At 62.6% G+C, this 114078-nt stretch carries 106 protein-coding genes and 2 tRNA genes (2 of these 108 only partly in view); 48 read left to right on the top strand and 60 right to left on the bottom strand.

Features of this window, described 5'->3' with window-relative positions; genetic code table 11:
• Positions 1–336: the final stretch of a PqiC family protein gene (locus BLU37_RS04695; protein ID WP_172832999.1), read on the top strand. It extends 378 nt beyond the left edge of the window; only the last 336 of its 714 coding nucleotides appear in the window; its start codon lies off the left edge, out of view; its stop codon occupies positions 334–336.
• 68 nt (positions 337–404) lie between these two features.
• Here the strand turns inward: BLU37_RS04695 and BLU37_RS04690 are convergent, their stop codons facing one another.
• Complete coding sequence (locus BLU37_RS04690) at positions 405–1946, bottom strand: AhpA/YtjB family protein (RefSeq protein ID WP_090202678.1); 1542 nt, start codon at positions 1944–1946, stop codon at positions 405–407.
• A 132-nt stretch (positions 1947–2078) separates the two neighbouring features.
• Between BLU37_RS04690 and serB the strand changes: the two genes are divergently transcribed.
• The gene (gene serB / locus BLU37_RS04685; protein WP_090202673.1) at positions 2079–3290 is read left to right on the top strand and encodes a phosphoserine phosphatase SerB; all 1212 of its coding nucleotides are present in this window, start codon (positions 2079–2081) and stop codon (positions 3288–3290) included.
• Between the two features lie 110 nt (positions 3291–3400).
• On the opposite strand, the gene BLU37_RS04680 is transcribed toward serB, so the two are convergent.
• From BLU37_RS04680 to BLU37_RS04665, 4 genes are all read right to left on the bottom strand, one after another.
• A complete protein-coding gene (locus tag BLU37_RS04680; RefSeq protein WP_090202669.1) occupies positions 3401–5203 on the bottom strand; it encodes a molecular chaperone in 1803 nt (600 codons plus the stop codon).
• Between the two features lie 198 nt (positions 5204–5401).
• The gene (asd, locus tag BLU37_RS04675) at positions 5402–6265 is read right to left on the bottom strand and encodes an archaetidylserine decarboxylase (protein WP_010450450.1); all 864 of its coding nucleotides are present in this window, start codon (positions 6263–6265) and stop codon (positions 5402–5404) included.
• A gap of 18 nt (positions 6266–6283) precedes the next feature.
• Complete coding sequence (locus BLU37_RS04670; RefSeq protein ID WP_090202666.1) at positions 6284–7099, bottom strand: rhodanese-like domain-containing protein; 816 nt, start codon at positions 7097–7099, stop codon at positions 6284–6286.
• Between the two features lie 43 nt (positions 7100–7142).
• The gene (locus BLU37_RS04665; RefSeq protein WP_090202663.1) at positions 7143–8681 is read right to left on the bottom strand and encodes an HDOD domain-containing protein; all 1539 of its coding nucleotides are present in this window, start codon (positions 8679–8681) and stop codon (positions 7143–7145) included.
• Positions 8682–8889: 208 nt separating this feature from the next.
• On the opposite strand from BLU37_RS04665, the gene motA reads away from it, so the two are divergent.
• Positions 8890–9741: a flagellar motor stator protein MotA gene (gene motA / locus BLU37_RS04660; RefSeq protein ID WP_010450455.1), complete on the top strand. Its 852-nt coding sequence runs from the start codon at positions 8890–8892 to the stop codon at positions 9739–9741.
• A 3-nt stretch (positions 9742–9744) separates the two neighbouring features.
• Positions 9745–10800, top strand: a complete 1056-nt coding sequence (motB, locus tag BLU37_RS04655; RefSeq protein ID WP_010450457.1) for a flagellar motor protein MotB — start codon at positions 9745–9747, stop codon at positions 10798–10800.
• Positions 10801–10848: 48 nt separating this feature from the next.
• On the opposite strand, the gene rsgA is transcribed toward motB, so the two are convergent.
• Entirely contained in the window at positions 10849–11880 is a 1032-nt protein-coding gene (gene rsgA, locus BLU37_RS04650; protein ID WP_010450459.1) for a small ribosomal subunit biogenesis GTPase RsgA, read from the bottom strand.
• Between the two features lie 110 nt (positions 11881–11990).
• On the opposite strand from rsgA, the gene orn reads away from it, so the two are divergent.
• Together orn and BLU37_RS04640 are read left to right on the top strand one after the other, a co-directional pair.
• The gene (orn, locus tag BLU37_RS04645; protein WP_029532951.1) at positions 11991–12533 is read left to right on the top strand and encodes an oligoribonuclease; all 543 of its coding nucleotides are present in this window, start codon (positions 11991–11993) and stop codon (positions 12531–12533) included.
• Between the two features lie 78 nt (positions 12534–12611).
• Positions 12612–13226, top strand: a complete 615-nt coding sequence (locus BLU37_RS04640; RefSeq protein WP_172833087.1) for a trimeric intracellular cation channel family protein — start codon at positions 12612–12614, stop codon at positions 13224–13226.
• A gap of 5 nt (positions 13227–13231) precedes the next feature.
• Here the strand turns inward: BLU37_RS04640 and queG are convergent, their stop codons facing one another.
• On the bottom strand, positions 13232–14308 hold the full coding sequence (queG, locus tag BLU37_RS04635; protein ID WP_090210899.1) for a tRNA epoxyqueuosine(34) reductase QueG: 1077 nt from the start codon (positions 14306–14308) through the stop codon (positions 13232–13234).
• A gap of 63 nt (positions 14309–14371) precedes the next feature.
• Here queG and BLU37_RS04630 point away from each other — a divergent pair, with 63 nt between their 5' ends.
• From BLU37_RS04630 to BLU37_RS04575, 12 genes are all read left to right on the top strand, one after another.
• A complete protein-coding gene (locus tag BLU37_RS04630; RefSeq protein WP_090202657.1) occupies positions 14372–15232 on the top strand; it encodes an NAD(P)H-hydrate dehydratase in 861 nt (286 codons plus the stop codon).
• On the top strand, positions 15220–15690 hold the full coding sequence (tsaE, locus tag BLU37_RS04625; protein WP_010450468.1) for a tRNA (adenosine(37)-N6)-threonylcarbamoyltransferase complex ATPase subunit type 1 TsaE: 471 nt from the start codon (positions 15220–15222) through the stop codon (positions 15688–15690). The genes BLU37_RS04630 and tsaE overlap by 13 nt, the downstream gene beginning before the upstream one ends.
• A gap of 3 nt (positions 15691–15693) precedes the next feature.
• Entirely contained in the window at positions 15694–17133 is a 1440-nt protein-coding gene (locus BLU37_RS04620) for an N-acetylmuramoyl-L-alanine amidase (RefSeq protein ID WP_197678404.1), read from the top strand.
• Between the two features lie 11 nt (positions 17134–17144).
• On the top strand, positions 17145–19049 hold the full coding sequence (gene mutL / locus BLU37_RS04615; RefSeq protein WP_172833086.1) for a DNA mismatch repair endonuclease MutL: 1905 nt from the start codon (positions 17145–17147) through the stop codon (positions 19047–19049).
• The gene (miaA, locus tag BLU37_RS04610; protein ID WP_090202650.1) at positions 19049–20029 is read left to right on the top strand and encodes a tRNA (adenosine(37)-N6)-dimethylallyltransferase MiaA; all 981 of its coding nucleotides are present in this window, start codon (positions 19049–19051) and stop codon (positions 20027–20029) included. Before mutL ends, miaA begins: the two co-directional genes overlap by 1 nt.
• A 91-nt stretch (positions 20030–20120) precedes the next feature.
• Positions 20121–20381 (top strand): RNA chaperone Hfq, encoded by a 261-nt coding sequence (gene hfq, locus BLU37_RS04605; protein WP_010221594.1) that lies wholly within the window; start codon positions 20121–20123, stop codon positions 20379–20381.
• A gap of 12 nt (positions 20382–20393) precedes the next feature.
• On the top strand, positions 20394–21695 hold the full coding sequence (gene hflX / locus BLU37_RS04600; protein WP_010450477.1) for a ribosome rescue GTPase HflX: 1302 nt from the start codon (positions 20394–20396) through the stop codon (positions 21693–21695).
• Positions 21696–21791: 96 nt separating this feature from the next.
• Positions 21792–22961 (top strand): FtsH protease activity modulator HflK, encoded by a 1170-nt coding sequence (gene hflK, locus BLU37_RS04595; protein ID WP_010450478.1) that lies wholly within the window; start codon positions 21792–21794, stop codon positions 22959–22961.
• Complete coding sequence (gene hflC / locus BLU37_RS04590) at positions 22961–23830, top strand: protease modulator HflC (RefSeq protein WP_010450479.1); 870 nt, start codon at positions 22961–22963, stop codon at positions 23828–23830. The genes hflK and hflC overlap by 1 nt, the downstream gene beginning before the upstream one ends.
• Positions 23831–24130: 300 nt before the next feature.
• A complete protein-coding gene (locus BLU37_RS04585) occupies positions 24131–25318 on the top strand; it encodes an ATP phosphoribosyltransferase regulatory subunit (RefSeq protein ID WP_081354656.1) in 1188 nt (395 codons plus the stop codon).
• 54 nt (positions 25319–25372) lie between these two features.
• Positions 25373–26665: an adenylosuccinate synthase gene (locus tag BLU37_RS04580; protein WP_010450481.1), complete on the top strand. Its 1293-nt coding sequence runs from the start codon at positions 25373–25375 to the stop codon at positions 26663–26665.
• Positions 26666–26805: 140 nt separating this feature from the next.
• The gene (locus tag BLU37_RS04575) at positions 26806–28740 is read left to right on the top strand and encodes a methyl-accepting chemotaxis protein (RefSeq protein ID WP_010450482.1); all 1935 of its coding nucleotides are present in this window, start codon (positions 26806–26808) and stop codon (positions 28738–28740) included.
• A 238-nt stretch (positions 28741–28978) separates the two neighbouring features.
• On the opposite strand, the gene BLU37_RS04570 is transcribed toward BLU37_RS04575, so the two are convergent.
• Positions 28979–29065 (bottom strand) — tRNA-Leu (locus tag BLU37_RS04570).
• A gap of 233 nt (positions 29066–29298) precedes the next feature.
• Positions 29299–29385: transfer RNA gene (locus BLU37_RS04565), tRNA-Leu, on the bottom strand.
• A gap of 225 nt (positions 29386–29610) precedes the next feature.
• Between BLU37_RS04565 and rnr the strand changes: the two genes are divergently transcribed.
• The 11 genes from rnr to azu all read left to right on the top strand — a co-directional run bounded on the left by rnr (position 29611) and on the right by azu (position 41524).
• The gene (gene rnr, locus BLU37_RS04560; RefSeq protein ID WP_090202647.1) at positions 29611–32199 is read left to right on the top strand and encodes a ribonuclease R; all 2589 of its coding nucleotides are present in this window, start codon (positions 29611–29613) and stop codon (positions 32197–32199) included.
• Complete coding sequence (gene rlmB, locus BLU37_RS04555; protein WP_010450484.1) at positions 32196–32957, top strand: 23S rRNA (guanosine(2251)-2'-O)-methyltransferase RlmB; 762 nt, start codon at positions 32196–32198, stop codon at positions 32955–32957. The genes rnr and rlmB overlap by 4 nt, the downstream gene beginning before the upstream one ends.
• A 274-nt stretch (positions 32958–33231) precedes the next feature.
• Entirely contained in the window at positions 33232–33654 is a 423-nt protein-coding gene (rpsF, locus tag BLU37_RS04550) for a 30S ribosomal protein S6 (RefSeq protein WP_037015709.1), read from the top strand.
• 28 nt (positions 33655–33682) lie between these two features.
• A complete protein-coding gene (gene rpsR / locus BLU37_RS04545) occupies positions 33683–33913 on the top strand; it encodes a 30S ribosomal protein S18 (RefSeq protein WP_002551829.1) in 231 nt (76 codons plus the stop codon).
• A 36-nt stretch (positions 33914–33949) separates the two neighbouring features.
• Complete coding sequence (locus tag BLU37_RS04540; RefSeq protein ID WP_010450486.1) at positions 33950–34846, top strand: YybS family protein; 897 nt, start codon at positions 33950–33952, stop codon at positions 34844–34846.
• Positions 34847–34867: 21 nt separating this feature from the next.
• The gene (rplI, locus tag BLU37_RS04535; RefSeq protein ID WP_010450487.1) at positions 34868–35314 is read left to right on the top strand and encodes a 50S ribosomal protein L9; all 447 of its coding nucleotides are present in this window, start codon (positions 34868–34870) and stop codon (positions 35312–35314) included.
• A 116-nt stretch (positions 35315–35430) separates the two neighbouring features.
• Positions 35431–36828 (top strand): replicative DNA helicase, encoded by a 1398-nt coding sequence (gene dnaB, locus BLU37_RS04530; RefSeq protein ID WP_019361740.1) that lies wholly within the window; start codon positions 35431–35433, stop codon positions 36826–36828.
• Between the two features lie 133 nt (positions 36829–36961).
• A complete protein-coding gene (locus BLU37_RS04525; protein WP_090202643.1) occupies positions 36962–39262 on the top strand; it encodes a YgiQ family radical SAM protein in 2301 nt (766 codons plus the stop codon).
• Positions 39263–39384: 122 nt separating this feature from the next.
• On the top strand, positions 39385–40305 hold the full coding sequence (locus tag BLU37_RS04520; protein ID WP_090202640.1) for an NAD synthetase: 921 nt from the start codon (positions 39385–39387) through the stop codon (positions 40303–40305).
• Entirely contained in the window at positions 40305–40754 is a 450-nt protein-coding gene (locus BLU37_RS04515; protein WP_090202637.1) for a hypothetical protein, read from the top strand. Before BLU37_RS04520 ends, BLU37_RS04515 begins: the two co-directional genes overlap by 1 nt.
• Positions 40755–41077: 323 nt before the next feature.
• Positions 41078–41524 carry an azurin gene (gene azu / locus BLU37_RS04510; protein WP_010449517.1) on the top strand — a complete coding sequence of 149 codons (447 nt, stop codon included), beginning with the start codon at positions 41078–41080 and terminating at the stop codon, positions 41522–41524.
• A 31-nt stretch (positions 41525–41555) separates the two neighbouring features.
• Here azu and BLU37_RS04505 read toward each other — a convergent pair whose 3' ends face one another.
• The 5 genes from BLU37_RS04505 to BLU37_RS04485 all read right to left on the bottom strand — a co-directional run bounded on the left by BLU37_RS04505 (position 41556) and on the right by BLU37_RS04485 (position 46632).
• Complete coding sequence (locus tag BLU37_RS04505) at positions 41556–42251, bottom strand: hypothetical protein (protein ID WP_010449518.1); 696 nt, start codon at positions 42249–42251, stop codon at positions 41556–41558.
• A gap of 107 nt (positions 42252–42358) precedes the next feature.
• Positions 42359–43381 (bottom strand): DUF1338 domain-containing protein, encoded by a 1023-nt coding sequence (locus BLU37_RS04500; RefSeq protein ID WP_019361736.1) that lies wholly within the window; start codon positions 43379–43381, stop codon positions 42359–42361.
• A 129-nt stretch (positions 43382–43510) separates the two neighbouring features.
• Positions 43511–44338: an ammonia-dependent NAD(+) synthetase gene (gene nadE / locus BLU37_RS04495; protein WP_090202634.1), complete on the bottom strand. Its 828-nt coding sequence runs from the start codon at positions 44336–44338 to the stop codon at positions 43511–43513.
• A 35-nt stretch (positions 44339–44373) separates the two neighbouring features.
• Positions 44374–45573 (bottom strand): nicotinate phosphoribosyltransferase, encoded by a 1200-nt coding sequence (gene pncB / locus BLU37_RS04490; protein WP_090202631.1) that lies wholly within the window; start codon positions 45571–45573, stop codon positions 44374–44376.
• Between the two features lie 162 nt (positions 45574–45735).
• A complete protein-coding gene (locus BLU37_RS04485) occupies positions 45736–46632 on the bottom strand; it encodes a LysR family transcriptional regulator (RefSeq protein WP_090202629.1) in 897 nt (298 codons plus the stop codon).
• Between the two features lie 139 nt (positions 46633–46771).
• On the opposite strand from BLU37_RS04485, the gene amaB reads away from it, so the two are divergent.
• From amaB to BLU37_RS04445, 8 genes are all read left to right on the top strand, one after another.
• Positions 46772–48262: an L-piperidine-6-carboxylate dehydrogenase gene (gene amaB / locus BLU37_RS04480; protein WP_090202626.1), complete on the top strand. Its 1491-nt coding sequence runs from the start codon at positions 46772–46774 to the stop codon at positions 48260–48262.
• 186 nt (positions 48263–48448) lie between these two features.
• A complete protein-coding gene (gene amaA / locus BLU37_RS04475; protein WP_090202623.1) occupies positions 48449–49732 on the top strand; it encodes an L-pipecolate oxidase in 1284 nt (427 codons plus the stop codon).
• Between the two features lie 362 nt (positions 49733–50094).
• Positions 50095–51228 carry a branched-chain amino acid ABC transporter substrate-binding protein gene (locus BLU37_RS04470; RefSeq protein WP_010444993.1) on the top strand — a complete coding sequence of 378 codons (1134 nt, stop codon included), beginning with the start codon at positions 50095–50097 and terminating at the stop codon, positions 51226–51228.
• Between the two features lie 170 nt (positions 51229–51398).
• Complete coding sequence (locus BLU37_RS04465) at positions 51399–52313, top strand: ABC transporter permease subunit (RefSeq protein ID WP_010444996.1); 915 nt, start codon at positions 51399–51401, stop codon at positions 52311–52313.
• Positions 52314–52316: 3 nt separating this feature from the next.
• Positions 52317–53615 carry a high-affinity branched-chain amino acid ABC transporter permease LivM gene (livM, locus tag BLU37_RS04460; RefSeq protein ID WP_090202619.1) on the top strand — a complete coding sequence of 433 codons (1299 nt, stop codon included), beginning with the start codon at positions 52317–52319 and terminating at the stop codon, positions 53613–53615.
• Complete coding sequence (locus tag BLU37_RS04455; RefSeq protein ID WP_010445000.1) at positions 53612–54487, top strand: ABC transporter ATP-binding protein; 876 nt, start codon at positions 53612–53614, stop codon at positions 54485–54487. The genes livM and BLU37_RS04455 overlap by 4 nt, the downstream gene beginning before the upstream one ends.
• Positions 54484–55200 (top strand): ABC transporter ATP-binding protein, encoded by a 717-nt coding sequence (locus tag BLU37_RS04450; protein ID WP_090202616.1) that lies wholly within the window; start codon positions 54484–54486, stop codon positions 55198–55200. The genes BLU37_RS04455 and BLU37_RS04450 overlap by 4 nt, the downstream gene beginning before the upstream one ends.
• A 734-nt stretch (positions 55201–55934) precedes the next feature.
• Positions 55935–56699, top strand: coding sequence for an SDR family oxidoreductase (locus tag BLU37_RS04445; RefSeq protein WP_010445003.1), 765 nt, complete (start codon positions 55935–55937; stop codon positions 56697–56699).
• A 172-nt stretch (positions 56700–56871) separates the two neighbouring features.
• On the opposite strand, the gene BLU37_RS04440 is transcribed toward BLU37_RS04445, so the two are convergent.
• From BLU37_RS04440 to BLU37_RS04410, 7 genes are all read right to left on the bottom strand, one after another.
• Positions 56872–58005 carry an AGE family epimerase/isomerase gene (locus BLU37_RS04440; RefSeq protein WP_090202613.1) on the bottom strand — a complete coding sequence of 378 codons (1134 nt, stop codon included), beginning with the start codon at positions 58003–58005 and terminating at the stop codon, positions 56872–56874.
• A 248-nt stretch (positions 58006–58253) separates the two neighbouring features.
• Entirely contained in the window at positions 58254–58826 is a 573-nt protein-coding gene (locus BLU37_RS04435) for a HupE/UreJ family protein (RefSeq protein ID WP_090202612.1), read from the bottom strand.
• Between the two features lie 32 nt (positions 58827–58858).
• Entirely contained in the window at positions 58859–59473 is a 615-nt protein-coding gene (gene ureG, locus BLU37_RS04430; protein WP_010444495.1) for an urease accessory protein UreG, read from the bottom strand.
• 9 nt (positions 59474–59482) lie between these two features.
• Entirely contained in the window at positions 59483–60157 is a 675-nt protein-coding gene (locus BLU37_RS04425; RefSeq protein WP_090202611.1) for an urease accessory protein UreF, read from the bottom strand.
• Positions 60154–60654 (bottom strand): urease accessory protein UreE, encoded by a 501-nt coding sequence (gene ureE / locus BLU37_RS04420; RefSeq protein WP_090202608.1) that lies wholly within the window; start codon positions 60652–60654, stop codon positions 60154–60156. The genes BLU37_RS04425 and ureE overlap by 4 nt, the downstream gene beginning before the upstream one ends.
• Positions 60655–60846: 192 nt before the next feature.
• Entirely contained in the window at positions 60847–61479 is a 633-nt protein-coding gene (locus BLU37_RS04415) for a TetR family transcriptional regulator (protein WP_010444503.1), read from the bottom strand.
• 176 nt (positions 61480–61655) lie between these two features.
• Positions 61656–62177, bottom strand: a complete 522-nt coding sequence (locus tag BLU37_RS04410) for a hypothetical protein (RefSeq protein ID WP_090202605.1) — start codon at positions 62175–62177, stop codon at positions 61656–61658.
• 359 nt (positions 62178–62536) lie between these two features.
• On the opposite strand from BLU37_RS04410, the gene BLU37_RS04405 reads away from it, so the two are divergent.
• Entirely contained in the window at positions 62537–64606 is a 2070-nt protein-coding gene (locus tag BLU37_RS04405; RefSeq protein WP_090202603.1) for an AsmA family protein, read from the top strand.
• 113 nt (positions 64607–64719) lie between these two features.
• Here the strand turns inward: BLU37_RS04405 and BLU37_RS04400 are convergent, their stop codons facing one another.
• Positions 64720–65250, bottom strand: a complete 531-nt coding sequence (locus tag BLU37_RS04400; protein ID WP_010444508.1) for a ferritin-like domain-containing protein — start codon at positions 65248–65250, stop codon at positions 64720–64722.
• 208 nt (positions 65251–65458) lie between these two features.
• Between BLU37_RS04400 and BLU37_RS04395 the strand changes: the two genes are divergently transcribed.
• The 4 genes from BLU37_RS04395 (at position 65459) to BLU37_RS04380 (ending at position 68682) form a co-directional block, all read left to right on the top strand.
• Entirely contained in the window at positions 65459–66349 is an 891-nt protein-coding gene (locus BLU37_RS04395) for an esterase/lipase family protein (protein WP_090202601.1), read from the top strand.
• Between the two features lie 128 nt (positions 66350–66477).
• Positions 66478–66774 (top strand): PsiF family protein, encoded by a 297-nt coding sequence (locus tag BLU37_RS04390; RefSeq protein ID WP_090202598.1) that lies wholly within the window; start codon positions 66478–66480, stop codon positions 66772–66774.
• A gap of 191 nt (positions 66775–66965) precedes the next feature.
• Entirely contained in the window at positions 66966–67610 is a 645-nt protein-coding gene (locus BLU37_RS04385) for a hypothetical protein (protein ID WP_090202596.1), read from the top strand.
• Between the two features lie 61 nt (positions 67611–67671).
• The gene (locus BLU37_RS04380; protein ID WP_010444519.1) at positions 67672–68682 is read left to right on the top strand and encodes an AI-2E family transporter; all 1011 of its coding nucleotides are present in this window, start codon (positions 67672–67674) and stop codon (positions 68680–68682) included.
• 151 nt (positions 68683–68833) lie between these two features.
• Here the strand turns inward: BLU37_RS04380 and BLU37_RS04375 are convergent, their stop codons facing one another.
• Positions 68834–70099 (bottom strand): Hsp70 family protein, encoded by a 1266-nt coding sequence (locus tag BLU37_RS04375; RefSeq protein WP_090202593.1) that lies wholly within the window; start codon positions 70097–70099, stop codon positions 68834–68836.
• 283 nt (positions 70100–70382) lie between these two features.
• Here BLU37_RS04375 and BLU37_RS04370 point away from each other — a divergent pair, with 283 nt between their 5' ends.
• Both BLU37_RS04370 and BLU37_RS04365 read left to right on the top strand, forming a co-directional pair.
• A complete protein-coding gene (locus tag BLU37_RS04370) occupies positions 70383–71333 on the top strand; it encodes a DnaJ C-terminal domain-containing protein (RefSeq protein WP_010444521.1) in 951 nt (316 codons plus the stop codon).
• 2 nt (positions 71334–71335) lie between these two features.
• Positions 71336–71641 (top strand): chaperone modulator CbpM, encoded by a 306-nt coding sequence (locus BLU37_RS04365; protein WP_010444522.1) that lies wholly within the window; start codon positions 71336–71338, stop codon positions 71639–71641.
• Positions 71642–71871: 230 nt separating this feature from the next.
• Here the strand turns inward: BLU37_RS04365 and ureC are convergent, their stop codons facing one another.
• The 24 genes from ureC to cbiE all read right to left on the bottom strand — a co-directional run bounded on the left by ureC (position 71872) and on the right by cbiE (position 94175).
• Entirely contained in the window at positions 71872–73572 is a 1701-nt protein-coding gene (gene ureC / locus BLU37_RS04360) for an urease subunit alpha (protein WP_010444523.1), read from the bottom strand.
• Positions 73569–73889, bottom strand: a complete 321-nt coding sequence (locus BLU37_RS04355; RefSeq protein ID WP_010444524.1) for an urease subunit beta — start codon at positions 73887–73889, stop codon at positions 73569–73571. Before BLU37_RS04355 ends, ureC begins: the two co-directional genes overlap by 4 nt.
• Entirely contained in the window at positions 73886–74419 is a 534-nt protein-coding gene (locus tag BLU37_RS04350; protein ID WP_090202591.1) for a GNAT family N-acetyltransferase, read from the bottom strand. Before BLU37_RS04350 ends, BLU37_RS04355 begins: the two co-directional genes overlap by 4 nt.
• A 4-nt stretch (positions 74420–74423) precedes the next feature.
• Entirely contained in the window at positions 74424–74957 is a 534-nt protein-coding gene (locus BLU37_RS04345) for a GNAT family N-acetyltransferase (protein ID WP_090202589.1), read from the bottom strand.
• Positions 74958–74965: 8 nt separating this feature from the next.
• Positions 74966–75268 (bottom strand): urease subunit gamma, encoded by a 303-nt coding sequence (gene ureA, locus BLU37_RS04340; protein ID WP_003221215.1) that lies wholly within the window; start codon positions 75266–75268, stop codon positions 74966–74968.
• A gap of 52 nt (positions 75269–75320) precedes the next feature.
• Positions 75321–76160 carry an urease accessory protein UreD gene (locus BLU37_RS04335; RefSeq protein WP_090202586.1) on the bottom strand — a complete coding sequence of 280 codons (840 nt, stop codon included), beginning with the start codon at positions 76158–76160 and terminating at the stop codon, positions 75321–75323.
• A gap of 30 nt (positions 76161–76190) precedes the next feature.
• Positions 76191–76889: an urea ABC transporter ATP-binding subunit UrtE gene (gene urtE, locus BLU37_RS04330; RefSeq protein WP_090202583.1), complete on the bottom strand. Its 699-nt coding sequence runs from the start codon at positions 76887–76889 to the stop codon at positions 76191–76193.
• Positions 76890–76995: 106 nt separating this feature from the next.
• Positions 76996–77847: an urea ABC transporter ATP-binding protein UrtD gene (gene urtD, locus BLU37_RS04325; protein ID WP_010444542.1), complete on the bottom strand. Its 852-nt coding sequence runs from the start codon at positions 77845–77847 to the stop codon at positions 76996–76998.
• Complete coding sequence (gene urtC, locus BLU37_RS04320; protein ID WP_090202580.1) at positions 77844–78923, bottom strand: urea ABC transporter permease subunit UrtC; 1080 nt, start codon at positions 78921–78923, stop codon at positions 77844–77846. Before urtC ends, urtD begins: the two co-directional genes overlap by 4 nt.
• Positions 78923–80428: an urea ABC transporter permease subunit UrtB gene (urtB, locus tag BLU37_RS04315; RefSeq protein WP_019363294.1), complete on the bottom strand. Its 1506-nt coding sequence runs from the start codon at positions 80426–80428 to the stop codon at positions 78923–78925. Before urtB ends, urtC begins: the two co-directional genes overlap by 1 nt.
• Before the next feature lie 175 nt (positions 80429–80603).
• Entirely contained in the window at positions 80604–81869 is a 1266-nt protein-coding gene (gene urtA, locus BLU37_RS04310) for an urea ABC transporter substrate-binding protein (protein ID WP_010444545.1), read from the bottom strand.
• A 292-nt stretch (positions 81870–82161) separates the two neighbouring features.
• On the bottom strand, positions 82162–83172 hold the full coding sequence (locus tag BLU37_RS04305) for a FecCD family ABC transporter permease (protein ID WP_090202577.1): 1011 nt from the start codon (positions 83170–83172) through the stop codon (positions 82162–82164).
• On the bottom strand, positions 83169–84119 hold the full coding sequence (locus BLU37_RS04300) for an ABC transporter substrate-binding protein (protein WP_090202575.1): 951 nt from the start codon (positions 84117–84119) through the stop codon (positions 83169–83171). The genes BLU37_RS04305 and BLU37_RS04300 overlap by 4 nt, the downstream gene beginning before the upstream one ends.
• Positions 84116–84904: an ABC transporter ATP-binding protein gene (locus BLU37_RS04295; protein ID WP_090202572.1), complete on the bottom strand. Its 789-nt coding sequence runs from the start codon at positions 84902–84904 to the stop codon at positions 84116–84118. The genes BLU37_RS04300 and BLU37_RS04295 overlap by 4 nt, the downstream gene beginning before the upstream one ends.
• A 129-nt stretch (positions 84905–85033) precedes the next feature.
• Positions 85034–86416 carry a PepSY-associated TM helix domain-containing protein gene (locus tag BLU37_RS04290; RefSeq protein ID WP_090202569.1) on the bottom strand — a complete coding sequence of 461 codons (1383 nt, stop codon included), beginning with the start codon at positions 86414–86416 and terminating at the stop codon, positions 85034–85036.
• Between the two features lie 160 nt (positions 86417–86576).
• Positions 86577–88694 (bottom strand): TonB-dependent copper receptor, encoded by a 2118-nt coding sequence (locus BLU37_RS04285; protein WP_090202566.1) that lies wholly within the window; start codon positions 88692–88694, stop codon positions 86577–86579.
• Positions 88695–88741: 47 nt separating this feature from the next.
• Positions 88742–89227, bottom strand: a complete 486-nt coding sequence (locus BLU37_RS04280) for a DUF2946 domain-containing protein (protein WP_090202563.1) — start codon at positions 89225–89227, stop codon at positions 88742–88744.
• A 21-nt stretch (positions 89228–89248) separates the two neighbouring features.
• Entirely contained in the window at positions 89249–89734 is a 486-nt protein-coding gene (locus BLU37_RS04275; RefSeq protein WP_090202560.1) for a copper chaperone PCu(A)C, read from the bottom strand.
• A gap of 47 nt (positions 89735–89781) precedes the next feature.
• Positions 89782–90186, bottom strand: coding sequence for a DUF2946 domain-containing protein (locus BLU37_RS04270; protein ID WP_090202557.1), 405 nt, complete (start codon positions 90184–90186; stop codon positions 89782–89784).
• Between the two features lie 160 nt (positions 90187–90346).
• Positions 90347–90670 (bottom strand): helix-turn-helix domain-containing transcriptional regulator, encoded by a 324-nt coding sequence (locus BLU37_RS04265; RefSeq protein WP_010444556.1) that lies wholly within the window; start codon positions 90668–90670, stop codon positions 90347–90349.
• Between the two features lie 5 nt (positions 90671–90675).
• On the bottom strand, positions 90676–91011 hold the full coding sequence (locus tag BLU37_RS04260; RefSeq protein WP_019363303.1) for a type II toxin-antitoxin system RelE/ParE family toxin: 336 nt from the start codon (positions 91009–91011) through the stop codon (positions 90676–90678).
• A gap of 54 nt (positions 91012–91065) precedes the next feature.
• The gene (locus BLU37_RS04255) at positions 91066–91791 is read right to left on the bottom strand and encodes a cobalt-precorrin-6A reductase (protein WP_172833085.1); all 726 of its coding nucleotides are present in this window, start codon (positions 91789–91791) and stop codon (positions 91066–91068) included.
• An 11-nt stretch (positions 91792–91802) separates the two neighbouring features.
• On the bottom strand, positions 91803–92900 hold the full coding sequence (locus BLU37_RS04250) for a cobalt-precorrin-5B (C(1))-methyltransferase (protein WP_090202551.1): 1098 nt from the start codon (positions 92898–92900) through the stop codon (positions 91803–91805).
• A 72-nt stretch (positions 92901–92972) separates the two neighbouring features.
• Complete coding sequence (cbiE, locus tag BLU37_RS04245) at positions 92973–94175, bottom strand: precorrin-6y C5,15-methyltransferase (decarboxylating) subunit CbiE (RefSeq protein WP_090202549.1); 1203 nt, start codon at positions 94173–94175, stop codon at positions 92973–92975.
• 136 nt (positions 94176–94311) lie between these two features.
• On the opposite strand from cbiE, the gene cobG reads away from it, so the two are divergent.
• The 4 genes from cobG to cobJ are packed head-to-tail and all read left to right on the top strand — an operon-like array spanning position 94312 to position 98762.
• Positions 94312–95712 carry a precorrin-3B synthase gene (gene cobG, locus BLU37_RS04240; RefSeq protein WP_090202546.1) on the top strand — a complete coding sequence of 467 codons (1401 nt, stop codon included), beginning with the start codon at positions 94312–94314 and terminating at the stop codon, positions 95710–95712.
• Positions 95705–96331, top strand: a complete 627-nt coding sequence (locus BLU37_RS04235; protein WP_010444375.1) for a precorrin-8X methylmutase — start codon at positions 95705–95707, stop codon at positions 96329–96331. Before cobG ends, BLU37_RS04235 begins: the two co-directional genes overlap by 8 nt.
• Positions 96331–97062 carry a precorrin-2 C(20)-methyltransferase gene (locus BLU37_RS04230; RefSeq protein WP_019362721.1) on the top strand — a complete coding sequence of 244 codons (732 nt, stop codon included), beginning with the start codon at positions 96331–96333 and terminating at the stop codon, positions 97060–97062. Before BLU37_RS04235 ends, BLU37_RS04230 begins: the two co-directional genes overlap by 1 nt.
• Positions 97059–98762, top strand: coding sequence for a precorrin-3B C(17)-methyltransferase (cobJ, locus tag BLU37_RS04225; protein WP_090202543.1), 1704 nt, complete (start codon positions 97059–97061; stop codon positions 98760–98762). The genes BLU37_RS04230 and cobJ overlap by 4 nt, the downstream gene beginning before the upstream one ends.
• A 12-nt stretch (positions 98763–98774) precedes the next feature.
• Here cobJ and BLU37_RS04220 read toward each other — a convergent pair whose 3' ends face one another.
• From BLU37_RS04220 to BLU37_RS04160, 13 genes are all read right to left on the bottom strand, one after another.
• Positions 98775–99374 carry a MarC family protein gene (locus BLU37_RS04220; protein ID WP_090202540.1) on the bottom strand — a complete coding sequence of 200 codons (600 nt, stop codon included), beginning with the start codon at positions 99372–99374 and terminating at the stop codon, positions 98775–98777.
• A 61-nt stretch (positions 99375–99435) separates the two neighbouring features.
• Positions 99436–102216 (bottom strand): hybrid sensor histidine kinase/response regulator, encoded by a 2781-nt coding sequence (locus BLU37_RS04215; RefSeq protein WP_010444371.1) that lies wholly within the window; start codon positions 102214–102216, stop codon positions 99436–99438.
• Between the two features lie 100 nt (positions 102217–102316).
• Positions 102317–103612 (bottom strand): phosphoribosylamine--glycine ligase, encoded by a 1296-nt coding sequence (purD, locus tag BLU37_RS04210; protein ID WP_090202535.1) that lies wholly within the window; start codon positions 103610–103612, stop codon positions 102317–102319.
• Between the two features lie 87 nt (positions 103613–103699).
• Positions 103700–105307, bottom strand: coding sequence for a bifunctional phosphoribosylaminoimidazolecarboxamide formyltransferase/IMP cyclohydrolase (gene purH / locus BLU37_RS04205; protein ID WP_010444369.1), 1608 nt, complete (start codon positions 105305–105307; stop codon positions 103700–103702).
• A 162-nt stretch (positions 105308–105469) separates the two neighbouring features.
• Positions 105470–105790 carry a DNA-binding transcriptional regulator Fis gene (fis, locus tag BLU37_RS04200; RefSeq protein WP_003186237.1) on the bottom strand — a complete coding sequence of 107 codons (321 nt, stop codon included), beginning with the start codon at positions 105788–105790 and terminating at the stop codon, positions 105470–105472.
• Positions 105787–106800: a tRNA dihydrouridine synthase DusB gene (dusB, locus tag BLU37_RS04195; protein ID WP_010444362.1), complete on the bottom strand. Its 1014-nt coding sequence runs from the start codon at positions 106798–106800 to the stop codon at positions 105787–105789. The genes fis and dusB overlap by 4 nt, the downstream gene beginning before the upstream one ends.
• A 174-nt stretch (positions 106801–106974) precedes the next feature.
• The gene (locus tag BLU37_RS04190; protein WP_090202531.1) at positions 106975–108300 is read right to left on the bottom strand and encodes a DUF3426 domain-containing protein; all 1326 of its coding nucleotides are present in this window, start codon (positions 108298–108300) and stop codon (positions 106975–106977) included.
• Positions 108301–108330: 30 nt separating this feature from the next.
• Positions 108331–109209, bottom strand: coding sequence for a 50S ribosomal protein L11 methyltransferase (prmA, locus tag BLU37_RS04185; RefSeq protein ID WP_019362725.1), 879 nt, complete (start codon positions 109207–109209; stop codon positions 108331–108333).
• 160 nt (positions 109210–109369) lie between these two features.
• Positions 109370–110728 carry an acetyl-CoA carboxylase biotin carboxylase subunit gene (gene accC / locus BLU37_RS04180; RefSeq protein ID WP_010444359.1) on the bottom strand — a complete coding sequence of 453 codons (1359 nt, stop codon included), beginning with the start codon at positions 110726–110728 and terminating at the stop codon, positions 109370–109372.
• Between the two features lie 17 nt (positions 110729–110745).
• A complete protein-coding gene (accB, locus tag BLU37_RS04175) occupies positions 110746–111207 on the bottom strand; it encodes an acetyl-CoA carboxylase biotin carboxyl carrier protein (protein ID WP_019362726.1) in 462 nt (153 codons plus the stop codon).
• Positions 111208–111255: 48 nt separating this feature from the next.
• Entirely contained in the window at positions 111256–111708 is a 453-nt protein-coding gene (gene aroQ, locus BLU37_RS04170) for a type II 3-dehydroquinate dehydratase (protein ID WP_090202527.1), read from the bottom strand.
• A gap of 177 nt (positions 111709–111885) precedes the next feature.
• Complete coding sequence (locus tag BLU37_RS29825) at positions 111886–112488, bottom strand: methyl-accepting chemotaxis protein (RefSeq protein WP_397428737.1); 603 nt, start codon at positions 112486–112488, stop codon at positions 111886–111888.
• A gap of 1414 nt (positions 112489–113902) precedes the next feature.
• Positions 113903–114078, bottom strand: the final stretch of a protein-coding gene (locus BLU37_RS04160; RefSeq protein WP_090202518.1) for a response regulator. It continues 1486 nt past the right edge of the window; only the last 176 of its 1662 coding nucleotides appear in the window; the start codon falls outside the window, past its right edge — the gene reads right to left on this strand; its stop codon occupies positions 113903–113905.

Genomic DNA, 114078 nt, shown 5'->3' with positions numbered 1-114078 from the left:
ACTCGGTTGGATTCCGGGGCCAAGCAGCCGGCGATTCTGGACGCCCAGTGGCGCCTGCTGGACCGTCGTGGCCAGGTGCGCGACAACCGTATCGTCCACTTGGAACAGCAGCATGCCGGCACTTCGGCGGCGCAGGTCCAGGCACAGGGAGAGCTGCTGCAACGCCTGGCCGAGCAGTTGAGCGTGGCGCTCAAGCCGTTGGCCAACCAGCCGCCGGTCGCCGAGGTTCGCACCAAGCAGGCAGCGCCGACCCCGGCCCGGCAGGCCGAGCCTGAGAAACCGAAGATCCCGATGGCTACGCCGATCCGCACGGATATGGAAGTGTTCCGTTTCTGAGGCCATCGCCAGACAACAAAAAGCCCGCACTCGTTGCGGGCTTTTTGTTGTCGCCGAACACCTTCACATTACTTGCTGCTCTCGTGCATTCGCGCCAGTTGCCGTTCCAGCAGCGATGGATAAGGTTCCATCAGGCGCTCTACGCAGCAGGCGCCTTCGGGGCTGGCAATCGGTCGAATGCGGGCACGCTGGCGAATCAACGGCTCATCGCTGATCTGCCGTTCCACCAGCAGCAGGTTACGGCTGTGTTGTGACAGTGCCAGGGCGTCCTGGGCCGCTTCGGTCAGCAGCAGGTCGATCTGGCTGACGCCGAACAATTCGTCGCCCAGGGTCAGGCCCAATTGCAGTTGCAGGGTGATGCCACTGTCGGCCACTTCGATCTGCAACTGATGGCCCAGCGCCCTGAGCAACTCGCCGCAGCAGATAGCGTTGGTCAGGTAGTCGTCGCCGCTGTCCTCGGTGTGGAACAGCATCAGCGTGCTGCCGTCGTTCAGGGTGTGCAATTCACTCTGATACAGCGAGGCCGCCTGGTCGAGGCAGTCGCGATAACGCTCCAGCAGCTCGGTCAGGCGAGCCTTGGGCAGGCGCCGCAATTGGTCCTGTGCACCCAGTTGCACGGCCAGCACCGCGCTGTGCTGGGGCTGCGCGGGAGCTGTCGGTTTTGCCACGGCGGCGCTCGAACCTTGCGGGCGGTCACGCAGATCGGCGAACGGATCTTCCTCGTCGTCCAGGTCCAGCTCGTTGTCCACCGGGCGCGGCATCGGTCGTGCGGCGAGCTTGGCAGGCGCCGTTGTTGCGCCGGTGTCGAAGCTCGGATCGCGCAGGTTGCGAACCTGGAAGCCTTGTCCGGCGGGCTCGTCTTCTTCGTAGTCGCTGTCGTCGTAGTCGATTTCCGGCTCAGGCTCGGGCTCCGGTTTCACCGGGGCAAAACGCGAATGCAACTGGCGGGCAAGGTCGCCGATCTCGTCCTGGCGGCGAGTTGCCGGTGTGTGTTCGTCCATGTCCCGCAGCCAGACCCGCAACTGCAGCAGCGGCGTCGAGATATGCCGGCCCAGGCGCAGGCTCAGGGCCAGTGCCAGCGCCAGCAGGATAGCGCTGAGGATGCCCATGCTTTGCAGGCTGATGGTCATCGGCTGTTGGAACTGGGCCATGTCCAGGCTGATCCGCAGGTTGCCGGCGGTCACATCCTGGAAGGTGATCTTGGTCTGGTAGACCCCTTCGGTTTCGCCCAGCAGGCCGCTCTTCGGACGTTGGCCAGCTTCGGCGAGGATCCGGTTGTCGACGCTGTAGATCGCCGCGTGGGCTACCAGCGGGTTTTTCGTCAGGTTGTTGAGCAGCACGTTGAGGCTGAGGATGTCGTTGGACACCAGCAGCTCGGTCGCTGACGTGGCGGTCTGGGTGGTCAGGCTCTGGCCAAGGGCATCGGCCTGCTGGTGCATGGCTTCCTTGAACTGCAATCCCATTACGCAGGCATAGATGACCAGCGCCAGCGCGACGAGAATCACGTTGTGGCTGGCAATGCGTAATGCAATCGGTACCCGGCGGTGACGCAATGCCCGGAATATCAGCAGGAAGAAGTTATCAGGTTTGACTGGCGTGGGCCGGTTCACTGAGCGCGGCTCTTTTGTCTGTGAAGTTGACGCGCAGTATAGCGAGAGGCCCTAGGCCGGCAAAGCGCTGGCGGTGCCGATGGTCACTGAAAGTGGGTAGAATGCGACTTTTTTAACGAGCGGGGGTGCGCTTTGCGCGAAATCGTCCTGATTAACATCACAGGTGGAGACCGTCCGGGTCTCACCGCAGCCATTACCGGCGTACTGGCGCAAGGTGGTGTGAACATTCTCGACATCGGTCAGGCGGTTATCCATGACACCCTGTCGTTCGGCATCCTGGTCGAGGTTCCTGGCGGCGAGCAGGCCCCGGTGCTGCAGCAGGTGCAGTCCACTGCCACCGGGCTGGGCCAGCAGGTGCGCTTCAGCGCGGTGTCGCAAGATGACTATCGGCGTTGGGTCGACAGCGAGGGCAAGGACCGTCATATCGTCACCCTGCTGAGCCGCAAGGTGACTGCCGAGCAACTGCAGCGGGTCAGTGCCGTTACTGCGCAGCATGGTCTGAACATCGAGCGTATCGACCGTCTGTCGGCACGTGTGCCGTTGGACGCTCCGGCCGGCTTGAGCAAGGCCTGCATCGAGTTCTCGGTGCTGGGCGAGGCGTCTGATCCACAGGCGCTGCGTGCCGAGTTTCTTGGCTTGGCCCAGGAACTGAACATCGATGTCGCTTTCCAGGAGGACTCGCTGTTCCGTCGCAATCGACGCCTGGCGGTGTTCGATATGGACTCCACGCTGATCGAGGCCGAAGTCATCGACGAACTGGCCAAGGCTGCCGGCGTTGGTGAACAGGTGTCGGCGATCACCGAGCGGTCGATGGCGGGTGAACTGGACTTCCGGGCCAGCTTCAAGGAGCGCCTGGCCTTGCTCAAGGGGCTGGATGTCAGTGTGCTCGACTCGATCGGTGCTTCGTTGCGTCTGACCGAAGGCGCTGAAGTCCTCTTTGCCGAGCTCAAGCGCCTGGGCTACAAGACCGCCATTCTCTCGGGCGGCTTCACCTACTTTGCCCGGCAGTTGCAGGCGAAGCTGGGTATCGACTATGTGTTCGCCAACGAGCTGGAAGTGGTGGACGGCAAGTGCACGGGTGTCGCGATCGAGCCGATTGTCGATGCCCAGCGCAAGGCCGACCTGCTGCGTGAGCTGGCGACCAAGGAGGGCTTGAGCCTGGAGCAGACCATTGCCGTGGGTGATGGTGCCAACGACTTGCCGATGCTGGCGATTGCCGGGTTGGGCGTCGCGTTTCGGGCCAAGCCGCTGGTGCGCAAGTCGGCCAGGCAGGTGATCAGCACGCTCGGACTGGATGGAGTGCTGTACTTGCTGGGCATGCAGGATCGCCACGGCCGCAAGTGATTGCCGGTCTTTGTCGGGGGAGGTGGGTTGGGGCAGTCCGACCCAGGCCTACCCCGGCAGGATCCTCTCCCAGGCTCCGGGTTGAGTGTGCGAATCAGCCGCACCGGCCGCTAGAGCGTCTTCCACAGTGAGCCGAAATCTTCCTCGGCGCCAGCGCCGCCTGCAGTCGCTTCGTTCCTGACCGCCACCGGCTGTTCGAACAGGCGATACTCGAACTGATTGAAGCTGCCGGTGCTGGCCTTTCGGTTATTCAGCCCGGCGCGACGCTCCTCGCCATTGGTGTTGATCATCACCTTGTGGCCTTCCTGGAACGGCAGGCGCGGCGCCAAGAGGGTCGCGGGCACGCCAATGGCACTGATCTCCGGCAACAACAGGGCCCGCAAGTACTGGCTGGCCTCCTCGCTGTTGCGTACCAGTTGCAGGCCGCAGGGCTGGGCATGGGGGGCGATCAGCTCGATGCCCATCTGCGTTCCGCCACTGCGGACCTGGCGAATCCAGCGGACCACCGCGACGCTCCAGCCCTGGGACGTCGTGTCCTGGATGCCGACCAGTTCTCCCGCCTGCAACTGGCTGGGCACTTCCCTTGGCCAGGCGAGGCAGTAGCCGCCAGGGCTATGGTTGATGATCTGCAGGGCGAAGGTCGGGAAGTCTTCGGCACTGTTGGCGGCCGCCTGGCTGACGTCGGCCTCCGTTGGGTGATATTGGATTTCCTCGTAGGGCAGCAGCGTATCGGCACTGCCATGGCGTTCGGCATCGAAGGCCAGGACCCAACTGTCCTTTTCCGCGCGGTTGACCATCTGCGCGGCGAAGTGTGCGGTGCTGCTGGCGGTCGGACGCTTGAGAATTTCGCTGAAGGAACGTTGCCCGCCCAGGTAGAAATGCAGGGCACTCATGCCGATGCACAGCGTCAGTTCACCTTGTCCCGGCGTACGCTGGAAGCTTCGTTCGGCTGCCTCGCCCCAGGCGGCGCAGAGGTGTTGCAGGGTATCCAGGCTCAAGCTGCCGGGTACCAACAGGCGCGATTGACCCCGTCGGTCGGCGGGCAGCTCAAGGTACTCCTTCATGGACTCGACCAGTGCCCCGGTATCGATACCCAGCAGCCCCGACAGTTGTTCGGCAGGAAACTGCGAGGTATAGCGTGGTGGGGTGTCGGTGGCCGGGGCTACGGCAAACAGGCTCGACGGCAGGCTGGCGTTCTGCAGTTTTACCAGCACGCTCCACGGTTCGAGGACTTCCGCCAGCCGGGCGATGTTGTTCTGGCGCATCTGATTGCAGCGCGAACAGCCCAGCAGCAGCGCGACGATGTAGGTCTGCTCGATGGTCAGGGATTGGGTCTGGTTGGCCAGCTCATCACGCACCGGGTTGTTCTGCACCTGGTGGGCGATTGCGATCTGGTAGAGCTGATGCACTTCGAACCACAGGCTTTCCGGCACCGGGCAGTACAACTGGCTGGCGCGGATCAGCGGGCCATTGAGGCAGTGCAGGGCGCGCTGTATGGCTGTCGTCATCAGCCCGAGGCGTTCCTTGCTGAACTTGGTAGCGATGCGCATCGCGATCTGCTTGTAGCCGATGGCGAGGTGGTTCTGCAGGGCCTGGCAAAGGTTGGCGACCTTGCGCGGACGCTCGTCGAGCACGACTGACTGATTGAGAAAGTGTCGCTCCAGGTGCTTGCAGACGTAATACACCTCGGGGCGTATCAGTTCGAGCAACTGCAGGCGGTTTTCGCTGGGAGTGAGCAACTGGTTGAGTTCGCCCAGCGCCTGGTACAGCAGGCGTGCGGTCTCTCCGAGGTTGGCTTTGGGCAGCTCGGCGATCCAGCGTTTCAGGTCACGCGGTGTTCCATCGCAGAATGACAGGCTCAACTGGGTAGGCGTTGGCGCGCGCAACAACAGATGGGGGCTCGGATTGCTCATCTAACGGGCCAGCTCCAGCAAAGAAAACGTGCATCATCCATCGGCAAGGTGACAAAAAATTGGTGGCAATATAATGCCACGACTCTAGCAGTAATAGGGGAGAGGTGCATCGTTGTCGGTCGGATCTTGTTGCGACCGATTGTCCGGGTTTTGCCTCGCGGTCCTGAGCTGGCTCAAAACCGCGAGGCCTGCACCTTATCAGGCGTCCTTGGGCAGGCCCAGACCCTGGCCCATGGCCACGGTCGAACCGGCGGTCAGGTTTTCGGCCCACTTCACCTGGTCGGGGCCGAACAGCACGATGGCGGTCGAACCCAGCTTGAAACGTCCGAGTTCGGCGCCCTTCTCCAGATGGATGGGCGCACGGGCGGCCTCGTCGTAGCGGACGGTCTTGAGTTCGCGTTTGGGCGGCGTCACCAGCCCGGCCCAGACGGTTTCGACCGAAGCGACGATCATCGCGCCGACCAGCACCACGGCCATTGGCCCGCGCTCGGTATCGAACAGGCAGACGACGCGCTCGTTGCGGGCGAACAGTTCCGGGACGTTTTCGGCGGTGGTCTGGTTGACCGAGAACAGGCGGCCTGGCACGTAGACCATCTCGCGCAAGGTGCCGGCCAGCGGCATGTGTACCCGATGGTAGTCCTTGGGCGACAGATAGATGGTCGCGAACTCGCCCCCCATGAAGGGTGCGGCGAGCGTGGCGTCGCCGCCCAGCAGTTCAAGGGCGCTGAAGCTGTGGCCCTTGGCCTGGAAGATCCGACCGTGCTCGATCGGACCGAGCTGGCTGACGGCGCCGTCGGCCGGGCAAAGGATCGCTCCCGGTGTCGGGTCGAGCGGACGGGCACCGTCTTTCAGCGCGCGGGTGAAGAAGGCGTTGAAGTGTTCGTAGGCGGTGAGGTCTTCCACCAGAGCCTGGGACATGTCCACCTGGTAACGCTTGGCGAACCAGGCGGTGAAGGCGTTCTTGAACCAGCGTACGCGACATTCGGCAATGCAGCCGGCCAGGCGTGACAGCAGGTGGTGAGGCAGCAGGTATTGGCTGAGGATGAACAAGCGCTTTTTCATCAAGGGTCCTTGTGAATCTCAAATCTCTACGGGGGTGTCGGGGTGGTTGCCCCATTCGCCCCAGGAGCCGGCGTAGCCTTTGACGCGCGGATAACCGAGCGCCTTGGCCACCAGATAGGTGAAGCCGGAGCGGTGGTGAGTCTGGCAATGGGTGATCACTTCCTTGTCCGGAGTGATCCCCAGGCTGTCTAGGATCGCTGCCATGTCTTTGCGGATGCGCAGGCTGCGTGCCTTGTCCATGCCGGCGGTCCATTCGAAGTTGACCGCGCCGGGGATGTGCCCACCCTTGGCGGCGAGGACTTTCTCGCCGCAATACTCCAGCGGTCCACGGGCGTCCCAGATCGCCAGGTCGGCCGCGCCGAGGCGCGACAACAGGTAGTCGCGGGTCGCAGTGGGTTCTTCGTGCAGGGTCAGGGCAACCGGGCCGCCAACGGCTGCCGGGATGTCTTCGGACACGGGCAGGCCTTCGTCCAGCCACGCCAGCAGGCCGCCGTCGAGGTAGTGGTAGCGGCGATGGCCAATGACATCCAGCAGCCAGATGAAACGCCCGGCCCAGCCGCCGCCTTCATCGTCGTAGACCACGTAGACCGCTTCCGGGTCATGCCCCAGTTCGCCGAACAGCGCTTGGAGCGCGTCTTGCGATGGCATCAGCCCGGGCGCCGGCGGCTGGCCCAGTTGGGTGCGCTTGGGATCGACGAAACGGGCGCCGGGGATGTGCCCGGCGCTGTAGCGGGCGCTGCTGGTCAGGTCCACCAGGATCAGCCCGGGGGTGCCGAGACGTGGCAGCAGGTCGCTGGGCTCGATCACCAGCGGCAAGCCAGAGAAGTCAGGCATGTGAGGTCTCCTGGATGCAAAGGGGGGGATTGTAGCGCAAGCTTCAGGCACTGCGGTTGGTAAAGGCGTGCAGGGCCTTTTCGATACAGTGCACGGTCTTGCCGAAGGCTTGCACGGTGATTTCCGAAAACGGCACGCCGTCCTGGTCGCCCAGGACCACCATCACCACTCGGCCATTGTTGCTCAGCGAGCGCAACAGCAGGTGTTCGCCGGGGAACTCTGCCCGCAGGCTATTGGGCAGCAGGGCCCGGAATTGTGCGGCGTTGGCCGGCGACAGGCGCACCTGTGCCGGTTGGCTCATCAGGCGTTGCAGCAGGGGGCTCTTGGCCAGTTGCAGTGTCAGGTTGCTCGCTTGCGCCGGCAGGCCGGCGGTCTGGTTGACGCGCAGGGCGGTGCGGCTGCGGTCGGTCATCAGGATCATCACCCGGCGCAGGCCACAGGCCACCAGCGCATCGCGGGCCACGGTGGTCAGGTGCATGGCATTGCTGAACCGGCTGGGTTCGGCCAGCAGTTGTGCGCAGTGCCGACGCCAGATGACCATTGCTTCGGCGCTGGGGGCAGCGGCTGGCACTTGGTCGGCATGCAGGCGGCGCACATGCCAGGGCCAGATCAGCGCCTCGGCCGGGTGCCACAGGTCCTGCATCGAATGCTGGTTGGCACTCTGGGCCGCTTGCTGGTGGATCTGCTGCTGCAGCTCGCTCATGGGTTGCTGCAGATAGAGGCTCGACAGGTATTGCCAGCGCAGGCAATGAGGGCCGTTCCAGGCCTGTTGCGCCGCCAGGGCCAGACCATTGGCCAGCAGCACGGTGTTGGCGGGCTGGTTCAGCCAGCGGCGCAGGTCCGGATCGGCATCCAGTTGCTGCTGCTGGCGCAGGCGCTGATTATTGTCGCGGGCGATGTGCATCACCCTGGCGAGGGTCTTGCGCTCGTTCAGTAACACTTGATAGCCCTGGGTCACCCACACCGGTAGGCGCCAGAACTCGGCCATGGCCTGGCACAGCTCCAGCAGGCGCACACCGAACAGCTCTCGTTCAACCCTGCCGGCCGGTTCGTGTTTTTGCAGCACCCGCAACTCCCAGGCTTCGAGCAGCTTGGGGTGGGTCAGTGCCAGTGGCCAGAGTGGCGCGAGGAACAGCAGACTACCCCAGTGGATGTCCTGCCAGAGCCTGGCCAGGCGTGCGGCGAACAGACCGTTGGCCTGTTGGCTGGCGTGCTGGCTGATCAACTGCAACTGACGCAGAGCGACCGGGATTTCTTCCGGCATTCGCGCGGGCAGGCGCTCGAGCAGTTCTGCGGTGCGTTTCAGGCCGAGGCGGTTGATCGCGATCTCGAGGTTCTCGGCCGGCTCGCTCATGCTGCCTTGGGTGTGGTGGTTGGCTTCGCAAATTACGCTCAACGCCAGGGCTGGGCTATCCTGCATTAAATCGGCGATGTCGCGCAGCGAGCTGCGGCTGTCGGCAATGGCCCGGCAGACCCGGTCATGACTATCCTGTGGGACGGGCAGGCACACGCCCTGCAGCAGCTTGATCCAGCCTTGCAGGGTGTTCGGTCTTGCACTGGATGCATTCGTTTCATTTGTCATGATTAAGCGCGATCATCACCGTTGAGGTGCCCTGGAACGGGCCTGGCGGCGCGGCGCAGACACTGCTGCACAAGCCATGCGCCGCCGGTTTTCTGGCTTTTCGCCTGAACTGGCTATAGTCTGGCGCAGATTCGCCGATAAATAGAAGAAGAGATTTATTAACTTCCGAATATGACCTTGAACCCGACTCGACAAGTACTCTCATTCTATGGCTAAAATCATCGGCATCATTGTCGTATTCGCGAGCGTGCTCGGCGGATACGTGCTCTCCCACGGCAAGATTGCGGCCCTGATCCAGCCCTTCGAGGTGATGATCATCGGCGGTGCTGCACTGGGCGCTTTCCTGCAGTCCAACCCTGGCTATATGACCATGCACGTGGTCAAAAAATCCCTCGGCATGTTCGGCTCGCGGTTCAGCCACGCCTTCTACATGGAAGTGTTGGGGCTGATCTACGAGATCCTCAACAAGAGCCGTCGCGAAGGGATGATGGCGATCGAGGGCGACATCGAGGATGCCGCAGCCAGCCCGATCTTCGCCAAATACCCCGCGGTCCTCAAGGATGAGCGCATGACCGCGTTCATCTGTGACTACCTGCGTATCATGTCCTCGGGCAACATGGCTCCCCACGAGCTGGAAGGCCTGTTCGACATGGAACTGTTGAGCATGAAGGAAGAACTCGAACATCCGTCCCATGCCGTCACTGGTGTGGCTGACGGCATGCCCGGTTTCGGTATCGTTGCGGCGGTACTGGGTATTGTGGTGACCATGGCCTCCCTGGGGGAGGGCGACCAGAAGTCCATCGGTATGCACGTGGGTGCGGCACTGGTGGGTACCTTCTTCGGTATTCTCGCCGCCTACGGCTTCTTCGGGCCGCTGGCTCAATGTCTGGCCCACGATGCCAAGGAAGAGGTGAACGTCTACGAGGCGATCAAGGCCTCCCTGGTCGCGTCGGCTTCCGGCATGCCACCATCCCTGGCGGTGGAGTTCGGGCGCAAGGTTCTCTATCCGAAGCACCGGCCGAGCTTCGCCGAGCTGGAACAAGCGGTTCGCGGTCGCTGAGTCATGGAGAATAATCAGCCGATCATCATCAAGCGCGTCAAGCGCTTTGGCGGCGGGCACCATGGCGGTGCCTGGAAAATCGCCTTCGCCGACTTCGCGACAGCGATGATGGCGTTCTTTCTGGTGTTGTGGCTGCTGTCCACCGCGACCCCGGAGCAGAAGATCGCCATCGCCGGTTACTTCAAGGACCCGATCGGTTTCTCCGAGAGCGGAACGCCCTACATCATCGACCTGGGCGGTTCGCCGACGCTGGCGCCGGACAAGACGCTCAATCCGGAAGTGAAGTCCCAGCCGCAGCCGGACAAGGTCACGGTCGACACCGATCAGGTGGAGAACATGGCCGAGCAGGTCGAGAAAGAGCGCCTGGAACTGTTGCTGCAAGAGTTGCAGAACAAGGTCGACGAAAGCCCGCAACTGCAGAAATTCAAGGACCAGATCCTGTTCGAGATTACTCCGGACGGTTTGCGCATCCAGATCATGGACGCGGAAAACCGGCCGATGTTCGACTCCGGCAGTGCGCGCCTGAAGCCTTATTTCGAAGACATCCTGCTGGCGATGGCCGACACCATCAAGGCAGTGCCGAACAAGGTCAGTATCAGCGGTCATACCGATGCCAAGCCTTACTCCGGTACGGGCGACTTCGGTAACTGGGAGCTGTCGGCCAACCGTGCCAACGCCGCGCGTCGGGCCCTGGTGGCTGGCCGCTATCCAGACTCGCAAGTGGCACGTGTGGTCGGTTATGCCTCGTCGGCACTGTTCGACAAGGCTGATCCGTTCAATCCGGTCAACCGCCGCATCGATATCGTGGTGCTGACCAAGAAGGCCCAGAAAGCCATCGAGGGCGAGCAGGGCGCGGATGAAGCCACGCCGGATGCCGCGCCCGTTGCACCCGGCGCACCAGGTGCACCGGGTGCATCGAACGCTGCGCCGGCTGATCCGAATGCACTACCGGCGGACAAGCAACCGCTGCCGGCTCATGAGGTCCGGCAACGCTTGAATATCTTCGAACAGGGCACGTTGAAGATGGACGAGACAGGCAAGCCCAAGACTGGCTCCTGACGCAAATGAAAAGGCCGCGATGATCGCGGCCTTTTCATTTTGGCGACTTCAATAGCTGTCTTGCGGCAGGCTGGCAATGATCGAGCGGTAGCTGTTCATCCGCTGCTGCTGGATACGGCCATCTTCCAGTGCCTTGAGCAGCGCGCAGCCGGGTTCGCGGTCATGTTTGCAATCGCGGAAACGGCAGGTGCCGAGCAAGTCGGTGAACTCGATGAAGCCGGCCTCGACATCGTCACGGCTGACATGGCCCAGGCCGAATTCGCGAATCCCCGGCGAGTCGATCAGTTCGCCGCCGCCCGGGAAGTGGAACAGGCGCGCGGTGGTGGTGGTGTGAGTACCTTGGCCGGACAGCTCGGAGAGTGGGCCGACGCGGGTTTCCACTTCCGGCAGCAGGCTGTTGACCAGCGAGGACTTGCCGACCCCGGACTGGCCGACGAATACGCTGATGCGTCCGTCCAACTGCTGTTGGAGCTGCTCCATGCCGTTGCCGTGGTGGGCCGATACTTCCAGCAGCGGATAGCCCAGTTGCCGATAGACCGCCAACAGGGCATTCAGGGCCGGGGCGTTGTGCTCATCGATCAAGTCGAACTTGTTCAGCAATAGCAGCGGCCGAATGCCGGCATGCTCGGCGGCTACCAGGTAGCGGTCGATCAGGTTGGCATGGGGTTCTGGCAGCGGGGCGAAGACGATCACGATCATGTCGACGTTGGCCGCTACGGGTTTGAGCTGGCCACGACTGTCCGGGCGCTTGAGCTCGGTGTTGCGTGGCAGCTGTGCGACGATCACGCCGATGCCCTGGTTGCCGGCGCGCCAGACCACCCGGTCGCCGGTCACCAGGGCTGGCAGGTTGGCCCGCAGGTGGCAACGGAAGACCTGACCCGCGAGTTCTCCTTCCAGCGCCTCGACTTCGACTTGCACGCCGAAGTGCGCAATCACCAGGCCCGTCTGTTCGGGTCCCAGGTCGCCGCCCTCCAGTGCGTCCACGGCCTGTGATTCGCGTTTGGCGGCGCGTGCGGCGCGTTCGCCCTGAATCTTTTCGATGCGCCAGTTCTGGCGGCGGTTGAGCTGGCGTTTGGCCATTGGTGTTCCGTATCGTCGAATCGTCGGTGAGGGTCAAGCGGTCGCGAGTTTAGCACGCCCGGCAAGCGCAGCCTGCGCTAAACTGTTTGGCTATGCCGAGGAGTCACGCTATGCAAAATCCACAGAACCTCATCTGGATCGACCTCGAGATGACCGGTCTCGACCCGGACACCGATGTGATCATCGAAATGGCCACCATCGTTACCGACAGCAACCTGAACACCCTGGCCGAAGGTCCGGTGATCGCTATCCACCAGAGCGACGAAATCCTGGCCGGCATGGATGAGTGGAACACTCGCCAGCATGGCGGTTCGGGTCTGACCCAGCGTGTCCGCGATAGCCGCATCAGCATGGCCGAGGCCGAGGCGCAGACCATTGCCTTTCTGGAACAGTGGGTGCCCAAGGGCAAGTCGCCGATCTGTGGCAACAGCATCTGCCAGGACCGCCGCTTTCTCGCGCGCCACATGAAGTCCCTGGAACGCTATTTCCACTACCGCAACCTGGATGTTTCCACCCTGAAAGAGCTGGCGGCGCGCTGGGCGCCGGAAGTGCGTGACAGCTTCCAGAAGGGCAGTACCCATCTGGCTCTGGACGATATCCGCGAGTCGATTGCCGAGCTGCAGCACTACCGCAAGCACTTCATCAGGTTCTGATCGGTTGCGGCGTGGTTGCGCTCTTTTGGTGCGCAGCCCAAATGAGTAGACTGCGCGCCTTCTCCTGCCCGGACCGCCATCATGCTGCTGATGCTCTACCTCGTCGCCATTACCGCCGAAGCCATGACGGGCGCCTTGTCAGCCGGGCGGCGCGGCATGGACTGGTTCGGTGTGGTGCTGATCGCCTGCGTCACCGCCCTCGGCGGCGGTTCGGTCCGTGATGTATTGCTGGGGCATTATCCGCTGACCTGGGTCAAGCACCCGGAATACCTGGTGCTGACCTCGGTCGCCGCCCTGGTGACGGTGTTCATCGCACCGCTGATGCGCCACTTGCGCTCGCTGTTCCTGGTGCTCGATGCCCTGGGGCTGGTGGCTTTCACGCTGATCGGCTGCCTGACGGCCCTGGAGATGGGACAGGGGATGATGGTGGCATCGGTCAGTGGGGTGATCACCGGGGTTTTTGGTGGCGTATTGCGGGATATCTTCTGCAACGACATCCCGCTGGTGTTCCGTCGTGAACTCTATGCCAGCGTCTCCTTCGCTGCCGCCTGGTGTTTTCTTGGTTGCACCTATTGGCAACTGCCCAGTGAGCAGGCGGTGCTGATCACGCTGTTCGGCGGCTTCCTGCTGCGCCTGTTGGCCATCCGGTTTCACTGGGAAATGCCCAAGTTCGTCTATAACGACGAGGCCTGACGGGATCAGGACGGGGCGGCCCGCTCTGCATGCTGGCGCAGGGCCCATTGCACGTGTTCCTGGACCAGCTCGGACGGATAATCCCGCCGGCTGTCGAGGGCCTCGAGTACTGCGATGGTCGACGGTGCATTGCCCAGGCCGACGGCCAGGTTGCGCAACCAGCGTTCGTAACCGGCGCGGCGCAGCGGCGAACCCTCGGTGTTTTTCAGGAAGGTCTCTTCATCCCAGCGGAACAGCTCTGCCAACCCGGCATTATCCAGGCTGTGTCGGGGCTGGAAGTCGTTCTCGGCGGACGGACGGGCGAAACGGTTCCAGGGGCAGACGACCTGGCAGTCGTCGCAGCCGAATACCCGGTTGCCGATCAGGGGTCGCAATTCTTCCGGGATAGCGGTCTTGAGTTCGATGGTCAGGTAGGAAATGCAGCGTCGGGCGTCCAGCATGTAAGGTCCGACGAATGCGGCTGTCGGACAGATATCCATGCACGCCGTGCAGCGTCCGCAATGTTCCGTTGCGTGAGGCTCGTCCACCGGCAGCGGCAGGTCGACGAACAGCTCGCCGAGAAAGAAGTAGCTGCCGGCCTTGCGATTGAGTACCAGGGTGTTCTTGCCGATCCAGCCCAGACCGGCCTGTTCGGCGATGGCCTTTTCCAGGACCGGGGCGCTGTCGACGAAGGCGCGATAACCAAAGGGGCCGATCACCTGCTGGATCCGTTCGGCCAATTGCTGCAGGCGTTTACGGATCAGCTTGTGGTAATCGCGCCCAAGGGCGTAGCGCGAGACGTAGGCTTTTTCCGGTTCGGCCAGGCGCTGGACCATCTGCGTGTCGCCCGGCAGGTAGTCCATGCGCAGTGAGACGACCCGCAGCGTGCCGGGGACCAGTTCGTCCGGGTGCGAGCGTTTGCTGCCGTGGGCGCCCATGTAGTCCATGTCGCCGTGATAGCCTGCATCGAGCCAGCGTTGCAGATGCTGCTCATGTTCACCCAGTTCCAGGCCCGCAATGCCGACCTGCTGGAAGCCCAGTTCGCGAGCCCATTGTTTGATGGAGTGGGCAAGGGCGGGAAGGTCGACGCTATTTACAGGCATGAGACGGGAGAAACCTAGGCTTTGGTGCGTATAATTCTGCCAGACATCGGAGCCGAACGACGCATGCCGCAAACTAAACCCCCTTTTCCCGATATTCAGTCGCTGACCCTCGCTACCTTGCCGAGCCTTCCCGCGCGTCAATCGGACGCTCACAAGGGCCAGTTCGGGCATGTCCTGCTGATCGGTGGCGACCGGCATTTTGGCGGGTCGATCCTGCTCAGCGCCGAGACCGCCTTGCGTGGTGGGGCCGGGCTGGTGTCACTGGCGACGCGTGCCGAGCATGTGGTCGCAGCGCTGGCGCGTCTGCCGGAAGTGATGGTGCTGGGTGTCGAGTCGGCCAATCAGTTGATGGCAACGCTTCAGAAGGCCAGCGTGCTGGTGGTCGGGCCGGGGCTCGGGCAGTCCGCCTGGAGCCGCAGCCTGCTGTCGGTCGCGGCGAATACCGCAGTGGCGCAGGTCTGGGATGCCGATGCGCTGAACCTGCTGGCCCAGGGCGGGACGCACCTGCCGGTCGACAGTGTGATGACGCCGCATCCTGCAGAAGCTGCGCGATTGCTGGGGGTGTCGACCGCCCAGGTGCAGGCCGACCGGGTCAGCGTGGTGCGCGCGTTGGCGGCGAAATATCAGACGGTCTGTGTGCTCAAGGGCGCCGGCAGCCTGATTGCCGCGCCCGATGGGCGGGTTTCGGTCTGTAATCATGGCCACCCGGCAATGGCTACGGCGGGGCTGGGTGATGTTCTGGCGGGTTTGATCGGGGCGTTGCGGGCCCAGGGCATGGCAGGGTTCGAGGCGGCTTGCCTGGCCGTCTGGTTGCATGCCCGCGCGGGTGAGTTGCAAGGTGAAAAAGGCCGTGGGCTGGCGGCCAGTGATCTGATTCCAGTCATTCGTCAGTTGTTGGAGGAACAATCGCCGTGCCTGAATTAACCCTTCAACTGCCTGATGAACAGCGCATGGTGGAGTTTGGCCAGAAAATCGCCGAAGTGACCGGCGGTGTCGGGGTGATCTTCCTCGAAGGCGACCTGGGGGCCGGCAAGACCACGCTGTCGCGGGGCATCATTCGCGGGCTTGGGCATACCGGAGCGGTCAAGAGTCCGACGTTTACGCTCGTTGAGCCGTACGAATTCGCTGAAGTCAGGGCGTATCATTTTGACCTGTACCGGCTGGTCGATCCGGAAGAGCTTGAATACCTGGGGATTCGCGACTATTTCACAGGCGATGCGCTGTGCCTGATCGAATGGCCCGACAAGGGGGCAGGCTTTTTGCCAAAGCCCGACCTGACCATTACCATTAGCCCGCAGGATGGCGGGCGTTCGCTGCGTTTGTTGTCCCAAGGGCCGCGAGGCGATGCCTGGTGTGCCGCATTGGCATTGGAGTTCAAATAGAAGATGGGGTTTGGTATGCGCTTTCGCGCGTTGCTTGCAGTCGCAGGATTGTTGTTTGCGGCACTGACCGTGGATGCCGTGGCGGCGACACAGGTCAAAAGTGTTCGACTGTGGCGAGCCCCGGATAACACACGGCTGGTGTTCGACCTGTCCGGTTCGGTCCAGCACAGCGTCTTCACGCTGACGGCACCCGATCGCCTGGTGATCGACATCAATGGCGCGACCTTGGCCGGACCATTGAACGTGCCGACCGCCAACACGCCGATCACCAGCGTACGTGCCGCCCAGCGCACACCGACCGACCTGCGGGTGGTGGTCGACCTGAAAAAAGCGGTGACTCCCAAGAGCTTCACCCTGGCGCCGAATGCGCAGTATGGCAACCGTCTGGTGGTTGACCTGTTCGACAATCCGGCCGATGCGGCACCGCCGCCGACGCCTGCCTCCAATCCGACGCCGAGCGTGGCCACCTTGCCAGCCGTGCCCGTGACGCCAGCCGAGCCGGCGATCAAGCTGCCGCCGGCCCCTGCCGGCAAGCGCGATATCATTGTGGTGATCGATGCCGGTCACGGCGGTGAAGACCCGGGCGCCTCCGGCTCGCGTGGCCAGCACGAGAAAGACGTGGTGTTGTCGATCGCCCGTGAGTTGCAGCGCCAGGTCAATGGCCAGAAGGGCTATCGCGCCGAACTGACCCGTACCGGCGACTACTTCATTCCATTGCGCGGACGTACTGAAATCGCCCGCAAGAAAGGTGCGGACCTGTTCGTCTCGATCCACGCCGATGCCGCACCGTCGGCGGCCGCGTTCGGTGCTTCGGTGTTCGCCCTGTCTGATCGCGGCGCGACGTCCGAGACCGCGCGCTGGCTGGCCGACAGTGAAAACCGTTCCGACCTGATCGGCGGTGCTGGCAACGTCAGCCTCGACGACAAGGACAAGATGCTTGCCGGCGTGCTGCTGGACCTGTCGATGACGGCGTCCATGACCTCCAGCCTGAACGTCGGGCAGAAGGTGCTGAGCAATATTGGCCGGGTCACTCCCCTGCACAAGCAGCGGGTCGAGCAGGCGGGCTTCATGGTGCTCAAATCGCCGGATATTCCGTCGATCCTGGTGGAAACCGGGTTCATTTCCAACTCCAACGAAGCCTCCAAGCTGGCCTCGACCAACCACCAGCAGGCGCTGGCTCGGTCCATCAGCAGCGGCATCCGCCAGTTCTTCCAGCAGAACCCGCCGCCGGGCACCTACATCGCCTGGTTGCGCGACTCCGGCAAGATCGCCCAGGGGCCGCGTGATCATCGCGTTGCGCCGGGCGAGACGCTGGCGATGCTGGCTGTGCGCTATCAGGTGTCGGTGGCAACCCTGCGCAGCGTCAACAGTCTGAGCAGCGATGAACTCAAGGTGGGTCAGACCCTGACCATTCCAGGCACTGAATTGGCGGCCAAGCAATGAGCGAGTCGAATGTGAGCGAGCGCGCCCGTATCGAGCTGCTCAGCCCGCGTCTGGCCAACCAGATTGCCGCGGGCGAGGTGGTCGAGCGGCCGGCTTCGGTGATCAAGGAGTTGCTGGAAAACAGCCTCGACTCCGGCGCCAGGCGTATCGATGTGGATGTCGAACAGGCTGGGGTCAAGCTGCTGCGGGTGCGCGACGATGGCAGTGGCATCTCCTCCGAAGAGTTACCGCTGGCCCTGGCGCGCCATGCCACCAGCAAGATTCGCAATCTGGAAGACCTTGAGCAGGTGATGAGCCTGGGCTTTCGCGGTGAGGCCCTGGCATCCATCAGCTCCGTGGCCCGCCTGACCCTGACCTCGCGAACCCGCGACGCCGATCAGGCCTGGCAGGTGGAAACCGAAGGGCGTGAGATGGAAGCCCGGGTTCAGCCGGCGGCCCACCCGGTCGGTACGTCGGTGGAAGTGCGCGACCTGTTTTTCAATACCCCGGCTCGCCGCAAGTTCCTCAAGGCCGAGAAAACCGAGTTCGACCACCTGCAAGAGGTGATCAAGCGCCTGGCGCTGGCCCGCTTCGATGTGGCCTTTCATCTGCGGCACAACGGCAAGGGCATTCTTGCCCTGCACGAAGCCCATGACGATGCGGCCCGTGCCCGGCGTGTGGCGGCAGTCTGCGGTTCGGGCTTTCTCGAGCAGGCGCTGCCGATCGACGTCGAGCGTAATGGCCTGCATTTGTGGGGCTGGGTCGGTTTGCCGACCTTCTCCCGTAGCCAGGCCGACTTGCAGTATTTCTATGTCAATGGCCGTGCGGTCCGTGACAAGCTGGTGGCTCACGCGGTGCGCCAGGCCTATCGCGACGTGCTGTTCAACGGGCGGCACCCGACTTTCGTGCTGTTCCTGGAGGTCGATCCGGCAGCGGTCGACGTCAACGTGCACCCGACCAAGCACGAGGTGCGTTTTCGTGATGGGCGCATGGTCCACGACTTCCTCTATGGCACGCTGCACCGTGCCCTTGGCGATGTGCGGCCGGAAGACCAGTTGGCGGCGCCTGCGGCGGTAGCCGGGATCGTCCGTCCCACGGGGCTCGAGGCGGGCGAGTTCGGCCCGCAGGGGGAGATGCGCCTCGCCGCCAACCTGTTGGAGCAGTCGCAGTCCCAGCCATTTTCGCCTTCTACACCGGCTGCCGGATCGGGTTCCGGTGCCGGGTATCAATATCAGTATCGTCCGCAATCGACGCAGATGCCGCCAGTCGCAGAGACGCAAAGCGTCTATCGCGAGTTTTTCGCGCCCTTGCCCGAGGCGGGCGTACCGGCCCTGCCCGAAGGCCAGGGCGATGTGCCGCCGCTGGGCTATGCCCTGGCACAACTCAAGGGCATCTACATCCTCGCTGAGAACGCCCAGGGCCTGGTGCTTGTGGATATGCACGCCGCCCACGAGCGAATCATGTACGAACGGCTCAAGATCGCCATGGCCAGCGAGGGCCTCAGTGGCCAGCCGCTGCTGGTGCCCGAGTCCCTGGCGCTGAGCCAGCGCGAGGCCGACTGTGCCGAGGAGCACGCGGTCTGGTTTCAGCGCCTGGGCTTCGAACTGCAACGGTTGGGGCCGGAAAGTATCGCCATCCGCCAGATTCCGGCCCTGCTCAAGCAGGCCGAAGCCAACCGGCTGGTGCAGGATGTGCTGGCAGACCTGATGGAGTACGGCACCAGCGATCGCATCCAGGCGCATCTGAACGAATTGCTCGGAACCATGGCCTGTCATGGTGCCGTGCGCGCCAATCGGCGCCTGGCCCTGCCGGAAATGAACGGTTTGCTGCGGGATATGGAAAATACCGAGCGCAGCGGCCAGTGCAACCATGGGCGTCCGACCTGGACTCAACTGGGTCTTGATGACCTGGACAAACTTTTCCTGCGCGGACGTTGATGACAGCTTCGAAAACCCTCCCACCAGCGATTTTCCTGATGGGGCCCACGGCGGCCGGCAAGACCGATCTGGCCATCGAATTGACCAAGGTACTGCCCTGCGAGTTGATCAGTGTCGATTCCGCCCTGGTTTACCGGGGCATGGACATCGGCACCGCCAAGCCTTCGAAGGCGCTGCTGGCCCAGTTTCCGCATCGTCTGATCGATATCCTCGACCCGGCACAGAGCTATTCGGCGGCCGAATTCCGCCATGATGCTCTGGCGGCCATGGCCGAGATCACCGCGCGCGGCAAAATCCCCCTGCTGGTGGGCGGTACGATGCTCTACTACAAGGCTTTGCTCGAAGGCCTGGCGGATATGCCGGCGGCGGACCCAGAGGTTCGCGCCGAGATCGAGGAACAGGCGGCGCGCCTGGGTTGGCAAGCCCTGCACGAACAGTTGGCAAGTATCGACCCGGAGTCGGCGGCGCGGATTCACCCCAATGACCCGCAACGATTGAGCCGGGCACTGGAGGTGTATCGGGTCAGTGGCTTGAGCATGACGGCCCATCGGCAGCGACAATCTGCGCAAAGTACTGATGCAGCCGCTTCGGGACGCCCGCAATTACCCTATACTGTCGCCAATCTGGCCATCGCTCCAGCGAATCGCCAGGTGCTGCATGACCGGATTGCACAAAGATTCACACAAATGTTGGAACAGGGGTTCATAGATGAGGTCGTAGCCCTGCGTAAGAGAAGTGACCTGCATGTCGGGTTGCCGTCTATACGTGCTGTAGGCTACAGGCAAGTCTGGGATCATCTGGATGGCAAGCTGACGTCAGCTGAAATGCGCGAGCGCGGCATCATCGCAACGCGCCAATTGGCGAAGCGCCAGTTTACCTGGCTGCGCAGCTGGGCTGATTTGCACTGGTTGGACAGCCTGGATTGCGGCAATCTGCCACGCGCCTTGAAATACTTGGGGACGATCTCCATATTGAGCTGAGTCCCTGTAAATGCCGTCTATCCTTGGGGGGTAGCGGCACAAGTCACTGTTTGCTCATTTTTTATTATTGATCCTTAAAGGAGTGCGGCACATGTCAAAAGGGCATTCGCTACAAGACCCTTACTTGAATACCTTGCGTAAAGAGAAAGTCGGGGTTTCCATCTACCTGGTCAACGGGATCAAACTGCAGGGCACGATCGAATCCTTCGACCAGTTCGTGATTCTGCTGAAGAACACCGTGAGCCAGATGGTCTACAAGCACGCTATCTCTACAGTGGTGCCGGTTCGTCCAATTCGCCTGCCTAGCGCAACCGAATCCGAACAGGGCGACGCTGAGCCAGGTAACGCCTGATAGGAGTCTCCTTTGTTCTTTGAGCGCCACGGTGGTGGTGAGCGAACCATTCTCGTTCACTTGGAAGGTCAGGACCCTGAGGCGCGCGAAGATCCGCAGGAGTTTCAGGAGTTGGCGTCATCGGCTGGCGCCGAGACCGTCGCGCTGTTCAGCGTGCCGCGTCATCGGCCAACCGCCAAATATCTGATTGGCACTGGCAAGGTCGAGGAGCTTCGCGACCTGGTCAAGGCCGAGCAGATCGACATCGTGATTTTCAATCACATCCTCACGCCCAGTCAGGAACGTAACCTCGAACGTGCTTTCGAGTGTCGCGTGCTTGATCGCACGGGCCTGATTCTCGATATTTTCGCTCAGCGCGCACGTACCCATGAAGGCAAGCTCCAGGTCGAACTGGCCCAGCTTGAGCACATGAGCACGCGCCTGGTACGCGGCTGGACCCACCTGGAGCGGCAGAAGGGCGGTATCGGCCTGCGTGGTCCCGGTGAAACCCAGCTGGAAACCGACCGGCGCCTGTTGCGGGTCCGCCTGCGGCAGATCAAGGGCCGCCTGGAAAAGGTTCGCAGCCAGCGCGAGCAGTCCCGGCGTGGGCGCAAGCGCGCCGATATCCCGACCGTATCGCTGGTCGGCTACACCAACGCCGGCAAATCCACACTCTTCAACACGGTCACCGACTCCGAGGTGTATGCCGCGGATCAACTGTTCGCGACCCTCGACCCGACCCTGCGCCGCCTCGACCTCGATGACCTCGGGCCGATCGTGCTGGCTGATACCGTGGGCTTCATCCGACATCTGCCGCATAACCTGGTCGAGGCATTTCGGGCTACGCTCGAAGAGTCGAGCAACTCCGACCTGCTGCTGCACGTGATCGATGCCGCCGAGCCGGACCGGATGCTGCAGATCGAACAGGTGATGGTGGTGCTGGGCGAGATCGGTGCCCAGGACTTGCCGATCCTCGAGGTGTATAACAAACTCGATCTGCTCGAGGGTGTCGAGCCGCAGATCCAGCGTGGCGAAGATGGCAAGCCGCAGCGGGTCTGGCTTTCGGCGCGCGAGGGCGTTGGTCTGGAGCTGCTTGAACAGGCGATTGCCGAGTTGCTGGGCAATGATTTGTTCGTCGGCACCTTGCGCTTGCCACAGCGTTTTGCTCGACTGCGTGCACAGTTCTTCGAGTTGGGGGCGGTTCAGAAGGAAGAACATGACGAAGAAGGCGCCTGTCTTTTGTCGATTCGTCTGCCAATGACCGAGTTCAATCGATTGGTCTCGCGCGAAGGCATGAAACCGCCCGAGTTCATCGAACAACACACTTTGCAATAAAAGCCTGACAAAGCGGTTGTGCCGCTGTCGCAGGCATTCTGTAGCATTGGTCGGCGCGCCGTGGGTGCGTCTTTGCTTTATCAGATGGAGAGCGCTATGGCTTGGAATGAGCCGGGTGGCAATTCGAACAATCAGGATCCCTGGGGTGGCAAGCGTCGTAACAATGGCGACCGCAAGGGCCCTCCGGATCTCGACGAAGCCTTCCGCAAGCTGCAGGAAAGCCTGAATGGGTTGTTCGGTGGCGGAAAGAAACGCAATGACGACGGTGGTGGATCGGGCGGCAATGGCGGTGGTTTCGGCCTGCTGGGCATCGGTCTCGTCGTGCTGGCGGCTGTCTGGCTGTACAGCGCCGTGTATGTCGTTGACGAGCAGGAGCAGGCCGTGGTGCTGCGCTTCGGCAAGTACTACGAGACGGTCGGTCCGGGTCTGAATATCTATTTCCCGCCGATCGACAGGAAGTACATGGAAAACGTCACGCGTGAGCGTGCCTACACCAAGCAGGGGCAGATGCTGACCGAAGACGAGAACATCGTCGAAGTGCCGCTGACCGTGCAGTACAAGATCACCAACCTGCAGGACTTCGTGCTGAACGTCGATCAGCCGGAGATCAGCCTGCAGCAAGCGACCGACAGCGCCCTGCGCCATGTGGTGGGCTCCACCGCCATGGATCAGGTGCTGACCGAAGGTCGCGAGCAGATGGCCAGCGAAATCAAGGAACGCCTGCAGCGTTTCCTCGATACCTATCGCACCGGTATTACCGTGACCCAGGTCAACGTGCAGAGCGCCGCAGCGCCGCGTGAAGTCCAGGAAGCCTTCGATGACGTGATCCGTGCCCGTGAAGACGAGCAGCGCTCGCGCAACCAGGCCGAAGGTTACGCCAACGGTGTCGTGCCGGAAGCCCGTGGTCAGGCCCAGCGCATCATCGAGGACGCCAACGGTTATCGCGACGAAGTCGTTTCCCGTGCCAAGGGTGAGGCCGATCGCTTCACCAAGCTGGTCGCCGAGTACCGCAAGGCTCCGGAAGTCACTCGCCAGCGCCTGTACCTGGACACCATGCAGGAAGTCTTCAGCAATACCAGCAAGGTGCTCGTGACTGGTAACAAGAACGGCCAGAGCAACCTGTTGTATCTGCCGTTGGACAAGATGATCCAGAACAGCCCGGCGGGTAGCTCGCCGGTCACCGGTTCGGCCGCGGCCAGCAGCAATACGGATGCCACGCCGCATATCACTGATCTGCCGCAAACGCGCACAAGGGAGAGCCGCTGATGAGCAATAAATCGCTGATCGCCCTGATTGTTGGCGTCATTGTGGTGCTGGCTGGCTGGAACTGTTTCTACATCGTGTCGCAGACCGAGCGCGCCGTCCTGCTGCAATTCGGTCGTGTGGTCCAGACCGACGTTCAGCCCGGTCTTCACGTGAAGGTTCCCTACGTCAACCAGGTGCGCAAGTTCGATGCCCGCCTGATGACCCTGGATGCCCCGACCCAGCGTTTCCTGACGCTGGAGAAGAAAGCCGTGATGGTCGATGCCTACGCCAAGTGGCGGGTCAAGGATGCCGAGCGCTTCTACACCGCGACTTCCGGCCTCAAGCAGATCGCCGACGAACGTCTGTCCCGCCGCCTGGAGTCCGGGCTGCGTGACCAGTTCGGTAAGCGCACCCTGCATGAAGTGGTCTCCGGTGAGCGTGATGCGCTGATGGCGGACATCACTGCATCGCTGAACAAGATGGCCGAGAAGGAACTGGGTATCGAGGTGATCGATGTCCGGGTCAAGGCTATCGACCTGCCGAAGGAAGTGAACCGCAGCGTGTTCGAGCGCATGAGCACCGAGCGTGAGCGTGAGGCTCGTGAGCATCGCGCCAAGGGTAACGAGTTGGCCGAAGGTATTCGTGCCGATGCCGATCGTCAGCGTCGTGTACTGCTGGCCGAAGCCTATCGTCAGTCCGAGGAAACTCGCGGTGACGGTGATGCCCAGGCCGCTGCCATCTATTCCAAGGCCTATGGCCAGGACCAGGAGTTTTATGCGTTCTATCGCAGCCTGCGTGCCTACCGTGAAAGCTTTGCGAACAAGAGCGACGTGTTGGTACTGGACCCGAGCAGCGACTTTTTCCACTACCTGGAAAAAGCCAAGCCCTGATCCATCGCGCATCAACACACCCGCCGGGCGGCTAAAACGCCTGGCGGGGTGATCCTTTCGGAAAACGGGTGTATGATGCGGCAGCCGGGAAATTCCCGGCTTTTTTGCGTCTGCATGTTTGATTGGCGGCAGATGAGCAGAAAACGGGTTGATCGACCCGACAGGTTTTTCGAGGAAAGTGGTAGGCGAAGCCGGTTTCGGCTGTTTCGTCGCGCCTTGCTTGCGCGCGCGTTAACCATTTTCTGCTTCACTCAAGGCTCGCCTGTGGGCTTGCCGCCCGGATCATAGGGGAAAGGCGTAATGGCAACGGTAGACCGCTGGCTCTTGCCAGATGGCATCGAAGAAGTACTGCCGCCTGAAGCGGCGCGCATCGAAGTGGCGCGTCGCCAGGTGTTGGATCTGTTCCAGAGCTGGGGCTATGAGTTCGTTGTCACCCCGCATATCGAGTACCTGGAGTCCTTGCTGACCGGCGCCGGTCAGGATCTGGACCTGCGTACCTTCAAGGTTATCGACCCGCAGTCGGGGCGGCAGATGGGCTTTCGGGCTGATATCACGCCGCAGGTGGCGCGTATCGACGCCCACACCTTGCGTCGTGAAGGGCCGAACCGCTTGTGCTACGCCGGCAGTGTGTTGCATGCCCAGCCTCGGGCGTTGTCGACTTCGCGCAGCCCGATCCAGTTGGGTGCCGAGTTGTATGGCGATGCCAGTCCGAGCAGTGACGTCGAGGTCATCAGTCTGATGCTGGCGATGCTGCAACTGGCCGACGTGCCGGACGTGCACATGGACCTCGGGCATGTCGGTATCTACCGTGGTCTGGCTCGTGCAGCCGGTTTGTCCGGCGAGGTCGAGCAACAGTTGTTCGATGCTCTGCAGCGCAAGGCCATCGATGAGGTCATCGAGCTTACCGAAGGACTGCCGGCTGATCTGGCGGCGATGTTGCGTGCGCTGGTCGACCTGTGCGGTGGGCGTGAAGTGCTGGCAGCGGCGCGCGTGCGTCTGGCTGGCGCTCCGGCGCCGGTCATCGCCGCGCTCGACGATCTGCTGGCTATCGCCGAGCGATTGTCCGTGCGCTTCCCGGAACTGCCCCTGTATTTTGATCTGGGTGAGCTGCGTGGCTACCACTACCACACCGGTGTGGTGTTTGCGGTGTTTGTCCCGGGTGTCGGGCAGGCTATCGCCCAGGGCGGTCGTTATGACGATATCGGCGCAGACTTCGGTCGTGCCCGTCCGGCGACTGGCTTTTCCACCGATTTGAAAACCCTGGTGACCCTGGGGCGTGCTGAAGTCGAGCTACCGTCTGGCGGTATCTGGATGCCTGACAGTGCGGATGCGGCTCTCTGGCAGACGGTCTGTCAGTTGCGCGGCGAGGGTCGGCGTGTCGTTCAGGCGCTGCCTGGGCAACCTTTGGCCGCTGCCCGCGAAGCGGACTGCGACCGGCAATTGATGCTGCAGAACGGGCTTTGGCAAGTATTGCCGCTGGTTCCTTAAGTTTTCCCGCCGGCGGCTGCCGGCGCCAAGTTTGCGCGAATGAGGACAAGTGTTATGGGTAAGAATGTCGTAGTCCTGGGCACCCAGTGGGGTGATGAGGGCAAAGGCAAGATCGTTGATCTGCTGACCGAACATGCTGCCGCCGTAGTGCGCTACCAGGGTGGCCACAACGCAGGCCACACGCTGGTGATCGACGGCGAGAAAACCGTCCTGCACCTGATTCCGTCGGGCGTACTGCGCGAAGGCGTACAGTGCCTGATCGGCAACGGCGTGGTGGTTGCACCGGACGCCCTGCTGCGTGAAATCACCAAGCTGGAAGAGAAAGGCGTACCGGTGCGCGAGCGCCTGCGTATCAGCCCGTCCTGCCCGCTGATCCTGTCGTATCACGTAGCCCTGGACCAGGCGCGCGAAAAAGCCCGTGGCGAGCAGAAGATCGGTACCACCGGTCGTGGTATCGGCCCGGCCTACGAAGACAAGGTTGCCCGTCGTGGCCTGCGTATCGGTGACCTGTTCCATCGCGAGCGTTTTGCCGCGAAGCTGGGCGAGTTGCTGGACTACCACAACTTCGTGCTGGTCAATTACTACAAAGAGCCGGCCATCGACTTCCAGAAGACACTCGACGAGTGCATGGAATACGCCGAACTGCTCAAGCCGATGATGCTCGACGTCACCGCCGAACTGCACAACCTGCGTCGTGCTGGCAAGGACATCATGTTCGAAGGCGCCCAGGGTTCGCTGCTGGACATCGACCACGGTACCTACCCGTACGTCACCAGCTCCAACACGACTGCTGGCGGTATTGCCACGGGTTCGGGCGTGGGTCCGATGTACCTGGACTACATCCTGGGTATCACCAAGGCCTACACCACTCGCGTTGGTTCCGGTCCGTTCCCTACCGAGCTGTTCGATGACGTCGGTGCGTTCCTGGCCAAGCGTGGCCATGAATTCGGTGCGACCACCGGTCGTGCCCGTCGTTGCGGCTGGTTCGATGCCGTCATCCTGCGTCGCGCCATCGACGTCAACAGCATTTCGGGCCTGTGCCTGACCAAGCTGGACGTTCTGGACGGTCTGGAAACCATCAACATCTGCGTCGGCTACAAGAACGAAAACGGTGCGGTCATCGATGCGCCGACCGATGCCGACAGCTACATCGGTCTGGAGCCGGTGTACGAGCAGATGCCGGGCTGGAGCGAGTCGACCCTGGGTGCCAAGACCCTGGAAGAGCTGCCGGCGGCTGCCCGTGCCTACATCAAGCGTATCGAAGAGCTGGTCGGCGCGCCGATCGACATTATTTCGACAGGTCCGGATCGCAACGAAACCATCGTCCTGCGTCATCCATTCGCCTGATAAGTTGTTGATGTAGATCACGAAGGGTCCCTTGTGGGGCCCTTTGTCGTTTCTGTCTGTTGTGCGGCACGGCCCTTGCTGTGATTATCCTCTAAAAAGCGTGCCATCAAATTAATGGCGCCAAAATGGAGGAGTCTTCGGTGTCGGCCATTCTCTCGCTGTTACAGAGCCGTTTGCTGCGGCCCGTGTTCGTTACCCTGGGTATCGCCCTTTTGGTGCAAGTGCTGGTGGCGGTTGCCCTGACTCGAAGCACTGTTACTGCGCTGGAGGCCGATCTTGGCAGTCGCCTGGGGGCTGACAGTCAGAAGCTCTCCGGCGAACTTGAGCAGGCCGGCAAGGAAGTGACGTCGAGTCTGGACAGTCTTTCTTCCAACACACGGCAGCGGCTGACGGCGGGGCTGTCTTCGCGCCTGAAGGATGAACAGGCGCAGTTGCGAACCACGCTGGAAAAGTCTTTGAAGGACTCGGCCAACGACATGGCGCAGCTACTGGCCTCGGTTGCCCCGCGCGCCATGTGGGACAGTGATATACCGACCCTCTCCGAATTCGCCCGGCGCGCCCAGCGCAATCCGAACGTGCTGTTTGTTGTCTATGACGATGCCACGGGCGAGCATCTGACTCGTTACCTGAATCGGGAAAACCCGATCAACAAGGCTCTGCTGGAAAAAGGCCAGGGTGAGCGGGCGCTGGACAAGGTGCTCAATGCGGCGAAGAACGATCCCTCGGTCTATTACCTTGAAGCCTCGATCAGCCCCAATGGTGTGGAGATCGGCAAGGTGCTGATGGGGGTGTCGACGGCTTCGGTGGACCTTGATCTGAAAGCCCTGGACCAGCGTTTCACTGCCCTGATCGCCAGCAGCGACCAGTTGGTCGGCGACAGTCTCAAGAGTGCGGCGGCCGACAGCTCGGCGGCGATGCGCGCGCGCCTGCAGTCGGCGCAGTCGACGGCTACGCAGATGCAGGCCAATACCGCCAGCACCGTCCAGGATGCGGCGCAGACACTGCGTTGGCGGATTGGGCTCGGGTTGGCGTTGGTGGGCCTGGGGGTATTGCTGCTGTTGGCCGTGGTGTTGGGGCGCAGGGTGGTCAGCAAGCTGCATCTGCTGATCGCGGCGCTCAATGATCTTGCGGCGGGTGAGGGGGATCTGACCAAGCGCGTGCCCATCGACAGCAATGACGAAATCGGTCACATGGCTTCAGCGGTCAACCGCTTTGTCGACAAGCTGCAACCCATCGTGCGCGAAGCGGGAGATGTGGCCCAGCGCACGGGGGTCGAGATTGGTGCGATGAGTCTGCGTAATGCGGGTGCCGACAAGGCGGCTGAATTGCAGCGTGACGAAGTGGAGCAGAGTCTGCGGGCGCTGGAGCGTATGGCTGATGAGGCGCAAGCGGAAAGTCAGGCGATGCAGGCGGCGCTTCAGCAGGTGATTGGTATCCGCCAGGCCACCGATGAAAACACCCGGACTTCGACCCAGGTCGGTGGTCTGATCGAGGCCCTGGCGGGGCAGGTCGATACCGGTGCCAAGGTGATCGAGCGTCTGGCTCAGCAAAGCGAGCAGATCGAGGTGGTGCTGACCGTTATCCATGGTATTGCCGAACAGACCAACCTGCTGGCCTTGAACGCAGCCATCGAGGCGGCGCGGGCCGGGGAGACCGGGCGTGGATTTGCGGTGGTGGCCGATGAAGTGCGGGCACTCGCCAGCAAGACCCAGAGTTCCACGGGAGATATCCAGGCGCATATCGGTGCTCTGCAACAGGGGGCTCGCGAAGCTGTTGCGGCGATTGGTCAGGCTGGGCGCCAGGCCAGCGAAGGGCTAGCCGTGTTGCGCAACAGCGTCAAGCTGCAGCAGACGGTACAGGCTTCGGTGGAGCAGGTGCATGCGGCCATTGGCCTGGCGACCCAGGCGGCTGAACATCAGGCGCAAGGTGCGCATGCGGTGCGTGGGCGGGTCGAGGTGATTCATGCCCAGGCTGAGCGTGCGGCGCAGGCAGTGGTGGAAACCACGGCTAGTGGCAAGGTGCTCGATAGTCTGGCTGCACAGCTCAAGGCGAGTTTGGGGCAGTTCCGGGCCTGATCGTTAGCGGTTGGGTGAGTTGGAGCGGGCTTGCCCGCGCTCGACGGCAAAGCAGTCGCAGGGCCCGCAAGTATTTTACCTGCTGCGCCGCGGGGAATATCTTGGGGGCTTGCACGCCCGGCGCGGGCAAGCTCGCTCGCCACAGGGTGCTATGTCAGAGGTTGTGTCGAGGGCTAAAACGCAAAAACCCGCTTTCGCGGGTTTTTGGAGAACTTCAGAATTTCTGAAGTCTTGAATATGGTGCCCAGAAGAAGACTCGAACTTCCACGACCTTTCGGTCACCAGCACCTGAAGCTGGCGTGTCTACCAATTTCACCATCTGGGCAATATCTTCAGCGTTGCCGCTGTTGATGTGGCGAACTATACGGGGACTGTTTTGATCTGTAAACCCCTGTTTTGCTTTTAATAAATCAAAATTGGCAGCCAGGTTGGCCGGGGTGTTTTCGATCCGCTCAAGCCTTGGGGGATTCTAGGGAGGGTATTTTTCGGGAGGCCAGAAACGCAAAAACCCGCTTTCGCGGGTTTCTGGAGAACTTCAGATTTTCTGAAGTCTTGAATTGGTGCCCAGGAGAAGACTCGAACTTCCACGACCTTTCGGTCACCAGCACCTGAAGCTGGCGTGTCTACCAATTTCACCACCTGGGCAGCATCTTCAACGTGTACGTTGTCGATGGCGCGCACTATACGGAGCCGTCCTGAGGCTGTAAAGCCCTGCTCGCAAAAAAAAGCAAAAAATCGTGCAAACGCTCTGCAATCGCGTCTGTCGTCGCTACCGAAGAGATTTTCCCGCATCTTGCGCGCCTGAAATTTCCCGTTTCAATACGCGTATGCCAAACTAACCGGGCATATAGACAAGGTGAAAAATATCTAATGGCCGATTGGCAGTCCCTCGATCCCGAGGCCGCTCGTGAAGCGGAAAAATATGAAAACCCTATTCCCAGCCGTGAATTGATCCTGGCGCATCTGTCCGAGCGCGGGTCGCCGGCCAGTCGCGAGCAGCTGGTGGAAGAGTTCGGTCTGAGCACCGAAGACCAGGTGGAGGCTCTGCGCCGTCGCCTGCGCGCCATGGAGCGTGACGCTCAATTGATCTATACCCGTCGTGGCACTTATGCCCCGGTGGACAAGCTGGACCTGATCCTCGGGCGTATCTCCGGCCATCGTGACGGTTTCGGCTTCCTGATTCCGGACGACGGCAGCGAAGACCTGTTCATGAGTCCGGCGCAGATGCGTCTGGTATTCGACGGCGACCGCGCTCTGGCGCGGGTTTCCGGCGTCGACCGGCGCGGCCGTCGCGAAGGCGTGATCGTCGAGGTGGTGTCCCGTGCCCACGAAACCATCGTCGGTCGTTACTTCGAAGAAGGTGGTATCGGTTTCGTCGTGGCCGACAACCCGAAGATCCAGCAGGAAGTCCTGGTGACGCCTGGCCGTAACGCCAGTGCCCAGGTCGGTCAATTCGTCGAGGTGAAGATCACTCACTGGCCGACGCCGCGCTTCCAGCCTCAGGGCGATGTGGTCGAAGTGGTCGGTAACTACATGGCTCCCGGCATGGAAATCGATGTTGCCTTGCGCACCTACGATATTCCCCATGTCTGGCCGCAAGCCGTGGTCAAGGAGGCGAGTAAGCTCAAGCCGGAAGTCGAGGAGAAGGACAAGGAGAAGCGCGTCGACCTACGCGACCTGCCGTTCGTCACCATCGATGGCGAAGATGCTCGCGACTTCGACGACGCGGTCTACTGCGAGGCGATTCCGGGCAAGCTGCGGCTGTTCTCCGGTGGCTGGAAGCTGTACGTGGCCATCGCCGATGTCTCCAGCTACGTGAAGATCGGTTCGGCGCTGGATGCCGAGGCCCAGGTGCGCGGCAACTCGGTGTACTTCCCCGAGCGTGTGGTGCCGATGCTGCCGGAAGAGCTGTCCAACGGACTGTGCTCGCTGAACCCGCACGTCGACCGTCTGGCAATGGTCTGTGAAATGACCATCTCGAAAAAGGGTGAGATGACCGACTACGTGTTCTACGAAGCGGTGATCCATTCCCACGCACGGCTGACCTACAACAAGGTCAGCACGATCCTGGAACAGTCGAAGACGGCTGATGCCAAGCGCCTGCGTGCCCAGTACTCGGAAGTGATCCCGGACCTCAAGCAACTGTACGCCTTGTACAAGGTGCTGCTGGCGGCCCGTCACACCCGTGGTGCGATCGACTTCGAAACCCAGGAAACGCGGATCATCTTCGGCTCCGAGCGCAAGATCGCGGAAATCCGTCCGACGACCCGCAACGATGCCCACAAGCTGATTGAGGAATGCATGCTGGCGGCCAACGTCGCCACGGCCGAGTTCCTGAAAAAGCACGAGATTCCAGCCCTGTACCGGGTGCACGATGGTCCGCCACCGGAGCGCCTGGAAAAACTGCGGACGTTCCTCGGTGAGCTGGGTCTGTCGCTGCACAAGGGCAAGGACGGTCCGACGCCGAAGGATTACCAGGCCTTGCTGGCGAGCATTCAGGGGCGTCCGGATTTCCATCTGATCCAGACCGTGATGCTGCGCTCCCTGAGCCAGGCGGTGTACAGCGCCCAGAACGACGGCCACTTCGGTCTGAACTACGAGGCCTACACCCACTTCACCTCGCCGATCCGTCGTTATCCGGACCTGCTCACGCACCGCGCGATCCGCAGCGTGATCCATTCCAAGCAGAACACCCCGCACGTCCGCCGTGCCGGTGCGATGAGCATTCCCAAGGCGCGCATCTATCCGTACGACGAGGCAGCGCTGGAGCAGTTGGGCGAGCAGTGCTCGATGAGCGAGCGCCGTGCCGACGAAGCTACCCGCGATGTGGTGAACTGGCTCAAGTGCGAGTTCATGAAGGATCGCGTGGGCGAGTCTTTCCCGGGTGTGGTCACCGCCGTGACCGGTTTTGGCCTGTTCGTCGAACTGACCGACATCTACGTCGAGGGTCTGGTGCATGTCACCGCCTTGCCGGGCGATTACTACCACTTCGACCCGGTGCATCATCGCCTGTCGGGTGAGCGTAGCGGCCGCAACTTCCGCCTGGGCGACACGGTCGAGGTCAAGGTCATGCGCGTCGATCTCGATGAGCGCAAGATCGACTTCGAAGTGAGCGAGAAAACCCTTTCGGCGCCCGTCGGTCGTAGCAGCAAGAAGCGCGGCGCCGAAACGGCTCCAGCGGCTGTGGTGGAGAAGGCTGCCGAGTCGGCTCGTCCTGCCCGGCGCAGTGCCGAGAAGAAGTCCGGTGAAGCCTATCGCTCCAGCGATGCTGCCGCCAAGAACGCGGAAGTACGCAAAAGCCGCGAGATGAAACAGGCCCTGCTGGCTGAGGCGAAAAACGGTGGCAAGGCCAAGGCTGAAGGCGCGTCCAGTCGCAGTGGTGGGTCGGAAAAAACGACCAAACATCGCAAGGGCCCGCCCAAGAGCGGCTCGGCACGTAAACCCAAGGGCAAGTCATGAGTCAGCTGGAAAAGATCTACGGCGTGCATGCCGTGGAGGCGCTGTTGCGTCATCACCCCAAGCGCGTCAAGCAGATCTGGCTGGCTGAAGGCCGCAGTGATCCACGGGTTCAGACCTTGTTGCAGCTGGCGGGGGAGAACCGCGTGCCGGTCGGTCAGGCCGAGCGGCGCGAGATGGATGCCTGGGTCGAGGGTGTGCATCAGGGCGTGGTGGCGGACGTCAGTCCGAGCCAGGTCTGGGGCGAAGCGATGCTCGATGAGCTGCTCGATCGCACCGAAGGTGCACCGCTGATCCTGGTACTCGATGGCGTGACCGATCCGCACAACCTCGGCGCCTGCCTGCGCACCGCCGATGCTGCGGGCGCGCTGGCAGTGGTGGTGCCCAAGGACAAGTCGGCGACCTTGACGCCGGCTGTGCGTAAAGTCGCCTGTGGTGCTGCGGAAGTGATTCCGCTGGTGGCCGTGACCAACCTGGCGCGAACCCTGGAAAAGCTCCAGCAGCGTGGCTTGTGGGTGGTCGGCACGGCCGGTGAGGCCGAGCAGGAGTTGTACCAGCAGGATCTGACCGGTCCGACCATCCTGATCATGGGAGCCGAGGGCAAGGGCATGCGTCGCCTGACTCGCGAACATTGCGACTATCTGGTGAAGTTGCCGATGGCCGGTAGCGTCAGCAGCCTCAACGTTTCCGTGGCCACGGGCGTGTGCCTGTTCGAAGCGATGCGCCAGCGCAGCGTCAAGGCTGCCGCCAAGAAGTCCTGATCTGTTGTGGGAGCCGGCTTGCTGGCGATAGAGGCGACGCGGTATTTCTAGGATACCGCAGTATGGTTCCTCTCCAGCAAGCCGGCTCTTGCAGCTGTATCTGCTCAAATAATCGCCAATTACCTTGCGCCTCTCGTGCCCCTTCTCTACAATTGCGCCCCTTGCCGTGATGGCTGGCGCATTTGTGCCTAACTCCAAGGCAAGACACACCAGTGTCATTCACTCCTTGTCTGACCGCTTTTCAGTGGCAGGCTACAACCCGTAAGGAGCATTCATGCGTCATTACGAAATTATCTTTTTGGTCCACCCGGATCAAAGCGAGCAAGTCGGCGGCATGGTTGAGCGTTACACCAAGCTGATCGAAGAAGACGGCGGCAAAATCCACCGCCTGGAAGACTGGGGCCGTCGTCAACTGGCCTACGCAATCAACAATGTTCACAAGGCTCACTACGTGATGCTGAACGTTGAGTGCACCGGCAAGGCCCTGGCCGAGCTGGAAGACAACTTCCGCTACAACGATGCTGTGATCCGTAACCTGGTCATCCGTCGCGACGAAGCCGTTACCGGCCAATCCGAGATGCTCAAGGCTGAAGAAAACCGCAGTGAGCGCCGTGAGCGTCGCGACCGTCCTGAGCACTCCGACGCTGAAGGCGTTGATGGTGATGACAGCGACAACAGCGATAACGCTGACGAGTAATCCACGGACCTTTTGAGGAGCCAATTACATGGCACGTTTCTTCCGTCGTCGTAAATTCTGCCGCTTCACCGCTGAAGACGTGAAAGAGATCGATTACAAAGATCTCAACACCCTGAAAGCCTACGTATCCGAAACCGGCAAAATCGTTCCAAGCCGTATCACCGGTACCAAGGCTCGTTATCAGCGTCAGCTGGCTACCGCTATCAAGCGCGCCCGCTTCCTGGCCCTGCTGGCCTACACCGACAGCCACGGCCGCTGAGACCGGGTCGTCGACAAGTAGTAAAGGATTGAGTGCATGCGCGCCTTAGCTGACTTCATCATGCGGGGACGTGTGCAGGCCACGCTGGTCGTGGCCGGAGCTGCGGCATTGCCGCTGTTGTTCTGGTTGAGTGCCGCCGCCGGATGCCTTGTGCTCCTGCGGCGTGGTTCGGACGCCTCGAGCGTCCTGGGTATCGGATTGTTGTCGGTGTTGTTGAGCTGGCACTTTTTCGGCGACCCGACGGCCCTTCTGGTGCTGGTCGGCAGTTGTAGTCTGGCGTTGGTCTTGCGCGCCGGGCATACCTGGAACCGCGTGCTGCTGTGCAGCATGGCCGTGGGATTGTTGTGTGCGGTGAGCCTGGGAACTGTGTTCAGTTCCTTCATCGAGTCACTGGCGCAGACGTTTGAACACGTCATGCCGCTGGCGATGGGTGAGGTCTACGAGAAATTCTCGGCCGACCAGAAGGCGTTTCTCATCTCCCTGACAGTCCCGCTGATGATCATTTCGACGGCGATTTCGTTGCAGGTCTTTAGTGTGCTGTGCCTGATTCTTGGGCGCTATTGGCAAGCGTTGTTGTATAACCCTGGTGGTTTCGGTCGCGAGTTTCGCGCCATCCGACTCCCGAAGAACGTGACGCTGTTACTGCTGGCCGTCATGTGTATCTCCCCGTTTTTCGGGTTGCATGCACTGATCCTGTTGCCGCTGTGCAGCGTACCGCTGGTCTTCGCCGGTCTGGCCCTGATTCACGGGCTGGTGGCGCAGAAACGACTGGCTGCTTTCTGGCTGGTGGGGATATACGTGACGTTCTTGCCGTTCATGCACCTGCTCGGTCCGTTGCTCGTGGTATTGGCCATTGTCGACAGCCTGATTGATTTTCGCGGACGCCTGGCGTCGAAGGACCCCGGTAACGGGTCCGCGAACGGTGAAGGTTAAAAGTTAAGAGGTTATTACCAAATGGAACTGATCCTGCTGGAAAAAATCGCCAATCTGGGCAACCTGGGCGACAAAGTAAAAGTGAAAGCCGGTTACGGCCGTAACTACCTGCTGCCTTTCGGCAAAGCCACCGCTGCGACCGCTGCCAACCTGGCCGCTTTCGAAGAGCGTCGTGCCGAGCTGGAAAAAGCTGCAGCAGACAAGAAAACTTCGGCTGAATCGCGCGCCGCCCAACTGGCTGAGCTGGAAGTGACCATCACTGCCACCGCCGGTGACGAAGGCAAGCTGTTCGGTTCGATCGGCACCCACGACATCGCTGATGCCCTGACCGCCTCTGGCGTCGAAGTGGCAAAAAGCGAAGTTCGTCTGCCGAACGGCACCATCCGCAACGTTGGCGAATTCGACGTGGCCGTGCACCTGCACGCCGAAGTCGAAGCAACCGTACGCGTTGTTGTGGTGGCTGCTTAAGCAGCACTCAATCGTCTGGCGGCTTGCCCGTCGGGCGGTTAACATCGGGCACGACTCTGTTCATTCAGGTCGTGCCTTTTGTTTTTTTGGCTCAAACCATCTGATTCCAAGTGGCTATGAACGATATCTCCGCTCCCGAGCAATACGATCTGCAAACCGCTGCCCTGAAGGTGCCACCGCACTCCATCGAGGCCGAACAGGCCGTGCTCGGTGGCTTGATGCTGGACAACAACGCCTGGGAACGTGTGCTGGACCTGGTCTCGGACGGTGATTTCTATCGGCATGACCACCGCCTGATCTTCCGCGCGATCGCTCGGCTGGCCGACCAGAACCAGCCCATCGACGTCGTCACCCTGGCCGAACAGTTGGACAAGGAAGGCCAGACCTCCCAGGTCGGCGGCTTGGGCTACCTGGGCGAGCTGGCGAAAAATACGCCATCGGTCGCCAACATCAAGGCTTATGCCTCGATCGTCCGTGAGCGGGCGACCCTGCGGCAATTGATCGGCATCACCAGCGATATCGCTGATGCCGCTTTCAACCCCGAAGGCCGTACCGCCGTGGAAATCCTCGACGAGGCCGAGCGGCAAATTTTCCAGATCGCCGAGGCGCGCCCCAAGACCGGCGGTCCAGTGGGCGTCAACGAGTTGCTGACCAAGGCCATCGACCGTATCGACACCCTGTTCAACACCGCTGACGCGATCACCGGCCTGTCCACCGGCTATACCGATCTGGACGAGAAGACCAGCGGCCTGCAGCCGTCCGACCTGATTATCGTCGCCGGCCGTCCGTCGATGGGTAAGACCACCTTCGCCATGAACCTGGTGGAAAACGCCGTGTTGCGTAGCGACAAGGCGGTACTGGTGTACTCCCTCGAGATGCCAGGTGAGTCGCTGATCATGCGTATGCTCTCGTCTCTGGGTCGTATCGACCAGACCAAGGTGCGTTCCGGTCAGTTGGAAGACGATGACTGGCCGCGCCTGACGTCGGCCGTCAACCTGCTCAACGACCGCAAGCTGTTCATCGACGATACCGCGGGGATCAGCCCGTCGGAAATGCGTGCGCGCACTCGCCGCCTGGTGCGTGAGCACGGCGACGTCGGCCTGATCATGATCGACTACCTGCAGTTGATGCAGATCCCGGGTTCCAGCGGCGACAACCGGACCAACGAGATTTCCGAGATTTCCCGTTCCCTCAAGGCCCTGGCCAAGGAATTCAATTGCCCGGTGGTGGCACTGTCCCAGCTCAACCGCTCCCTGGAGCAGCGTCCGAACAAACGGCCGGTGAACTCCGACTTGCGTGAATCCGGAGCAATCGAGCAGGACGCCGACGTGATCATGTTCGTGTACCGCGACGAGGTCTATCACCCGGAAACCGAGCACAAGGGCATTGCCGAAATCATCATCGGCAAGCAGCGGAACGGTCCGATCGGCTTTATCCGCCTGGCCTTCATCGGCAAGTACACGCGCTTCGAGAACCTTGCGCCGGGCAGCTACAACTTCGACGACGACGAGTAACGCCCCAGGCCGCAGGGCTGTCTCGATCTTGATAAACCCGACGATTATCGTCGGGTTTGATCATTTTTTGTGCTATATTTTGCGCCCGCGATTTTTCATCTCGACACCTTTCATCTCGACACCGGTCACCGCCATGCAAGCAGCCAAGCCGTTATTTGACTATCCCAAGTACTGGGCCGAATGTTTCGGGCCAGCGCCCTTCCTGCCCATGAGCCGGGAAGAGATGGATCAGCTCGGCTGGGATTCGTGCGACGTGATCATCGTCACCGGCGATGCCTATGTCGACCATCCGTCCTTCGGCATGGCGATCATCGGTCGGCTGTTGGAGGCCCAGGGTTTCCGCGTCGGGATCATCGCCCAGCCGAACTGGCAGTCGAAAGACGACTTCATGAAGCTCGGCGAGCCGAACCTGTTCTTCGGTGTCGCGGCCGGCAACATGGACTCGATGATCAACCGCTACACCGCCGACAAGAAAATTCGTTCCGACGACGCTTACACGCCTGGCGGCCTGGCCGGCAAACGACCGGATCGTGCCAGCCTGGTCTACAGCCAGCGCTGCAAGGAAGCCTACAAGAACGTACCGATCGTGCTCGGCGGCATCGAGGCCTCGCTGCGTCGGATCGCCCACTACGACTACTGGCAGGACCGCGTGCGCAACTCGATCCTGATCGACGCCAGCGCCGACATCCTGCTCTACGGCAACGCCGAACGGGCAATCGTCGAGGTGGCCCAGCGCCTGTCCTTCGGCCACAAGATCGAAGACATCACCGATGTGCGCGGCACCGCCTTCATCCGCCGCGATACCCCGCAGGGCTGGTATGAAGTCGACTCCACGCGCATCGACCGGCCGGGTAAGGTCGACAAGATCATCAACCCGTACGTGAACACCCAGGACACTGCCGCCTGTGCCATCGAGCAGGAAAAAGGCCAGGTGGAAGATCCGCAGGAAGCCAAGGTGGTGCAGATCCTCGCCAGCCCGCGGATGACCCGTGACAAGACGGTGATCCGCCTGCCATCGATGGAGAAGGTGCGGAACGACCCGGTACTGTATGCGCACGCCAACCGCGTGTTGCACCTGGAAACCAATCCGGGCAACGCCCGCGCGCTGGTGCAGAAGCATGGCGAGCTGGATGTGTGGTTCAACCCGCCGCCCATCCCGATGACCACCGAGGAAATGGACTACGTGTTCGGTATGCCTTATCAGCGCATTCCGCACCCGGTCTACGGCAAGGAAAAGATTCCGGCCTACGACATGATCCGCTTCTCGGTGAACATCATGCGTGGCTGTTTCGGTGGCTGCACCTTCTGTTCGATCACCGAGCACGAAGGACGGATCATCCAGAACCGTTCCGAAGAGTCGATCATTCGCGAGATCGAGGAGATCCGCGACAAGGTGCCAGGCTTTACCGGCGTCATTTCCGACCTCGGCGGTCCGACCGCGAACATGTATCGCATCGCCTGCAAGAGCCCGGAAATCGAATCGGCCTGCCGTAAGCCGTCGTGTGTGTTCCCGGGGATCTGCCCGAACCTGAACACCGATCACTCGTCGCTGATCCAGCTCTATCGCAGCGCCCGTGCACTGCCCGGGGTGAAGAAAATCCTGATCGCGTCCGGTCTGCGCTACGACCTGGCAGTCGAATCGCCCGAGTACGTCAAGGAACTGGTGACCCACCACGTCGGCGGCTACCTGAAGATCGCCCCGGAGCATACCGAGGAAGGTCCGCTCAACCAGATGATGAAGCCGGGCATCGGCTCCTACGACCGCTTCAAGCGGATGTTCGAGAAGTTCTCGAAAGAGGCCGGCAAGGAACAGTACCTGATCCCGTACTTCATCGCCGCCCACCCGGGCACCACCGACGAAGACATGATGAACCTGGCGCTGTGGCTCAAGGCCAATGGTTTCCGCGCCGACCAGGTGCAGGCGTTCTACCCGTCGCCGATGGCCAGTGCCACCGCGATGTACCACTCGGGCAAGAACCCGCTGCGCAAGGTCACCTACAAGAGCGATGCGGTGACCATCGTCAAGAGCGAGGAGCAGCGTCGGTTGCACAAGGCGTTCCTGCGTTATCACGATCCAAAGGGCTGGCCGATGCTGCGCGAAGCCCTGTTGCGCATGGGGCGTGGCGACCTGATCGGGCCGGGCAAGCAACAACTGATCCCACAGCACCAGCCGCAGACCGACAGCTACCAGAGTGCCCGGCGCAAAAACTCGACGCCGTCCGGCAGCCACAAGGTCGGCAAGGACAGTACTCGCATTCTGACCCAGCATACTGGCCTGCCGCCGCGTGGCAGCGATGGCAGTAAGCCCTGGGACAAGCGTGAGGAAGCCAAGGCCGCCGCCGCTGCGCGTAACAAGCAGGCAGCCAAGGAGCGCGCGGACGCAGCCAAGGGCAAGGGCAAGAAGCCGGCACGCAAGCCGGTGGTGCCTCGCTGATACAGCGGTGCTCCAGACAAGACGCCAGCCTCGTGCTGGCGTTTTGCTTTCTATCGAAGATCTGGCGGGTTTGCTAAGGTTGCCGCGAATTTTCCACCGTTCGAATCAAGGAAGACCCGCGCGTGAGCTCTTCGCTACCCGGCATCGGCATGGACTCCAGGCCCTCCCAGTTTTTTGCCCGTCAGCGCATCGAAAGCCAGATCGATCTGCCACGGCTGTTTGCCGCCATCGATGCCGACCCCGGTATCGTTGGCGCGGGTGTGGTGTATATCGACGCTGAGTTCAACGTGGTGACCCTGCGTGAGTTCCAGCCGATCTGCAGCATCAAACCCAAGCGTGTGATTCTGCGCGAAGCGCAGAAGTACATTGCGCCGAAGCAGTTCGCCCAGCAGGTGCAGGACAACCCGCGGGAGTCGCGACTGGTCAGCGAGGCCATCAATACCAGCTTGTCGTGTGCCGGCGCGGTGATCGGCTGGGTCGTGGTGCTCAGCGGCTCGGTGGCGGTGCCGTTTTCGGCCGGGGCCAGTTCTGTACTGGTTGCCATCGGTTATACCGCTGCGGTTGCCAGTACCGCGCAGTGCGTCGTCGGTGGCTATCGGACGGTCAACGAGGTGACCAATCCGGCGCGCAACGACTACCTCGACAGCGAAGCCTGGTACCAGTACACCTCGATTGCACTGGATGCGGCTTCGCTGCTGGGCGTCGGTGCATCTACTCTGACTTCCATCAAGCTGGTACGCCTGACCAAGGCCACCACCGGCAAGAGCATTCGTGAGGTGCTGCGAGGGCTCAACCGGCAGGAACGAGCAAAGTTGACCAAGGAACTGCTGGCCATCAATGACCCGCGTCTGACCCCGAAAATGCTCAAGCTGAAACAGCTGGCCGGCGAGTTGCCCAAACGTTTCACGCCGACCGAGATTCGCCACGCTACCGTCACCCAGATCAAGGATTCGCTGGGCGCGGCGATCGGGCTCACCGGGAGTGCCTTGTCCGGTAACGTGAAAACCATTGCCGTCGGGCTTTACGAGGAGATCGACGAGTAATGGAGACGTTGAGCTTGCGGCGCTTTCTGGCGCAATATTTTCCGACCTTCATCGGCGCGATCTTTGCCGCGCTGATCGGCATCGCCTGTGGTGTACCGTTGGTAGGAGATCATTATTTCCCCACGGCGTCGCTGGGCGAACAGGCGACCGGCATGTCTGCCACGGTCATGCTGCTCGGGTTCGTGGTGGCCCACTGCAACTTCATGATCGTGCGCGGCCGTCCGCAATGGGTTCGTGGCTTGGTGCTGGTCTTCGCACTGTGCTTCCTGGGCGTCTTGCCGACCATCACGTCGCAGCCGAATCGCGTCGTCTACGCGCTGGCTCTGCTCGCGCCGTTGCTGGGCCTGCTGTTGCTCAACAGCAAGCGCCACCGCGAGATGCGCGAGCGTCTGGTGGACATCCGCAAGCAGCGCGAGAGCCTGCGCCGTACCCTGCAGAAGAGGCGGTAGCCGGCTGGCAGGGCAGGGGAGCGTGAACTACCCGGCTTCAGCGCTCGCGTACGGGCGTTTCGCAGGTGCCGCTGGCACCGCAGGCGTAGGCGGCGAGCAAGCTGTAGAGCAGGCTGTTGATGGACATGACGTGGGCTCCGCTGGATGACGATGGGCTAATGTTAAGTCCTGCGGATTCGTCTGGTTGGTTGATTGTATGCATCAAGGCGATAGCTTAGGATTGTATACAATCTCTTGACTCAGATCATGGGAGTCCTGTCTGGTTTCAGGCAGTCTTCCTGCATTGATCCGCCGATTTTCATACCCTGCCTTGGAGATTCACGATGTTCGCCAAAGTTGTCGCTGTATCCCTGCTGGCCCTTGCCAGCAGCCAGGTATTTGCCGCCGAATGTAAAACCACTATCGACTCCACCGATCAGATGTCCTTCAGCACCAAGGCCATCGAAATCGACAAGAGCTGCAAGACCTTCACCGTGGAACTGACCCATGGCGGCAGCCTGCCGAAGACCGTCATGGGCCATAACTGGGTGCTGAGCAAAGAGGCCGACATGCAGCCGATCGCCTCGGACGGCATGTCTGCCGGTATCGACAAAAACTACCTGAAAGACGGTGACACCCGTGTCATCGCCCACACGAAGATCATCGGTGCCGGCGAGAAAGACTCGGTGACCTTCGACGTGTCGAAGCTGAACCCAGCCGAGAAGTACGGTTTCTTCTGCTCGTTCCCGGGCCACATCTCGATGATGAAAGGGACCGTCACCCTCAAGTGATAGTCTTCGCCTGGTCCCGCCTTGCGCGGGATCAGGACTGCTCGTTTTTCCTCAGTTCCAGCCGAATCGTTTTTCCTTCCAGTTCCTGCCGGCTGAATACCCCGCCCAACTGTTTGCGCTTGTAGTCATTGCCAAGTGCTTGCCAGTGTTCGTCGACGCTATAGCAATTGAGGGTTTTCTGCGGTTCCAGGCCCGCCGGAGTGTTCTGCGGCTGCCAGTCGCAAAGACCACGATAGTGTTTCTCTCCCGATGCCGGAAACCCTGAGACGCCGGGCCGCAGGTCGTCGCGCAAAGTGATCGCGCCGCTGCTGGTGATGCTGCGCTGATGGTTGTCCTGGCCATAAAACGCTTCGGTCTCGAAGTTCAACTCGCTCAGGTAGAGCTTGCAGTCGGGCAGTTCGTAGCCGGTGGGAACCTTGAAGTCGAAAGCCCGAGGGGTATCGACCGGGCTCGTGTCGAAATGCAGTGTGGGGTGCTGGTAGGGGCACCCGGTCTGGTGGTTGCCGGGCGTGTAGCGGGCACTTGCGCGTAATGCGGTATGGACCGGCATGCTACCGCTGAGAATGAAATGTTCCTTGCTTGGCTGACCGTTGCCCGGGCGCTTGACCGGCTGGGTGGCGATGGCAATCCAGCACAGGCTGGCGAGCAGTCCGCACAAGGGAATGATCCCGGGCTTTTGGAACAAGGGTGTGACGTGGATAGGGGAAGGCTTTTGCTTGAGCAACATAGGCAGCAGTCCTGGCCAGCATGGGATGGCGAAGACTGCTACGCGATGGTGGGTGCCTCAATAGTTGCCGGGAAAAACAGAAAAATCCTACGACAAGCTGGTCTGCTTCAGGCCTTTGAGGCGGTCATCTTGAAAATGCCCTGGGCGTTGCTGCTGTCGAAGTTCAGGTCGATGCGCGCAGTTTCCGGGTCGATCCGGCGTTGGATGAACTCGACGAAGGAACCCGGCACCGAGTGCTCCCGGTATTGCCCCTGGGCGTCGATCAGGCCGCGGGTCACGGTGCAGGCACGGTAGGCGGTCTGCATCACCCGACCGGAGGTGGAGACCTCGATGCTGTCCTTCATCGGGCGCTGGAGCTGGCGTTGCCGAGCCACCGTGGCCTCAAGGTCGTCGACCCGGTCGGTGAGGTGGTTGAAACTGTTGCCCTCGGTGGCGATCCAGGCCATTTCCGCGCTTTCGGCCAGCAGTGTCTGGTAGTCGGCCAGCAGCACCGCACCGTGTTGCCGGTCGAAGGCCCGGTACAGTGCCGCAATAACGGCCTGGGCCTCGGCCAGTGCGCAATGCCGGGTCAGGCGCAGGCGTTCGAGAATGCTCAGGTGTTCGGCTTGCAGCGGGTCGCGGCTGGAGCCGACCACGCGCCCCACCGCCTGCTGGAACGGTTCGCTGAAGCGCCCCGGATGCAGTTCGGAGACGAAGAACTGGGCGATGTCTTCCGGCAGGTCCATCTGGCGATAGGCCCAGCCGGTCATGCCCAGTTTGGTCAGGGGGTAGGTGCGCACGTCGGTGAAACCCAGTGGCTCCAGCAGTCGCGAGAAGGCCTGGCGACCCCGCGGCAACTCGCCGTTCGCACTCCAGTCGACGGTGCGGATGGCGCCGTGGTCGAACACGACCTTGCGACCATCTTCGACCTGTTCCTCCACGTAGCGGCGACCGTCGGGGACCGCTTCCACCAGCTTGTGGAGCAGACAGAGATTCAGCGCTTCGGCCAGCCAGACGCGATGCAGTGCGTCCTGGTGGCTGGAGAAGTCATGCAGGGCTGCCGGCACTTCGACGTGTTTTTCCAGCCACTGGGCGGCGGGTTGACCGAGCACGGAAGCGACGAGGGAAAACAGGCCTTCGAAGGATGACATGGGGCAGGACTCTGGCGATGGGGATGAGCGCTTATGAAAGCCCCCTGAGCGGAACCGGACAAGCGAAAAAAAATGCTGGGTTCATTCCGTTTTGTCAGGATGGGGCTGAGCAGCCCCATCCCGTGGGGTTTACGGCGCGAATGGCATCTCGCGCTTGTGTTGGGTCTTTTCGTAGGTCCGGCAGATGATGTCGAAGGCTTCCTGGCGCACCGGCTGGCCATGCAGGAACGCGTCGATCTCGACATAGGTCACGCCATGGGAGGCCTCGTCAGGCTTGCCCGGTGTCAGGTCTTCCAGGTCGGCGGTCGGGACTTTTTCCACCAGCGGTTCGGGTGCGCCGAAGCTGCGGGCAATGGCTCGCACCTGGTTCTTCACCAGCCCGCTCAGGGGCGCCAGGTCGCAGGCACCGTCGCCGAATTTGGTGAAGAACCCCATCACCGCTTCCGCTGCGTGGTCGGTGCCGATCACCAGGCCATTGGCAGCACCGGCGATGGTGTATTGGGCGACCATGCGCATCCGCGCCTTGGTGTTGCCGAGCACGAAGTCCCGCGAAACTGCCGCCTTGCCTTCGAACGCCGCGACTTGTGCCGCCAGTGCCTTGACCGCCGGGCCAATGTTCACCGTATGGCGTTCGTCGGGGTTGATGAAATCCACCGAGGCCGTGGCGTCGTGTTCGTCGAACTGGACTTCGTAGGGCAGGCGCACCGCGATGAAGCGGTATTGTTCGTCGCCGGTGCGCTCGCGCAGTTCGCGCACGGCGCGTTGGGCGAGCAGGCCGGCAGTCAGTGAATCGACGCCGCCGCTGATGCCCAGCACCAGGGTCTTGAGGCCCGAGTTCTGCAAGCAGCTCTGTATAAAGGTGATGCGCCGTGCCACCTCGGCCTCAAGGGCGGCCTGGTCGGCGAATGGTGGTTGGACCTTGAGCTGTTCAGCAATCTGGCGCTGTACGGCTTGCATGATTCACTCCTTGCGTGGAAACGATCGAAAACGGATTAATCGGCTACCCGGAACACATGACGCAGGTAGGAGACGAAATTCGGGTCCTTGCACTGGGCCTTGCCCGGCTCATCGGAGATCTTCGCCACCGGCTGGCCGTTGCAGGCGGTCATTTTAAGCACGATGCTCATCGGCTCCACCCCGGGAATGTCACAGGTGAGGTTGGTACCGATGCCGAAGCTGACGTTGATCCGACCGCGCAACGCACGGAATATCTCCAGGGCCTTGGGCAGGTTGAGGCTGTCGGAGAACACCAGGGTCTTGCTCATCGGGTCGATGCCCAGATGGTGATAACGGGCTATGCATTTTTCGCCCCACTGCACCGGATCGCCCGAGTCATGGCGCAGGCCGTCGAACAGCTTGGCGAAGTACAGGTCGAAATCTTCCAGGAAGGCGTCGGTGGTGATGCAGTCGGTCAACGCGATACCGAGCAGGCCACGGTACTCGCGGACCCAGCAGTCGAGCGCGGCGATCTGGCTGTCGATCAGTCGCGGGCCTAGCTGCTGGTGAGCCATGATCCATTCGTGGGCCATGGTTCCCAGCGGTTTCATGTCGAACTCGCGGGCCAGGTGCACGTTGCTGGTGCCGACGAAGCGCCCGGGGAAATCATGTTTGAGTACGCTCACCACTTCTTCCTGAACCCGGTAGGAGAAGCGCCGGCGGGTGCCGAAGTCGGCGACCTGCAACTGCGCCAGCTCGTCGGCACTGGCGTTGGCGGTCAGCCAGTCGAACTTGCGGTACAACTGCTCGCGGGCCTGGTTCAGTTCGGTTTCCTGGTAGCGGTAGCGGTTGCGCACTTCGCTGACGATCGCCAGCAGCGGCACCTCGAACAGGATCACATGCAGCCACGGGCCGCGAAGGCGGATGAACAGCTCGCCGTTCTCGATGCCGGTGTGCACATAGCGCAGGTTGAAACGGAACAGGCCAAGAAAGCGCAGGAAGTCCGGCTTGAGAAAGCTGATGCGCTCAAGAAAATTCAACTGGTCCGCGCTCAGGCTCAGCTCGGCGAGACGCTCTATCTGATAGCGGATTTCCGCCAGGTAAGGCTGCAGGTCCTCGCTGTTACGGCAACGGAAGTCCCATTCGACTTCGACGTTGGGGTAGTTGTGCAGCACCGCCTGCATCATGGTCAGCTTGTAGAAGTCGGTGTCGAGCAGGTTCTGCACGATGCGATCGCCAAAGGCCTTATCGCTCATAACGGGTGTCTCCAGGCCGGTCGACGTCGAATCGGCGTTCCGGCAGCGTTTAGATGAATAGCGCTAGTGGCGCATATCAGGGGGCGATTTTACCAGCGATTTCTGCTGACATTGTCGGCCTGTTCGCGGGCAAGCCCCATGGCCCTCAGGGCGCCAAGGCGGCTAGGCCCCCTGGATCTGCTCCTGCATCCAGTGCACGAAACTCTTCACCTTCGGCACTTCCGCCGAATGCTCCGGGTAGGCCAGGTAATAGGCGTCATGGCTGGGCAGCGCGTGCTGCCAGGGGATTACCAGCTTGCCGTCGGCCAGTTCCTCTTCCACCAGAAAGCGCGGTAGCAGCGCTACCCCACAGCCGACCTGCGCCGCGCGAATGCACATATAGAAGGTTTCGAAGCGTGGCCCGTGGTAGCTGTGTTCGGTGTGATAGCCCTGGCTGTCGAACCAGTCATGCCAGGCCTGGGGTCGCGAAGTGTTCTGCAGCAGGACCAGTTCGCTCAGTTGGGTCGGATCGGTGAGTGGCTGTTCGGGCAGGCTTGCTGGCGCGCAGACGGGCACCAATTCCTCGCCGAACAGTTTCAGGCACTCGGTACCGGGGCGTGAGCCCTGGCCGAAATAGAACGCCAGGTCGCTGTGTCCTTGCAGCAGGTCTTCGGCCTCCTGCTCGTTGCGCAGGTCCAGGTGGATATGCGGATGGCGCAGGCGCCAGCCCTTGAGCCGTGGCACCAGCCAGCGGGCGCCGAAGGTCGAGGGCGTGGAAACCCGCAAGACTTCGGTTTCGCCGCCGTAGGAGCGCAGGTAATGGGTCGACATCTCTACCTGGGTCAGGATTTTTCGGACTTCCACCAGGTACAGATCGCCCGCCGGCGTCAGTTGCAGGCGGCGGCGTACACGGCGAAACAGCAGGTGCTGGAGCAAGTCCTCCAGTTGCGCAACCTGTTTGCTGACCGCACTCTGGGTCAGGTTCAGCTCCTCTGCCGCACGGGTGAAGCTCAGGTGGCGGGTGACGGCCTCGAAACACTGCAGGGCGGTGATCGAGGGCAGGTGTCTTTTATTCAGCATGAACGGGCCTTTTCTTCTGTTTCTTGCGCAGCATGAATAAACGGAATGATATCTCGCCTAATCGTCGTTTGTTGGCAAGTCTGAAGGTCGCTAAAACTAGACGCTGAAGTTATCCGATTTCCGTTTGAAGGAGTTATCCATGGTTGCCGCATTGCTCGATCGTCTGGGTGTCGACCCGGCGCTGTATCAACAGGGCCAACAGCTTGTGCATTCGCCGATCGACGGCAGCCGTATCGGCGCCGTCAACTGGCAGGGTCCGGCCGAGGTCGAGCAGCAGGTCGGCCGCGCCGAACGCGCTTTCGAGGCCTGGCGCAAGGTGCCCGCGCCGCGGCGTGGCGAGCTGGTGCGGCAGTTCGGCGAATTGCTGCGCCAGTACAAGGCCGACCTTGGCGAGCTGGTGTCCTGGGAGGCGGGCAAGATCACCCAGGAAGGTCTGGGCGAAGTGCAGGAAATGATCGATATCTGCGACTTCGCCGTCGGCTTGTCGCGCCAATTGTACGGTTTGACCATCGCCTCCGAGCGGCCAGGCCACCACATGCGTGAGAGCTGGCATCCGCTGGGCGTGGTTGGCGTGATCAGCGCCTTCAACTTCCCGGTCGCGGTCTGGGCCTGGAACACCGCGTTGGCGCTGGTCTGTGGCAACCCGGTGATCTGGAAACCGTCGGAAAAGACCCCGCTGACCGCGCTGGCCTGCCAGGCTCTGTTCGATCGCGTCCTGAAGAACTTCAGCGATGCACCGCCGTATCTCTGCCAGGTCATCATCGGCGGCCGCGACGCTGGCGAAGCCCTGGTCGACGACCCGCGCGTGGCCCTGGTCAGCGCCACCGGCAGTACCCGCATGGGCCGCGAAGTTGCGCCCAAGGTTGCCGCCCGTTTTGCCCGCAGTATCCTCGAACTGGGCGGCAACAACGCGATGATCCTCGGCCCCAGCGCCGACCTGGACATGGCGGTGCGCGCCATCCTGTTCAGCGCTGTCGGTACCGCCGGCCAGCGTTGTACCACCTTGCGCCGGCTGATTGCCCACGAATCGGTGAAGGACGAGATCGTCACTCGGCTCAAGGCTGCCTACGCCAAGGTGCGTATCGGCCATCCGCTGGAAGGCAACCTGGTCGGCCCGCTGATCGACAAGCACAGCTTCGACGCCATGCAGGATGCCCTTGAGCAAGCCCTGAGCGAGGGTGGCCGGGTGTTTGGTGGCAAGCGCCAGTTGGAGGAGGTGTTCCCCCATGCCTATTACGTCTCTCCGGCAATCGTCGAGATGCCCGAGCAGAGCGATGTGGTTCTGCATGAGACCTTCGCCCCGATTCTCTACGTGATCGGCTACAGCGACTTTAACGAAGCACTGCGCCTGAACAACTCGGTGCCGCAGGGGCTGTCATCGTGCATCTTCACCACCGATGTGCGCGAGGCCGAGCAGTTCATGTCGGCAGCGGGCAGCGATTGTGGTATCGCTAACGTCAACATCGGCCCCAGCGGCGCGGAGATCGGCGGTGCGTTCGGCGGCGAGAAAGAGACCGGCGGCGGTCGCGAGTCGGGCTCCGATGCCTGGCGCGGCTACATGCGGCGCCAGACCAACACCGTCAACTACTCGCTGGAACTGCCGTTGGCCCAGGGCATCGTCTTCGACTGAGTTCCTGTCGCACCTGGGCCCTGCCTGGGAGCGGGCTTGTCCCTGTAGGAGCCGGGCTTGCCCGCGAAGGCGTCCTTGATATCGCCAAGAGCTTCGCGGGCAAGCCCGGTTCCTGCAAGGGGGCGTGTTGGGAATATAAGCGACAGGATGCTCGTGTCTGTTGGGTTTCATTTTCGGAGTCTGGCAATGGCGTTACGTGAAGCGTGTCTATGGGAACAACTGACGCCGCAGCGGCCCGAGGCGCCGCGCTTCAAGGGTGAGTTGAGCGTCGACGTCTGTGTGATCGGTGCCGGTATCACCGGTTTGTCGGCGGCGATTCACCTGCGCGAGCAAGGCAAGAGTGTCTGTGTCCTGGAGGCCCATCGCACCGGCCATGGGGGGTCCGGGCGCAACGTCGGGCTGGTCAACGCCGGGTTGTGGATTCCACCGGATGACATCGAGGCCGGTTTCGGCGAGGCGGTGGGCAGTCAGCTCAACCGCATGCTCGGCGGCGCCCCGGCGCTGGTGTTCAGCCTGGTCGACCGGTACGGCATCGATTGCCAGTTGCGCCGCGAAGGTACCTTGCATATGGCCCACAATGCCCGTGGCGAGGCGGACCTGCGCAGTCGCGAAGAACAATGGAAGCGCCGCGGCGCTCCGGTGGAGTTGCTGACCGGCAGCGCCTGCGAAGCCGCCACCGGCACTCGCAAGATCGCCGCCGCCTTGCTCGACCGGCGTGCCGGTACCCTCAACCCGATGGCTTATACCTCGGGCCTGGCCAAGGCCGCCGCCGGGCTGGGCGCGCAGTTGTTCGACCAGTCACCGGTCACCCGGCTGGAACGCCAGGGCCAGCGCTGGTCGGTACAGACCGCCGATGGTGCGGTCAGCGCCGAGCAGGTGGTGATGGCTTCCAATGCCTACACCGAAGGCGACTGGACCGAACTGCGGCGCAACTTCTTCCCCGGTTACTACTATCAGGTCGCGTCCGTCCCGCTGGACGATGACGCCGCCAAGCAGGTCCTGCCAGGTGGTCAGGGCTCCTGGGATACCCGCCAAGTGCTCAGCAGCATCCGCCGTGATGCCGATGGCCGGCTGTTGCTGGGCAGTCTCGGCAATGGCAATCAGAAGCCGGCCTGGTTTCTGCGGGCCTGGGCCGACCGGGTCCAGCAACACTATTTCCCCTACCTGAAAAAGGTCGACTGGGAATGCACCTGGACGGGTTGTATTGCCTTCACTCCCGATCACCTGATGCGCCTGTTCGAGCCGGCACCTGGCCTGGTGGCCGTCACCGGCTACAACGGGCGCGGCGTCACCACCGGCACGGTGGTCGGCAAGGCGTTTGCCGATTACCTGTGTAGCGGCAATCGGCAGGCCCTGCCGATTCCCTTCGCGCCCATGCGTCCGGTACCGGCCGTGGGCCTGCGCAGTTGTCTGTACGAGGTCGGATTCTCGCTCTATCACGCGGGCCAGTGCCTGCGTGTTGTCATTTGATACAACAAAAGCGCCAATCCATACGGCGCTTTTACCCAATGCCGCTAGCCTGTACTGGTGCGTGATGTAGCAGTCGTGCACTGTGAGTGTGCAGTTCGGTGACGCACGTTGTTACAGGGTGGTTGCACGCGTACAGCTACCTTGGTTGCAGTAGTGGCACCTGATGGTTGCACCTTTTCTTTGTATAGGTTCTACCTTAGGCGATTTAGACGGTTGCACGCCCAGTTAAAAAGGGCTCGAAACAGTCCAGAAAACAACAAGACAGCGACTTTTTTCAGAACAAAAAACCGATGGCACGCCCCTTGCTCTGAGCATTCAGTGAAGTCGCAGTGCCAAACTAAAAAAACTTGGAGCACCACCTCATGTCCCAGAAGTTTTACAAAAAAGGCTTTGTCGCCCTCGCAGTGGCTGCTGCGTTGGGTGTTTCTGCGTTTGCCCAGGCTGATCTGAAAATCGGTGTAGCCGGTCCCATGACCGGTGCCAACGCGGCGTTTGGTGAGCAATACATGAAGGGGGCACAGGCTGCGGCGGATGCGATCAACGCAGAAGGCGGGGTCAACGGCGAGAAGATCGTCCTGGTCAAGGGCGACGACGCCTGTGAGCCGAAACAGGCAGTGACGGTCGCCAAGGACCTGACCAACAAGAAGGTTGCCGGTGTCGTCGGGCACTTCTGCTCTTCCTCGACCATCCCGGCGTCGGAGGTCTATGACGAAGCCGGCATCATCGCGATCACCCCAGGCTCCACCAACCCGCAGGTGACTGAACGCGGCCTGTCGGCGATGTTCCGCATGTGCGGACGTGACGACCAGCAAGGCATCGTTGCCGGCGACTATATCGTCGATGTGCTCAAGGGCAAGAAGGTTGCGGTGATCCACGACAAGGATACCTACGGCCAGGGGCTGGCCGATGCGACCAAGGCGCAGTTGATCAAGCGCGGCGTGACCCCGGTGATCTACGAAGGCCTGACCCGTGGCGAGAAGGACTTCAGCGCCCTGGTGACCAAGATCCGTGCGGCCGGTGCCGATGTGGTCTACTTCGGCGGCCTGCATCCGGAAGCCGGTCCCTTGGTCAAGCAACTGCGTACCGAAGGCCTGAAGGACGTCAAGTTCATGTCCGACGACGGTGTCGTGACCGACGAACTGGTGACCACCGCTGGCGGTCCGCAATTCGTCGATGGTGTCTACATGACCTTCGGTGCCGACCCACGTCTGCTGCCTGACAGCAAGGCGGTCGTCGAGCAATTCCGCAAGGCCGGTACCGAGCCCGAGGGTTATACCCTGTACGCCTACGCTTCGGTCCAGGCCCTGGCCGCCGGTTTCAGCGGCGCCAAGTCGAACAAGGGCGAGGACGCTGCCAAGTGGCTCAAGTCGCACCCGGTCAAGACCGTCATGGGCGAGAAGACCTGGGATGCCAAGGGCGACCTGAAGGTCTCCGACTACGTGGTCTATCAGTGGGACGCGAACGGCAAATACCACCAGTTGGAAAAACAGAAGTGACATGAGCCGATCTGGCCGATGCCACAGGCGCCGGCCAGTCGCCATGCGTGTCCGTGCAGTTACCTGTCTTTTCTTGTAGAACTGCACATGGCGGTGCTGCGACGGCGGTTGAACCCCGGTCCGTCGCAGTGCGCTTCTGTGCAGTCTCTCAACGTGCGTGAGATTGCGTTATGGATGGTATTTTCCTGCAGCAACTGGTCAACGGCCTGACCCTCGGGTCGGTCTATGGCCTGATCGCCATCGGCTACACAATGGTCTATGGCATCATCGGCATGATCAACTTCGCCCACGGCGAGGTTTACATGATTTCCGCCTACCTCTCGGCAATCAGTCTGGCCCTGCTGGCCTATTTCGGTATCGAATCCTTCCCGCTGCTGATGCTCGGCACTCTGTTGTTCACCATCGTCGTGACTGGCGTGTACGGCTGGACCATCGAGCGTATCGCCTACAAACCTCTACGCAACTCCACTCGGCTGGCGCCGCTGATCAGCGCCATCGGCATTTCGCTGATCCTGCAGAACTATGCACAGATCAGCCAGGGCGCCCGGCAACAGGGCGTACCGACACTGCTCACCGGTGCCTGGCGCATCGACGTCGGCAGTGGTTTCGTCCAGCTCACCTACACCAAGGTCTTCATCCTGGTGGCCGCGTTCCTCGGCATGGGCCTGCTGACCTACATCATCAAGTACACCAAGCTGGGGCGCATGTGTCGGGCCACCCAGCAGGACCGCAAGATGGCCTCGATTCTGGGGATCAATACCGACCGGATCATTTCCTACGTGTTTGTCATCGGCGCGGCCATGGCGGCCCTGGCCGGTGTGTTGATCACCATGAACTACGGCACGTTCGACTTCTATGCCGGCTTCGTCATCGGGATCAAGGCGTTCACCGCCGCGGTGCTTGGCGGTATCGGCTCACTGCCGGGCGCCATGCTGGGCGGGATCATTCTCGGGATCTCCGAGTCGCTGTTCTCCGGGTTGGTCAACTCGGACTACAAGGACGTGTTCAGTTTCTCGCTGCTGGTTCTGGTTCTGGTCTTTCGGCCGCAAGGCCTGCTCGGCCGTCCTCTTGTGTCGAAGGTGTAAGCAATGTCCTCAGCCACTGAAAAATCGCTCGATATCAAAAAAAGCCTGGTGGATGCCATTCTTGCCGGCCTGGTCGCCCTGATCGTTTTCGGCCCCATTGTCGGTGTCGTCCTGGAGGGTTACAGCTTCAACCTGCAGCCGACCCGTGTCGCCTGGCTGGTGGCGATCGTGATGCTCGGGCGCTTCGCCCTCAGCCTCTACCTGCAGACTGCGAAGGGCCAACGGATTCTCGACGGCTTCGAGGGCAGCGGCTCCGGGGTCCATGTGCTGGCACCGGACTACAAGTCGCGTCTGCGCTGGATCATCCCGATCATGATCGCCATCGCGGTGATCTTCCCGGTCTTCGCCAACTCCTACCTGCTGGGGGTGGTGATTCTCGGCCTGATCTACGTGCTGCTCGGGCTCGGCCTGAACATCGTGGTTGGCCTGGCGGGGCTGCTCGACCTCGGTTACGTGGCGTTCTATGCCATCGGTGCCTATGGCCTGGCCCTGGGTTATCAGTACCTCGGCCTGGGCTTCTGGACGGTGCTGCCGCTGGCGGCAATCTGTGCGGCCCTGGCCGGTTGCGTGCTGGGCTTCCCGGTCTTGCGCCTGCACGGCGACTACCTGGCAATCGTGACTCTGGGTTTTGGCGAAATCATCCGTCTGGTGCTCAACAACTGGCTGTCGCTGACCGGTGGCCCGAACGGCATGCCGGCGCCGTTGCCGACCTTTTTCGGCCTGGAGTTCGGCAAGCGGGCGAAAGATGGCGGCATCCCGTTCCATGAGTTCTTCGGGATCGCCTACAACCCCGACGTGAAGTTCTACTTTATCTACGCCGTGCTGTTCCTGGTGGTGCTGGCCGTGCTCTACATCAAGCATCGGCTGACCCGGATGCCGGTCGGCAGGGCCTGGGAAGCCCTGCGTGAAGACGAGATCGCCTGCCGCGCGATGGGCCTGAACCATGTGCTGGTCAAGCTTTCGGCGTTCACGTTGGGTGCATCGACGGCGGGTCTGGCCGGGGTGTTCTTTGCCACCTACCAGGGCTTCGTCAACCCGACCTCGTTCACCTTCTTCGAGTCGGCGCTGATCCTCGCCATCGTCGTGCTGGGCGGCATGGGCTCGACCATTGGTGTGGTCATCGCCGCGTTCGTGCTGACCGTCGCGCCGGAGTTGCTGCGCAGTTTCGCCGAGTACCGGGTGCTGTTGTTCGGTGTGTTGATGGTGTTGATGATGATCTGGCGCCCCCGTGGCCTGATCCGTATCAGCCGCACCGGGGTTGCCCCACGTAAGGGTGCCTTGCACGAAGGAGCCGCGCAATGAACGACGAAATCATTCTCTCGGTCGAGAAATTGATGATGCACTTTGGCGGTATCAAGGCCCTCAGTGACGTCAGTCTGCAAGTCAAACGCAACTCGATTTTTGCCCTGATCGGCCCCAACGGCGCCGGCAAGACCACCGTGTTCAACTGCCTCACCGGTTTCTACAAGGCTTCCGGCGGGCGCATCGAACTCAATACCCGGGGACGGGTGACCAATGTCATCCAACTGCTGGGCGAGTCGTTCCGTGCCAGCGACTTCGTTTCACCGAAGCACTTCGTCAGCCGGCTGTACTACAAGATGTTCGGCGGCACTCACCTGGTCAATCGGGCGGGGTTGGCGCGCACTTTCCAGAACATTCGCCTGTTCAAGGAAATGTCGGTGCTGGAGAACCTGTTGGTGGCCCAGCACATGTGGGTCAATCGCAATCTGCTGGCCGGTATCCTCAATACCCGGGGTTATCGCCAGGCCGAGAGCGACGCGCTGGACACGGCGTTCTACTGGCTGGAGGTGGTCGACCTGGTGGACTGCGCCAATCGCCTGGCCGGTGAGCTTTCCTATGGCCAGCAGCGCCGCCTGGAAATTGCCCGGGCCATGTGCACGCGGCCGCAGGTCATCTGTCTCGACGAACCGGCGGCCGGCCTCAACCCTCAGGAAACCGAAGCGCTGAGCGCGATGATCCGGCTGCTGCGCGACGAGCATGACCTGACCGTGGTGCTGATCGAACACGACATGGGCATGGTGATGAGTATTTCCGACCACATCGTGGTGTTGGACCACGGCAACGTGATCGCCCAGGGCGGGCCCGAAGCGATCCGCAACGACCCGAAAGTGATCGCCGCCTACCTGGGTGCGGATGAAGAGGAACTGGTATGAGTCAGGCTATCCTCGAACTGAAGAACCTGGATGTGTACTACGGGCCGATCCAGGCCCTGAAACAGGTCTCGCTGCATATCAACGAAGGCGAAACCGTCAGCCTGATCGGCTCCAACGGGGCCGGCAAGTCGACGCTGCTGATGTCGATCTTCGGTCAGCCGCGGGCGGCGGCCGGGCAGATTCTCTACCGGGGCGTCGACATTACCCACAAGTCGTCCCACTACATTGCGTCCAACGGCATCGCCCAGTCGCCGGAAGGGCGGCGGGTATTTCCCGACATGACTGTGGAAGAGAACCTGCTGATGGGCACTATCCCCATTGGTGACCAGTTCGCCAGCGAGGACATGCAACGCATGTTCGAGTTGTTTCCCCGGCTCAAGGAGCGACGCAACCAGCGGGCCATGACCATGTCCGGTGGCGAGCAGCAGATGCTCGCCATCGCCCGGGCATTGATGAGCCGACCCAGACTGTTGCTGCTCGATGAGCCGAGCCTGGGGCTGGCGCCGATCGTGGTGAAACAGATCTTCGCCACCCTGCGCGAACTGGCGGCCTCGGGGATGACCATCTTCCTGGTCGAACAGAACGCCAACCATGCGCTCAAACTGTCGGACCGGGCCTATGTGATGGTCAACGGGCAGATCCGCCTCAGTGGCAGCGGCAAGGAACTGTTGGCCGACGAGGAGGTGCGCAACGCTTATCTGGGCGGACACTGAGTCGCGAGACGGTATCCACAGGAGCGCCCCGCGACCTTTCGGTCCGGGGCGTTTTGTCTATCCACAATACGAAAATGAAATTGTGGAAAACGCAATTGGAAACTTCGCAGGGTGCGACATGAAACCGCTGCAAACAGTTGTTTTGTCACAGTTTTGACTTGTCCCCGTTTGCTGTGGAATCGGCTGTGGGTAACGTGGGAGTATCTGGCTGGAGGCCTTGTAATTCGTGGTCTTCAAGGGTTTGAGTGTTTTTTGATCAGTCGATTTTTGGCAAGCTCTTGCTGCATTTGTCAACAGCTTTATGAGCGCGGCTGATGGCCTGTAGATGCTTGGAATAGCCTGTGGATAACTCTGTGGGCAAACTCTGGAAAGACTGCCGTGAGCGGCGTAACTACTGGCTTGAAGCCACCCTGCGGAAATCCCCTTGCTGGTACGGGTGTTCCATCGCTGCACATGGGCTTGTCTGCGGTCAAGCGAAAAACTTTCAAAAAAGGGCTGCAGGCCTTGTAGATAGAGGCCTGAGGCTTTTCGAGTTGCCCCCAGAGATTGTGGACGGGACTGTGGATAAGGTGCGTACATCGGGCTCCAGGTCACGGATTATCTGGGCTGCCGCTTTTTGAACGTTTTTTGTACAGTCCGGCCCTGAAACGCGCTACGCAGTTGCTGGCCTTCCCCGGGCCGGGCATGCTGGGACTTTATTTCAGGCTGTAACCGAGCCGAGCAAGGAGAACATGATGACATCCACGTTGTTTATCACGGGCGCCACTTCCGGTTTTGGCGAGGCGTGTGCCCGCCGTTTTGCCGAGGCGGGTTGGAAACTGGTACTGACCGGGCGTCGCGAAGAGCGTCTGAATGCCCTCTGCGCCGAGCTTTCCAAGCAGACCGAAGTGCATGGCCTGGTGCTCGACGTACGTGACCGCAAGGCCATGGAAACCGCTATCGCCAACCTGCCGCCGAGCTTTGCCACGCTGCGCGGGCTGATCAACAACGCCGGGCTGGCCCTGGGTGTCGACCCGGCGCCCAAGTGTGACCTGGACGATTGGGACACCATGGTCGACACCAACATCAAGGGCCTGATGTACAGCACCCGCCTGCTGCTGCCGCGCCTGATCGCCCACGGGCGGGGTGCCAGCATCATCAACCTTGGCTCGATTGCCGGTAATTACCCGTATCCGGGCAGCCATGTGTATGGCGCGAGCAAGGCGTTCGTCAAACAGTTCTCGCTGAACCTGCGTTGCGACCTGCAAGGCACGGGCGTGCGGGTGAGCAACATCGAGCCGGGCCTGTGCGAAAGCGAGTTCTCGCTGGTGCGTTTCGGCGGCGACCAGGCACGCTATGACGCGACCTATGCCGGCGCCGAGCCGATCCAGCCACAGGACATTGCCGATACCATCTTCTGGGTGATGAACACGCCGGCCCACGTCAATATCAACAGCCTGGAACTGATGCCGGTGAGCCAGACCTGGGCCGGGTTCGCGATCGAGCGCAACAAGGCCTGAGACTCGTTTGTGGTGAGCGGGCTTGCCCGCGTCGGGCCGTGAAACGGCCCTGAAACCAGCCGCCGGGGTACATACATCCGGAGTAACGAGTTCGAAGGCTTTGGGGCGGCCTTGCAGCCCAGCGCGGGTGAGCCCGCTCACCAAAGCGAGTGGGCTCACAAGAGGAGGCGGGTCAACGCAGGTAGTCGGCCAGGCCGTAAAGGCAGGTCGCCAGGTGATAAGGCGTGGTTGACGGCATATCCATGCGGCTGACCAATGCGTTGGCATCCAGGCATTCATGCCAGCCGCCTTTGTGCATGAAGTGGGTGTGCAGGACCTGAAGTTGACGCTGCAGGCGCGCCGAGTTATCCACACGCAGGGTCAGCGCCCGCAGGTATTCGGCCTGGGCCCAGATCCGCTGGGTGGTGTCGTTCGACGTCCCATCGATGTTCAGCATCGCGCTGACGGCGCCGCTGTGCGGGTCGACACCGGTCCGCTCGGCATACTCGAAAGCCCGCTGCATTGACTGATGCAGAGCGCTCCCGCGCAACACGGGGGAGGACTCGAGCAGGAACAGCCATTCGAATTGATGACCCGGCTCGAACCAGTTATCCACAGTGCCCAGCGGTTTTTCCAGCATCACGCCGTGCTGGCGGTCGATAAAGCGTTTCTGCAGGGCTGCGGTCAGTGCCAGTAGGTCGCGTTGTACTGCGCCATCTTCGCGGGCCGACAGCGTTGCCAGGAAGGCTTCGGCCAGGTGCATCAGCGGATTCTGCAGGGGGCCGCTGCCCAGCGACGACCAGTCGCGTGCCAGGCTCGCCTCGTACAGGCCGTCGCCAGTGGCGAAGCGTGCGGCGATGACCTCCAGGGCCGCATTGAGCACCGATTCCACCAGCGGTTCACGGACCTTGGCCCAATAGTGGGCGCAGGCGAACAGGATGAACGCGTGGGTATAGAGGTCCTTGCGGGTGTCCAGCGGTGCACCCTGCGGGTCGATGCTGTAGAACCAGCCGCCGTGTTCGGCATCGTGGAAATGCCTTTGCAGCGAACGGAACAGCGCGGCGGCGCGGGTACTCGCGTCGGGAAAGGCATCATCGCCGATCAGACTGGCGAACAGGTACAGCTGCCGGGCGCAGGCCATGGCGCGATAGCGTTGCGGCGGCAGCGGACGATGCTCCGCGTCCAGCGCCTCATAAGGCAGTGCCAGCTCGGCATTCCAGCCGGGGCCTTGCCACAGGGGCACGATCACCTGGCGAAAGTGCTGTTGCACGGTGGCGAACAGACGCTTCAATTCGGGAGTGGCGGCAGAGCTGGAAACATCAGGCATCGGCAGGAGTCGTCGGACAGGAGTTTGCGCCACATGGTAGCAGGCGATTTGTCGTCGTGTCAGATACGTGGTTTGTGCTGGATCGGTATGGTGGAGCGGACAAGTATGTTTGCCACTAGCGATTGGGTTGCTTCATTCGCGGGCAAGCCCTGCTCCTACAGGGCATGGTGTGACGCGGGTCCGCGTTCGACAGAGATCCTGCAGGAGCCGGGCTTGCCCGCGAAGGGGCCAGTCAGGTCACCCTGAGCTCAGCCCGCCAGCAACCATACGCCGGTCGCCGCCGACGCTGCCCCGGCCAGGCGTACCAGCGGCGCTGCCGCCTGCGGCAACACCCGCACCAGCGCATAGCCCAGGGCGTGCAGGGTTGCGGTTGCCAATACGAAACCAGCGGCATAGGCCCAGGGGCTGGACATATCCGGCAGTTCCAGGCCATGGGCCACGCCATGGAACAGCGCAAACAGTGCCGTCGCGGCCATCGCCAGGCTCACGGGGGGGCGTACCGCCAACGCCACGGCGAGGCCGAGCGCCAGTACCGAGGCCGCGATGCCACTTTCCAGGGCCGGCAGTTGCAGGCCTTCGAAACCGAGCAGGCCACCGATCAGCATGGTGCCGACAAAGGTGCAGGGCAGGGCCCAGCGTGCCGTTCCTTGTTGCTGCGCAGCCCACAGACCCACCGCGAGCATCGCCAGCAGATGATCGATGCCTCCGATGGGATGGCTGATACCTGCAACCAGGCCGCTGTCGCCGTGGCCGGGGTGAGCGAAAGCCATGGCGGGTGCCAGCAGCAGGGTCAGGACGGTAAAGATTTTCTTCAGGGACATGGAGCAGTTCCTTGTTGTTGAAAGCGGGGACATCACGCAGCGGTCAGCAGACCCTGGCGTTCGATGAAGGCGACGATGGCGTCCAGGCCGTGCCCGGTTTTCTGGTTGCTGAACACGAACGGCTTGTCGCCGCGCATCCGGCGGGTATCGCCGTCCATCATTTCCAGTGAGGCGCCCACCAGCGGTGCAAGGTCGATCTTGTTGATCACCAGCAGATCGGACTTGCAGATCCCCGGGCCGCCCTTGCGCGGCAGCTTGTCGCCGGCCGATACATCGATCACATAGATAGTCAGGTCGGAGAGTTCCGGGCTGAAGGTCGCCGACAGGTTGTCGCCGCCCGATTCCACCAGGATCAGGTCCAGGCCCGGGAAGCGCCGGTTCAACTGGTCCACCGCCTCCAGATTGATCGAGGCGTCCTCACGGATCGCGGTATGCGGGCAGCCACCGGTTTCCACGCCGATGATCCGCTCCGGCGCCAGGGCCTGGTTGCGCACCAGGAAATCGGCGTCTTCGCGGGTGTAGATATCGTTGGTGACCACCGCCAGGTTGTAGCGATCGCGCAGGGCCAGGCACAGGGCCAGGGTCAGGGCGGTCTTGCCGGAGCCGACGGGACCGCCGATACCGACACGCAGGGGTTGTGCGTTCATCTTGCTCTCCTAGGAACGAAACAGGCGGCTGTACTGGCGCTCGTGGGCCATGCACGCCAGGGACAGGCCGAAGGCGGCGCTGCCGATGTGTTGCGGGTCCTGCTCGCTGGCGGCCTGCTGCGCCTGTTGCAGCAGCGGCAGCAGCTCACTGGTCAGGCGCTGCGCAGCCTGCTGGCCGAGCGGCAGGGTCTTCATCAGTACCGCCAACTGGTTTTCCAGCCAGCTCCAGAGCCAGGCGGCCAGGGCGTCCTGCGGGCTGATCTGCCAGGCGCGGGCGGCCAACGCCCAACCGAGGGCCAGGTGCGGTTCGGGTTGGCGAGCGAGGAAATCACGGGTTGCCGGATCGAGTTCAGGCAGGCCGGCGAGCAGTTGCTGCAGCGAGTAGCCCATCTGCCGGCTTTCCAGATACAGCTCGCGGGTTTCGCGGCTGGCCCGGTGGTCTTCGGCCAATTGCTCCAGGCGCTGCCAGTCGGCCTCGGCTGCCGCCGTGCAGTGGGCCAGCAACAGTGGCGCTTCGAAGCGGGCGAGGTTGAGCAGCAACTGGTCGCCAATCCAGCGTCGAGCGCTGGCCGGATCATGTACCCGAGCCTGTTCCACGGCCATTTCCAGACCTTGGGAATAGCTGTAGCCGCCAATCGGCAACTGCGGGCTGGCCAGGCGCAGCAGCGCCCAGGCCGGATTCATGTGCGCACACCAAACTGGTGCAGGCGTGGCGGATAATTGAAATCTTCATCACCATGCCGGGAGTGGTGATGACCGCCGCCGTAGGCACCGTGCTCCGGTTGGAAGGGGGCCTCGAGGGTTTCGGTGTGGGCGCCGAGCTGTTCGAGCATGGCCTTGAGCACGTAATCGTCGAGCAGGCGCAGCCAGCCGTCGCCGACTTGCAGGGCGACATGGCGGTTGCCCAGGTGATAGGCGGCACGGGTCAGTTCGAAAGCATTGGCGCAACTGACATGCAGCAACTGCTCGGGGCGGGCGCAGACTCGCACGATACGGCCATCCTCGGCCTGCAGGAACTCGCCGTCGTACAGAGGTGGCTGACCCCGCTCAAGGAATAATCCCACGTCTTCGCCAGCGGCACTGAAACAGCGCAGACGGCTTTTGCTGCGCGCCTCGAAGTTCAGGTGCAGCTCGGCGGTCCAGGCGGATTGGGGGTCGATTCTGCGATGAATCACCAGCATCGGGAGGCTTCCGGCAATGAGCAATGCGATGAGCTAGAGCAAGGGGCTTGCCAATCGGCCGAAACCTGGGAAATGCCTGTCAGAAAGCGCCGTACGCCTGAAAAAGGAGCGTAGCGGTGTTTCTGGATGTTTCAAGATGGTGCGCGATGAGTTTTCATGAGCATTTGCAGTGCATGCAGGCTGTCCTGAGGGTCACTCGGTACTCCCGAGCCCCTGCCAGTGTTTCAACCCGATGAAGATGAAACGCAGTTGCTGGGTGATCTTCGCTTGTGGTGCCAGGTACTCGGGTAGCGGCTCCAGCGGCGGGTCGGTGATTTCCGGCAGGGTGGCGAACACGCTCTTGACGATCAGGTCGGCCATCACCGCCAGTCCTTCGGTGCTCAGATGCTGCAGTTTAGGCATCAGGGCCAGGTCGGCGGCCAGATCCGAACTGATGTTTTCGCGCAGGCGAGCAATCGCCTGGCGCACTGGTAATGATCCGCCGTACTGCTCGCGGGCGAGAAAAAGGAACTGCGAGCGATTCATCGCCACGACATCGAGGAAGATTCGCACCGAGGCATCGATGATTCCGCCCATGACGAACTCGTTGTGTCGGACCAGCCGGATGGTTTCCCTGAAGGTTTGGCCGACTTCGCAGACCAGCGCCAGGCCGAGTTGGTCCATGTCGTCGAAATGCCGATAGAAGCCGGTTGGCACGATGCCGGCGGTTTTCGCCACTTCGCGCAGGCTGAGGCTGCCAAACCCACGGCCACCGTCCATCAGATGGCGCGCTGCGTCCATCAGGGCATGACGGGTCTGTTGTTTCTGTTCGGCACGGGGCAGCATCGACGGGACGTTTTCTGAGGGATATGGGCAGTGCACTCTAGCAAATCAGCTTTGCTGGCGTCGAACAGCCGGCAGGTATAGGTGGTAGGTGTAGGCGTTAGACAAGATGAATCGAGGTTCCTGAAATGCCAAAGCCCGATCCACTGGACCGGGCTTTGTTCCAGGCCATCATGGCCTTAGCTCAAGGCTTGATGACGTTCAGCCAGGCGATCAGCACCACCTTCGGTGATCAGATTTTTTTCTTTCAGACGGTCGTTACCACCTTCGGCCAGGGTCTGACCCAGAGGAGTACGGTCACTGCCATCTTCGGCCAGGGTTTGACCCAGGGGAGTGCGGTCGCTGCCGTCTTCGGCCAGAGTCTGACCCAGAGGAGTACGGTCGCTGCCATCTTCGGCCAGGGTCTGACCCAGAGGAGTGCGGTCGCTGCCATCTTCGGCCAGGGTCTGACCCAGAGGAGTACGGTCGCTGCCATCTTCGGCCAGAGTCTGACCCAGTGGAGTACGCTCGCTACCGCCTTCTGCCAGAGTTTGGCCTTGTGGGGTACGTTCGCTACCATCGGCAGCCAGGGTGTTCAACGACTGGCTGACCGTAGCGTGACTGGCTTGAGCTTGTGGCGCAGCCTGTTCGCGTGCTGGCAGGGCATAGGCGTTGGCGGTCAGAACGGCAAGGGTGAGGCTGAGAAGTAATTGGCGTTTCATGATCAGTTGCTCCGTTGGAGGGCGATAAAGTGGGTACGGAGCTAATGTTACCCTTGCAAAATCGATATAAAAGTTCATAAGGACAATGTTAATAATCAACGGAATTGATTGTTCCGGGCGAGGTGTCTAGCCCGGGCCCTACAGAGTGTTACCCGTGCTCCGTGATGGGTGTTTTCTACTCAGCACTGCTTCAGGAAGGGGCAGCATGGGAACGAAAAATGGATGAATCGGTCAGCTTTGGCCCGCTTCGATTTCCCGGTTGATGGCTTTTTGCATTAAACCTTGCCGGGGTTTTACCAGTCGTAAAGGTATATCGCGTCGCTTTTTGGACGTTCAGCCGCTATCAGGAGCCTCGTGCGATGACGCGCACTCGAAAAATCTTCCTCTGGGCCGGCGTCAGTCTGGTCCTGCTGCTGGCAGTGCTGGTGGCGATCATCGCGTTCTTCGATTGGAACCGGATCAAGCCGCCGATCAACGCCAAGGTTTCAGAAATCCTTCATCGTCCCTTTGCCATCCAGGGTGACCTGTCGCTGCGTTGGCAGCGTGAGCCCGATGAGGGCGGCTGGCGGGCCTGGTTGCCCTGGCCTCACGTGATTGCCGAAGACCTGACGCTGGGTAATCCGGACTGGTCGAAAAATCCGCAGATGGTCACCCTCAAGCGCGTCGAACTGCGGCTCGCGCCGTTGCCCTTGCTGGCCCAGCGTGTGGTGATTCCGCGTATCGACCTGACCGAACCGAATGCCAGCCTCGAACGCCTGGCCGATGGCCGAGCCAACTGGACGTTCCAGTTCGATCCCAAGGACCCGAACGAGCAACCCTCCTCCTGGGTGGTGGACATCGGTGCCATCGGTTTCGACAAGGGCCATGTCACCCTGGATGACAAGAGCCTCAAGACCCAGCTCGATCTGCTGATCGACTCGTTGGGCAAATCGATTCCGTACGGCGATATCGTCGGCGACAGCGCGGCGAAGAAGGCTCTGGAAAAAGGCTCCGCGCCGCAGGACTATGCGTTCGGATTAAAGGTCAAGGGCCAGTACCACGGCCAGAATCTCGCCGGCAGCGGCAAGGTCGGTGGCCTGTTGGCACTGCAGGATGCGGCCAAACCGTTTCCGGTGCAGGCCGATGTGAAAATTGCCGATACCCGGATTGCCGTCGCCGGCACCCTGACCGATCCGCGTAACCTCGGCGCCCTGGACCTGCGCCTGAAGCTGGCGGGCAACAGTCTGGGCAATCTCTATCCCTTGACCGGCGTGACCCTGCCGGACTCGCCCGCCTACGAGACCGATGGTCACCTGATCGCCAAGCTCCACGAGCCGGCGGGGGCGACCTTCAAGTATGAGCAGTTCAACGGCAGGATCGGTACCAGCGACATCCACGGCGATCTGTCGTATGTCGCCGGCCAGCCCCGGCCGAAACTCAGCGGCGTGCTGGTGTCCAATCAGTTGCTGATGGCCGACCTCGGGCCGCTGATCGGCGCGGACTCCAACGCCAAGCAGAAGGCCCGTGGTGGGGAAAGCAAGCAGCCAGCGGACAAGGTTCTGCCGGTGGAGGAGTTCCGCACCGAACGCTGGCGCGACATGGATGCGGATGTGGAATTCACCGGCAAGCGGATTGTCCACAGTGCCGAATTGCCCTTCACCGATCTTTACACTCATCTGGTGCTCACCGATGGCGAACTGAGCCTGGAACCCCTGCGATTTGGCGTGGCCGGCGGCAAGCTCGATGCGCAGGTGCGCCTCAACGGTCGCGTCACGCCGATGCAGGGGCGGGCGAAGCTGACCGCGCGCAACTTCAAGCTCAAGCAACTGTTCCCGACCTTCGAACCGATGAAGACCAGTTTCGGTGAACTCAATGGCGATGCCGATATCAGCGGCACCGGCAACTCGGTAGCGCGTCTGCTGGGGACTTCCAATGGTGACCTGAAGATGCTGGTCAACGATGGCGCTGTCAGCCGTGGCCTGATGGAAATTGCCGGGCTCAATGTCGGCAACTACGTGGTGGGCAAGATCTTTGGCGACAAGGAAGTGAAGATCAACTGCGCGGCGGCCGATCTGGGTATCAAGAGTGGTCTGGCGACTACCCGGCTGTTCGTTTTCGATACCGAAAACGCGATCATTTACGTCGATGGCACGGCCAACTTCGCCAATGAGCAACTGGATCTGAAGATCAATCCGGAATCCAAGGGCTTCCGCTTGTTGTCCCTGCGCTCGCCGCTGTACGTACGGGGCAAGTTCATCAAGCCTGATGCTGGCGTGCAGGCGGTGCCACTGCTGTTGCGTGGCGCGGGCATGGTGGCGTTGGGGGTGATCGCTGGACCGGCGACTGGATTGCTGGCGCTGGTGGCTCCGGGTGGCGATGTGCCGAACCAGTGCGCGCCATTGCTGGAGCAGATGAAGTCGGGCAAGGCGCCGCGGACAGTCAGGAACTGACAACGGCCGGATAGGCTTTACCTGTAGGCGCGTGGCTTGCCCGCGAAGCTTTTGGCGGCCTTGAGGGCCTATTCGCGGGCAAGCCACGCTCCTACATGGAGTCGAGCAGTGTTCTACAGATCCTTCAGGATATCCGCCATGTCATCGGCATGTTCTTCCTCCTGGGCGAGGATGTCCTCGAAGATCCGCCGTGTGGTCGGATCCTGGTCGCCGATGAACTGGATGATCTCGCGGTAGCTGTCCACCGCAATCCGTTCGGCGACCAGGTCTTCGTAGACCATTTCCTTGAGGGTCTTGCCGGCCACGTACTGGGCGTGGGAGTGCTGGGACAGCAGGTCCGGGTTGAACTCCGGTTCGCCGCCCAACTGCACGATGCGTTCAGCCAGCCGGTCGGCGTGCTCCAGCTCCTGGTTGGCGTGCTCGAGAAACTCATCGGCAGCCACGCTGGCCTTCAGGCCGGTGGCCATGAAGTAGTGACGCTTGTAGCGCAGCGTGCAGACCAGCTCGGTGGCCAGCGACTCGTTGAGCAGACGCAGGATCTCATTACGGTCGGCCCCGTAGCCTTCGGTGACCGCACCGTTTTCGACGTTCTTGCGCGCACGTTCACGCAGGGTGGTTACATCGGACAAATGCATATCGCTCATCTCGATCTCCTGACTGATCCGGTTAGGGCGCCTCGCTCTGCTGGCGAGATCGCTACCCAGGGTGTGAGTGGTGCGAGAGCGGAAAAGTTTTATCCGATTGTTGCTGCAAGGCTGACAGAACACCGGATGTCGTCGTGTTGTCATCTTCAGTGTCGATGCTTTCGAGCCTGGCCTAGGCTCTATTCGTACCCTGTCATGGATGCTTCCGATGTCGCAAGAACTCGCCACGCGTTACCCCTTGGTGCTGGTGCCGGGCATGCTCGGGTTTATCCGGTTGCTGTGGTTTCCCTATTGGTATGGCATCACCCCGGCGTTGCGTGCGGGCGGCGCGACGGTATTTCCCGTGCAGGTTTCGCCGCTGCATTGCAATGAGGTGCGTGGCGAGCAACTGTTGTTGCGGATCGAGCAGATCCGTCGTGAAACCGGTGCGCAAAAGGTCAACCTGATTGGTCACAGCCAGGGCTCGCTGACCGCGCGTTACGCGGCGGCCCGGCGCCCGGAATGGGTCGCGTCGGTGACCTCGGTGGCCGGGCCCAATCACGGCTCGGAACTGGCCGATCATTTCCACCGGCACTATCCGCAGACAAGTGCCCGTGGGCGCCTGCTGACCTTCGTGCTCTGCGCCGTCGCGCGATTGATGGGCTGGTTGGAAACCGGCTACCGGGGACCGGCCTTGCCGATGGATCTGAGCGCTTCCCATCACTCACTGACCAGCGACGGCGTTGCCCTGTTCAACCGCCAGTACCCGCAGGGGCTGCCGGACAGTTGGGGCGGGCAGGGCGCCGAATGGGTCGATGGCGTGCGTTACTACTCCTGGTCCGGGATTCTGCAGCCTGGTATCACCGATCGTGGGCGTAACCTGTTCGACGGCACCCATCGCAGTTGCCGCTTGTTCGCCAAAACCTTCATTCGCGAGGCCGGGCAGTGCGATGGCATGGTCGGGCGCTACAGTTCGCACCTGGGGACGGTGATCGGCGACGACTATCCCCTCGACCACCTTGATATCGTCAACCAGTCACTGGGCCTGGTGGGCAAGGGCGCCGAGCCGATCCGGCTGTTCGTCGAGCATGCGCAGCGGCTCAAGGCCGAGGGGCTTTAACGGGGCTTGCCCAACCCGGAGCGGGTGATGCCGATTTCCTTCGAGCGTGGCGGCTGGAGGTGTAACGGGGTTTGTCTACACTGGATGGGTAGCCGTGCCCATCGGCGCGGCAACCAGGAGAAAACTCCATGAACATGCTGCGTATCCCTTTGTTGTTGGCAGGCCTGTTGCTGTGTTCCCAGGGCTTTGCCGCCACTGCTGCCCAACAGGCTCAGCAGGACAAGATGAAGAGCTGCAACGCCGAGGCCACCACCAAGACCCTCAAGGGCGATGAACGCAAAGCCTTCATGAGCACCTGCCTGAAAGCCGCCAAACCCGTCACCCAGCAGGACAAGATGAAAACCTGCAACGCCGACGCCACCACCAAGGCTCTCAAAGGCGATGAGCGCAAGACGTTCATGAGCACCTGCCTCAAGAACAAGTAACCCTGCCCGATCAGGCCTTCACGCCAGCCTCTGGAGGCCTTCGGCTATTTCCTGCCGATTAGCGAAGTCCCTGCACTTCATGCGGCCTATTTGGTTATGATCCAGCCCGATAGTGGCGTTTGGTTATCATGCGCTGCGGACAAGGGGGCTCCTTCCTCTGGGTATCCAGTGCGGAACATGGGGGATGTGTCGTGAAGAAAATCGTCTTGTTCCTGCTCGTCCTGTCCCAGCTCGGTTGCAGCGGTGCGCAACTGCGGAGTTGGGTGCCGGATCTTCGCCTGCCTCCCCGGCCTGAAGAAAAACCGCTGGTGGTGGATGCCGAGCATGCGAAAGTCATTCTGCAGGTTGCCGGGGATACCTCCAATCCGGTGCTGTTCCTGTTCCGGGGCGGGAGCGATCCGCAAGAGGACTTGAAAGAGCTGGGAACGCTGGTCAAGCCCTCGAATTGGGGCTGGCGTCGTAGCCGGCAAGAGCTGCAGGTCGATCCCGGCCAGCGGTTCGAGTTGCGGGGCGCTTCGCACGTCTATGGCCGCAAGCCGGCACCGGGCTATGTCAGTGAATACACGACGGAGAAGAGGTTCAATTATGAGCGGAACAAGTGGGAGGAAACACGGGTGAGCAACCCGATGGTGTCGACCTCCTACAACTGCGGCCCCTTGGGCAGTATCTTTGTGCCACAGAAGCAGAAGGTCTATCTGGTGGAGTTCAGCTTTATCCACGACGGTGATCAATGCCAGCAGCAGGTTTATGATGTCACCCAGGCCGGGCAGCGCATCCCGGTGACGCCGGTGGATTACTTTTTCCCCTCGTTTGCCGAGGCGTCCAAGTCCCCCTAGTCCTGCCGGTGGAACGCTGGCAGACTGCCTATCCTTTAGCTGCATTTTGTTTTGAGGCTGTATGTCGGCGTTTTCCCAGCGTTACGTAGTCTTGGCCAGTTTGATCATCGTCTGTGGTGGCTTGCTGATGGTGTTGCCGCTGCGGCTGTTGCCGAGCTTGTTGGCCGGCCTGCTGGTGTTCGAGTTGGTCAACATGCTAACGCCCAAGCTGGAGCACCTGATTGCCGGGCGGCGTGCGCGCTGGCTGGCGGTGGCGCTGCTGGGCACCCTGATCGTCAGCGTGCTGACGCTGATCTTTGCCGGCGCCATCAGTTTCCTGCTGCATGAGGCAGAGAATCCCGGCGCTTCGCTGGGCAAGTTCATGCAGGTCGTGGACAAGGCCCGTGGGCAACTGCCGCCGTTCATCGATGCCTATCTGCCAGCCAGCGCGGCGGAATTCCAGGTGGCGATCAGCCAATGGTTGAGCAAGCACCTGAGCGAGTTGCAACTGGTCGGCAAGGACGCGGCGCACATGTTCGTGACGCTGCTGATCGGCATGGTGCTCGGGGCGATCGTCGCCTTGCAGCATGTCTCGGATGTCAGCCAGCGCAAGCCCCTGGCGGCAGCCCTGTTCGATCGCCTGCGGCTGCTGGTGCAGGCGTTTCGCAATATCGTCTTTGCGCAGATCAAGATCTCGGCGCTCAACACCGCGTTCACTGCCGTGTTCCTCGCGGTGATCCTGCCGCTGTGCGGGATCAAGCTGCCGCTGACCAAGACCCTGATCGTGCTGACCTTCCTGCTCGGCCTGCTGCCGGTCATCGGCAATCTGATGTCCAACACGCTGATCACCATCGTGGCCCTGTCGCTGTCGATCTGGGTTGCGGTGGCGGCGTTGGGCTACCTGATCTTTATCCACAAGCTGGAGTATTTCCTCAACGCGCGGATCGTCGGCGGGCAGATCAGTGCCAAGTCGTGGGAACTGCTGATGGCGATGCTGGTGTTCGAGGCCGCGTTCGGCTTGCCTGGCGTGGTGGCGGGGCCGATCTACTACGCGTACCTCAAGAGCGAGTTGAAGCGGGTCGAGCTGGTCTGACCCCGCGCCGGGTTTGCAGGAAGCCGGCGATGCGGCGATCCGATTTGCCTGCGAAGCTGTTGCCGATTCTGACGTCGCTTTCGCAGGCAAGCCTTGGTCCTACAGGTCATCGGTATTCGATAGGTCCGTGCTCTTTTCCACGGACTCAGGATCAGCCGTAGCGCTTGCGCGCATCGATCGCCAGGCCGCTGCCGATGCTGCCGAAGATGTTGCCTTCCACGTGCCGCGCATTCGGCAGCATTGCCGCGACGCTCTGGCGCAACGCCGGAATGCCGCTCGAACCGCCGGTGAAGAACACCGTGTCGACCTGCTCGACAGCGACGTTGGCATCTCCCAGCAACTGAGTGACGCTCTGGCGAATCCGCTCCAGCAGGCTCTCGATCGACGATTCGAACAGCACGCGACTCAGGTCCACGCTCAGCCCTGCGTCGATGCGATCCAACGGCACATGGCGGCTCTCGGCGTGGGTCAGCTGGATTTTGCTCTCTTCGACTTCCATCGCCAGCCAGTGCCCGGCGCGTTGCTCGATCAGCTTGAACAGCCGGTCGATACCGGCGGTGTCCTCGATGTCGTAGCGCATGCTGCCCAGGGCCAACTGGGACTTCTGCGAGTACACCGAGTTGATGGTGTGCCAGGTCGCCAGGTTCATGTGGTGGCTGGTGGGCATGTAGGCGCCGCTCTTCATCCGGCTGCCGTAGCCGAACAGCGGCATCACGCCTTGCAGGCTCAACTGCTTGTCGAAGTCGGTACCGCCGACGTGCACGCCGCCGGTGGCCAGGATGTCGTCGTGGCGGTTGTCCAGGCCCCGGCGCTCTGGCGACAGGCGCACCAGCGAGAAGTCCGAGGTACCCCCGCCGATGTCGACGATCAGCACCAGTTCCTCGCGCTCGATGGTCGACTCGTAGTCGAAGGCCGCCGCAATCGGTTCGTACTGGAAGGACACGTCCTTGAAGCCGATCTTCTTCGCCACATCCACCAGGGTGTCCTCGGCTTCCTGGTCGGCGACCGGATCGTCATCGACGAAAAACACCGGTCGACCCAGCACGACCTGTTCGAACTCCCGACCGGCGGTCGTTTCCAGGCGGCTCTTTAGTTGGCCGATGAACATGCCGAGCAGGTCCTTGAACGGCAGGGCGGTGCCCAGCACGCTGGTGTCGTGCTTGATCAGCTTGGAGCCCAGGAGGCTCTTGAGCGAGCGCATCAGGCGGCCTTCGTAACCTTCCAGATACTCGTGCAGCGCCAGCCGGCCATAGACCGGGCGCCGTTCCTCGATATTGAAGAAGACCACCGAAGGCAGGGTGATCTTGTCGTCCTCCAGCGCGATCAGCGTTTCCATGCCGGGGCGCAGCCAGCCGACGGTGGAGTTGGACGTGCCGAAGTCGATGCCGCAGGCACGTGCCGCAGAGGCGTTTTTCATATCTTTCGAGTTCCGGTGAAAAAACGGCCGCGCAGTGTATGCCAGTCGAGCGCGGAATCGAAGGCCGGTTATCCGTTGAATCGTGCAGGGACGACTTGAAAGGTGCCTGATTACCCCCAAACTTGTTGTCACAGGTTCGTGTTGTGTATCGGCGATGACAAGAAATCACCGACACGGCCGATAAACTTCAGGCGCCCCGCCCAGTCACAGCCTTGAGATCGCCAAAGGCCCATGCTGTGTCCTGCCGAGCGGCGCGATATCGATAATGCAGGGTGATCCCTAGATGGACTTCAAAGACTACTACAAGATCCTGGGTGTCGAGCCCACGGCGGACGACAAGGCGATCAAGGCCGCGTACCGCAAGCTGGCGCGCAAGTACCACCCCGATGTCAGCAAGGAAAAGGACGCCGAGGCCAAGTTCAAGGACGCCTCGGAAGCCTACGAGGCGCTGAAAAGTGCCGACAAGCGCGCCGAATACGATGAGTTGCGCAAATACGGCCAGCATGGCCAGCCGTTCCAGGGGCCTCCAGGTTGGCAGGGACGTGGTGGCAACGCCGGGTTTGGCGGGGGCGGTGGTGATTTTTCGGACTTCTTCAGCTCTATCTTCGGCTCGCGCGGCGCCGGATTTGGTGGTGGACAACCAGGTCGCAGCGCCGGCCGACGAGGGCAAGACGTGGAAATGGAATTACCGATCTTCCTGGAAGAGAGCCTGGCCAACGAGTCGAAGAAGGTCACCTTTCAGGTGCCACAGTACAACGCCGCTGGCCAGCATGTGAGCAATACCAGCAAGAGCCTGAACGTGAAGATCCCGGCCGGGGTGACCGATGGCGAGCGCATTCGCCTCAAGGGCCAGGGCGCGCCGGGTGTCGGCGGCGGGGCCAATGGCGACCTGTACCTGACCATTCGTTTCGCACCCCACCCCAAATTCGATGTCGAAGGGGAGAACCTGATCATCACGTTGCCGCTGGCACCGTGGGAGTTGGCGCTGGGCACCGAAGTGGCGGTACCGACCCTGACGGGTAAAATCAATCTGAAGGTTCCCGCCGGCAGCCAGAACGGCCAGCGCATGCGGGCCAAGGGCCACGGCCTGCTGAACAAGGCCGGGCAACGTGGTTATCTGTTCGTGCAACTCAAGGCGGTCATGCCCAAGCACAGCGACGACGCCGTGAAGGCGTTGTGGCAGGAACTGGCGAAGAAGGCCGCATTCGACCCGAGAGAACAATGGAGTAGCTGATCATGAGTCCTGCCCTGAGCGTTCAACTGGATATGCAAGCCTTCTGCGAGGCGTCCGACCTGCCGGTCGCCTGCGTGATCGAAATCGTCGAACACGGCATCCTCGAACCTCAAGGCCGCTCACCGGACGCCTGGCGTTTTCTTGATCATGAGCTGTCGATCGCCCGGCGTGCGGCGAAGCTGCACGAGGATCTGGAACTGGAATGGCAAGGCGTCGCCCTGGCGCTGGAACTGCTGGGCGAGGTCCGGCAATTGCGCGCGGAGAACCGGATGCTGCGCCAAAGGCTTGAGCGTTTCGTCCACGACTGAGCACCAATCCTTGGACTGCTCCCAAGAAGTTGGACACTAATCCAACCCTTGGAGGGCAGTCCAGTCGATTACAGAACCCAGGCTGGCGGCTGAAACTGTCCAACTTTTGGTGGGCAGTCCACCTTGTGGGAGCCGGCTTGCTGGCGATTGCGATTCGACAGCCGATAGCCTCTGCCTGACACGCCGCTATCGTCAGCAAGCCAGCTCCCCACAATGTGGACTGCCCTGTGTCAGAAGAGAAAGTAACGCTGCGCCATCGGCAGCACCTCGGCCGGCTCACACCACAACAGCACGCCATCGGCCTTGACCTGGTAGGTCTGCGGATCGACCTCGATCTCGGGCAGGTAGTCGTTGTGGATCAGGTCGGTCTTCTGCACGTCGCGACAGCCCTTGACCACAGCGATCCGCTTCTTCAACCCGAGTTGCTCGGGCAACCCCGCTTCCAGTGCTGCCTGGCTGATGAAAGTCAGGCTGGTGGCATGCCGCGAGCCACCAAAACTGGCGAACATCGGCCGGTAATGCACTGGCTGTGGCGTCGGGATCGAGGCGTTGGCGTCGCCCATCAGGCTGGCGGCAATCGCCCCGCCCTTGAGAATCAGCGTCGGCTTGACGCCGAAGAACGCCGGGCGCCAGAGCACCAGGTCAGCCCACTTGCCGACTTCGACGGAGCCGACCTCATGGCTGATGCCGTGGGTGATCGCCGGGTTGATGGTGTACTTGGCGATGTAGCGCTTGACCCGGAAGTTGCTGTTGCCCTCGCCGTCGCCCGGCAGAGGCCCGCGTTGTTTCTTCATCTTGTCGGCGGTCTGCCAGGTGCGGGTGATCACTTCGCCGACCCGGCCCATGGCCTGGCTGTCGGAACTGATCATCGAGAACGCGCCGAGGTCGTGCAGGATGTCCTCGGCGGCGATGGTCTCGCGGCGGATACGGCTTTCGGCGAAGGCTACGTCCTCGGCGATGCTCGGGTCGAGGTGATGGCAGACCATCAGCATGTCCAGGTGTTCGTCGATGGTGTTGCGGGTGAACGGCCGGGTCGGGTTGGTCGAACTCGGCAGGACGTTGGCGAAGCCGCAGGCCTTGATAATGTCCGGCGCATGGCCGCCGCCGGCACCTTCGGTGTGGTAGGTGTGGATGGTGCGGCCCTTGAACGCGCCCAGGGTGGTTTCGACGAAACCGGATTCGTTGAGGGTGTCGGTGTGGATCGCCACCTGTACGTCGTACTGGTCGGCCACGCTCAGGCAGTTGTCGATGGCGGCCGGGGTGGTGCCCCAGTCTTCATGCAGTTTGAGGCCGATGGCGCCGGCCTTGACCTGCTCGACCAGCGGCTCCGGCAGGCTGGCGTTGCCCTTGCCGGTCAGGCCGATGTTCATCGGGAACGCATCGGCGGCCTGGAGCATGCGCGCCAGGTGCCAGGGGCCGGAGGTGCAGGTGGTGGCGTTGGTGCCGGTGGCCGGCCCGGTGCCGCCGCCGATCATGGTGGTGACGCCGCTCATCAGTGCCTCTTCGATCTGCTGCGGGCAGATGAAGTGGATGTGGGTGTCGATCCCGCCGGCGGTGAGGATCATGCCTTCACCGGCGATCACTTCGGTGCTGGCGCCGATGGCGATGTTCACGTTGGGCTGGATATCCGGGTTGCCGGCCTTGCCGATGGCGGCAATGCGCCCGTCCTTGAGGCCGACGTCGGCCTTGACGATGCCCCAGTGGTCGATGATCAGCGCGTTGGTGATCAGCGTGTCGACCACCTCGGCAGCCAGCAGTTGGCCCTGGCCCATGCCATCGCGGATCACTTTGCCGCCGCCGAATTTCACTTCTTCACCGTAGGTGGTGAAGTCCTTCTCCACTTCGATCCACAGCTCGGTGTCGGCCAGACGGACCTTGTCGCCCACCGTGGGGCCGAACATGTCGGCATAGGCTTGTCGGGAAATCTTCATGTCGGTTCCTTGTCCAGGTTGCCCATGACCCTGCCGGCAAAGCCGAACACCCGGCGCAAGCCGGCCAGTTCCACCAGTTCGACGTCGCGGCTCTGCCCCGGCTCGAAGCGCACGGCAGTGCCGGCCGGGATGTTCAGGCGCATGCCGCGGCTGGCGGCGCGGTCGAAGGTCAGGGCGTCGTTGGTTTCGAAGAAGTGGTAGTGGGAGCCGACCTGGATCGGCCGGTCGCCACTGTTGGCCACGCTCAGGCTGACGGTACGGCGACCGGCATTGAGCTCGATGTCGCCAGGCTGGATCTGATATTCACCAGGAATCATTCGGGGCGTCCCAGAGTCTTGAAGTAAATGGCGGTCGCGTGGTGCTGGCCGTCCGGCGTGGTGCAGTAGTCCGGCAGTTCGCCTACCCGGGTGTAGCCGAGGGCTCGGTAGAAGGTTTCGGCATCGGAGCCGGCCTGAGTGTCGAGGTACAACAGGCCGCGTCGCTGCGCGCGTGCCGCCTGCTCCACGGCCTGCATCAACTGCTGGCCAAGGCCATGGCGACGGGCCTCGCCGAGCACCAGCAGCTTCTGTACTTCGGCGCGGTTCAGGCCGTTGGGTTTCTGGCACAGCTGCAGTTGCACGCTGGCCAGCACCTGTTCGTTACGGACCACCACCCAGAGCAGCAGGCCGCCGTTGTCCAGGGCCGCCTGCACACCGTCGAAATAGGCACGCGCCTGGCGTGCGTCGAGATCGGCCATGAAGCCGATGGAGGCACCGTGCTCCACGGCATCGAGCAACAGTTCGATCAGCCCCTGGCGGTAATGTGCAAAGCTTTCGTGGGTCACGCGACGCAACTGGGCAGCGTTCATCGACTTACTCCTTGGCGATGGCGGGCGGCAGGGCACCCGGATTCAGGCACAGTTGCATGAAGGTCAGGTCCAGCCAGCGGCCGAACTTCACGCCCACCTGGGGCATCTGCCCGGTGGTGACGAAGCCCTGGCGTTCATGCAGGCGAATGGAGGCCTGGTTACCGCTCTCGATCGCGGCGACCATGATGTGTTTACCACCCTTGCGCGCGCGCTCGATCAGCGCCGCCATCAGCTTTGGCCCCAGGCCGTTGCCGCGTTGGTCGTGGCGCACATACACCGAGTGCTCCACGGTGTGGCGAAAGCCTTCGAACGGGCGCCAGTCACCGAAGGAGGCGTAGCCGAGCACGCTGTCGGTGGCATCGACAATCACCAGGATCGGGTAGCCCTGGGCCTGCCGGGCGCTGAACCAGGCCTGGCGGTTACCGAGGTCAACGGGCTGCTCGTTCCAGATCGCGGTGCTGTTGAGCACCGCGTCGTTGTAGATGTCGCGAATGGCCGGCAGGTCGGCATGCAGGGCATCGCGCAGAACGTAGGACATAGGCAGCCTCAGACAATCGGTTGATGGACGGTGACCAGCTTGGTGCCGTCGGGGAAGGTCGCTTCGACCTGGATTTCCGGAATCATCTCCGGGATGCCTTCCATCACCTGTTCGCGGCTGAGCAGGGTCGTGCCGTAGTGCATCAGTTCGGCCACGGTCTGGCCGTCGCGAGCGCCTTCGAGCAAGGCCGCCGAGATGTAGGCCATCGCCTCCGGGTAATTGAGCTTCACCCCACGGGCCAGGCGTCGTTCGGCGACCAGGCCGGCGGTGAAAATCAGCAGTTTGTCTTTTTCGCGGGGAGTCAGGTCCATGGTTCACAGATCCGTTGGCTGGCAGTTGAAAAGCGCAAGGCGTAAAGAAAATTCATGTATTCCAGATCCTCGGTGGCACGGCGTCACGCCCCAGCAGGACCGGCCGCAACAACCGCCACAGCCCGATCAGCCAGGCCCGGGCATGCAACGCCTGCCCGGCCAGGCAGCGGGCCACCAGCAGGCCAGGGAGTTGGCTGAGGTCACCGCGTACTGGCGTCGGCAGGTTGCGGCAACGTTCGAGCAATTCGCTGTCGATTTCGCCGGTGACCAGCAAGGTAGCGAATACCGACTGGCCGTCGAGCCCGATCGGCGAGTCCAGCAGGCCATCGTTGCCGAGGATGCGCTGGCGTTCGTGCCAGAGTGGCTTGCCGTCGCGGCGGATGTCCAGGTGCGACTGGAAATGCCCAAGGTCGAAGCGTTCGCCGCTGGCCGGGCGACCGAGGGCGACCATGTCCCAATAGAACAGCCGGCCATCGCCCTCGAGTTCGATCACGGTGTCGAGTTCGGCCTGGGCCGCGCTGAACACGATGGTTTCCTGGGGCAGCCATTCCAGTGTCGCACCCGCGCCAACCTTGAGCCGCAGGCTCTGATGGGCCGGGCCGCTGGCGCGATACCACTTGGCGGCGCCAGGACTGGTCAGTTGCGCCCAGGCTCCGGGCTCGACACGGGCACTGATCGCCAAACGGTCGCCACCGGCGATCCCGCCGGGCGGATGGACGATGATGTGCTGGCAGACCTCGGGGCCTTCGGCATACAGGTGCTTCTGCACCCGCAGCGGCCCCAGGTGGCGGCGGCAGATCGGCCGTGTGGTCTCGCCGAAGCGGGCATAACCGAGCTCCAGCTCGGCTTGCCAGTGGGGTGTGAACAGGGCGTGGGTGGCAGATGAATTCATGATGATCGATTATTGTCCGGACGCTACAGGTTAGATCGTAACCAACCCGCGTACACCTTCGGCTTCCATATTTTCACCACGCCCCTGCTGGACGATTTCGCCCCGGGACATGACCAGGTACTGATCGGCCAGTTCGGCGGCGAAGTCGTAGAACTGTTCCACCAGCAGGATCGCCATGTCGCCGCGAGCGGCGAGTTTGCGGATCACCGCGCCGATCTCCTTGATGACCGAAGGTTGGATGCCTTCGGTGGGTTCATCGAGAATCAGCAGTCGCGGACGGCTGGCCAGTGCCCGACCGATCGCCAGCTGTTGTTGCTGGCCGCCGGAGAGGTCACCGCCGCGCCGATGCTTCATCTGTTGCAGTACCGGAAACAGCTCGTAGATGAACGGCGGAACTTCCCTGGCCTGGGAGCCGGGAAAGCGCGACAGGCCCATCAGCAGGTTTTCCTCCACCGTCAGCCGGCCGAAGATCTCCCGCCCCTGGGGCACATAGGCGATCCCGGCGTGCACCCGCTGGTGCGGCTTGAAGCCGGTGATGGCGCTGCCTTCCCAGTTGATGCTGCCTTCGCGGGTTGGCAGCAGGCCCATCAGGCATTTGAGCAGGGTGGTCTTGCCCACGCCGTTACGGCCGAGCAGACAGGTGATCTCGCCGATTTTCACCTCGAACGACAGGCCGCGCAGGATGTGGCTACCGCCGTAGTATTGGTGCAGCTTGTCGATTTGCAGCATGGATAAGCTCCTGTATATCTCCGTGCTCTCTGAAGTGGCAGCTTCTTCTGTGGGAGCCGGCTTGCTGGCGATCCGTCGAAGGCGGCCATTCAAGGACGGTGTCGCGTCAGCGGCCGAGGTAGACCTCGATCACCCGCTCGTTTTCCTGCACCTGTTCCAGCGAACCTTCGGCCAGCACGCTGCCCTGATGCAACACGGTCACGTGGTCGGCAATTGCACCGACGAAGCCCATGTCGTGCTCCACCACCATCAACGAATGCTTGCCGGCCAGGCTCTTGAACAGCTCGGCGGTGAACTCGGTCTCGGCATCGGTCATGCCCGCCACCGGTTCGTCGAGCAGCAACAATTGCGGGTCCTGCATCAGCAGCATGCCGATCTCTAGGAACTGCTTCTGACCATGGGACAACAGGCCGGCCTGGCGATTGACCGAGGCCGTCAGGCGGATGGTCTCCAGGACCTGGGCGATGCTGTCTTTCTGCTCGCCGCTCAGGCGGGCGCGCAGGCTGGCCCAGACCGACTTGTCGGTCTTCTGCGCCAGCTCCAGATTTTCGAACACGCTCAGGGCTTCGAACACCGTGGGCTTCTGGAACTTGCGGCCGATGCCGGCCTGGGCGATCTGTACTTCGCTCATCTGCGTCAGGTCCAGGGTTTCGCCGAACCAGGCCTTGCCCTGGCCGGGCCGGGTCTTGCCGGTGATCACATCCATCAGGGTGGTCTTGCCGGCACCATTGGGGCCGATGATGCAACGCAGCTCGCCGACGCCGATGTACAGGTTGAGGTCGTTCAACGCCTTGAAACCATCGAAGCTGACGCTGATATCTTCCAGGGTCAGGATGGTGCCGTGACGGGTGTTGAGCCCTTTGCCGGCGGCCTGGCCGAGGCCGATGGCATCGCGGCCGCTACCGGCATCGAGTGCGACAGGTTCGAGCATGAACTCGGCGGTGGGTGTGACTCTCATTGTTCGCCCCTTTTCTTCAGCAGGCCGATCACGCCCTTGGGCAGGTACAGGGTGACGATGATGAACAGTGCACCGAGGAAGAACAGCCAGTATTCCGGGAAGGCTACGGTGAACCAGCTCTTCATGCCATTGACCACACCGGCGCCGAGCAGCGGGCCGATCAGTGTGCCGCGCCCGCCGAGGGCGACCCAGACGGCGGCCTCGATGGAGTTGGTCGGCGACATTTCGCTGGGGTTGATGATGCCCACCTGCGGCACGTACAGCGCCCCAGCCAGACCGCACAACACCGCACTCAGGACCCAGACGAACAGCTTGAAACCGCGGGGATCATAGCCGCAGAACATCAATCGGTTCTCCGCGTCGCGCAGGGCGGTCAGCACCCGGCCGAACTTGCTGCGCGCCAGCCGCCAGCCGCTGTACAGGCTGGCCAGCAACAGCAGCACGGTGGCGAGGAACAGCACGGCGCGGGTGCCGGGTTCGGTGATGCCGAAGCCGAGGATGCTGCGGAAGTTGGTGAAGCCGTTGTTGCCGCCGAAGCCGGTCTCGTTGCGAAAGAACAGCAGCATCGCGGCGAAGGTCAGGGCCTGGGTCATGATCGAGAAGTACACGCCCTTGATCCGCGAACGGAAGGCAAAAAAACCGAACACCAGCGCCAGCAGACCGGGTGCCAGCACCACCAGGCACAGGGCCCAGAGGAAGTGATTGGTGCCGGCCCAGTACCAGGGCAACTCGCTCCAGGACAGGAAGGTCATGAACGCCGGCAACTGGTCGCCGGAGGCCTCGCGCATCAGGTACATGCCCATGGCGTAGCCGCCCAGGGCGAAGAACAGGCCGTGTCCCAGCGACAGCAGCCCGGCATAACCCCAGACCAGGTCGAGAGCCAGGGCGACGATGGCGTAGCAGAGGATCTTGCCCACCAGGGTCAGGGTGTAGGCCGACACCTGCAGCGGGTTCTGTGCCGGCAGCAATGAAAGCAACGGCAGCGCCAGCAGCACGGCCAGCAGCAGGCCGCCGAGGGCGATCGTCAGGCGTGGCCCGGCCTTTTGTGTGGCGCTCAACATCAGGGGCTGGTTCATCAGTCGATCACCCGTCCTTTCAGTGCGAAGAGCCCTTGCGGACGTTTCTGGATAAACAGAATGATCAGCGCGAGGATCAGGATCTTGCCCAGCACTGCGCCGATCTGCGGTTCGAGAATCTTGTTGGCTATCCCCAGGCCGAACGCGGCCGTGACGCTGCCGGCCAACTGGCCGACGCCGCCGAGTACCACCACCAGGAACGAGTCGATGATGTAGCTCTGGCCGAGGTCCGGGCCGACGTTGCCGATCTGGCTCAGGGCCACGCCGCCGAGCCCGGCGATCCCCGAGCCGAGGCCGAAGGCGAGCATGTCCACACGCCCGGTGGGTACGCCGCAGCAGGCGGCCATGTTGCGGTTCTGGGTGACTGCGCGCACGTTCAGGCCCAGGCGGGTCTTGTTCAACAGCAGCCAGGTCAGGGCCACCACGAACAGCGCGAAGGCGATGATCACCAGGCGGCTGTAGGGCAGCACGAGGTTGGGCAACACCTGGATGCCACCGGACAGCCACGCCGGGTTGGCGACTTCGACGTTCTGCGCGCCGAACAGCAGGCGCACCAGCTGGATCAGCATCAGGCTGATACCCCAGGTGGCGAGCAGGGTCTCCAGCGGACGGCCGTAGAGGTGGCGGATCACCGTGCGCTCCAGGGCCATGCCGATGGCGGCGGTGACGAAGAACGCCACCGGCAGGGCCGCCAGCGGGTAGTAGTCGATGGCCTGGGGCATGAAACGCTGGAACAGCAGTTGTACGCCATAGGTGGCGTAGGCGCCGAGCATCAGCATCTCGCCGTGGGCCATGTTGATCACCCCGAGCAGGCCGAAGGTGATCGCCAGGCCCAGGGCCGCCAGCAGCAGGATCGAACCCAGGGACATGCCGCTGAAGGCCTGGCCGAGCATCTCGCCGACCATCAGCTTGCGCTTGACCTGGGCCAGGCTGGTCTCGGCGGCGGTGTGTACGTTGGCATCCGGTTCGACGCCCGGTTGCAGCAAGTCCTCGAGGCGGGTGCGGGCCAGCGGCTCGCCGCTCTCACCGAGCAGGCGCACGGCGGCCAGGCGTACGGCCGGATCGGGATCGACCAGTTGCAGATTGGCCAGGGCCAGGCTCAGTGCCGCGTGGACATCGGCGTGGGTTTCCCCGGCCAGTTGCCGGTCGAGGAAGGGCAGTTGCGCCGGCTTGGCGCTCTTTTGCAGTTGCACGGCGGCGGCGAGGCGCACCTTGGCGTCAGCGGCGAGCAATTGCTGGGCCGCCACGGCGTTGTCGATCAGGCCGCGCAGGCGGTTGTTCAGGCGTACGGGTTGAGCCGGGGCACCGTCGACGCTGATCTGGCCCTGTTGCAGGCTGTCGATCAGTTCGATACGCGCCGGGTCCGGTTGGGCGGCCCAGCTTTCCAGCAGCTTGGCCTGTTGCGTCGGGTTGGCGGCGACGAAGTCGCTGGCATCGCTGGCGTGGGCGGCCATGGGTAGCACGACAGCCAGGGCAAGGATCAGGCGATAAAGGGCAGTGGGCATAACGATGTCCTTGAAAACGCACAGGCACTGTGGGAGCCGGCTTGTCGGCGAAGAGCAAGGGGACGCGGTGTATCAAGTTATCGCGTTATCGTTCTTCGCGGCGGTTCGGCGCCCCGACAAGCCCGCTCCCACAGGGTGTGGGGCGGGCCTGGACAGCTATTCCAGGCCCGACGGCTCAGTTGCTCTTCACCGCGTAGTCCGGCTTCTTGTCGTTACCCGGGATGAACGGGCTCCATGGCTGGGCGCGAATCGGCCCTTCGGTCTGCCAGACCACGTTGAACTGACCGTCCGGCTGGATCTCGCCGATCATCACCGGCTTGTGCAGGTGGTGGTTGGTCTTGTCCATGGTCAGGGTGTAGCCCGACGGCGCGGCGAAGGTCTGGCCGGCGAGGGCTTCGCGGACCTTGTCGACATCGGTCGACTTGGCTTTTTCCGCCGCCTGGGCCCACATGTGGATGCCGACATAGGTGGCTTCCATCGGGTCGTTGGTCACGGCCTTGTCGGCACCCGGCAGGTTTTTCTTCTTGGCGTAGGCTTTCCAGTCGGCGACGAACTTCTTGTTCACCGGGTTGTTCAGCGACTCGAAGTAGTTCCAGGCCGCGAGGTTGCCCACCAGTGGTTTGGTGTCGATGCCGCGCAGTTCTTCCTCGCCGACGGAGAACGCCACCACCGGCACGTCGGTGGCCTTCAGGCCCTGGTTCGCCAGTTCTTTGTAGAACGGCACGTTGGAGTCGCCATTGACGGTGGAGATCACGGCGGTCTTGCCACCGGCGGAGAATTTCTTGATGTTGGCGACGATGGTCTGGTAGTCGGCATGGCCGAACGGGGTGTAGACCTCTTCGATATCCTTGTCCGCCACGCCCTTGGAGTGCAGGAACGCCCGCAGGATCTTGTTGGTGGTGCGCGGGTAGACGTAGTCGGTGCCGAGCAGGAAGAAGCGCTTGGCGCTGCCGCCGTCTTCGCTCATCAGGTATTCCACGGCCGGGATCGCCTGCTGGTTCGGTGCGGCGCCGGTGTAGAAGACGTTCGGCGACATTTCTTCGCCTTCGTACTGGACCGGGTAGAACAGCAGGCCATTGAGTTCCTCGAACACCGGCAGCACTGATTTGCGCGACACCGAAGTCCAGCAACCGAACACCACCGCGACCTTGTCCTGGGTCAGCAGCTGGCGGCTTTTCTCGGCGAACAGCGGCCAGTTAGAGGCCGGGTCGACCACCACCGGTTCGAGCATCTTGCCGTTGACCCCGCCCTTGGCGTTGATCTCGTCGATGGTCATCAACGCCATGTCCTTGAGCGACGTCTCGGAGATCGCCATGGTCCCGGACAGCGAGTGCAGGATGCCGACCTTGATGGTCTCGGCGGCCTCGACGGTCCAGGTCAGGCCCATGGCGGCAATCGATGCCGACAGGGTGAAAGCCTTGATCAAACTACGACGCTTCATGGTGCGATCTCCAGGGTCTCGATTTTTTTTGATTGGCAGATGCAGACGCTGAAGGGACTTTTGCAAGGGCTGTGCCGAGTCGCGGCAAGGCCGGAACAGGGCGGTTGGGCGGGGTGCTGGTCTGAACAGTCGCACCAAGCGGGGGCGGCCTGGGCGATGCGGTGCGTGATGGGCGCCAGATTGGTGCCCTGTGGGCGCGGGCTTGCCCGCGAAGAGGCCCGCGAGGCCGTTAAAAGCTTCGCGGCGGTTCGCAGCCCCGACAAGCCCGCTCCCAGAGGCTGGGATAGCGCTCTTATCGGCGCCGCATCAATCCGATGAAGAACAGACCACCGATGGCGGCGGTGGCGACGCCAATCGGCAGGTCCTCCGGAGCGATGAGGGTTCGCGCCGCCACATCGACCCAGATCAGGAACAGGCTGCCGAGCAACGCCGACACCGGCAGCAGCCGACGGTGTTCGGCGCCCACCAGATAGCGGGCAATATGCGGCACCATCAGCCCGACGAAACCGATCGAACCACTGATGGACACCAGCACACCGGTCATCAGCGAGGCGATCAGGAATACCTTGAGGCGCACATTGCGTGCGCTCAGGCCCAGGGTCACGGCGGTTTGTTCGCCGGCCATCAGCGCGTTCAGCGAGCGGGCCATGCCCAGCAGCAGGAGCAGCCCGCAAAGCACGCTCAGCGTCGGTACCAGCAGCAATTCCCAGCGCGCCAGGCCGAGGCCGCCGAGCATCCAGAACATCACCGCGGAACTGGCCCGGTGATCGCCGAGAAACAACAGCAGATTGGCCAACGCCATCATCACGAACGACACGGCTACCCCGCACAGCAACAGCCGTTCGCTGTCCAGTCGGCCGTTGCGACTGGCGATGGCGAGCACCGCCAGCATGCTGCCCAGCGCGCCGATGAAGGCGGCGATGGGCAGGGTCAGCAGGCCGGCAATTTCACCCACGTGCAACACCACGATCACCGCACCGAGGGTCGCCCCGGACGTGACACCGAGCAGATGCGGGTCGGCCAGCGGATTGCGGGTCACCGCCTGCAGTACCGCACCGATCAAGGCCAGGCCGGCGCCGACCAGTGCGCCGAGCAACATGCGCGGAACACGGATCAGCCAGACGATGTGCTCCTGTCCGGCGTTCCAGTCCGGCGTACCACTGCCCAGCAGCTTGTAGGCAAGGATGCGCCCTACCAGGTCCACCGGCAGCCGCGCCGGGCCGAAGCCCAGCGACACCACGCAAGACACCAGCAGCAGCGCGCCGAGCGCCAGCAGCAACAGGGGATAGCGGCGGCTCATCATTGTGGATGGAACGCCCTGGCCAGGGTTTCGATGGCATTGACGTTATCGATACCCGGCGTCGCCTCGGCGTAGGGGATGACCACGAAACGCTTGTTGCGGATCGCATCCACCGACTGCAGGGCCGGATTGGTTTCCAGGAAATGTTGCTTCTGCTCGGCGGTGATTTCGCTGTAGTCGACGATGACGATCACCTGCGGGTTCTTCTCCACCACGCTTTCCCAGTTGACGCGGGTCCAGCTGGCATCGATGTCGTCGAGCACGTTGCGTCCGCCGGCCGCTTCGATCAGTGCCTGAGGCATGGCCAGGCGGCCGGAGGTCATGGCGCGATCCTCGCCGCTGTCGTAGAGGAACACCCGTGGGCGGTCGGCAGGCAGGTTCTTTTGCACGGCGGCAACACGGGCCTGCATCTGGGCGATCAGCGCTTCGGCGCGGTCCTGGACGTCGAAGATCCGCCCCAGGTTGCGCAGGTCGTTGTAGGTGTCATCAAGGCTCGCGCCCGGGCGTTTCATCACGAAGGCGCAGGACTCGGTCAGTTCGTAGACGTTGATGCCCAGCGGCGCCAGGGTCTGTGGCGTGAGGTCGCCGCCGACGCGCATGCCGTAGTCCCAGCCGGCGAAGAAGAAGTCGACGTTGGCGTTGAGCAGGGTTTCCACCGACGGGTACTTGGCTGCCAGTTCCGGCAGGCCGTCGAGGATCCTGGCCATTTGCGGGGTGACCGATTTCCAGCCGCTGATGCCGCTGTAGCCGACCATGTGCGACTTCAGACCGAGGGCGAGCATCATCTGGGTCATGTTGATGTCGTGGCTGAGCGCGTGTCTGGGCGCCTCCTTGAAGGTCACCTCGCGGTTGCAACTGTGGATCGTCAGCGGGTAATGCGTCGACTCGGCCAGGCAGGTCATCGAGGCGAGCAGGGAACCGAGGCAGAGGGTCAGGCGCAGTAACTTCATGGTTGGGTTATCCAGGTGATGCGTGGGTAGCCACCCAGCGGGTGGGTATCGACCAGTGCCTCGACACCGAACACCTCGCGCAGCAGCTCACGGGTGAGCACGGCCTGCGGGGTGCCGCTGGCGACGAGGCGGCCATGGTCGAGCACATACAGCCGATCGCAGAAGGCGGCGGCCAGGTTGAGGTCGTGGATGCTGGCCAGGGTCCCGATGTTCAGGCGCTTGACCAGGCTCAGCAGTTCCAGTTGGTAGCGTGGGTCGAGGTGGTTGGTCGGTTCGTCGAGGATCAGCAACTGCGGCTGCTGGGCCAGGGCGCGGGCGAGGATCACTCGCTGCTTTTCGCCGCCGGACAGGGTGGCGAAAGCGTGGTCCTCGAAGCCGAGCATGCCGACCGATTCCAGGGCCTGGTGGATCAGTCGGCGATCGTGTGCGGTTTCGCCGTCGAACAGTTTCTTGTGCGGCGTGCGGCCCATGCTGACCACTTCGTCGACGGTCAGGCCGAAGGCATCGGGAAATTCCTGCAGAACCACGGCGATGCGCTGGGCGCACCAGCGTGGCGACTGCTTCCAGACGTTCTGGTGCTCCAGCAGGACCTCGCCATTCTCCGGCAGGCTGAAGCGATAGGCACACTTGAGCAGGCTGGTCTTGCCGCTGCCGTTGGGGCCGATCAGACCCACGAACTCACCCGCCGCCACTTGCAGGTTGGCGTCACGCAGTTGGAACTGGTGATGGCAGTGGCCCTGGCCCAGGGGTGTCCAGGCCAGGTTGGCGAGGGTCAGCGAGGTCATTCCAGCTCCATTGACGTGTTACAGGTTGATATCTCTGCCAGCGGACTCACCACACAAACCTGTAGGCGCGTGGCTTGTCCGCGAAGAGGCCAGTCTATAGATACCTCGATTCAGCGCATCTCATGCTCCTCAGACTGAAGGTGAGGTCGGTTCATGTTGCCGGCCCAGGCGCGACAATAGCAGCTTGTCGAACAGCCAGACCACGATCAGCGAAGCCCCCACCAGCGGGAACAGTACCGCCAGCACCAGCATGACCAGCATCGCGCTCTTCCAGCGTGGCAGGTCGTGACGCAGCGGCGGAACGCCGAGGCTGCCCTGGGGCCGGCGTTTCCACCACATGACCAGGCCGCTGACCGAGCCGAGCAGGATCATCAGGCAGATCAGCAGGATCGCGATCTGGTTGATCGGCCCGAAGAGCTTGCCCTCGTGCAGCATCACCCCCATCTCGGTGGCCCGGGCGACATTGCCGTATTGCTGCCAGCGCACATCGGCCAGGACGCTGCCGGTGTACTGGTCGACATGCAGGGTGGCGTCGTTGCGCGGGTCGTCGGCGAACACGGCGATGGTGAAGACGCCTTCGGCAGTGGTTGGCAAGGTGATGCTGTAGCCTGGCTCGATCTGGCGCGCCGTGGCGATGTCGACCACCTGCTGCAGTGTGACGCCCGGTGCCGCAGGACCGGCCGAGGCGGCGCCGTGCTGCATGTGTTCGGCATGATCGCCGGACATCGGCATCGGCGTGTGCTCCACGGCCCAGGGCACGGTCTGGCGGGCGGCGCTGTTCAGACTGCGGGCCTCGACGTCGGACTTGGGCATGTTGTTCCACATCGGGTCGGGGAACCGGTTCCAGACCTCGGCGTACTGTTTGCCCCAGAAACCGGTCCAGGTCATGCCGCTGAGCAGCATCAACAGCAGCAGGATCGAGCCCCAGAAACCGCTGACCGCGTGCAGGTCGCGCCACAGCAGCCGGCCGCGGGCGTTCAGGCGTGGCCAGAGCACGCCGCCCGACGAGCGCCCACGGGGCCACCAGAGGTAGACCCCCGACACCACCAGCATCACGCCCCAGCCAGCGGCCAGCTCGACCAGACGGTCGCCCACGGTGCCGATCATCAATTCACCGTGCAGGGCACGGGCGACAGCCTGCAGGTTGAGCTTGGCATCCTGCTCGCCGAGCACGTTGCCGCGATAGGGGTCGATGAACACATTGAGTTCACGGCCATCCTGGATCACCACGAACTGCGCACTGCTCCCAGCATCGGCGGGCGGCAGGTATTGCTTGATCCGGCCTTGTGGATAGGTGGCGTGGATCCGCTGCAGTTGTTCGTCGGCGCTGATCCGGTGATGGCCGGGCTCGACCTTGAGCAGATTGCCGTACATCAGCGGGTCGAGCTGCGGCTTGAACAGGTAGATGATCCCGGTCAGCGCCAGGAGGATCATGAACGGGGCGACGAACAGACCGGCGTAGAAATGCCAGCGCCAGGCTAGGTTGTAGAACGAGATTTTCGGTTGGCTCATGGGAGCGCTCCGCAAGGTTTGATGATTCGAATGTTGGATGTACGGCGACTCTCTGTACTGTAGGAGCAGGGCTTGCCGGAGCGCCAAACCGCCGCGAATGGGCCCGCAAGGTCGCTAAAAGCTTCGCGGGCAAGCCACGCGCCTACAGGGGGTGGTGGATCTAGAAGGCCATATCCACCTTGGTCCAGACGGTGCGGCCCGGTTCGTTGATTGCCTGCGGGTCGTTGGCCGGGTAGCCGAAGCCGGCGTTACCCGCCAGGTTCAGGTGTTCGGCATAGGCCTTGTTGAACAGGTTGTCGACGCCGGTGCTGAGTTTCACGTGCCGGTTGACCCGGTACGCGCCGTTGAGGGAGAACACGCCGAAACCGGAACTCTTCGAGAAGTCCTTGCCGACCACGTTGCCCTTGTTCTGGTCGATGCGGTTCTGCGCCGCGACCACCCGCCACAAGGCGCCGGCACTCCAGTCGTCCTGGCTGTAGGTCAGACCGAAACGACTGTCGAGTGGCGGAATCTGCGGCAGGGCCTTGCCGTCACTGGTGTTCTTGCCCCAGGCATAGGCCAGGGCAGCGTCAGCTTTCCAGTTCGGGGTCAGTTGATAGGCCGCGCCCAGTTCGCCGCCCATGATCCGCGCATCGACGTTCTGCGCCTGGGAGGTGGTCCCCATCATGCCCGGCTGGTAGTTGAACAGGATGAAGTCGCGCACCTGGCCGACATAGCCCGAGGCCCAGGCTTCCAGGTCGGCGCTCTTGTACTGCACGCCGAAGTCCAGTTGCGTGGTTTTCTCCGGCTTGATCGCATCGAAGGCGTTGAGCGAACCGGCGGGACCGCTGTCGGGCGAGAACAGCTCCCAGTAGTCCGGGAAACGCTCGGCGTGACCGAGGCCTGCGTAGACCGTGGTGGGGCTTTCGGCCAGATCGTGCTCATAACGGACGAAGCCGCTGGGCAGGGTGTCGGCGCGGGTTTCGTCAGCGGTCGGGTTCGCTTGCGTGCTCATGCCGGAACCGAGAGTCTGGCGAAAATCCCGGGCCGAGGCGCGGTCCAGCCGTGCGCCGCTGATGAGGCGGTCGCGCTCGGCGGCGTACCAGGTCAGTTCGCCGAATACGCCGTAGTTGTGGAAATCGGCGTCCCTGGTTCGTGGCAGGTCCTTGTAGGTGTCGATGCCCATGCTGCTGCGCTGGCGGTGCTCGCTGGTCTGCGCGTCGAGGCCGCCGATCAGTTGCCAGTCGGCCCAACGCCAGGTGGCCTTGATCCGGGCTCCGAGGGTTCGGCGGTCGACGTTGGACGCCATGGGCCCGGCCATCATCCCGGTGCCGGACGGCTGGCGCAGCGTGTAGTTATCCATCACGTGGTCGGCATAGTTGTAGTAGACCTGGGCCTCGAGCTTGTCGAGCACCTCGCCGAGGTTCGACTTTTCGAAACGCAGGCCGAGGCTTTCGCGCTTGAACTGCGCACCGTCCATGCCGCGCCCGGCATAGCGGGCCTCGCCATCGCCCTTGCCGGCGGTGAGCTCCAGCAGGGTGTCGGCGTCCGGGGTCCAGCCGAGGGCGACGTCGCCGTTCCACTTGTCGTAGCGCGAGGGCACGGTGTCGTTGTGGCCGTCCTTGTAGTCATCGGCGTGGGCCTGGTTGCCGATTGCCCGGATATAGCCCTGGGGTCCCCCCACGGCGGCATCCACCAGCTTGTCGAAGCGGCCATTGGAGCCGGCCAGGACACTGGCGTTGATCCGGCTGCCGAGTTCGCCGAAGTGCTCCGGCTCGCGGTCGAACAGGATCGTCCCGGCCGAGGCGCCCGGGCCCCAGAGCACGGTTTGCGGGCCCTTGATCACGGTCAGCTTGTCGTAGGTTTCCGGCGAGATATAGGAGGTCGGCGCGTCCATCCGGCCCGGGCAGGCACCGAGCATCATGCTGCCGTTGGTGAGGATGTTCAGGCGCGAGCCGAACATCCCGCGCAGCACCGGATCGCCATTGGTGCCGCCATTGCGGACCAGGGCGAAGCCGGGGATGGTCTTGAGGTAGTCGCCGCCATCGCTGGCCGGGACTGGTTGGCGTGGGTCCTTGGGGTTGGTAATGACCGTCAATGGCGAACTGGGGGCCACCGCTGTGATCACGGTCGGGCTGATTTCCTGGGCATGCGATTCATGCTCATCGGGTGCATCGACGGCGAACACGGTCGGCGCCAGCAGCGCTCCACGCATCAGGGCGCCGGCCTGGCGCAATGCGTTCGGGACGAAAAGGGTTGTCGCCCGCGCAGCGCGCAGGCGAGTCTGTGTCATGGACATAAGCGTTCCATCATGCAAGCGAATACAACCCGGTCCCGCGCGGCTGTTTACAGGGCGATCGGGTCGGGTGTGAGGTCTGTCGTTGCTTGAGGGACGGCAGGTGGCGCGCGGGTCCGGGCGCCGGGGAAAATGCTCTGCCGGGCATGTCCCAGGCGGGTTCGGGAGTCGACCGTGGGGGCTGGTCGGGGGCCTTCGAGTGCGGTGAAACTCAGGCTTTGCGGCAGCGCCGGACAACTGAACAGCAGGCTGCAATAGCCACACTTTTCCCAGAGCGCGTGGTGTTCGGCACTCTTGCCAGGGGAGCTGCTGGAGTCTTTTGCGCGCTCAGCAGCATGGTGCCCGGGCATGTCCATCGGCATGTCCACGGGCATTGGCATGTCCATGTTCATCGCCATGGACATGGCGTGCTGGTCCATCGGCATCGCCTGGGAAATCAGCGGACCGATAAAGATCATCAGCATGGCGAAAAGACTCAGCCAACTGCCGCGTGTCTGGCTGCGGGAGTGGCTGGGTCTGCTGCGCGAGGTGCGCATGGCGTGCAACGGGCCCGAGGGTTACTGGGCGTGCATGTGCATCTTGGCCGGGGACGCGGCGGGCGGCTGGCGTTGTACCGCGACCTCGACGGTGACCGCGCCGGCCTTTTCGAAGTGCAGGGTCAGCGGGAAGTGCTTGCCGTCCTGCAGCAGGCTGCGGTCTTTGAGATCGAGCAGCATCACGTGATAGGCCATGGGTGCGAACTTCACCTCGCCCTTGGCGGGGATGGTGACATCCGGCACCTGCTGCATCTTCATCAGATTCGCCTGCATCACATGCTCATGCAGTTCGGCTTTGCCGGCGATAGGGCTGTCGACGCTGGTCAGTCGGTCATCTGTCGTCCCCTGGTTCTGCAGGGTGAAATAGGCAGCCACGGTGGGCGCATTGGGTGGCAGTTCCTGGGACCACGGATGGTCGATCCGCAATTCGCCGACGGTGAATTCGTGGGCATGGGCAAAGCCGACGGGCAGCAGCAACGCGGCCAGAAGCAGGGCATTCTTGAGCATGGGGGTTCTCCATAACGATTTAAAACGCAAAGGGTTGCGAATACAAATCAGGCGGCTGGAGAGGCTCGGGGGTTGAGTGAGGGCCACTGCTGGCGCGGTGTCGGGGAGTCGACGTGGAGTGCGACGTGAGGCCGGCCGATTTGGGTCTGTGTGACTGCCAGTTGCGGCATGTGCCCGGGCAAGGCCACCAGCGGCGCGGAACCGGAGCAGCACCAGCAGTGCTGCATATTGGAGTGGTCATCGCCTTGTGGCGCTTTCTGTTGCAGCTCACCGATAACAGTGGCGACCAGCTTGGTGCCGCTGGCCGAGCAGAAACTGCCCCAGAGCAGTTGTTCGGAAACGGAGCGCTCCGAAGCGGACGCCATGGCCCCGGAAATCGGCATGGCAAGCAGATTGAACAGCACTGCAAAGCAGGCGATCCAGGTAGCTGCGGCGAGCCGTTGTCGGGACATGGAAGGTTTTCCGTCGGATGTTTCAAACCGGTGGGTATTTAGCCTGAACGTCCTGCATAAGTAAAAGCATGGGCTGCGGTGTAAGGTCGCAACACCTTCTCGGTTGTTCGCGGCAGGTGCCGTCAATGAGCGTAGCAGCCCATGGCGTGAGGGGGCTGCGTCAGTTGAGAGGAACGCTATGGACCTCAATGTTGACGCCCAAGGTGGCACGTATCACGGCGAAGATCGCGGCCAGGTTATCCATGCTGGGATTGCCGTTGGCTGACAGCATGCGATGCAGGCTCTTGCTGGGCTTGTCGGTTTCCCGTGCGAGCCCCTCGAAGCCCACCGTCGCGTTGACCAGGTCGCGCAGGATTATCCGGGCCATTTCCGGCTCGCCATTGAGAAACAGGCTGGCCGCTTCGTCGAGTAGCGCCTCGGCGAACGCCGGGTCGCGTTGTGCCCGCTCGGCGATGGTTTGTTTGAAACTGCGGCTTAGCACCATGGTGTCTACCTCGTTTGCGGTTCTGCGCGTCTGCGACGTTTGTATTCTTCAACCAACAGCCTGGCTTTCTGGATGTCTCTGTTCTGAGTCGACTTGTTGCCGCCGCCAAAGAGGATGATCAGACGGGTGCCCTCGCGTATCAGGTAGATCCGGTAGCCAGGGCCCCAGTCGATGCGGTACTCCCCGAGACCCTCGAACCATTTGATGTTCGAGGTATTGCCCATCTCCAGCCGAAGCAGGGCTGTGGAAACCTTGGCGGCCGCTTGCACATCCAGTGAAGAGAACCAGCGTTCGAACGGGTTGCTGTGGTTGTCCCGTACATATTCTTCGAGGTCGATCATCCCTGCTCTCAAGGTAACAAATAGGTTACTATTTTGGCAAGCAGGGATCGTGCTCTATTGCAGTGTTGTTGCCAAGGCGGCAAGTGTTTCTTCGAGCGTCTGGAATTCCCGGTCCACGGCCGGTAGCGGCGGACGCTTGAGGATCAGTACCGGAATTGAGCGTTCGCGGGCGATCTGCAACTTGGGTTCGGTCGCGCCGCTGCCACTGTTCTTGCTGATCAGCACATCAATGGCACGGCGTTCGAACAGGGCCCGTTCGTCTTCCAGGTGAAAAGGACCACGAGCGCCGATCACTTCGCAGCGTTCATTACCGGGATAGGGGTCGAGAGCCCGCAGGGTCCAGAACTGGCCTTCGGGAATTTCATCCAGATGTTGCAAGGGTTCGCGGCCGAGGGTGAACAACGGTCGATGGAACGACTTGAGGGCTTCGACCAGCGCGCTCCAGTCCGCCACTTCCCGCCAGTCGTCGCCAGGTTCCGCTACCCAGGCCGGGCGGCGCAGGGCCCAGCAGGGGATGCCGCTCAAGTGTGCGGCCACTGCTGCGTTGTGGCTGATCTGCGCGGCATAGGGATGGGTGGCATCGAGCAGCAGATCGATGCCTTCCTCTTGGATGAAGCGCGCCAGGCCTTCGGCCCCACCGTAGCCGCCGACCCGTACCTGGCAACGCAGGTCGGTGGGTACCCGGCCGACGCCCGCGAGGCTGTAGATGTGCTGCGGCCCCAACGTGCGGGCAAGTGCCAGGGCTTCGGTGACACCGCCCAGCAACAGCAGGCGTCTGATGGGTGAGTGGTTCATTGAAAGGCTCCGGCATGGCCGACGATGCCGCCCTGGCGGTCGATGGCGAACACTTCCACCTGCACCTGGGCCGGGACCACACTGCGGGCGAAGTCCAGGGCGTGCTGGCAGACCGCATCGCCCAAGGCGACGCCAGCGGCGCGGGCCATTGCCAGTGCCTGCTGGCTGGTGTTGGCCTGGCGTATGGCCTGCTGCAGTACCTCGTCAGCGCCCACGGCGGCGGCCCATTCGGCCAGTTGCGGCAGGTCGATGCTCGAATGCCGACTGTGCAGATCCATGTGGCCGGCTGCCAGTTTGCTGATCTTGCCGAAGCCGCCACACAGGCTCAACTTATCCACAGGCACCTTGCGCAGGTGCTTGAGCACGGCCCCGACGAAATCGCCCATTTCGATCAGGGCAATCTCCGGCAGGTCATAGACGCGACGCATGGTGTCCTCGCTGGCATTGCCGGTGCAGGCGGCGATATGCCGATAGCCGTTGGTCCTGGCGACATCGATGCCCTGGTGGATCGAGGCAATGTAGGCCGCACAGGAAAACGGCCGGACGATGCCGCTGGTGCCGAGAATCGACAGGCCGCCGAGGATGCCCAGGCGCGGGTTCATGGTTTTCAGCGCCAGGGCTTCGCCGCCCTCGACGTTGACGGTCACCGAGAAACCGCCGGCATAGCCGTGTTCGGCCGCCAGTTGCAGCAGGTGGTCGCTGATCATCTTGCGCGGCACCGGGTTGATCGCCGGTTCGCCGACGGCCAGCACCAGGCCGGGGCGGGTGACGGTGCCGACGCCGCTGCCGGCATGGAAGCGCACGCCGGGCTCGGTGGTCAGCCGCACGCGTGAATACAGCAGGGCGCCGTGGGTGACGTCCGGGTCGTCGCCGGCATCCTTGATCGTCCCCGCTTCGGCGCCGTCCTCATGCGGGCGGCAGAATTCCAGGCGCATCTCGACCTGTTTGCCCTTGGGCAGGATGATCCGTACCGCATCATGGCTGATCCCGCTCAGCAGCAGGCGTGCTGCAGCCAGCGCGGTGGCGGTGGCGCAACTGCCAGTGGTCAGGCCGCTGCGCAGGGGCGCGGGTTGTTCGGCGGTTTCATCACGCATGGGGCCATGCCCTGCTTCCGGCAATGGTCGCAGATGAGAGATTCTGCGCGGGCCGGCTCGCGCCCACGCTGTTCAAGGCTTCACCACGTCGAGCAGGGTGATCGGCAGCGCCTGGCGCCAGGTATCGAAGTCGCCCAGGGGCTGGGCCTGGGCGACATGGATGCGGGTCAGCTCGCCACCGTGGACCTGGCGCCAGTTCATCAGCAGCAGTTCGCTTTGCAGGGTCACGGCATTGGCCACCAGCCGTCCGCCGGGCTTGAGCCGGGCCCAGCAGGTATCCAGCACGCCGGGCACGGTCACGCCGCCGCCGATGAAGATCGCATCCGGCTGTTCCAGCCCGTCCAGCGCCTGCGGCGCGCTGCCGCGAACCAGGCGCAGGCCAGGGACGCCAAGGGCATCGCGGTTGTGTTCGATCAGTTGCTGGCGGCCTGGGTCCGCTTCGATGGCAATCGTCCGGCACGAGGGGTGCGCGCGCATCCACTCGATGCCAATGGAGCCGCTGCCGGCACCGACATCCCAGAGCAGTTCGCCGGGGACCGGCGCGAGGCGGGCGAGGGTGATGGCGCGGACGTCACGCTTGGTCAACTGGCCGTCATGCGCGAACGCGGCGTCCGGCAGCCCGCCGATATGCGACAGGCGCGGCGTAGCCGGATCGGCCTGACAGGCGATGGCGACCAGGTTGAGACGGGCGAACGCTTGCTCCTGCCAGTCTTGTGCAGTGCAATCGATGCGTCGTTCGAGCGGGCCGCCGAGGTGCTCCAGCACGCTGATCCGGCTGGGTCCGAAGCCCCGTTCGCGCAGCAGTGCGGCGATGGCCGCCGGGCTATGCTCGTCGTTGCTCAGCACCAACAGGCGCAATCCGCTGTGCAGTTGTGCACTGAGGGCCGCCACTGGACGAGCAACCACCGACAGGCACACCACCTCCTGCAGCGCCCAACCCAGTCGTGCGGCGGCCAGCGAGTAGGCGGAGGGCGCGGGCAGCACGTGCATCTCCTCGGTATCGAGCTGGCGCGACAGGCTGGCGCCGACGCCGAACAGCATCGGATCGCCGCTGGCCAGTACGCACACCGGCGTGCCCCGCAGGGCCAGCACCGGCTCAAGGGAAAACGGGCTGGGCCAGGCCAGGCGCTCGGTCGCCACGTTCGGTGGCAGCAGGTCGAGCTGGCGTTGCCCGCCGAATACCCGCGTCGCCCCCAGCAGCGCCTGGCGGGCGTGTTCGCCGAGGCCTCCGAAGCCGTCTTCACCGATTCCCACTACTGTCAGCCAGGGCGCCATCTAAAATCCTCGAAACGCAGCTGTTCCGACCAGCAGTCTTTTCATGCCGTCGGACAAAGCAGGCATAATACCGCGCCTTCGACGGCGAAACGCCTTTCGATGACAACGAGCACTTTCCCTGACTGTCGGTTATCCCTTGAACGAACACCCGCTTGCCAACGCTGTCCGCCCCTCGGCCTGTCCGGGGTTGCTGCGTATCGTCGCGGCGCTCGATGGCGGCATCTGCCGGATCAAGCTGGCCGGCGGGGTGATCAGTGCCGATCAGGCCCGCGCGGTGGCCCAGGCCGCCGAGCGTTATGCCGGCGGGGTGATCGAGGCGACCAACCGGGCCAATCTGCAGATTCGCGGGATCGGCGCGCAGCATCAGCCGCTGATCGATAGTCTGCTGGCCGCCGGTCTCGGGCCCACGGCTGAAGGGAGCCGGTGTGGGAGCGGGCTTGTCGGGGCGCCGAACCCCGCTTCTGCAGAAACGGATGTGTCCCGGGTCAGCGGTGCTGACGATGTGCGCAACCTGATGCTCAGCCCCAGCGCCGGTATCGATGCACGGATGCTGATCGATACTCGTCCGCTGGCCGCGCAGATTCTCGCCAGCCTGCAAGGTCAGCCGCGTTTTCATCAATTGTCGGCCAAGTTCGCCATCCAGCTCGACGGCGGCGAGGCCCTGGCGATGCTCGAACACCCCCATGACCTGTGGCTGTCTGCCCTGCTGATCGAGGATCGTCCGTACCTGGCCTTCGGCCTGGCGGGTTGCCCGGCCAACGACGCGCCTCTGGCGGCTGTGCCGCTGGAACAGGGGCACGCCCTGGTGGCGGCGGTACTGGGGCTGTTCCTCGACCTGGCCCGTCCCGAGCAGACACGCATGCGTCATCTGCTCGCCGAGGTGCCGACCGCGGTGTTCCTGGCGCAACTGAGCGAGCGCTTCGGCGTCGAGCCCATTGCCGTGGGTGACTGGCGGCGACCTGCCACGCCCGAACTGCTGCATGTCGGGACTTATCCACAGCGTCAGCCGGATCGGTTTTATGTCGGCGCGGTATTTCCATTGGGGCGTCTCGATGCGGCGATGCTCGAAGGCGTGGCTCAGTTGGCGCAGCAGTACGGCGACGGCAGTCTGCGCCTGACCCCCTGGCAAAGCCTGCTGCTGCCCGGCATCCGTGAGGAACACGCAGCTCACGTCACCGCGCGACTGCAACAGCTCGGCCTGCTCTGCGATGCCAGCCAGCCGCTGGCACGGATCATCGCCTGCACCGGTTCCGCCGGCTGCGCCAAGGGGCTGGCCGAGACCAAGGCCGATGCCCGGCGCCTGGCGACGCTTCTGCAAGGGCCGCCCCAGGGCGTGCACCTGTCCGGCTGCAAGCGCTCCTGCGCCGCAGCCCATGTGGCACCGGCTACCTTGCTGGCGGTGACCCCCGGCCACTACGACCTCTATTTTCGCGATGCAGCCCAGCCCGGTTTCGGCCTGCTGCACGCAAGCAACCTTACTATTGATGCGGCGGGCACCCTGCTCGAAGCCCGCTCACGGAGCAGCACCGATGATTGATTACATTCGCGATGGTCAGGAGATCTATCGCAACTCCTTCGCGATCATTCGCGCGGAAGCGAACCTGGCGCGCATTCCCGCTGACCTGGAGAAACTGGCCGTTCGGGTGATCCACGCCTGCGGCATGGTCGATGCCATCGACGGCCTGCAATTCTCACCGGGTGCCGGCACAGCCGGGCGTGAGGCGCTGGCGGCCGGTGCACCGATTCTCTGCGATGCGCGGATGGTCTCCGAGGGCATCACCCGTGCCCGCCTGCCGGCCAACAACCCGGTGATCTGCACCTTGCGCGACGAGCGCGTGCCGGCGATGGCGCAGGCACTGGGCAATACCCGTTCGGCGGTGGCCCTGGAATTGTGGCGGCCGCATCTGGAAGGCAGCGTGGTGGTGATCGGCAATGCGCCAACGTCGCTGTTCTACCTGTTGGAAATGCTCGATGCCGGTGCACCGAAGCCGGCACTGATCCTCGGCTTCCCGGTGGGCTTCGTCGGCGCCGCCGAGTCCAAGGCGATGCTCGCCGCCGACAGCCGTGGTGTGCCGTTCGTGATCATGCAGGGCCGGCTCGGTGGCAGCGCCATGGCCGCCGCCGCCGTCAATGCCCTCGCCACGGAGGTGGAATGATGCAGCAGCCTGGACGTCTGATCGGCCTCGGTGTTGGGCCGGGTGATCCGGAACTGATCACCGTGAAGGCGCTGCGCCTGCTGCGCGAGTCGCCGGTGGTGGCGTATTTCGTCGCCAAGGGCAAGAAAGGCAATGCCTTCGGTATCATCGAGGGTCATCTGCAGCAGGCCCAGACCCTGCTGCCACTGGTCTATCCGGTGACCACCGAAGCCCTGCCGGCGCCGCTGTCCTACGAACAGGTGATCAGCGACTTTTACGACGAAGCCAGCCTGGAGGTCGCCGCGCATCTGGATGCCGGCCGCGACGTGGCGGTGATCTGCGAAGGCGACCCGTTCTTCTATGGCTCCTACATGTACCTGCACGACCGCCTCGCCGATCGTTACGAAGCCCAGGTGATCCCGGGTGTCTGCTCGATGCTCGGTGGCGCCTCGGTGCTCGGCGTACCGTTGGTGTATCGCAACCAGAGCCTGTCGGTGTTGTCCGGCGTGTTGCCTGCCGAGGAACTCAAGCGCCGCCTGGCCGATGCGGATGCCGCAGTGGTGATGAAGCTGGGCCGCAACTTTCCCAAGGTGCGCCAGGTGCTGGAAGAGCTGGGGCTGGCCGGTCGCGCCCTGTATGTGGAGCGCGCCACCATGGCCAACCAGAAGATCGTTCCGCTCGATGAGGTGGACCCGATGTCCTCGCCGTATTTCTCGCTGATCATTGTGCCCGGCGAACGGTGGCAGGGATGAGTCGTCCGGCACCGGCCATTGTCATTCTGGGCAACGGCAGCCTGGCGACCGCGCGCAGGCTTCAGCAGATTTATCCGCAGGCGCTGATCCATGGCCTGGCCGAACGGGTCGAGGGCGCGGACCGGACTTACAGCGAGTTCGGCGCAACCTTGCGCCAGTTCTACCAGCAGGACACGCCGATCATCGCCTTGTGCGCGGCTGGCATCGTGATCCGCAGCCTGGCGTCGGTGTTGCTGGAGAAGGGCGCCGAGCCGCCGGTCCTGGCGGTCGCCGAGGATGGCAGTGCGGTGGTCCCTTTGCTCGGCGGTCTGGGCGGTGTGAACGTCATGGCCCGGGAAATGGCCGCCGGCCTGGGTGTGGCGCCCGCGATCACCACCAGCGGCGAATTGCGTTTCGGCACCTGCCTGCTCAACCCTCCGAGCGGTTACGCCCTGGCTGATCTGGAACTGGGCAAGCGTTTCGTCTCGGACCTGCTGGCGGGCGCAAGCGTGCGTATCGAGGGCGATGCACCCTGGTTGGCCGAGGCCCGTTTGCCCGAAGATCAGGCTGCCCGACTGTCGATTCATGTGAGTAGCGCTGCGCGCGCACCGACAGCGGACGAGTTGCTGATCTATCCACGTAGCGTACTGGCGGCGGTTTCGGCGGATCTGCCGGCGCTGGCCGAGCGCGTGCGTGCGGCGCTGCAGGACGCCGGCATTGCTCAACAGTCCCTCGCCTGTCTGCTGGCTGCGGATACGCAAATGGCCAGTCCGGCTTTGCATGAGGCCGCCAGGCAATTGGGCGTGCCACTGCGTTTCGTCGCTTCTGGTGTCAGCGTGGAAGCGCTGGCACGGCAGGCCGTTCCGTCTGGGGCATCGTTTCATGCAGGTGAGGGGCTGACCCTTGCGGTTGCCCCGCAGCCGCTGGACCCGCAGCAGATCGGACGTCCACGCGGCCGTCTGGCGGTGATCGGCCTGGGGCCTGGCGCCGCCGAATTGATGGTGCCGGCGGTCAGGGCCGAACTCGATCGGGCCAACGATGTGCTCGGTTACGAGACCTACGTGCGCATGGCTGGCCCGTTCCGGCCGGATCAGGTGCAGCACTGCACCGATAACCGTGAGGAAATGCAACGCGCCCGGCACGCCTTCGAACTGGCGGCCGCTGGCCGTTCGGTGGTGGTGGTGTCGTCCGGGGATCCGGGGGTGTTCGCCATGGCAGCTGCGGTACTCGAAGCCTTGCACGAGTCTGACGAGCCGGGTTGGCATGGCGTCGAGCTGGAAATCCTGCCCGGAGTTTCCGCCTCGCTGGCGACGGCTGCCCAAGCCGGGGCGCCACTGGGGCACGACTTCTGCGTGATGTCGCTTTCTGACAACCTCAAGCCCTGGACGATCATCGAGAAACGCCTCGATCTCGCCGCCGAGGCCGACCTGGCGCTGGCGTTCTACAACCCGATTTCCCGTTCCCGCCCCTGGCAGTTGGGCCGGGCGCTGGAGATCGTGGCCCAGCATCGCACGGCACAGACGCCGGTGGTTCTGGGACGGGATATCGGCCGCCCCGGACAGACGTTGCGGGTGACCACCCTGGGCGAGTTGACCCCGGATCAGGTGGACATGCGCACCCTGGTCATCGTCGGTTCCTCGACCACCTGCGTGTTCCCCCGCGCCGAGGGCGGCGAGTGGGTCTACACGCCGCGCTGGTATGGCGAGAAACCGGGCGCCTGATGGGCGCCCCGGCTACTGGGGCACCAGGTAGCCGCGCACCCCGGTGAAGATGATCTGCGCCGCCAGGGCGCAGACGAACAATCCCATCAGGCGACTGACGATCTGCAAGCCCTGGTCGCCGAGGATCCGTTCGATACGGTTCGACAGGTACAGCACCACACCAACGGTAAAACTCGCCAGGGCGATACTGACGATGGCGGCGAGCTTGTCGTCCCAATGCGGCTGGCTCACACCCATCACCAGTAGCGCACCGATGGTGCCGGGGCCGACCGTCAGTGGGATGGTCAGTGGCACGATGGTCACGTCCTGCTGCACATTGTCGGTCTGCACCGCCGATTTGCCCTGGGCCATGCCCAGCGCCGAGATGAACAGCACGCTCCCCGCACCGATGCGAAAAGCGTCGACGGTGATACCGAATACACTGAAGATCACGCGCCCGAAGAGGTACAGCAGCACGCTGGAAACCAGGGTGGCGAGGGCGACTTTCCAGGCCAGGCGGCGGCGCTCCTTGCTGGAGTAGCCACGGGTCAGGCTGATGAAGCAGGACAGGACGAAGAACGGGCTGTAGAGCACCAGCATCTTCAGGTAAACACTGAACAGCACGTGGAGCATGGTTTGAGCTCGAACAGGTGAGGGCCTTGGCAGTCTATCAGGCGCCGCGCCGTCTGTCGGCTCAGGAGGTGGTCTGTTCCTGAACCTGCTGGAGGTCGCGCTGGGCGACCCAATGCTCGACCAGCTCACGCAGTTGCGAAAGCTCCACCGGCTTGGCCATGTGGCCGTCCATGCCGGCCTGGCGTGCCCGCTCCTTGTGTTCGCTGAGAATGTGCGCCGTCAAGGCCACCACCGGTGTGCGTACCCGTTGGTTGCCGACTTCCCAGGCGCGCAGTTGCTGGGTGGCGGAGAACCCGTCGAGTATCGGCATCTCGCAATCCATCAGCACCAGGTCGTAACGCTGGGCTTTCATCGCCCGCAGGGCTTCCTCGCCGTTGCTGGCGGTGTCGGGCTGCAGGTTGAGCTTGCCGAGCATGCCGCGAATCACCTTGGTGGAAATGCTGTTGTCCTCGGCCACGAGGATGCGGAAATCGCTGGGTACCTTGACCGAGGGCACGGTCGGTACACTCAGCGGTGTTGCTATCGCCTGGCTCTTGCCACGCTGGCTCAGTTCGTCCGCCAGGGTGGTTTTGAGCGTGTAGCCTGCCACTGGTTTGGCGAGGATGCGCTTGACGCCGGCATTACGCGCGATGATCTTGCTCGGCGCGTTGCTGATGCCGGTGAGCATGATCAGCAGGATGTCATGGTTGAGGCTCGGGTCTTCCTTGATCTTCGCCGCCAGTTGCATGCCGGTCATGCCAGGCATGTTCTGGTCCAGCAGGACCACGTCGAAGTAGTCGCGCAGGTGGGCCTTGGTGCGCAGTAGCGCCAGGGCTTCCTTACCGGACGGCACGGCACTGACGTTCAGGCCCCAGGCGCTGCATTGCTGGACCAGGACCTTGCGGCAGGTGTCGTTGTCGTCGACCACCAGTACCCGCGCACCCTTGAGCGGGCCATCGAGGTCGGAGGTCGGGTGTTCGAGGTGCAGAGGGTCCAGTGGCAGCGTCAGCCACAGGGTGCTGCCCTGGTTGGCGCCGCTCTTGATGCCGAACTCGCCACGCATCAACAGCACCAGTTGGCGGGCGATCACCAGGCCCAGGTGGCCCCCCAGGCGGCTGGCAGCGAGGAAGTTCTTGCTCTGCAGCTCGGTATGCAGCAGGGCGTCGCGCTCCTCGTCATCCATCGGCACCCCGCTGTCCTGCACCGCAATGCGCAGGCGCGGCTGACCGTTGCGCTCGTCGAGGGCGACGACGATGAGGATTTCACCCTCGTCGGTCTTCTTCATCGCGTTTTCCAGCAGGCTCAGCAGTGTCTGGCGCAGGCGGGTCGGATCACCGCTGATCACCCGCGGGACCTGGGGCTGGATGAAGCTGATCAGTTCGACGTTCTGCTGTTCGGCCTTGGCGCGGAAGATACTCAGGCAGTCTTCGATCAGGGCATTGAGGTCGAACTGTACGTCGTCCAGCTCGATCTGCCCGGACTCCAGCTTGGAGATGTCGAGAATCTCGTTGATCAGGGTCAGCAGTTCATTGCCGGCACTGTGAATGGTCTGCACGTAGTCGCGCTGCTTGACCGACAACGGGGTGCCCAGCAACAGTTCGGTCATGCCCAGCACGCCGTTCATCGGGGTACGGATCTCATGGCTGATCTTCGCCAGGAACTCGGCCTTGGCGGCGATTTCGGCATTGCTCGCCGCCAGGTCACGGCTGAGGCTGAACTGGTCTTCGGTGATGCTGCGACGCCGCTCGCCGAGGGCGATGCTCATCAGCAGCCCGCTGACCGAAATGAAGATCAGCAGAGCGACGATCAGGCCTTCCGGGGCAACCAGGGTCAGGCCCAGCAGGGCGGGCAGGATGACCAGGGTGCCGATGTTGAAGATGACCATGGCGACGACGAACAGCCTGGCCGGGCGATAGCCCTTCTGCCAGTGATAGGTGGAGACCAGCAGTATGCTCAGGCTGGCCAGCCCGACCAGGCCATAGGTCATCACGTTCAGTGGCAGGGTGTCGACGAACAGCAGCAACAGCCCGCCCAGGCAGATCACCAGAATGTCGCCCAACAGCAGCTTGTTCAGTGGGTGCGGCCCCAGGGGCGAGAAGAAACTGTAGGTGAACATCAGGCCGCAGGGCGCGGTGAGCAGTAGCGCCAGGTAGGCACCGGCGGTCTGTGCACCTTGCCAATCGGGCAGCCATGGGCCGATCACGTTCAGCAGGAACAGGGCGCTGACCAGCAGCAGGAACTCGCAGGAAGCCAGCCACAGGCTGCTGCGCGAGCGGGTGTAGGCGAAGCGGGTGAGGTTGTGCAGGATCAGCATCGACAGGCAGCCGAACAGCAACCCGTAGAGCAGGTTCTGGCCGCGATCAGCAGCGCTCATCACTGCCGACTCGAGGGTAATGTGTGGCCGCAGTTCGTGTTTGGACACCAGCCTCAGGTAGATATCCAGCGGCTTGGGGCTTTGTGTCAGTGGCAGCATGAAGTCGCTGCTGGGTAGCGGTCGTTCGGTCTTGGGCAGGTCATTGCCGCTGCGAACCTGGTCGATCAGCGTATCGCCATCGAAGGTATACAGGTCCAGGCGTGCCAGGTCCGGTGCGAAAATTCGCAGGATCTGTTCGTGTTTGCCCGGTTGCAGGCGAAAACGCAACCACAGTGCACCGTCGGGGGGAGCGGCGGTGAGTCGGTCGAGTTCGATGGGACTGAATTGGTTGATATAGCGTGAGGAGCGGATATCGCTCAGTTGCAGATCGGCCTGGTCGTCAAGCAATACTGCCCAGCCACTGCCTTGCGAGGCTTGTGCGGCCGTTGCGAGGCAAAGCAGGGTCAGCAGGCTGACGGTGAAACTTATGGCGATCCTGAGCCAGCGCACGGCGAAATCCCTTCGTAGGTTGATGCCTGAGTCATAACTATGCGCGGGGCGGGAACAAGACGGCAAGGGCTTGACGCCCTTGCCTATCCGAACGGATAGCTTATTCCTGATCTTCTGCGCGTTCGCGTACGATTGCACGGTAGCCGATGTCGCTACGGTAGAAGCAGCCTTCCCAATTGATTTTAGCTGCGAGTTGATAAGCCTGCTGTTGGGCGGCGCCAACGGTCTCGCCCAGCGCGGTGGCGCAGAGCACTCGGCCGCCGGAAGTGACGACCTGGCCGTCCTTGAGCGCGGTGCCAGCGTGGAAAACCTTGCCTTCCAGGCTCGCTGCCGACTCCAGGCCGCTGATCGCTGCGCCCTTGGCGTAGTCGCCCGGGTAACCGCCGGCAGCCAGGACGATGCCCAGGCTTGGCCGTGGGTCCCATTGGGCTTCGACCTTGTCCAGGGCCTGGGCCAGCGCGGCCTCTACCAGCAGCACCAGGCTCGATTGCAGGCGCAGCATCACCGGCTGGGTTTCCGGGTCGCCAAAACGGCAGTTGAACTCGATGACCTTGGGATTGCCGGCTTTGTCGATCATCAGACCGGCGTACAGGAAACCGGTGTAGACGTTGCCTTCCTCGGCCATGCCGCGCACGGTCGGCCAGATCACCAGGTCCATCACGCGCTGGTGGACTTCGGCGGTGACTACCGGTGCCGGCGAGTAGGCGCCCATGCCGCCGGTATTCGGGCCGCTGTCGCCGTCGCCGACGCGCTTGTGGTCCTGGCTGGTGGCCATCGGCAGGACGTTCTTGCCGTCGACCATGACGATGAAGCTGGCTTCCTCGCCGTCGAGGAACTCCTCGATCACTACGCGCGAACCGGCTTCACCGAAGGCGTTGCCGGCGAGCATGTCGCGCACGGCGTCTTCGGCTTCGGCCAGGGTCATCGCGACGATCACGCCTTTGCCGGCGGCCAGGCCGTCGGCCTTGATCACGATGGGGGCACCTTTTTCACGCAGATAGGCCAGGGCTGGCTCGATCTCGGTGAAATTCTGGTAGTCGGCGGTCGGGATCTTGTGGCGGGCCAGGAAGTCCTTGGTGAAGGCCTTCGAGCCTTCCAGTTGGGCGGCACCGGCGGTCGGACCGAAGCAGTCCAGGCCACGGGAGCGGAACAGGTCGACCACGCCGGCCACCAGCGGCACTTCCGGGCCGACGATGGTCAGGGAAACGTTCTTCTCGGCGAAGTCCGCCAGTTGCTCCAGGGCCAGGACGTCGATGGCGACGTTCTCGCACTTGGCCTCGATGGCGGTGCCGGCATTACCCGGTGCGACGAATACTTTCTCGACGCGCGGGTCCTGGGCGACTTTCCAGGCCAGGGCATGTTCGCGGCCACCACTGCCGATGATCAGGACATTCATTTCAAAAACCTCGATGAAGCAGAATTCTGGGGGCGCTGTCGGCCACCGCCCGGCTCCTGCCGGTCAGTGGCGTTCACACACCTGTCATTAATGACGGAAGTGGCGCATGCCGGTGAAGACCATGGCAATGCCGGCTTCGTCGGCGGCGGCGATCACTTCGTTGTCACGCATCGAGCCGCCAGGCTGGATCACTGCGGTGATACCCACCTTGGCCGCGTTGTCGATGCCGTCGCGGAACGGGAAAAAGGCGTCCGAGGCCATGACCGCGCCCTGTACCTGCAGGCCGGCGTGTTCAGCTTTGATCGCGGCAATGCGGGCCGAGTTCACACGGCTCATCTGGCCGGCGCCGACACCGATGGTCTGGCGGTTCTTGGCGTAGACGATGGCGTTGGACTTGACGTACTTGGCGACTTTCCAGGCGAAGATCAGGTCGTGGATCTCCTGCTCGGTCGGGGCGCGTTGGGTGACCACTTTCAGGTCGGCGCTGGTGATCATGCCGATGTCGCGGCTCTGGACCAGCAGGCCGCCGTTGACGCGCTTGTAGTCCCAGGCCGGGGCGCGCTCGGCGTCCCACTGGCCGCACGCCAGCAGGCGCACGTTGGCCTTGGCGGCAACGATGGCACGGGCTTCTTCGCTGACCGAAGGGGCGATGATCACTTCGACGAACTGGCGCTCGACGATGGCCTTGGCGGTCTCGGCGTCCAGTTCGCGGTTGAAGGCGATGATGCCGCCGAATGCCGATTCGCTGTCGGTGGCGTAGGCCAGTTCATAGGCCTGGCGAATGCCGCCTTCGGCGTCCGGGCTCACTGCCACGCCGCACGGGTTGGCGTGCTTGACGATGACGCAGGCCGGCTTGACGAAGCTCTTCACGCATTCCAGCGCAGCGTCGGTATCGGCGACGTTGTTGTAGGACAGTTCCTTGCCCTGCAGTTGGGTCGCGGTGGCGATGCCGACTTCGGCCGGCTTGGCTTCGACGTAGAACGCCGCGCTCTGGTGCGGGTTCTCGCCGTAGCGCATTTCCTGGGCCTTGACGAACTGGCTGTTGAAGGTGCGCGGGAATTCACTGCGGCCTTCGGTCGACAGGGTCTCGGCGGCCTGATTCACGGTGCCCATGTAGTTGGCGATCATGCCGTCGTAGGCGGCGGTGTGCTCGAATGCCTTGAGCATCAGGTCGAAACGCTGTGCGTAGGTCAGGCCGCCGGCCTTGAGGCTTTCCAGAACCTGGGCATAGTCGCTGGCGTTGACGACGATGGCGACGTCCTTGTGGTTCTTGGCCGCCGAGCGGACCATGGTCGGGCCACCGATGTCGATGTTCTCGATGGCGGTCGGCAGGTCGCAGCCCGGCTTGTTGATGGTGGCTTCGAAGGGGTAGAGGTTGACCGCTACCAGGTCGATCGGCTGGATGCCGTGTTCGCTCATGATCGCATCGTCGATGCCGCGACGACCGAGGATGCCGCCGTGGATTTTCGGGTGCAGGGTCTTCACCCGACCGTCCATCATTTCCGCAAAGCCGGTGTAGTCCGCGACTTCCACGGCGGCGACGCCGTTGTCCCGCAGCAGCTTGAAGGTGCCGCCGGTGGAGAGGATTTCCACGCCCAGGGTTTCCAGTTCACGAGCGAAATCGAGGATTCCGGTCTTGTCGGAAACGCTGATCAGGGCGCGGCGGATCGGCAGGCGGGTAGTCTGGTCGGTCATCTCAATGTCCATCAAAACAAGGGAGTCAGCAAAAAAGGCGACCGCTTTAGGATCTCTACGAAAACTGCCTGCGCGACAATCATGCTGTGTTAAAAACAGGCTGCTTGCCGCTCGGCTGGTTTTCCCAAGGATCCAGGGTGCCTTTCTGGTTTGATTGAATGCTTACAGCAAATCGTACTGCTTGAGTTTCTTGCGCAGGGTGCCGCGGTTCAGGCCAAGCAGCTCACTGGCCTTGGTCTGGTTGCCCTTGACGTAGTTCATCACGCTTTCGAGCAGGGGAGCCTCGACTTCGGAGAGCACCAGGTTGTAGACGTCCGTGACGGCCGCGCCCTCTAGGTGGGCGAAATAATTGTGCAACGCCTTCTCGACGCTGCCGCGAAGGGTCTGACCCTCTTCGCTTGGCGTGTTGAGGTGCTGTTTCAAATTGACGTTGTCGCTCACGGGCGTTGTTCCACTCACTAAAGTCTCGGTCATCATCGTCATGCGGCCACCCATTCTCCGTCCCCTGTCACCAGGCTCTTGTAACGTCCGGCAAAAAACTCACGAACGTTGGCGCATTGTGCTTCCGTGTCTTCCAAACGATTGAAGTGGGCGCGAAACTCCTTGGCGCCCGGCAAGGTTGCGAGATACCAGCCGACATGCTTGCGGGCGATGCGCACGCCCATGACTTCTCCATAGAAAGCATGCAGCGCGGCCAGGTGCTCTAGCAGAATACGTTCCACTTCGATCAGTTCCGGTGCCGGGAAGGGTTCGCCGGTACGCAGAAAATGCTCGATCTCACGAAAAATCCAGGGTCGCCCCTGGGCGGCTCGACCGATCAACAGACCGTCGGCCCCGGTCGCGTCCAGCACGTACCGGGCCTTCTGGGCCGAATCGATGTCGCCGTTGGCGAAGACCGGAATCGACACTGCCTGCTTGATCGCGGCAATGGTGTCGTACTCGGCTTCGCCGGTGTACAGGTCTGCACGGGTCCGTCCATGCACCGCCAGGGCGGTGATGCCCGCCTGCTCGGCGATCTTCGCCACCGTCAGGCCGTTCTTGTTCGACCGGTCCCAGCCGGTGCGGATCTTCAGGGTGACCGGGACATCGACCGCTGCCACGACGGCATGCAGGATCTCCTTCACCAGCTCTTCATCCTTCAACAGTGCGGAACCGGCGGCCTTGTTGCAGACCTTCTTGGCCGGACACCCCATGTTGATGTCGATAATCTGTGCACCCAGTTCGACGTTGGCCCGGGCCGCATCCGCCAGCATCTGTGCATCACCGCCGGCGATCTGTACCGAGCGTGGCTCGGGATCACCTTCATGGATCATGCGCAGACGCGATTTGCGGCTGTTCCACAGGCTCATGTCGCTGGTTACCATTTCCGAAACTACCAGGCCCGCGCCCAGGCGTCGGCAAAGCTGACGAAAGGGTTGGTCGGTGACCCCCGCCATCGGGGCGAGAATCAAGCCGTTCTGCAGTGTGTATGGGCCGATGCGTACCGCCGACATAGGACTTCCCTGTTGTGGGGCCGGATCATTGGAGTTCGAAAAAGGGTTGGCATGATACCCGCTCTCGATGACTGGATAAAGGCAAAATTGGATAAAATCTGAACAGTTATTCCGTTATCGCCAGCAGTTTGGTCGGTGGCGTAAAACTGCCGTCAAACAACGCGATGAGCCGCGTTACTCGGGCGAGTGGAAGCTGAGGCTGTAGTTCACGGCCTTGACGCCTGGGTCGAGGATGTCCAGGGCGATGTGGATCGGTGTCTGCGGCGGCATTTCACTCTGTTCGGCGAGGTCGCCGCCCAGATATTCACCGGGCTTGAAGCGCCGGCTGGCAATCAGATGACCGTTGAGATCGGCAAAACGCAGTTCCAGCAGCGGAAACGGCTGCGAGAACGGCGCGCGGTTGTAGATGATCGCATCCACCACCAGCGCACCGTTGAAGTCCGGGTGGCTGCGTACCACCAGGTTGCTGCTCTTGATCCGGGCGATATCGACCTTGGAGGGCACCTTGCAGCCGAGCTGTGGGCACAGTTGCTGGAACCACGGCCGGTACTGGTCCTGACGCGCCAGCTCGTCGAAATGATAGGCGACGTACTGGCCCAGCAGTGCGGCGCTGGCGAGCAGCACCAGCAGCAGCCACAGCAGGCGCTTGCCCCAGGGCGAGCGGCGGCGTTGCCAGTCGAGGTGGATCGGGTCGTCCTCGAGGTCGAGCAGCACGTCGTCGTGAGCGCCGACACCGGGTTCGTTGCGGCTGCGCGCGGTTTTTTTCTGGTCGGCGACGGGGTCATCGGTATCGTCCGAGTCGGCGCTCAGGTGTTCGTGAGGGACGAGCTCTTCCAGTTCGCTGTCTTCGATTTCCAGGCGGGGGGCCTGGGGCTCGTCGTCCAGGTCGGCGAGGTCGAAGGACAGCGAGGGTTCCGTACGGCTCGGCCTGGCCTGTTCGGCCTTGGGCTCGACCTTTCGTTCGGTCTTGCGTTCGGCCTTGGGCGCCGCAACCGCTGGTTCCTGCTCGTCGTCGGTTATTTCGTCGGGCTCGCGGGGTGGTTCGCTGAACAGGCTGCCGGACCAATGTGTTTCGTCATCGTCGTTGTCGCGACGGGCGCTGAATGACTCTTCCTTGCCCGCAGGATCCTGGCCGAAAGCTCTGGCTGGCTGGATTTCCCGCTGTTCCAGGCGGGCCAGTTCTTCGTCGAGGTCCAGATCGTCGAGGTCCAGTTCCTGCGCTGTCCACTGTTTCTGACTGATGGCGCGTGGTGGCTCGACTGGCGGCGTAGGCGCAGCAGGCTCCGCAGGCGGTGTTACCGCTGGCGCAGCGACGGGCTCGGCCGTTTGACTGGCCGCCGCTTCCCGAGCCGCACGCTGCTCCAGCAGTTGTCGCGCGGCATTGAACACCTGCAGGCAGGAACCGCAGCGCACAACGCCACGCGCCACGCTCAACTGGGCATGGCTGACGCGAAAGCTGGTTTGGCAATGTGGGCACTGGGTGACGAAGCTGTCGGTCATGCGGCGATCCGGTTCATGCAAGGGGACATTCTAGCGCCGACGACCACTGATACGCACCCAGCCATCACGGTTGGCAATCGGGTCCAGATCGAAGTCTTTGGCATAAGCAGCGGCCACTTCCTCGCCCTGTTCGGCAAGAATGCCCGACAGCGCCAGGCGTCCGCCGGGCTTGACCAGGGTCGACAGTTGCGGCGCCAGCGAGACCAGCGGACCTGCGAGGATGTTCGCCACCAGCACATCGGCCTGCACCTGTGGCAGTTGCTCGGGCAGGTACAGCGGGAGCCGTTCCTCGGCGATATGGTTGCGTCCGGCGTTGTCGCGGGAGGCTTCCAGGGCCTGCACGTCGATATCGGTGCCGACCGCTTCACGGGCGCCGAGCAGCAGCGCGGCAATCGCCAGGATGCCCGAGCCGCAGCCGAAGTCGAGGACGTCGCAGTCCTTGAGATCCTGGCCATCGAGCCATTCCAGGCACAGTGCGGTGGTCGGATGGGTGCCGGTACCGAAGGCCAGGCCCGGGTCGAGCAGCAGGTTGACGGCGTCCGGTTCCGGCGCCGCATGCCAGCTCGGTACGATCCACAGGCGCTGACCAAAGCGCATTGGCTGGAAGTTGTCCATCCAGCTGCGCTCCCAGTCCTGGTCCTCGATCACTTCGCTGTGGTGTTCGGGCAGTGGTGCGCCGGTCAGCAGTTCCAGGTGGGCGAGCACGCTGGCCGCCTCGGTACCGCCTTCGAACAGCGCCAGCAGGTGGGTGTGGGACCACAGCGGCGTGGTGTTGAGTTCGGGTTCGAAAATCGGTTGATCTTCGGCATCCATGAACGTTACCGAGACAGCACCGACTTCAAGGAAGGCGTCTTCGTAGGTTTCGGCTTGTTCCGGGCTGATGGCGAGGCGTACTTGCAGCCAAGGCATGGCGGGCACCTGTGAAAAATGAATGTGCAACCGGGGTGATTGCGAGAAACGCGGCAGTTTACGCCAGCGCGCTGCTTTGTGGGAGTAGGCCGTGGGGCCGGCCCCAGGGTAGAAAACAACAAGGCCGCTCGAAAGCGGCCTTGTCATTCGGATCACCGGCTCACTGGTGGGCGAGCTTGTGTTCCAGGTAGTGAATGTTCACACCACCTTCGCAGAAGCCTGCGTCGCGAACCAGGTCGCGGTGCAGCGGGATGTTGGTCTTGATCCCGTCCACCACGACTTCGTCCAGGGCATTGCGCATGCGCGCCATGGCTTCGTCGCGAGTGGCTCCCCAGGTGATCAGCTTGCCGATCAGGGAGTCATAGTTCGACGGAACCTTGTAGCCGCTGTACAGGTGCGAATCGACCCGCACGCCATTGCCGCCTGGAGCATGGAAATGCTTGACCAGGCCAGGGCTTGGAATGAAGGTCTTGGGGTCTTCGGCGTTGATCCGGCACTCCAGCGCGTGACCGTGGATCTTCACGTCATCCTGGGTGTACGACAGCGGATTGCCAGCGGCGATGCTCAGCATCTCCTTGACGATATCGATGCCGGTGACCATTTCCGATACCGGGTGCTCTACCTGCACGCGAGTGTTCATCTCGATGAAGTAGAAACGGCCGTTCTCGTACAGGAACTCGAAAGTACCCGCGCCGCGGTAGCCGATGTCGATACAGGCCTTGACGCAGCGAGCCAGAACTTCCTGGCGCGCGGCTTCGTCGATACCCGGTGCCGGCGCTTCTTCCAGTACCTTCTGGTGACGACGTTGCAGCGAGCAGTCACGGTCGCCGAGGTGGATCGCATGGCCCTGGCCATCGGAAATAACCTGAACTTCCACGTGACGTGGGTTGGTCAGGAATTTTTCCAGGTAGACCATCGGGTTGCTGAACCAGGCGCCGGCTTCTTCGCGAGTCTGCTTGGCCGCTTCGATCAGTTCTTCCTCGCTGTGCACCACGCGCATGCCGCGACCACCGCCGCCGCCTGCGGCCTTGATGATCACCGGATAACCGACTTCGCGACCGATGCGCAGAGCGGTTTCAGGGTCTTCAGGCAGTGGACCGTCGGAACCGGGTACGGTCGGTACGCCAGCTGCGATCATGGCTGCCTTGGCCGAAACCTTGTCGCCCATCAGGCGAATGGTGTCGGCTTTCGGGCCGATGAAGGCAAAACCGGATTTCTCGACCTGTTCGGCGAAATCGGCGTTTTCCGCGAGGAAGCCGTAGCCCGGGTGAATCCCCGTGGCGCCAGTGACTTCGGCGGCCGCGATGATGTTCGGGATGTTCAGGTACGATTTGGTGGCCAGGGGCGGGCCGATGCAGATGCTTTCGTCCGCCAGTTTCACGTGCATCAGTTCCGTATCGGCCGTCGAGTAAACAGCTACGGTCTTGATGCCCTGTTCCTTACAGGCGCGCAGGATACGCAGAGCGATCTCGCCACGGTTGGCGATCAGGACTTTTTCCAGCTTCGCAGGTTTGGACATCGAAGGCACTCCGCGGTTCAAACGATGGTGAACAGCGGCTGGTCATACTCAACCGGCTGACCGTTTTCTACCAGGATGGATTCGATCACACCGCTGGCTTCGGCCTGGATGTGGTTCATCATCTTCATTGCTTCGACGATGCAGATGGTGTCGCCTTTCTTGACGGTCTGGCCGACTTCAACGAACGCAGGCGAAGTAGGCGACGGGGTACGGTAGAAAGTACCGACCATTGGCGACTTGACCACGAAGCCGTTCAGCTTCGGTGCGGCAGCGACTTCAGGCGCAGCAGCGGCAACCGGAGCAACTGGAGCTGCGGCTGGAGCCGGAGCCTGTACCGGCGCAGGCGCGTAGTACTGCTGGGCAGGGGTCTTGCTGTGGCGGCTGATGCGTACGGACTCTTCGCCTTCCTTGATCTCGAGTTCGTCGATGCCGGACTCTTCCAGCAATTCGATCAGTTTCTTAACTTTACGGATATCCATGAATCGTCAACTCCCAAGGGTCGGTCAGGGGCGTTTATCGCTTGTCGTTCAAGCTGTTGCCTGTCTTTCAATCTGCTCTAGGGCGGCCTCCAGGGCCAGCCGGTAACCGCTGGCGCCAAGGCCGCAGATCACGCCTACCGCTACATCCGAGAAGTAGGAGTGATGGCGGAAAGGTTCGCGTTTGTACACGTTCGACAAATGCACTTCGATGAATGGGATGCTCACCGCCAGCAGCGCGTCACGTAATGCGACACTTGTATGTGTAAAAGCTGCCGGATTGATGAGAATGAAGTCCACGCCTTCGCCGCGCGCGGCATGGATTCGCTCGATCAATTCGTACTCGGCGTTGCTTTGCAGATACATCAGATGGTGCCCGGCTTCGCGGGCCCGGCGCTCCAGATCCTGGTTGATCTCGGGCAGCGTGACCGCGCCGTAGACGCCCGGCTCGCGGGTGCCGAGCAGGTTCAGGTTGGGTCCGTGCAGGACCAGTAGGGTCGCCATCGGCTGTTTCCTTGTTATCGGTGCGCAGTTGTCAATGCGCGCCGACTATGCCGCAAAGGCCTGGTGACTGTCCAGTTGACTGCAATAGCCAGCACGATGTCCGATGTTCGCGAAAAGTTTGTGACCCATTTGTTGAAATTGGTCATTCGGTCCCGCAGCGGGCTGCTGTTCGGCCGATCAGACGCGGAACGCCTGTACCGCCGTATTCAACTGCGTACCCAGTTCCAACAGCCGTTCGCCCTGGCTGCGACCTTCGCCGATACGCAGCAGATTGTCTTCGCCCAGCAGGTGGATACGCTCGCTGTGGTCACGGATTTCGCTGACCGCGCCGCTCTGTTGGGCCGTGACGTCGGCGATGCGCACGGCGGTGTCGGCGATGGTCTGGATCGCGCCGACGATTTCGTCCAGCGCACCGTCGGCCGCCTGGGCCTGTTCGGCGGTGGCCTCGGCATGTTCGACCTGGGCACGCATGCCTTCCACCGATTCGCGGGCGGCCGTCTGCAGCCCGGCGATCAGGATCTGGATTTCCCCGGTGGCCCCGGCAGTACGCTGGGCCAGGGTTCTCACCTCTTCGGCGACCACCGCGAAGCCCCGGCCCATCTCGCCGGCGCGAGCGGCTTCGATGGCGGCGTTGAGGGCCAGCAGGTTGGTCTGGTCGGCAATCGAACGGATCACCGTCAGGACGCCGCCGATGGTGGCCGACTCCTGCGCCAGGTGTTCGATCATCTTGGCGTTGCCCTGCACCTCGCTGACCAACGCATGCAGGCCGGTCAGGCTCATGCCAATGACTTTCTGGCCCTGTTCCACCGCCAGGCCGGCGCTGCGGCTGGCGTCCGCCGCCTGGCTGGCATCGCCGCTCACCTGCTGGATGGTCGCTTCCAGTTCGCCCAGGGCATCGCGGATCTGTCCGGTGTCGCCGGCCTGGCGTTCGGCCCCGCCGTGCAGGGCGCTGCTCAGGTCGGCGAGGGCGCGGCTGCTGTCGGCCACTTGTTCGGCGTTCTGCCGGATGGTGCCTACCAGGTCCACCAGGTAGGCCCGCAGACGGTTCAACGAGGCCTCGATATCGTGCAACTCGCGGTTGGTCTTGCCCAACTGGATGTCCCGAGCGAAGTCGCCTTCGGCCCAGGTCGAAAGAGCCGGAGCGAGGTTGGTCAGTACCCGGGCCAGTTTGCGCTGCAAGGTGTCGATCAGCAGAGCGATCAACAGGATCAGACCGATCATCGCGCCTTGCATCAGGCGCACTTCGCCCTCGATCTGGCCGTGCTGGGCGCGGACCAGCGGCTCCAGCGCGGCGATCGCCTGTTGCACGGCGTCGATCTTGAGGTGGGTCGCCTTCGCCAGGTCGGCCCGGCGCTGGATCTGGTCGCGGGTACGGGCCAACTCCGCCGGGTAACGGGTCAGCAGGCTGCGCAGTTCGCGTTTGAGGCCGACGCCGGTGTCCTCGGTCACGGTTTTCTCGGTGCTTTCCAGGCCCATCATGGCGTTGAAGTCGTCGCTGCCTGACTCACTGCTGGAGGTCACGCCGAGCAGGGGCAGGGCCTCCAGTTGCTCGGCCTGGGCACTGATGCTGGCCAGTTCGCGCTCGACATCGGCGGCCAGTTCGCTGCGACCGCTGCTGACCAGCTTGTCGCGTGCCAGCGACAGTTTCGCCAGGTGCGAGGAGGCTGCCAGCAGGGGCGGCAGGTAGGCCGCCGCCTCGGGTTTCTGCGCGCCAGTGGCGTATTGGCTCAGTTGCTCAAGATTGCCGCCCAGCTCGCGTTCGGCCTGCAGCAGCAGCGCCTGCGGATCACCGGCCAGCTTGCCGGCGGCCAGCAGGTCGGTCTTGCTGAAATCGTTCAGGGCGGCGAGGCTGGGGCGCAGGGTGTCGGTCATCGACGGCGGCAGGGCGGCGATTTCCTTATCGATCGATTCGATGGATTGGCCGGCGCTGCTCAGGCGCAGGGCATCACCGCTACCGAGGTAGTCTTCGATATTGCGCGCCGCCTGGTTCTGGAACTGCTGCGACAGACCCAGGTAACGTTCCATCAACTGGTAGGGACGTTCCAGTGCTCGTTGCGACCACCAGAGCGTAGCGCCCAGTGCCAGGCACACGGCAACGAGCAACAGGGTGTTGAGATTAGTCAGCAACTTGAGGCGCATTCAGGATCCTACCCACGACAGAAAGTGGTAAGCGCCTGAATTTATTGCTGTTTCGTTACAAGGTTATGACGGAGTCATTCGAATCTGATGAAAAGGTGGCACTTTGCCTTGCTACCTGCACGCGGTTGCGTCCGGCATGTTTGGCCCGATACAGCGCTTCGTCGGCCTGGCTCGCCATGAGCAGGCTGTCACTGTCTTCCTGCAGTTCGACCACGCCGGCGCTGAAGGTGC

Source organism: Pseudomonas asplenii (assembly GCF_900105475.1).
Classification (GTDB): Bacteria; Pseudomonadota; Gammaproteobacteria; order Pseudomonadales; family Pseudomonadaceae; genus Aquipseudomonas; species Aquipseudomonas asplenii.
The sequence above is the reverse complement of the archived record's forward strand: the minus strand, read 5'-3'. Positions and strand labels throughout refer to the sequence as shown.

Bases quoted from the DNA above. Each gene is read 5' to 3' on its own strand.
- BLU37_RS04680 (WP_090202669.1), bottom strand. From the start codon at position 5,203: ATGAGCAATCCGAGCCCCCATCTGTTGTTGCGCGCGCCAACGCCTACC.
- asd (WP_010450450.1), bottom strand. From the start codon at position 6,265: ATGAAAAAGCGCTTGTTCATCCTCAGCCAATACCTGCTGCCTCACCAC.
- BLU37_RS04670 (WP_090202666.1), bottom strand. From the start codon at position 7,099: ATGCCTGACTTCTCTGGCTTGCCGCTGGTGATCGAGCCCAGCGACCTG.
- BLU37_RS04665 (WP_090202663.1), bottom strand. From the start codon at position 8,681: ATGACAAATGAAACGAATGCATCCAGTGCAAGACCGAACACCCTGCAA.
- motA (WP_010450455.1), top strand. From the start codon at position 8,890: ATGGCTAAAATCATCGGCATCATTGTCGTATTCGCGAGCGTGCTCGGC.
- motB (WP_010450457.1), top strand. From the start codon at position 9,745: ATGGAGAATAATCAGCCGATCATCATCAAGCGCGTCAAGCGCTTTGGC.
- rsgA (WP_010450459.1), bottom strand. From the start codon at position 11,880: ATGGCCAAACGCCAGCTCAACCGCCGCCAGAACTGGCGCATCGAAAAG.
- orn (WP_029532951.1), top strand. From the start codon at position 11,991: ATGCAAAATCCACAGAACCTCATCTGGATCGACCTCGAGATGACCGGT.
- queG (WP_090210899.1), bottom strand. From the start codon at position 14,308: ATGCCTGTAAATAGCGTCGACCTTCCCGCCCTTGCCCACTCCATCAAA.
- BLU37_RS04630 (WP_090202657.1), top strand. From the start codon at position 14,372: ATGCCGCAAACTAAACCCCCTTTTCCCGATATTCAGTCGCTGACCCTC.
- BLU37_RS04620 (WP_197678404.1), top strand. From the start codon at position 15,694: ATGGGGTTTGGTATGCGCTTTCGCGCGTTGCTTGCAGTCGCAGGATTG.
- miaA (WP_090202650.1), top strand. From the start codon at position 19,049: ATGACAGCTTCGAAAACCCTCCCACCAGCGATTTTCCTGATGGGGCCC.
- hfq (WP_010221594.1), top strand. From the start codon at position 20,121: ATGTCAAAAGGGCATTCGCTACAAGACCCTTACTTGAATACCTTGCGT.
- hflK (WP_010450478.1), top strand. From the start codon at position 21,792: ATGGCTTGGAATGAGCCGGGTGGCAATTCGAACAATCAGGATCCCTGG.
- hflC (WP_010450479.1), top strand. From the start codon at position 22,961: ATGAGCAATAAATCGCTGATCGCCCTGATTGTTGGCGTCATTGTGGTG.
- BLU37_RS04585 (WP_081354656.1), top strand. From the start codon at position 24,131: ATGGCAACGGTAGACCGCTGGCTCTTGCCAGATGGCATCGAAGAAGTA.
- BLU37_RS04580 (WP_010450481.1), top strand. From the start codon at position 25,373: ATGGGTAAGAATGTCGTAGTCCTGGGCACCCAGTGGGGTGATGAGGGC.
- rnr (WP_090202647.1), top strand. From the start codon at position 29,611: ATGGCCGATTGGCAGTCCCTCGATCCCGAGGCCGCTCGTGAAGCGGAA.
- rlmB (WP_010450484.1), top strand. From the start codon at position 32,196: ATGAGTCAGCTGGAAAAGATCTACGGCGTGCATGCCGTGGAGGCGCTG.
- rpsF (WP_037015709.1), top strand. From the start codon at position 33,232: ATGCGTCATTACGAAATTATCTTTTTGGTCCACCCGGATCAAAGCGAG.
- rpsR (WP_002551829.1), top strand. From the start codon at position 33,683: ATGGCACGTTTCTTCCGTCGTCGTAAATTCTGCCGCTTCACCGCTGAA.
- BLU37_RS04540 (WP_010450486.1), top strand. From the start codon at position 33,950: ATGCGCGCCTTAGCTGACTTCATCATGCGGGGACGTGTGCAGGCCACG.
- rplI (WP_010450487.1), top strand. From the start codon at position 34,868: ATGGAACTGATCCTGCTGGAAAAAATCGCCAATCTGGGCAACCTGGGC.
- dnaB (WP_019361740.1), top strand. From the start codon at position 35,431: ATGAACGATATCTCCGCTCCCGAGCAATACGATCTGCAAACCGCTGCC.
- BLU37_RS04525 (WP_090202643.1), top strand. From the start codon at position 36,962: ATGCAAGCAGCCAAGCCGTTATTTGACTATCCCAAGTACTGGGCCGAA.
- BLU37_RS04515 (WP_090202637.1), top strand. From the start codon at position 40,305: ATGGAGACGTTGAGCTTGCGGCGCTTTCTGGCGCAATATTTTCCGACC.
- azu (WP_010449517.1), top strand. From the start codon at position 41,078: ATGTTCGCCAAAGTTGTCGCTGTATCCCTGCTGGCCCTTGCCAGCAGC.
- BLU37_RS04505 (WP_010449518.1), bottom strand. From the start codon at position 42,251: ATGTTGCTCAAGCAAAAGCCTTCCCCTATCCACGTCACACCCTTGTTC.
- BLU37_RS04500 (WP_019361736.1), bottom strand. From the start codon at position 43,381: ATGTCATCCTTCGAAGGCCTGTTTTCCCTCGTCGCTTCCGTGCTCGGT.
- nadE (WP_090202634.1), bottom strand. From the start codon at position 44,338: ATGCAAGCCGTACAGCGCCAGATTGCTGAACAGCTCAAGGTCCAACCA.
- pncB (WP_090202631.1), bottom strand. From the start codon at position 45,573: ATGAGCGATAAGGCCTTTGGCGATCGCATCGTGCAGAACCTGCTCGAC.
- BLU37_RS04485 (WP_090202629.1), bottom strand. From the start codon at position 46,632: ATGCTGAATAAAAGACACCTGCCCTCGATCACCGCCCTGCAGTGTTTC.
- amaB (WP_090202626.1), top strand. From the start codon at position 46,772: ATGGTTGCCGCATTGCTCGATCGTCTGGGTGTCGACCCGGCGCTGTAT.
- amaA (WP_090202623.1), top strand. From the start codon at position 48,449: ATGGCGTTACGTGAAGCGTGTCTATGGGAACAACTGACGCCGCAGCGG.
- BLU37_RS04470 (WP_010444993.1), top strand. From the start codon at position 50,095: ATGTCCCAGAAGTTTTACAAAAAAGGCTTTGTCGCCCTCGCAGTGGCT.
- BLU37_RS04465 (WP_010444996.1), top strand. From the start codon at position 51,399: ATGGATGGTATTTTCCTGCAGCAACTGGTCAACGGCCTGACCCTCGGG.
- livM (WP_090202619.1), top strand. From the start codon at position 52,317: ATGTCCTCAGCCACTGAAAAATCGCTCGATATCAAAAAAAGCCTGGTG.
- BLU37_RS04455 (WP_010445000.1), top strand. From the start codon at position 53,612: ATGAACGACGAAATCATTCTCTCGGTCGAGAAATTGATGATGCACTTT.
- BLU37_RS04450 (WP_090202616.1), top strand. From the start codon at position 54,484: ATGAGTCAGGCTATCCTCGAACTGAAGAACCTGGATGTGTACTACGGG.
- BLU37_RS04445 (WP_010445003.1), top strand. From the start codon at position 55,935: ATGACATCCACGTTGTTTATCACGGGCGCCACTTCCGGTTTTGGCGAG.
- BLU37_RS04440 (WP_090202613.1), bottom strand. From the start codon at position 58,005: ATGCCTGATGTTTCCAGCTCTGCCGCCACTCCCGAATTGAAGCGTCTG.
- BLU37_RS04435 (WP_090202612.1), bottom strand. From the start codon at position 58,826: ATGTCCCTGAAGAAAATCTTTACCGTCCTGACCCTGCTGCTGGCACCC.
- ureG (WP_010444495.1), bottom strand. From the start codon at position 59,473: ATGAACGCACAACCCCTGCGTGTCGGTATCGGCGGTCCCGTCGGCTCC.
- BLU37_RS04425 (WP_090202611.1), bottom strand. From the start codon at position 60,157: ATGAATCCGGCCTGGGCGCTGCTGCGCCTGGCCAGCCCGCAGTTGCCG.
- ureE (WP_090202608.1), bottom strand. From the start codon at position 60,654: ATGCTGGTGATTCATCGCAGAATCGACCCCCAATCCGCCTGGACCGCC.
- BLU37_RS04415 (WP_010444503.1), bottom strand. From the start codon at position 61,479: ATGCTGCCCCGTGCCGAACAGAAACAACAGACCCGTCATGCCCTGATG.
- BLU37_RS04410 (WP_090202605.1), bottom strand. From the start codon at position 62,177: ATGAAACGCCAATTACTTCTCAGCCTCACCCTTGCCGTTCTGACCGCC.
- BLU37_RS04405 (WP_090202603.1), top strand. From the start codon at position 62,537: ATGACGCGCACTCGAAAAATCTTCCTCTGGGCCGGCGTCAGTCTGGTC.
- BLU37_RS04400 (WP_010444508.1), bottom strand. From the start codon at position 65,250: ATGAGCGATATGCATTTGTCCGATGTAACCACCCTGCGTGAACGTGCG.
- BLU37_RS04395 (WP_090202601.1), top strand. From the start codon at position 65,459: ATGTCGCAAGAACTCGCCACGCGTTACCCCTTGGTGCTGGTGCCGGGC.
- BLU37_RS04390 (WP_090202598.1), top strand. From the start codon at position 66,478: ATGAACATGCTGCGTATCCCTTTGTTGTTGGCAGGCCTGTTGCTGTGT.
- BLU37_RS04380 (WP_010444519.1), top strand. From the start codon at position 67,672: ATGTCGGCGTTTTCCCAGCGTTACGTAGTCTTGGCCAGTTTGATCATC.
- BLU37_RS04375 (WP_090202593.1), bottom strand. From the start codon at position 70,099: ATGAAAAACGCCTCTGCGGCACGTGCCTGCGGCATCGACTTCGGCACG.
- BLU37_RS04370 (WP_010444521.1), top strand. From the start codon at position 70,383: ATGGACTTCAAAGACTACTACAAGATCCTGGGTGTCGAGCCCACGGCG.
- BLU37_RS04365 (WP_010444522.1), top strand. From the start codon at position 71,336: ATGAGTCCTGCCCTGAGCGTTCAACTGGATATGCAAGCCTTCTGCGAG.
- ureC (WP_010444523.1), bottom strand. From the start codon at position 73,572: ATGAAGATTTCCCGACAAGCCTATGCCGACATGTTCGGCCCCACGGTG.
- BLU37_RS04355 (WP_010444524.1), bottom strand. From the start codon at position 73,889: ATGATTCCTGGTGAATATCAGATCCAGCCTGGCGACATCGAGCTCAAT.
- BLU37_RS04350 (WP_090202591.1), bottom strand. From the start codon at position 74,419: ATGAACGCTGCCCAGTTGCGTCGCGTGACCCACGAAAGCTTTGCACAT.
- BLU37_RS04345 (WP_090202589.1), bottom strand. From the start codon at position 74,957: ATGTCCTACGTTCTGCGCGATGCCCTGCATGCCGACCTGCCGGCCATT.
- ureA (WP_003221215.1), bottom strand. From the start codon at position 75,268: ATGGACCTGACTCCCCGCGAAAAAGACAAACTGCTGATTTTCACCGCC.
- BLU37_RS04335 (WP_090202586.1), bottom strand. From the start codon at position 76,160: ATGAATTCATCTGCCACCCACGCCCTGTTCACACCCCACTGGCAAGCC.
- urtE (WP_090202583.1), bottom strand. From the start codon at position 76,889: ATGCTGCAAATCGACAAGCTGCACCAATACTACGGCGGTAGCCACATC.
- urtD (WP_010444542.1), bottom strand. From the start codon at position 77,847: ATGAGAGTCACACCCACCGCCGAGTTCATGCTCGAACCTGTCGCACTC.
- urtC (WP_090202580.1), bottom strand. From the start codon at position 78,923: ATGAACCAGCCCCTGATGTTGAGCGCCACACAAAAGGCCGGGCCACGC.
- urtB (WP_019363294.1), bottom strand. From the start codon at position 80,428: ATGCCCACTGCCCTTTATCGCCTGATCCTTGCCCTGGCTGTCGTGCTA.
- urtA (WP_010444545.1), bottom strand. From the start codon at position 81,869: ATGAAGCGTCGTAGTTTGATCAAGGCTTTCACCCTGTCGGCATCGATT.
- BLU37_RS04305 (WP_090202577.1), bottom strand. From the start codon at position 83,172: ATGATGAGCCGCCGCTATCCCCTGTTGCTGCTGGCGCTCGGCGCGCTG.
- BLU37_RS04300 (WP_090202575.1), bottom strand. From the start codon at position 84,119: ATGAAGTTACTGCGCCTGACCCTCTGCCTCGGTTCCCTGCTCGCCTCG.
- BLU37_RS04295 (WP_090202572.1), bottom strand. From the start codon at position 84,904: ATGACCTCGCTGACCCTCGCCAACCTGGCCTGGACACCCCTGGGCCAG.
- BLU37_RS04290 (WP_090202569.1), bottom strand. From the start codon at position 86,416: ATGAGCCAACCGAAAATCTCGTTCTACAACCTAGCCTGGCGCTGGCAT.
- BLU37_RS04285 (WP_090202566.1), bottom strand. From the start codon at position 88,694: ATGTCCATGACACAGACTCGCCTGCGCGCTGCGCGGGCGACAACCCTT.
- BLU37_RS04280 (WP_090202563.1), bottom strand. From the start codon at position 89,227: ATGCGCACCTCGCGCAGCAGACCCAGCCACTCCCGCAGCCAGACACGC.
- BLU37_RS04275 (WP_090202560.1), bottom strand. From the start codon at position 89,734: ATGCTCAAGAATGCCCTGCTTCTGGCCGCGTTGCTGCTGCCCGTCGGC.
- BLU37_RS04270 (WP_090202557.1), bottom strand. From the start codon at position 90,186: ATGTCCCGACAACGGCTCGCCGCAGCTACCTGGATCGCCTGCTTTGCA.
- BLU37_RS04265 (WP_010444556.1), bottom strand. From the start codon at position 90,670: ATGGTGCTAAGCCGCAGTTTCAAACAAACCATCGCCGAGCGGGCACAA.
- BLU37_RS04260 (WP_019363303.1), bottom strand. From the start codon at position 91,011: ATGATCGACCTCGAAGAATATGTACGGGACAACCACAGCAACCCGTTC.
- BLU37_RS04250 (WP_090202551.1), bottom strand. From the start codon at position 92,900: ATGCGTGATGAAACCGCCGAACAACCCGCGCCCCTGCGCAGCGGCCTG.
- cbiE (WP_090202549.1), bottom strand. From the start codon at position 94,175: ATGGCGCCCTGGCTGACAGTAGTGGGAATCGGTGAAGACGGCTTCGGA.
- BLU37_RS04235 (WP_010444375.1), top strand. From the start codon at position 95,705: ATGATTGATTACATTCGCGATGGTCAGGAGATCTATCGCAACTCCTTC.
- BLU37_RS04230 (WP_019362721.1), top strand. From the start codon at position 96,331: ATGCAGCAGCCTGGACGTCTGATCGGCCTCGGTGTTGGGCCGGGTGAT.
- cobJ (WP_090202543.1), top strand. From the start codon at position 97,059: ATGAGTCGTCCGGCACCGGCCATTGTCATTCTGGGCAACGGCAGCCTG.
- BLU37_RS04220 (WP_090202540.1), bottom strand. From the start codon at position 99,374: ATGCTCCACGTGCTGTTCAGTGTTTACCTGAAGATGCTGGTGCTCTAC.
- purD (WP_090202535.1), bottom strand. From the start codon at position 103,612: ATGAATGTCCTGATCATCGGCAGTGGTGGCCGCGAACATGCCCTGGCC.
- purH (WP_010444369.1), bottom strand. From the start codon at position 105,307: ATGACCGACCAGACTACCCGCCTGCCGATCCGCCGCGCCCTGATCAGC.
- fis (WP_003186237.1), bottom strand. From the start codon at position 105,790: ATGACGATGATGACCGAGACTTTAGTGAGTGGAACAACGCCCGTGAGC.
- dusB (WP_010444362.1), bottom strand. From the start codon at position 106,800: ATGTCGGCGGTACGCATCGGCCCATACACACTGCAGAACGGCTTGATT.
- BLU37_RS04190 (WP_090202531.1), bottom strand. From the start codon at position 108,300: ATGACCGACAGCTTCGTCACCCAGTGCCCACATTGCCAAACCAGCTTT.
- prmA (WP_019362725.1), bottom strand. From the start codon at position 109,209: ATGCCTTGGCTGCAAGTACGCCTCGCCATCAGCCCGGAACAAGCCGAA.
- accC (WP_010444359.1), bottom strand. From the start codon at position 110,728: ATGTCCAAACCTGCGAAGCTGGAAAAAGTCCTGATCGCCAACCGTGGC.
- accB (WP_019362726.1), bottom strand. From the start codon at position 111,207: ATGGATATCCGTAAAGTTAAGAAACTGATCGAATTGCTGGAAGAGTCC.
- aroQ (WP_090202527.1), bottom strand. From the start codon at position 111,708: ATGGCGACCCTACTGGTCCTGCACGGACCCAACCTGAACCTGCTCGGC.
- BLU37_RS29825 (WP_397428737.1), bottom strand. From the start codon at position 112,488: ATGAGCCTGACCGGCCTGCATGCGTTGGTCAGCGAGGTGCAGGGCAAC.